115 protein-coding genes, 1 tRNA gene and 1 pseudogene (2 of these 117 cut by a window edge) are annotated in these 114,812 nt (G+C 53.5%); 50 read left to right on the top strand and 67 right to left on the bottom strand.

The features are described 5' to 3' along the window. Positions 1–444 carry the 5' end (the start) of a molecular chaperone HtpG gene (htpG, locus tag H8709_RS04285; RefSeq protein ID WP_262397136.1) on the bottom strand. Its footprint begins 1,470 nt before the window's first position, so 444 of the gene's 1,914 nt are visible here — the first part of the coding sequence; its start codon is at positions 442–444; the stop codon falls past the left edge of the window. 230 nt (positions 445–674) lie between these two features. On the opposite strand from htpG, the gene H8709_RS04280 reads away from it, so the two are divergent. Continuing rightward, complete coding sequence (locus H8709_RS04280; protein WP_262397135.1) at positions 675–1,241, top strand: hypothetical protein; 567 nt, start codon at positions 675–677, stop codon at positions 1,239–1,241. A gap of 57 nt (positions 1,242–1,298) precedes the next feature. Here H8709_RS04280 and H8709_RS04275 read toward each other — a convergent pair whose 3' ends face one another. From H8709_RS04275 to H8709_RS04240, 8 genes are all read right to left on the bottom strand, one after another. Continuing rightward, the gene (locus tag H8709_RS04275; protein ID WP_262397134.1) at positions 1,299–2,945 is read right to left on the bottom strand and encodes a recombinase family protein; all 1,647 of its coding nucleotides are present in this window, start codon (positions 2,943–2,945) and stop codon (positions 1,299–1,301) included. 80 nt (positions 2,946–3,025) lie between these two features. After that, positions 3,026–3,346 carry a hypothetical protein gene (locus tag H8709_RS04270; RefSeq protein ID WP_235396386.1) on the bottom strand — a complete coding sequence of 107 codons (321 nt, stop codon included), beginning with the start codon at positions 3,344–3,346 and terminating at the stop codon, positions 3,026–3,028. Further along, a complete protein-coding gene (gene mobQ / locus H8709_RS04265; protein WP_262397133.1) occupies positions 3,343–5,046 on the bottom strand; it encodes a MobQ family relaxase in 1,704 nt (567 codons plus the stop codon). The genes H8709_RS04270 and mobQ overlap by 4 nt, the downstream gene beginning before the upstream one ends. Before the next feature lie 7 nt (positions 5,047–5,053). Then, positions 5,054–5,245, bottom strand: coding sequence for a hypothetical protein (locus tag H8709_RS04260; protein ID WP_262397132.1), 192 nt, complete (start codon positions 5,243–5,245; stop codon positions 5,054–5,056). Positions 5,246–5,354: 109 nt separating this feature from the next. Continuing rightward, positions 5,355–5,585 carry a DUF3847 domain-containing protein gene (locus H8709_RS04255; protein WP_262397131.1) on the bottom strand — a complete coding sequence of 77 codons (231 nt, stop codon included), beginning with the start codon at positions 5,583–5,585 and terminating at the stop codon, positions 5,355–5,357. Positions 5,586–5,599: 14 nt separating this feature from the next. Continuing rightward, positions 5,600–5,815: a DUF6471 domain-containing protein gene (locus H8709_RS04250; RefSeq protein WP_262397130.1), complete on the bottom strand. Its 216-nt coding sequence runs from the start codon at positions 5,813–5,815 to the stop codon at positions 5,600–5,602. A gap of 516 nt (positions 5,816–6,331) precedes the next feature. Further along, positions 6,332–7,633, bottom strand: coding sequence for a DNA primase family protein (locus H8709_RS04245; RefSeq protein ID WP_262397129.1), 1,302 nt, complete (start codon positions 7,631–7,633; stop codon positions 6,332–6,334). Further along, positions 7,605–8,234, bottom strand: a complete 630-nt coding sequence (locus H8709_RS04240) for a CHC2 zinc finger domain-containing protein (RefSeq protein WP_262397128.1) — start codon at positions 8,232–8,234, stop codon at positions 7,605–7,607. Before H8709_RS04240 ends, H8709_RS04245 begins: the two co-directional genes overlap by 29 nt. 184 nt (positions 8,235–8,418) lie before the next feature. On the opposite strand from H8709_RS04240, the gene H8709_RS04235 reads away from it, so the two are divergent. The 14 genes from H8709_RS04235 (at position 8,419) to H8709_RS04170 (ending at position 24,640) form a co-directional block, all read left to right on the top strand. Then, complete coding sequence (locus H8709_RS04235; RefSeq protein WP_262397127.1) at positions 8,419–9,546, top strand: DUF6076 domain-containing protein; 1,128 nt, start codon at positions 8,419–8,421, stop codon at positions 9,544–9,546. Positions 9,547–9,576: 30 nt separating this feature from the next. Beyond that, positions 9,577–10,818, top strand: a complete 1,242-nt coding sequence (locus H8709_RS04230) for a hypothetical protein (protein WP_262397126.1) — start codon at positions 9,577–9,579, stop codon at positions 10,816–10,818. A 19-nt stretch (positions 10,819–10,837) separates the two neighbouring features. Next, positions 10,838–13,318 carry a helix-turn-helix transcriptional regulator gene (locus H8709_RS04225; protein WP_262397125.1) on the top strand — a complete coding sequence of 827 codons (2,481 nt, stop codon included), beginning with the start codon at positions 10,838–10,840 and terminating at the stop codon, positions 13,316–13,318. 85 nt (positions 13,319–13,403) lie between these two features. Continuing rightward, complete coding sequence (locus tag H8709_RS04220) at positions 13,404–13,658, top strand: DUF2442 domain-containing protein (RefSeq protein WP_262397124.1); 255 nt, start codon at positions 13,404–13,406, stop codon at positions 13,656–13,658. Positions 13,659–13,675: 17 nt separating this feature from the next. Further along, positions 13,676–15,250: a hypothetical protein gene (locus H8709_RS04215; RefSeq protein WP_262397123.1), complete on the top strand. Its 1,575-nt coding sequence runs from the start codon at positions 13,676–13,678 to the stop codon at positions 15,248–15,250. Between the two features lie 18 nt (positions 15,251–15,268). Next, positions 15,269–16,270, top strand: a complete 1,002-nt coding sequence (locus H8709_RS04210; RefSeq protein WP_262397122.1) for a hypothetical protein — start codon at positions 15,269–15,271, stop codon at positions 16,268–16,270. 189 nt (positions 16,271–16,459) lie between these two features. Then, positions 16,460–17,575, top strand: a complete 1,116-nt coding sequence (locus H8709_RS04205; protein WP_262397121.1) for a hypothetical protein — start codon at positions 16,460–16,462, stop codon at positions 17,573–17,575. Between the two features lie 192 nt (positions 17,576–17,767). Further along, positions 17,768–19,060 carry a hypothetical protein gene (locus tag H8709_RS04200; RefSeq protein WP_262397120.1) on the top strand — a complete coding sequence of 431 codons (1,293 nt, stop codon included), beginning with the start codon at positions 17,768–17,770 and terminating at the stop codon, positions 19,058–19,060. Positions 19,061–19,110: 50 nt separating this feature from the next. Then, a complete protein-coding gene (locus H8709_RS04195; RefSeq protein ID WP_262397119.1) occupies positions 19,111–20,124 on the top strand; it encodes a hypothetical protein in 1,014 nt (337 codons plus the stop codon). A 20-nt stretch (positions 20,125–20,144) separates the two neighbouring features. Then, complete coding sequence (locus H8709_RS04190) at positions 20,145–21,149, top strand: hypothetical protein (RefSeq protein ID WP_262397118.1); 1,005 nt, start codon at positions 20,145–20,147, stop codon at positions 21,147–21,149. 47 nt (positions 21,150–21,196) lie between these two features. Beyond that, positions 21,197–21,730, top strand: coding sequence for a LemA family protein (locus H8709_RS04185; RefSeq protein ID WP_262397117.1), 534 nt, complete (start codon positions 21,197–21,199; stop codon positions 21,728–21,730). 17 nt (positions 21,731–21,747) lie between these two features. Continuing rightward, entirely contained in the window at positions 21,748–22,647 is a 900-nt protein-coding gene (locus H8709_RS04180; protein ID WP_262397116.1) for a DUF3137 domain-containing protein, read from the top strand. After that, entirely contained in the window at positions 22,644–22,841 is a 198-nt protein-coding gene (locus tag H8709_RS04175) for a hypothetical protein (protein WP_262397115.1), read from the top strand. The genes H8709_RS04180 and H8709_RS04175 overlap by 4 nt, the downstream gene beginning before the upstream one ends. A gap of 170 nt (positions 22,842–23,011) precedes the next feature. Next, the gene (locus tag H8709_RS04170) at positions 23,012–24,640 is read left to right on the top strand and encodes a flotillin family protein (protein WP_262397114.1); all 1,629 of its coding nucleotides are present in this window, start codon (positions 23,012–23,014) and stop codon (positions 24,638–24,640) included. A gap of 356 nt (positions 24,641–24,996) precedes the next feature. Here the strand turns inward: H8709_RS04170 and H8709_RS04165 are convergent, their stop codons facing one another. The 4 genes from H8709_RS04165 to H8709_RS04150 all read right to left on the bottom strand — a co-directional run bounded on the left by H8709_RS04165 (position 24,997) and on the right by H8709_RS04150 (position 29,948). Beyond that, a complete protein-coding gene (locus H8709_RS04165; RefSeq protein ID WP_262397113.1) occupies positions 24,997–26,475 on the bottom strand; it encodes a TrkH family potassium uptake protein in 1,479 nt (492 codons plus the stop codon). A 74-nt stretch (positions 26,476–26,549) separates the two neighbouring features. Then, on the bottom strand, positions 26,550–27,908 hold the full coding sequence (gene trkA / locus H8709_RS04160) for a Trk system potassium transporter TrkA (RefSeq protein WP_262397112.1): 1,359 nt from the start codon (positions 27,906–27,908) through the stop codon (positions 26,550–26,552). A gap of 296 nt (positions 27,909–28,204) precedes the next feature. After that, complete coding sequence (locus tag H8709_RS04155) at positions 28,205–29,737, bottom strand: recombinase family protein (RefSeq protein ID WP_262397111.1); 1,533 nt, start codon at positions 29,735–29,737, stop codon at positions 28,205–28,207. A 40-nt stretch (positions 29,738–29,777) separates the two neighbouring features. Beyond that, complete coding sequence (locus H8709_RS04150) at positions 29,778–29,948, bottom strand: hypothetical protein (protein WP_262397110.1); 171 nt, start codon at positions 29,946–29,948, stop codon at positions 29,778–29,780. Between H8709_RS04150 and H8709_RS04145 the strand changes: the two genes are divergently transcribed. Further along, on the top strand, positions 29,936–30,502 hold the full coding sequence (locus tag H8709_RS04145) for a manganese catalase family protein (protein WP_392391660.1): 567 nt from the start codon (positions 29,936–29,938) through the stop codon (positions 30,500–30,502). The two genes, H8709_RS04150 and H8709_RS04145, sit on opposite strands and share 13 nt — an antisense overlap. A gap of 63 nt (positions 30,503–30,565) precedes the next feature. Here the strand turns inward: H8709_RS04145 and H8709_RS04140 are convergent, their stop codons facing one another. Beyond that, a complete protein-coding gene (locus tag H8709_RS04140) occupies positions 30,566–31,234 on the bottom strand; it encodes a manganese catalase family protein (protein WP_262397109.1) in 669 nt (222 codons plus the stop codon). Positions 31,235–31,449: 215 nt separating this feature from the next. Beyond that, a complete protein-coding gene (locus tag H8709_RS04135) occupies positions 31,450–32,322 on the bottom strand; it encodes a tocopherol cyclase family protein (RefSeq protein WP_262397108.1) in 873 nt (290 codons plus the stop codon). Between the two features lie 175 nt (positions 32,323–32,497). Here H8709_RS04135 and H8709_RS04130 point away from each other — a divergent pair, with 175 nt between their 5' ends. The 5 genes from H8709_RS04130 to H8709_RS04110 all read left to right on the top strand — a co-directional run bounded on the left by H8709_RS04130 (position 32,498) and on the right by H8709_RS04110 (position 36,751). Further along, a complete protein-coding gene (locus H8709_RS04130) occupies positions 32,498–33,679 on the top strand; it encodes a S8 family peptidase (protein WP_262397107.1) in 1,182 nt (393 codons plus the stop codon). Positions 33,680–33,912: 233 nt separating this feature from the next. Next, positions 33,913–34,293 carry a Fur family transcriptional regulator gene (locus H8709_RS04125; protein ID WP_262397106.1) on the top strand — a complete coding sequence of 127 codons (381 nt, stop codon included), beginning with the start codon at positions 33,913–33,915 and terminating at the stop codon, positions 34,291–34,293. Next, a complete protein-coding gene (locus H8709_RS04120) occupies positions 34,290–35,222 on the top strand; it encodes a metal ABC transporter substrate-binding protein (protein WP_262397105.1) in 933 nt (310 codons plus the stop codon). The genes H8709_RS04125 and H8709_RS04120 overlap by 4 nt, the downstream gene beginning before the upstream one ends. A 9-nt stretch (positions 35,223–35,231) precedes the next feature. Then, positions 35,232–35,930, top strand: coding sequence for a metal ABC transporter ATP-binding protein (locus tag H8709_RS04115; protein WP_392391654.1), 699 nt, complete (start codon positions 35,232–35,234; stop codon positions 35,928–35,930). Then, positions 35,927–36,751 (top strand): metal ABC transporter permease, encoded by an 825-nt coding sequence (locus H8709_RS04110; RefSeq protein WP_262397103.1) that lies wholly within the window; start codon positions 35,927–35,929, stop codon positions 36,749–36,751. The genes H8709_RS04115 and H8709_RS04110 overlap by 4 nt, the downstream gene beginning before the upstream one ends. Before the next feature lie 58 nt (positions 36,752–36,809). On the opposite strand, the gene H8709_RS04105 is transcribed toward H8709_RS04110, so the two are convergent. Continuing rightward, positions 36,810–37,358 (bottom strand): hypothetical protein, encoded by a 549-nt coding sequence (locus tag H8709_RS04105; RefSeq protein ID WP_262397102.1) that lies wholly within the window; start codon positions 37,356–37,358, stop codon positions 36,810–36,812. A gap of 250 nt (positions 37,359–37,608) precedes the next feature. On the opposite strand from H8709_RS04105, the gene H8709_RS04100 reads away from it, so the two are divergent. The 5 genes from H8709_RS04100 to H8709_RS04080 all read left to right on the top strand — a co-directional run bounded on the left by H8709_RS04100 (position 37,609) and on the right by H8709_RS04080 (position 44,211). Beyond that, positions 37,609–38,136, top strand: a complete 528-nt coding sequence (locus H8709_RS04100; RefSeq protein WP_262397101.1) for a DUF4358 domain-containing protein — start codon at positions 37,609–37,611, stop codon at positions 38,134–38,136. Between the two features lie 258 nt (positions 38,137–38,394). Further along, positions 38,395–39,768: an MBOAT family O-acyltransferase gene (locus H8709_RS04095; protein ID WP_262397100.1), complete on the top strand. Its 1,374-nt coding sequence runs from the start codon at positions 38,395–38,397 to the stop codon at positions 39,766–39,768. Between the two features lie 21 nt (positions 39,769–39,789). Continuing rightward, positions 39,790–40,938: a DHHW family protein gene (locus H8709_RS04090; protein WP_262397314.1), complete on the top strand. Its 1,149-nt coding sequence runs from the start codon at positions 39,790–39,792 to the stop codon at positions 40,936–40,938. Between the two features lie 114 nt (positions 40,939–41,052). After that, entirely contained in the window at positions 41,053–42,978 is a 1,926-nt protein-coding gene (locus H8709_RS04085; protein WP_262397099.1) for an ABC-F family ATP-binding cassette domain-containing protein, read from the top strand. Positions 42,979–43,002: 24 nt separating this feature from the next. Continuing rightward, entirely contained in the window at positions 43,003–44,211 is a 1,209-nt protein-coding gene (locus H8709_RS04080) for an AI-2E family transporter (RefSeq protein WP_262397098.1), read from the top strand. Between the two features lie 97 nt (positions 44,212–44,308). Here H8709_RS04080 and H8709_RS04075 read toward each other — a convergent pair whose 3' ends face one another. Next, the gene (locus H8709_RS04075; RefSeq protein WP_262397097.1) at positions 44,309–46,087 is read right to left on the bottom strand and encodes an ABC transporter ATP-binding protein; all 1,779 of its coding nucleotides are present in this window, start codon (positions 46,085–46,087) and stop codon (positions 44,309–44,311) included. Next, the gene (locus H8709_RS04070; protein WP_262397096.1) at positions 46,084–47,820 is read right to left on the bottom strand and encodes an ABC transporter ATP-binding protein; all 1,737 of its coding nucleotides are present in this window, start codon (positions 47,818–47,820) and stop codon (positions 46,084–46,086) included. Before H8709_RS04070 ends, H8709_RS04075 begins: the two co-directional genes overlap by 4 nt. 122 nt (positions 47,821–47,942) lie before the next feature. On the opposite strand from H8709_RS04070, the gene H8709_RS04065 reads away from it, so the two are divergent. From H8709_RS04065 to H8709_RS04050, 4 genes are all read left to right on the top strand, one after another. Further along, on the top strand, positions 47,943–48,833 hold the full coding sequence (locus H8709_RS04065) for a LysR family transcriptional regulator (protein ID WP_262397095.1): 891 nt from the start codon (positions 47,943–47,945) through the stop codon (positions 48,831–48,833). Positions 48,834–48,884: 51 nt separating this feature from the next. After that, a tRNA-Gly gene (locus H8709_RS04060) sits at positions 48,885–48,958 on the top strand. 261 nt (positions 48,959–49,219) lie between these two features. Then, the gene (locus H8709_RS04055) at positions 49,220–49,429 is read left to right on the top strand and encodes a helix-turn-helix domain-containing protein (RefSeq protein WP_262397094.1); all 210 of its coding nucleotides are present in this window, start codon (positions 49,220–49,222) and stop codon (positions 49,427–49,429) included. Positions 49,430–49,451: 22 nt separating this feature from the next. Continuing rightward, positions 49,452–50,084 carry a type I restriction-modification system subunit M N-terminal domain-containing protein gene (locus H8709_RS04050; RefSeq protein ID WP_392391653.1) on the top strand — a complete coding sequence of 211 codons (633 nt, stop codon included), beginning with the start codon at positions 49,452–49,454 and terminating at the stop codon, positions 50,082–50,084. A gap of 164 nt (positions 50,085–50,248) precedes the next feature. Here the strand turns inward: H8709_RS04050 and H8709_RS04045 are convergent, their stop codons facing one another. The 46 genes from H8709_RS04045 to H8709_RS03820 form a co-directional block, all read right to left on the bottom strand. After that, positions 50,249–51,820, bottom strand: a complete 1,572-nt coding sequence (locus H8709_RS04045) for a recombinase family protein (RefSeq protein WP_262397093.1) — start codon at positions 51,818–51,820, stop codon at positions 50,249–50,251. After that, complete coding sequence (locus tag H8709_RS04040) at positions 51,762–53,525, bottom strand: recombinase family protein (RefSeq protein WP_262397092.1); 1,764 nt, start codon at positions 53,523–53,525, stop codon at positions 51,762–51,764. Before H8709_RS04040 ends, H8709_RS04045 begins: the two co-directional genes overlap by 59 nt. Before the next feature lie 40 nt (positions 53,526–53,565). Further along, positions 53,566–53,745 (bottom strand): SHOCT domain-containing protein, encoded by a 180-nt coding sequence (locus H8709_RS04035; protein WP_262397091.1) that lies wholly within the window; start codon positions 53,743–53,745, stop codon positions 53,566–53,568. Beyond that, positions 53,738–54,160 (bottom strand): RNA polymerase subunit sigma-70, encoded by a 423-nt coding sequence (locus H8709_RS04030; protein WP_262397090.1) that lies wholly within the window; start codon positions 54,158–54,160, stop codon positions 53,738–53,740. Before H8709_RS04030 ends, H8709_RS04035 begins: the two co-directional genes overlap by 8 nt. Before the next feature lie 201 nt (positions 54,161–54,361). Then, complete coding sequence (locus H8709_RS04025; protein ID WP_262397089.1) at positions 54,362–55,246, bottom strand: peptidoglycan recognition protein family protein; 885 nt, start codon at positions 55,244–55,246, stop codon at positions 54,362–54,364. After that, positions 55,246–55,662: a phage holin family protein gene (locus H8709_RS04020; protein ID WP_262397088.1), complete on the bottom strand. Its 417-nt coding sequence runs from the start codon at positions 55,660–55,662 to the stop codon at positions 55,246–55,248. The genes H8709_RS04025 and H8709_RS04020 overlap by 1 nt, the downstream gene beginning before the upstream one ends. Before the next feature lie 81 nt (positions 55,663–55,743). Further along, the gene (locus H8709_RS04015; protein WP_262397087.1) at positions 55,744–56,367 is read right to left on the bottom strand and encodes a leucine-rich repeat domain-containing protein; all 624 of its coding nucleotides are present in this window, start codon (positions 56,365–56,367) and stop codon (positions 55,744–55,746) included. Positions 56,368–56,371: 4 nt separating this feature from the next. Continuing rightward, on the bottom strand, positions 56,372–61,576 hold the full coding sequence (locus H8709_RS04010; RefSeq protein ID WP_262397086.1) for a leucine-rich repeat domain-containing protein: 5,205 nt from the start codon (positions 61,574–61,576) through the stop codon (positions 56,372–56,374). Positions 61,577–61,595: 19 nt separating this feature from the next. Further along, positions 61,596–61,799 (bottom strand): hypothetical protein, encoded by a 204-nt coding sequence (locus H8709_RS04005; protein ID WP_262397085.1) that lies wholly within the window; start codon positions 61,797–61,799, stop codon positions 61,596–61,598. Next, positions 61,796–64,198, bottom strand: coding sequence for a phage tail protein (locus H8709_RS04000; protein WP_262397084.1), 2,403 nt, complete (start codon positions 64,196–64,198; stop codon positions 61,796–61,798). Before H8709_RS04000 ends, H8709_RS04005 begins: the two co-directional genes overlap by 4 nt. Then, positions 64,198–64,953 carry a phage tail family protein gene (locus tag H8709_RS03995; RefSeq protein ID WP_262397083.1) on the bottom strand — a complete coding sequence of 252 codons (756 nt, stop codon included), beginning with the start codon at positions 64,951–64,953 and terminating at the stop codon, positions 64,198–64,200. Before H8709_RS03995 ends, H8709_RS04000 begins: the two co-directional genes overlap by 1 nt. Continuing rightward, positions 64,950–68,129: a phage tail tape measure protein gene (locus H8709_RS03990; RefSeq protein ID WP_262397082.1), complete on the bottom strand. Its 3,180-nt coding sequence runs from the start codon at positions 68,127–68,129 to the stop codon at positions 64,950–64,952. Before H8709_RS03990 ends, H8709_RS03995 begins: the two co-directional genes overlap by 4 nt. Positions 68,130–68,144: 15 nt before the next feature. Further along, entirely contained in the window at positions 68,145–68,309 is a 165-nt protein-coding gene (locus H8709_RS03985; protein ID WP_262397081.1) for a hypothetical protein, read from the bottom strand. Next, the gene (locus tag H8709_RS03980) at positions 68,306–68,680 is read right to left on the bottom strand and encodes a hypothetical protein (RefSeq protein WP_262397080.1); all 375 of its coding nucleotides are present in this window, start codon (positions 68,678–68,680) and stop codon (positions 68,306–68,308) included. The genes H8709_RS03985 and H8709_RS03980 overlap by 4 nt, the downstream gene beginning before the upstream one ends. A 2-nt stretch (positions 68,681–68,682) precedes the next feature. Further along, on the bottom strand, positions 68,683–69,261 hold the full coding sequence (locus H8709_RS03975; RefSeq protein ID WP_262397079.1) for a major tail protein: 579 nt from the start codon (positions 69,259–69,261) through the stop codon (positions 68,683–68,685). Positions 69,262–69,266: 5 nt separating this feature from the next. Next, the gene (locus H8709_RS03970; protein ID WP_262397078.1) at positions 69,267–69,584 is read right to left on the bottom strand and encodes a hypothetical protein; all 318 of its coding nucleotides are present in this window, start codon (positions 69,582–69,584) and stop codon (positions 69,267–69,269) included. Further along, on the bottom strand, positions 69,577–69,963 hold the full coding sequence (locus H8709_RS03965; RefSeq protein WP_262397077.1) for an HK97 gp10 family phage protein: 387 nt from the start codon (positions 69,961–69,963) through the stop codon (positions 69,577–69,579). The genes H8709_RS03970 and H8709_RS03965 overlap by 8 nt, the downstream gene beginning before the upstream one ends. A gap of 1 nt (position 69,964) precedes the next feature. After that, positions 69,965–70,297 (bottom strand): phage head closure protein, encoded by a 333-nt coding sequence (locus H8709_RS03960; RefSeq protein ID WP_262397076.1) that lies wholly within the window; start codon positions 70,295–70,297, stop codon positions 69,965–69,967. Next, positions 70,297–70,551, bottom strand: coding sequence for a head-tail connector protein (locus H8709_RS03955; RefSeq protein WP_392391652.1), 255 nt, complete (start codon positions 70,549–70,551; stop codon positions 70,297–70,299). The genes H8709_RS03960 and H8709_RS03955 overlap by 1 nt, the downstream gene beginning before the upstream one ends. Before the next feature lie 91 nt (positions 70,552–70,642). After that, on the bottom strand, positions 70,643–71,815 hold the full coding sequence (locus H8709_RS03950; RefSeq protein WP_262397074.1) for a phage major capsid protein: 1,173 nt from the start codon (positions 71,813–71,815) through the stop codon (positions 70,643–70,645). A 14-nt stretch (positions 71,816–71,829) separates the two neighbouring features. After that, on the bottom strand, positions 71,830–72,558 hold the full coding sequence (locus H8709_RS03945; protein ID WP_262397073.1) for a head maturation protease, ClpP-related: 729 nt from the start codon (positions 72,556–72,558) through the stop codon (positions 71,830–71,832). Beyond that, positions 72,455–73,801: a phage portal protein gene (locus H8709_RS03940; RefSeq protein ID WP_262397072.1), complete on the bottom strand. Its 1,347-nt coding sequence runs from the start codon at positions 73,799–73,801 to the stop codon at positions 72,455–72,457. Before H8709_RS03940 ends, H8709_RS03945 begins: the two co-directional genes overlap by 104 nt. Positions 73,802–73,816: 15 nt before the next feature. After that, on the bottom strand, positions 73,817–75,418 hold the full coding sequence (locus H8709_RS03935; protein ID WP_262397071.1) for a terminase large subunit: 1,602 nt from the start codon (positions 75,416–75,418) through the stop codon (positions 73,817–73,819). Positions 75,419–75,560: 142 nt separating this feature from the next. Next, entirely contained in the window at positions 75,561–75,878 is a 318-nt protein-coding gene (locus H8709_RS03930; RefSeq protein ID WP_262397070.1) for an Nmad4 family putative nucleotide modification protein, read from the bottom strand. A 184-nt stretch (positions 75,879–76,062) separates the two neighbouring features. Further along, positions 76,063–76,425: a DUF7698 family protein gene (locus H8709_RS03925; protein ID WP_262397069.1), complete on the bottom strand. Its 363-nt coding sequence runs from the start codon at positions 76,423–76,425 to the stop codon at positions 76,063–76,065. A gap of 127 nt (positions 76,426–76,552) precedes the next feature. Beyond that, positions 76,553–76,825: a DUF6809 family protein gene (locus tag H8709_RS03920; protein WP_262397068.1), complete on the bottom strand. Its 273-nt coding sequence runs from the start codon at positions 76,823–76,825 to the stop codon at positions 76,553–76,555. Next, positions 76,818–77,051 (bottom strand): DUF4314 domain-containing protein, encoded by a 234-nt coding sequence (locus tag H8709_RS03915; protein WP_262397067.1) that lies wholly within the window; start codon positions 77,049–77,051, stop codon positions 76,818–76,820. The genes H8709_RS03920 and H8709_RS03915 overlap by 8 nt, the downstream gene beginning before the upstream one ends. After that, the gene (locus H8709_RS03910; protein WP_262397066.1) at positions 77,035–77,715 is read right to left on the bottom strand and encodes a virulence protein; all 681 of its coding nucleotides are present in this window, start codon (positions 77,713–77,715) and stop codon (positions 77,035–77,037) included. Before H8709_RS03910 ends, H8709_RS03915 begins: the two co-directional genes overlap by 17 nt. 118 nt (positions 77,716–77,833) lie before the next feature. Next, positions 77,834–79,075, bottom strand: a complete 1,242-nt coding sequence (locus H8709_RS03905) for a site-specific DNA-methyltransferase (RefSeq protein ID WP_262397065.1) — start codon at positions 79,073–79,075, stop codon at positions 77,834–77,836. Beyond that, positions 79,072–79,854, bottom strand: coding sequence for an S-adenosylmethionine synthetase N-terminal domain-containing protein (locus H8709_RS03900; protein ID WP_262397064.1), 783 nt, complete (start codon positions 79,852–79,854; stop codon positions 79,072–79,074). The genes H8709_RS03905 and H8709_RS03900 overlap by 4 nt, the downstream gene beginning before the upstream one ends. Next, entirely contained in the window at positions 79,855–80,400 is a 546-nt protein-coding gene (locus H8709_RS03895) for a P27 family phage terminase small subunit (protein ID WP_262397063.1), read from the bottom strand. 120 nt (positions 80,401–80,520) lie between these two features. Then, on the bottom strand, positions 80,521–80,880 hold the full coding sequence (locus H8709_RS03890) for an HNH endonuclease (protein ID WP_262397062.1): 360 nt from the start codon (positions 80,878–80,880) through the stop codon (positions 80,521–80,523). 115 nt (positions 80,881–80,995) lie between these two features. Continuing rightward, the gene (locus H8709_RS03885; protein WP_262397061.1) at positions 80,996–81,424 is read right to left on the bottom strand and encodes a hypothetical protein; all 429 of its coding nucleotides are present in this window, start codon (positions 81,422–81,424) and stop codon (positions 80,996–80,998) included. Beyond that, positions 81,421–81,651 (bottom strand): hypothetical protein, encoded by a 231-nt coding sequence (locus tag H8709_RS03880; RefSeq protein ID WP_262397060.1) that lies wholly within the window; start codon positions 81,649–81,651, stop codon positions 81,421–81,423. Before H8709_RS03880 ends, H8709_RS03885 begins: the two co-directional genes overlap by 4 nt. A 68-nt stretch (positions 81,652–81,719) precedes the next feature. Further along, positions 81,720–83,084: a DEAD/DEAH box helicase gene (locus H8709_RS03875; protein ID WP_262397059.1), complete on the bottom strand. Its 1,365-nt coding sequence runs from the start codon at positions 83,082–83,084 to the stop codon at positions 81,720–81,722. Further along, entirely contained in the window at positions 83,065–83,346 is a 282-nt protein-coding gene (locus H8709_RS03870; protein ID WP_262397058.1) for a VRR-NUC domain-containing protein, read from the bottom strand. Before H8709_RS03870 ends, H8709_RS03875 begins: the two co-directional genes overlap by 20 nt. A 141-nt stretch (positions 83,347–83,487) precedes the next feature. Further along, entirely contained in the window at positions 83,488–85,755 is a 2,268-nt protein-coding gene (locus tag H8709_RS03865; protein WP_262397057.1) for a phage/plasmid primase, P4 family, read from the bottom strand. Then, positions 85,755–86,078, bottom strand: a complete 324-nt coding sequence (locus H8709_RS03860) for a hypothetical protein (protein WP_262397056.1) — start codon at positions 86,076–86,078, stop codon at positions 85,755–85,757. The genes H8709_RS03865 and H8709_RS03860 overlap by 1 nt, the downstream gene beginning before the upstream one ends. Further along, positions 86,062–86,499, bottom strand: coding sequence for a DUF7768 domain-containing protein (locus H8709_RS03855; protein ID WP_262397055.1), 438 nt, complete (start codon positions 86,497–86,499; stop codon positions 86,062–86,064). Before H8709_RS03855 ends, H8709_RS03860 begins: the two co-directional genes overlap by 17 nt. Positions 86,500–86,512: 13 nt before the next feature. Then, on the bottom strand, positions 86,513–88,453 hold the full coding sequence (locus tag H8709_RS03850; RefSeq protein ID WP_262397054.1) for a DNA polymerase: 1,941 nt from the start codon (positions 88,451–88,453) through the stop codon (positions 86,513–86,515). Between the two features lie 67 nt (positions 88,454–88,520). Further along, positions 88,521–88,709 (bottom strand): hypothetical protein, encoded by a 189-nt coding sequence (locus H8709_RS03845; RefSeq protein WP_262397053.1) that lies wholly within the window; start codon positions 88,707–88,709, stop codon positions 88,521–88,523. A gap of 20 nt (positions 88,710–88,729) precedes the next feature. After that, complete coding sequence (locus H8709_RS03840; protein WP_262397052.1) at positions 88,730–89,305, bottom strand: DUF2815 family protein; 576 nt, start codon at positions 89,303–89,305, stop codon at positions 88,730–88,732. Between the two features lies 1 nt (position 89,306). Then, positions 89,307–90,434, bottom strand: a complete 1,128-nt coding sequence (locus H8709_RS03835; RefSeq protein ID WP_262397051.1) for a DUF2800 domain-containing protein — start codon at positions 90,432–90,434, stop codon at positions 89,307–89,309. Then, complete coding sequence (locus tag H8709_RS03830; RefSeq protein WP_262397050.1) at positions 90,424–90,807, bottom strand: rRNA biogenesis protein rrp5; 384 nt, start codon at positions 90,805–90,807, stop codon at positions 90,424–90,426. The genes H8709_RS03835 and H8709_RS03830 overlap by 11 nt, the downstream gene beginning before the upstream one ends. A gap of 246 nt (positions 90,808–91,053) precedes the next feature. Then, positions 91,054–91,563 (bottom strand): hypothetical protein, encoded by a 510-nt coding sequence (locus H8709_RS03825; protein ID WP_262397049.1) that lies wholly within the window; start codon positions 91,561–91,563, stop codon positions 91,054–91,056. A 274-nt stretch (positions 91,564–91,837) separates the two neighbouring features. Further along, on the bottom strand, positions 91,838–91,969 hold the full coding sequence (locus H8709_RS03820) for a hypothetical protein (protein ID WP_262397048.1): 132 nt from the start codon (positions 91,967–91,969) through the stop codon (positions 91,838–91,840). 268 nt (positions 91,970–92,237) lie between these two features. Here H8709_RS03820 and H8709_RS03815 point away from each other — a divergent pair, with 268 nt between their 5' ends. The 8 genes from H8709_RS03815 (at position 92,238) to H8709_RS03780 (ending at position 99,653) form a co-directional block, all read left to right on the top strand. Then, positions 92,238–92,801 carry a hypothetical protein gene (locus H8709_RS03815; protein WP_262397047.1) on the top strand — a complete coding sequence of 188 codons (564 nt, stop codon included), beginning with the start codon at positions 92,238–92,240 and terminating at the stop codon, positions 92,799–92,801. Positions 92,802–92,812: 11 nt separating this feature from the next. After that, positions 92,813–93,463, top strand: a complete 651-nt coding sequence (locus H8709_RS03810; protein WP_262397046.1) for a hypothetical protein — start codon at positions 92,813–92,815, stop codon at positions 93,461–93,463. Positions 93,464–93,475: 12 nt separating this feature from the next. Continuing rightward, positions 93,476–95,758: an AAA family ATPase gene (locus H8709_RS03805; protein WP_262397045.1), complete on the top strand. Its 2,283-nt coding sequence runs from the start codon at positions 93,476–93,478 to the stop codon at positions 95,756–95,758. A 14-nt stretch (positions 95,759–95,772) separates the two neighbouring features. After that, positions 95,773–95,976, top strand: a complete 204-nt coding sequence (locus tag H8709_RS03800) for a helix-turn-helix domain-containing protein (RefSeq protein ID WP_262397044.1) — start codon at positions 95,773–95,775, stop codon at positions 95,974–95,976. An 89-nt stretch (positions 95,977–96,065) separates the two neighbouring features. Continuing rightward, on the top strand, positions 96,066–96,839 hold the full coding sequence (locus H8709_RS03795) for a hypothetical protein (protein WP_262397043.1): 774 nt from the start codon (positions 96,066–96,068) through the stop codon (positions 96,837–96,839). Continuing rightward, entirely contained in the window at positions 96,832–97,428 is a 597-nt protein-coding gene (locus tag H8709_RS03790; protein WP_262397042.1) for an Eco57I restriction-modification methylase domain-containing protein, read from the top strand. The genes H8709_RS03795 and H8709_RS03790 overlap by 8 nt, the downstream gene beginning before the upstream one ends. 392 nt (positions 97,429–97,820) lie before the next feature. Continuing rightward, a complete protein-coding gene (locus H8709_RS03785) occupies positions 97,821–98,057 on the top strand; it encodes a hypothetical protein (RefSeq protein ID WP_014080336.1) in 237 nt (78 codons plus the stop codon). Between the two features lie 375 nt (positions 98,058–98,432). Beyond that, positions 98,433–99,653 carry an MFS transporter gene (locus H8709_RS03780; RefSeq protein ID WP_002584949.1) on the top strand — a complete coding sequence of 407 codons (1,221 nt, stop codon included), beginning with the start codon at positions 98,433–98,435 and terminating at the stop codon, positions 99,651–99,653. Positions 99,654–99,733: 80 nt separating this feature from the next. On the opposite strand, the gene H8709_RS03775 is transcribed toward H8709_RS03780, so the two are convergent. Further along, positions 99,734–100,534 (bottom strand): helix-turn-helix domain-containing protein, encoded by an 801-nt coding sequence (locus tag H8709_RS03775; RefSeq protein ID WP_002575858.1) that lies wholly within the window; start codon positions 100,532–100,534, stop codon positions 99,734–99,736. Positions 100,535–100,612: 78 nt separating this feature from the next. After that, complete coding sequence (locus tag H8709_RS03770; protein ID WP_002575859.1) at positions 100,613–100,876, bottom strand: hypothetical protein; 264 nt, start codon at positions 100,874–100,876, stop codon at positions 100,613–100,615. A gap of 228 nt (positions 100,877–101,104) precedes the next feature. Here H8709_RS03770 and H8709_RS03765 point away from each other — a divergent pair, with 228 nt between their 5' ends. From H8709_RS03765 to H8709_RS03710, 12 genes and pseudogenes are all read left to right on the top strand, one after another. Further along, complete coding sequence (locus tag H8709_RS03765) at positions 101,105–101,518, top strand: cysteine-rich VLP domain-containing protein (protein WP_002575860.1); 414 nt, start codon at positions 101,105–101,107, stop codon at positions 101,516–101,518. Positions 101,519–101,629: 111 nt separating this feature from the next. Further along, entirely contained in the window at positions 101,630–102,025 is a 396-nt protein-coding gene (locus tag H8709_RS03760) for a replication initiator protein A (RefSeq protein WP_002575861.1), read from the top strand. Between the two features lie 173 nt (positions 102,026–102,198). Continuing rightward, a pseudogene (gene mobV / locus H8709_RS03755) lies at positions 102,199–103,142 on the top strand (MobV family relaxase). A 4-nt stretch (positions 103,143–103,146) separates the two neighbouring features. Further along, positions 103,147–103,338, top strand: a complete 192-nt coding sequence (locus H8709_RS03750; RefSeq protein WP_321118048.1) for a hypothetical protein — start codon at positions 103,147–103,149, stop codon at positions 103,336–103,338. Between the two features lie 94 nt (positions 103,339–103,432). Next, positions 103,433–104,944, top strand: coding sequence for a recombinase family protein (locus H8709_RS03745; protein WP_002575864.1), 1,512 nt, complete (start codon positions 103,433–103,435; stop codon positions 104,942–104,944). Beyond that, on the top strand, positions 104,932–105,432 hold the full coding sequence (locus H8709_RS03740; protein WP_262397041.1) for an Eco57I restriction-modification methylase domain-containing protein: 501 nt from the start codon (positions 104,932–104,934) through the stop codon (positions 105,430–105,432). The genes H8709_RS03745 and H8709_RS03740 overlap by 13 nt, the downstream gene beginning before the upstream one ends. Before the next feature lie 114 nt (positions 105,433–105,546). Then, complete coding sequence (gene tet(40) / locus H8709_RS03735) at positions 105,547–106,767, top strand: tetracycline efflux MFS transporter Tet(40) (protein ID WP_002578914.1); 1,221 nt, start codon at positions 105,547–105,549, stop codon at positions 106,765–106,767. A 367-nt stretch (positions 106,768–107,134) separates the two neighbouring features. Then, the gene (locus H8709_RS03730; RefSeq protein ID WP_262397040.1) at positions 107,135–107,293 is read left to right on the top strand and encodes a hypothetical protein; all 159 of its coding nucleotides are present in this window, start codon (positions 107,135–107,137) and stop codon (positions 107,291–107,293) included. Continuing rightward, a complete protein-coding gene (locus H8709_RS03725; protein ID WP_262397039.1) occupies positions 107,286–107,576 on the top strand; it encodes a hypothetical protein in 291 nt (96 codons plus the stop codon). The genes H8709_RS03730 and H8709_RS03725 overlap by 8 nt, the downstream gene beginning before the upstream one ends. Before the next feature lie 154 nt (positions 107,577–107,730). Continuing rightward, positions 107,731–109,875: an N-6 DNA methylase gene (locus tag H8709_RS03720; protein ID WP_262397038.1), complete on the top strand. Its 2,145-nt coding sequence runs from the start codon at positions 107,731–107,733 to the stop codon at positions 109,873–109,875. Next, positions 109,869–111,140: a restriction endonuclease subunit S gene (locus H8709_RS03715; protein WP_262397037.1), complete on the top strand. Its 1,272-nt coding sequence runs from the start codon at positions 109,869–109,871 to the stop codon at positions 111,138–111,140. Before H8709_RS03720 ends, H8709_RS03715 begins: the two co-directional genes overlap by 7 nt. After that, positions 111,140–114,271, top strand: a complete 3,132-nt coding sequence (locus tag H8709_RS03710; protein ID WP_262397036.1) for a type I restriction endonuclease subunit R — start codon at positions 111,140–111,142, stop codon at positions 114,269–114,271. Before H8709_RS03715 ends, H8709_RS03710 begins: the two co-directional genes overlap by 1 nt. Positions 114,272–114,610: 339 nt before the next feature. On the opposite strand, the gene H8709_RS03705 is transcribed toward H8709_RS03710, so the two are convergent. Beyond that, a protein-coding gene (locus H8709_RS03705; protein WP_262397035.1) for a DUF3427 domain-containing protein crosses the window boundary here: on the bottom strand, positions 114,611–114,812 show its end. It continues 1,034 nt past the right edge of the window; the window shows 202 of its 1,236 coding nt (coding positions 1,035–1,236); its start codon lies beyond the right edge, outside the window — the gene reads right to left on this strand; its stop codon occupies positions 114,611–114,613.

Here is a 114,812-nt window from a genome sequence, read left to right as displayed (position 1 = left end):
AGCGGTGTCCGAGCCATAGGCCCGGCTGATGACGGTGACGGTGTCGCTGACCATGAAAGCCGAATAGAAACCCACGCCGAACTGGCCGATAATGTCAATGTCGTCGGATTTTTCCTCGCCCTTTTCCAGATTCTCTTTAAATTGGAGGGAGCCGCTCTTGGCGATGACGCCCAGGTTTTCCTCTAAGGCCTGTTTGTCCATGCCGATGCCGTTGTCGGAGACGGTGAGAGTCCCCGCATCCTTGTCCTGTGTGATGGTGATGGCAAAGTCGCCGCGGCCGAGCCCCACCTTGTCGTCGGTCAGGGAGAGATAGCACAGCTTGTCGATGGCGTCGCTGGCGTTGGAGATGAGCTCCCGCAGGAAGATTTCCCGGTTGGTGTAAATGGAATGAATCATCAGTTCCAGCAGGCGTTTCGACTCCGCCTTGAATTGTTTTTTTGCCATAAGTCCTGTCGCCCCTTTGTTCTATATTTTTAGCAGTCAAGTGCTTAGAGTGCTAATATAGAATATACACCATTTCTGTGGGGACATTCGTTAACAAAGTGTGAACTTTTTTGGAGCAATCTACAAAATCTATCAGAAGGATAGGGGAGGGGGGCGGCGAATCTTGTGGTTTTCAAAGTTTTGCGGTATGATAGGGACAAGAATCACCTGCCAGGAAGGGAGGAGATCGTATGAATCTGGGGCTTGTTTACATCCTGTGCATTGTGGCTGGGCTGGCCATTCCCGTCTTTGATGTAATCGTCGGCGCCGTGGGCGGCGCGCTGGATTTGGACGTGGATTTTGACGGCGATGTGGGCTTCGACGGCCCGGTTTCCGTCAATCTGATGTCGATTTCTTTCTCGGTGGTGGTCTTCGGCGCGGTGGGCAGGCTCTGCCTGCTGTTTCACCTGCCGGGCCTTGTCACCGCGCTCATCGGCCTTGCGGCCGGGATTGCGGGCGGCTGGGCCATCGGCAAGTATATCATCGCGCCGCTTAAACGCAACCGCTCCTACGCCCAGGGCATTATGGCCCAGCGGTGGAAGGAGGGCACCGTCAAACTGGAGGTGCGCAAGGATTTTGTCGGAACCATCACGGTGCTCAGCGCTGTGGGCAGCAAAGTGACTTACAGCGCCAAACCGGCCCCGTGGGTGGAAGAGAATATTCCTGTCGGGGAGGAGGTGCTGATCGTCGATGTGGATGAGGAGAAGAAAATCTGCATCGTTTGCCCGATAGGAAAAGCCAAAGAAATGAAGGCTTAACAGTCGTAAGGAACTATAAGTCTTGCGGTGGGGCAGAGAACGGTGTGACCGTGAAGGTCACGCCGTTTTTCTGCGTCCAAGGGTAGATTCTGCGATCATGGGTTCTGCCAGTGCGGGAATTTCCACCTCGTCTACGAAATTGAAGATGATCTCCACCTTCTGTCTGCGCTTGCCGCCAGACTTATCAGGTGCGTGAATGATGATCTTCTTGATGTACTCGTTGACGATCGTCTGCGTCAGCTCCGTGACATCCACATACTTTTTTGTCAGCGCAATGAAAGCGTCCAGATCGTCGCCCATTGTTTGACGCTGCTCGACCCATTCTTCCGTCGTTTCAATTTCGAGCTTTAACCGTTCCTGCTCCGCTTCATAGTCAGCCGTCATTTTCTTATACTTCTCCTTGCTGATCTCACCAAGAGCATAGTCCTCATAGAGCCGGGACATGACCACATCAAGATTGGCAAGGCGTTTTCTTGCCTGCTCCACGTGCTTTTGATCTTCCCGGATGTCCCGTTCCTGATCGGCGCGGCGGTAATGCAGCCATTCCTCCTGAAAGCCCTCCACGTCGCCGCGGATGTACTCGTTGACCGCCTGAATCCGTTCCAGTACCAGCTCCCGCAGCACATCCTCGCGGATATAATGCGCCGAACAATCGCCACGCCCACTCTTATATTTGGAGCAGACGTAGTGATCCTGCTTGCCCTCAAAGCTCTTGCAGGTGGCAAAATGGAGCTTACCGCCGCAGTCTGCACAATACAGCAGCCCGGAGAACAGTCCCTGCCGTTCCGCTTTCGCGGGGCGGCGCTTATTTTTGCGCAGCTCCTGCACTCTGTCCCATTGTGCATGAGACACGATTGCCTCCTGTGTATCCGGTACGATGAACATATCCTCCGGATCATTGGGAATCCGCTTTTTCAGCTTGTAGGACTTGGAGTAGGTCTTGAAGTTACAGGTGCAGCCGGTGTATTCCTGCCGTTCCAGAATCCCGACGATGGATTGATCCTTCCATCCATACGGATTCTTGGGCAGCGGTTTTCCCTTGCGGCTGGCATACAAAGCCTTGGTTGTGAGAACCTGATCGCGCTCAAGAATCCGGGAAATCTGCTCCGGGCCTTTGCCGTCGATGCAGAGATCAAAGATGCGCTTGACAACCGGCGCGGCTTCCTCATCCAGAATCCACTTGTCCTTGTCGTTCGGGTCGCAGCGGTAGCCGTAGGGCGGCTTGCCGAGATGCTTGCCGCTGGTGCCGCGCTGATGTAGGCTGATACGGACTTTCTTGGAGGTATCGCGCGGATACCACTCGTTGAACAGGTTGCGGATCGCGGCAAAGCCCTCTCCGTCCCCGCACTGGCTGTCCACGCCGTCGTTGACGGCAATGAACCGCACATCGTAGCTGGGGAAGATGATGTCAGTGTACTGGCCTACAGTCAGATAATCACGACCAAAGCGAGATAGGTCTTTGCAAAGCCAGCATCCTACCAATCCCTGCTTTACCAGTTCAAAGCCCTCCTGTACGCCGGGGCGCTGAAAGTTCGTGCCGGTATAACCGTCGTCCACCAGAATTTTCAGGTTTGTGTAGCCATGATCCTGTGCGTATTTGGTTAAAAGCTCGCGTTGATTCTGTATCGAATTCGACTCGCCTTCCAATTTATCCTCATTGCTGAGGCGGCAGTAGAGTATCGTAATCTTTTGCTGATCCGTCATAACGTCCTCCTTCACGTTCGGGTCAGCCGACAGAATCGGTGTGCTTATATTTATATTACCATAGTTATGTGTCGCTGTCATTAACAAGCCACCTCCCGGTCAGAAAAAATGAGCCGTTTTACCTTTTGGGTAAGTGGCTCATTTCCGTCGCAGACGGTTTCGACGGTGTACCATGTGTTGCCGATCTTGCGCTCGACTGTCCCGCAAAAGCTGTGACGCCCAGACCAGTATTTTTCGCACTGTTCCAGAAAATCAGCGGGCGGGTCACAGACATAATCAAAACAGCTTTCAATGTGGATGAACCTGCAAAGCTCGATTACTTCTTCTGGCGTACCGGTCATAACGGCGTGGTTGATCTTTTCAATGCTGATGATTTTCTCCATATACAATTCCTTTCTCATAATTCCTGCTCGTTTTTGTGGCTGCGGTTCTGCTTTTCAGCGGCAGGCTGTTCCTGCGTCCGGTGCAGCTTGTGAAGCACAGACCGCTGCTCGTCCGGATGCGGCTCACCCAGCAGCTCGGATACATCCCGGTCAGACTGACGGAAGCGGTCATAGTCATAGCTCTTGCCAAAGGTGTCCTTGATCTTCTCCCGCACGGCTGCGGTCATTTCGCCGCGCAGCTCCATGCGGGCAGTGTGCAGCTCGGCTGTGTTAACGGTTTTCGCCTGTTCCTGCAATGCGCGGAATTTTTCAATTTCCGTATCCATGCTGTCTGCGGCTTTTGCCGCAATGGTCTCAAGTCCTGCTTTGCTGGCGGTCATAGCGTCAAGCTGCTGTTTTACATCCTTCATACCCTCTGCGTCGGTCTTTCCGAAGTCTGCAAGTAGCATGGACAGCTCGGATTTCAGTTCTCCCATGTCCTCGGTAACAGCAGCCAGCTCCCGTTTGATGTCCCCACGGCGCAGAAAGCTCGTTGGGCTGAGTGCTTTCAGCTCGGCGGTCAGCGCCTTTTTTTGCCTGGATTTCTCACGCAGGAATCGGCGTACTTCAAGGAAACGTTCATAAGACGGCTGAATTTCCTGAATCCGCGCGTCCAGCGTTTTTGCCGCGCCGGTGTGGTAGAGCCACGAATACCGCAGCAGCAAAATGCCCTTGCGGGCTGTTTCTAGAGCCTTGGCAAGGGCGGGGACGGATGTCATAATCGTGTTTTTCAGCTTAGTGATCTCGTCGCGGATCGCACGGATGAGCTTGTTTTGTTCTCGTATCTGCCGGTTGATCTCGCAGCGGTCAGAGATGATTCCCTTGCGCTTCAACGCCTGTGCCGTTACGCCCTCATGGATGGTAGGAATTTCGTCAATACCTCGTGCGGCATTGCTGCGGTGGTCAATGCGTTCCTCCCGCCCGGAGCGTTCCAGATAACGGTTGGACACGTCAGCCCATGCCGCCCGCCATGCCGCAAGCTGTTCCTCACTGTTCCAGCGTTCGGAGATGGAGTTCTGTCTGCCGTAGCGGGTGCTTTTGGGATGCTTGTCAGCCCGGACAAGCCCCTGCGCCTCGGCAGCAGACGGCGTCATATACACCTTCTTTTTGCCAACCTTGTAAGGATACTGCTTCTCCCAGCCTTCGTTTTGCGCCGCCTTAAACTCAGCGGCGGTAAAACCCTGTTCCTCGCCGTTTTTCATGCAGAGGTATTCCTTCTCGGTCTTGTACTGCCACTTGCCCTGTTCATCCAGTGGGCGCACCGTCAGCAGAATGTGGGCATGAGGATTGTGACCATCCGTGTCATGAATGGCAGCGTCGGCGCACATCCCGTCTGATACAAACTGCTCTCGGATAAATTCGTGCAGCAACTCGATCTGCTCCTGACGGCTCATCTCTATGGGCAGCGCAACCACAAACTCCCGTGCCAACCGGCTGTCCTTGGCAGTCTCCACTTCCTCTACGGCGTTCCATAGCTGCTCACGGTCTTTCCATTCCTGCGGGGCGTATTCCGGCAAGAAAACCTGCTGCCAGACCAGCCCCTGTTTTTTTGTGTAGTCATGCTGTATCCCGTCGTAGTCATTATAAAGACGGGAACAGCTCAGATAAGCGGAGGCGGCCACAGCGGAGCGCCCTGCGCCCCGGCTAACTACTTTTGCCTCCAGATGGTATATTGCCATCGTTCTTTTACCTCGTTTCCTTTTTCTGTTTCTCTTTCGCAAAAGAGAAAATGGACGGTGTGAGCGCACCGTCCATCTCTGCGTCAAAGCTGCCGGTGGCAGGTTTGCGCAGGCGGTTGGATAAATAGCGTCGGTCGAAGCGACGATATTTGTCCAACCGCGCAGACGATGACAGCAGCACATGCAAGTGCTGTGGCATTGTCTGGAGGCTTCCGCAGAAGCCGCAATCCCCCTCGGAGAGCGCACGGCTTGCCAACGGCAAGTACCACCGCCCCTTCGGGGTGGTGAGTAAGTGCGCCCTTCGGGTCTCAGTTACCGGCTCTGCTCCTATTTCCGTCACTATCTGACAGTCTCCGGAACAGATAATCTTCCACCGCAGACGGTTCCATTGTCCGCACCTCCGGCAGCACCTTTTCCAGAATCGCACCTTCCTGAATGAGCCTGCGCGTTCTCGCTTTGCGCTCCTTGACCCGATCCCGTGCCTGCGCTTCCTCTAACCGGTGCTGCGCCTGTAACAGCTTCTTTTCCATATCCGTCATGTGAAAAATCTTCCTTATTTTCGTTTCTGCCAGACGATCTCATAGCCCAGTGCGTCGGCAAGCTGGACAGCTTCGACATAGCGCAGGGATTCCCGCTGGAGCTTATTGGACAGGTTAGAAGCGCTGTCAGACCAGCCGTGTTCGTCCCGCAGCAGATCAACAACCTCCTGCATGGTCATTCCCTGACGGACGATATACGACTTGATCTCATTTCTCAGATTGGATTTCATCAATTTTTTACCTCCATATTTTCGTGATATTGTTTTTTGAGTAAGTGAACTGTGTACGCTTTGCAGTGAAAAATCCGCCGTGCTGCAAATCCGCTCAAATTTCTGTCTGTGATGCCCTGTTCGTAATAGCACCCTACCGGCTTCATCTTTCTGTGTGAGAACATACGGAACGGCAGGATATGCTACAGTCCAGTGCAGCGGCTTCACGCTTCTGTAAATCACCGAATGGTGCAGTGCATTCGACCTGCGGCGAAAATCTTCACGGTTTTCACAAGCATTGATTTTTATGCTGCAAAATTGAGCCGTTGGTGTACGGCTCGGTACAGCAAAGCTGACTTGTGTACGCTTCTGCACGCCGTTTTTGCGTACCTGCCGCCGATTCAGCGGCAGATTGTACACTCTGCCGTGAACTGCTTCACGGAACGCACAAGCAAAAACAGTTTTTGAAAATGGAATCAAAAACAGCCGTACAGAGTGTACGGCGTGTACGGCAATTTTGAAGTCCGCTTCTCATTTTTAATATGGCAGCGGATTGACCACCTCAATGCCCACAAAGCCCCGCACCCGCTTACCGCCGACATGGACATTGTTGGTGGCCTCTACATTGTAAAGCCGCTCATTCTGTGCAAGCTCAGAGCTGACGCGGTTGGCAGACATGGGCTTCTGTGCGTTATCGTCGCACCATCTCGTATAGGCTTCATAGATCACCTTGGAGCTGGCTTCGCTGTCTGCCCGAAAGCGGATATAGCCTTCGGATTGCAGAAACTCGATCACATTGTTGCTGCTGCGCTTGACCGTCTCCATGTTCTCTCTGGCTTTGCCCGAAATGCTGAACTGATAGTTGTTCCGGATCAGCCGGTGCAGCCCCTCCAGACACCAGAGAAAGATACCCTCTTTTTCGCGTAGCAGCTTGTCCACCAGAAACGGATCATCTGCTCTGCCTGCAGGCCGGTCTTTGGTGGTCAGCACGATCTGGCGGCGAAAGAAACCGTCGGACTTGTCGTGCAGGGCGGTCAGCGCACCGTTGCCGAAGCAAAGAAAACGCACATAGAGCTGACTCTGATAGCTTTGGACACCCTTGCGTTCCATGTCCATCTTGCACTCGGATGTGACGATGGATTTGATATAGTTGGTCTTGGGCAGGGCGCTCATATCCATATCATCGTCCACCATCAGGAGCTTGTTTTCCAAATCCGCGCGGCTGAACCGATTGCTCTCGACCTTCTGGATGCTGGTGGTATTCATGCTGTCACCCAGCAGTGAGCGCATGACCAGCCCGATGCGGCTTTTGCCCTCGCCGCCCTTGCCAATCAGCATGAGCATTTTCTGCCCCTTGGTGGTTGGCAGCAGGCAGTAACCGAGGAACTCCTGCAAGGTGGGAATGTCCTCCGGTTGCAGCAGCTCGGACAGGAATTGCAGCCACTTTTGAGGAATGGGTGCGTCAGGGTTGTAGGCGACTGTCAACCGGTTGTTGCAGTAGCTCTTGTCAGCGGTGAAGCTGCCGTCCATGAAGTACGTTCCGTTGGCAACATGGATGCAGTCCGTCTCAATGGGCAGCGGCGGCGAATACGCTTGCAGCTTAATGCTGGCAAGCAGATTTGTCACGACTTTGGACAAGCCAGCGGTCAGAACTCCGGAAATTTTCTCCAGAATGAGATTACCGATCTGCCCTTCGTCCTCAATGAGACCGTCAACCGTGAACAGCCGTCCGCGCACACATTTCATGGGGTGCTTGTCCAGAAACTGCTGGCAGAACAGCACCTCGTTGATGTACCTGCCGTCATACCACTCAGGCCACGTTTGCGGTGTCATATCCATCTTCCAATTCCTCCTCGTGAATTTTCTCTAAGCGCTGCCGCAGCCTGTCCAGCTTGCCGTCCGCCATCTGCTGCTGAATCACTTCGGTGCGTTCATAGGAATTGCCGGAGGCAAGAATGTCCAAGTAATATTCCGTCTCGTCCAGCCTGTGGCAGGCTTCCACAAACCGCTCATCCGGTGCTTCCTCCGGCAATTTGGGTGCATAGCTTACCTTCCAGTCTCTCAGCACACGGGCATAATCCGACAGAACAGAAAAGCACAGCCGCTCGTTTTCCTTGAGCTGCTGTACTTCTGTTCGGATGCGCTTTGCGTGGAGCGCCGCTGCACTGGGCGGCTTGTCCGGGCTGAGATGAAAATCTGCCATCAGATTCCGCGCCGCATCATAGGGCGAAAGCTGGAACAGCCTGCCTACAAAGTCGATCACATCCCCGCGCTCCCCGCAGGCGAAGCAATAATAATGGTCGTCGGCCACATACAGGCTGGGGTGCCGGTCATTGTGAAACGGGCAAAGGGCTTTGCCGTACCTGTTCGCATCTATCCCGTACCGTTCTGCTGCTTCCCGACAGCTCACGCCATACTTGACGTTTTGAAAAAGATTCATGCTGTATCCTCCGTAAAATAGATTCAAGAGGAAGTTTTCTTCCCTCTCTGTCTGTTTTATGTTCGGATTCGCAAAAAACAGGCGGATGGCATGACAAGTTCATTTCAAAAAACATGACAGGTCTTTCCACGTTCATATTCTTGTGGTATAATAAAAATAGAAAAACGTGACAGGAGGATACAGCATGGCACAGGAGCTTATCAGCCACAAGGTTTTATCTCTGGATTTCTGGCAGGATACCGTAACCTACGCGGGCAGCGTCATGCCAACCGGCACGATTGGCTGCGCGGTATTGAACATTTCCGACGAAACGATCACGCGATTGGACGCGCCGTGCATGATCCTGAATCAACTGCTGACCGGCTTTAGCGCAAAGAATGTCGATATGCAGCTTCTTCCGAAAGCGCAGGAGGCAGGGCAGGCTATCATTCACGCGCTGCACGATGTCCCGCCGTTCTCCCATTTGAACAGAAATCAGTTTGAAGATTATCTCATGCAGGCGTTTTCTGAGAAAGCATTTACCGAGCTGAACGAGTATTTGCAGCTTTCAATGGAGCAGCAGGCGCTCAGCGGTGTCATGGGCACACAGCCTTTGGCGGCACTCCTGATCCGCGTCATTCCGGTGCTGGGGCATCTGAGCTATTCTTTGCGGCACTACAAAATGACCTTGACAGCATTTGCGGAATTTCTGCAAGAGAACGCCGAAATACGGACGCCTGTTGGGTATGCAGCCGCGTTCGGGCAGTTTTTCAATGAAAATGCCACCTTGGAGGAAATCAATCCCTCGTGGATGGCGCTGACCAATGCGACGGTGCAGTATGTTCCCGCAATCCGTCCAGGCAATTCGGAGGCACAGCTCGTCAAGCGGATGCACTTTGTATCCTTCGTTGGGATGTTCCGCGCCGATCTCTTTGAAGGGTTATGCGTCGGACACGCGCCGAGAAAATGCGCCGTCTGCGGGAAATGGTTCCTGACTACCGACGCGCGGCACACGAAATATTGCAGCGGCTACGCGCCGAACGACAAGCGCGGGCGCACCTGCCGTCAGGTTGGAAATCTCCGTGGCCGGGAGCAGCGGGAGCTTGCCGCCGACCATCCCATCCGAAAAATCTATACAAAGCGGTTCAACACGATCACACAGTATCTTGGGCGCGGCACGCTGGACGAGCAGACCGCCGCTGTGATGAAAGTACTTGCAAAAAGCAAGCTGGAAAAAGCGCTGCAAGACAATGACTATGCGCAGGGTAGCTATGCCACCGAAATGGAGCAGACGGCTTTGTTGGCAGAAGCGAAAGCGAATAGGAAGCAGTAATCAAAACCCACAGCGGAAGGAGGTGCGGAGATGAAGGATAATCGTAATGAGATGATACCAGCGCAGTTTGTGGACTGGACATGGGATTTGACCGGCTATGTGGCAAAAGTACCGTTCTATAATGCCGATGATCTGACCATGCGCGAAGTCCAGAATGTCTTTCAGCTTGACCCGGAACCGCCCAAAATGGAACTGAACGACTACATACGCGAAACGGCCCATCGCAAAGACCTTGCATACTTTTCCTTCTTCCTGCACCACTTTGAAAAGCGGCTGAACGGTGTAATTTACCGCTTTCTCACCCGCAACGGATATGACCGCTACGACCCGGCGCGGTTTCTGGACTACAAGCTGGAAGTCCTGCAAATGCTGCTGTACTGTCTGCCGAGGTTTGACCCAGAGCAGGAGACGGAGTTTCTGAAATACGCGAAACACTATATCCGGGACGGACTGCTGTTCTGCCGTATGATGGGCGAAGCCGGTTCCTTTGCAAGCCTTGCAGAGTACCGGCGTGTGCGGCAGATTGGCGCGATATATAACAATTCGGGTAAAAGCCGCGCAGAGGTCATTTCTGAGTTCGCCGCCCAAAGCGGATATAAGGGCGAAAGCGTTTCTGCGGACGAGCTGCTGACCATTGCCCGGCGCAACCGCAGTATCGTTTCCCTCTATCGAACGGAGCAGGACGAGGACGGCGAGGAAACTGGCGAGGATGTGACGCGCGACGATAGCTGGAACTATGCCGACATCCTCTGGAACGGGATTCAGGCAAAGACGGTCGCGGCGGCATTTGACCAGCTATCCTATAAAGAGCAATGGTATCTGGAAAAGCGGAACGCCATCTGCATGACCTGCGGTCGCGTCAGCACTTTGTCTACGCAGTCCACCTTTGAGGACTTGGCGGTGGATTTTGAGGGAACAACAGCCAGCGGCGCGGAGAGGTTTTACCGGCGCACGTTGGACAAGCTGCGCCTGAAGCTGCTGGAACGCAGCCTTGTTCATACCGTAACGCTGAAGCAGACCGAGTGCCGCAAAAAGAACAAAAAAATAGCCGCCGCTGTCTACCTGTATCGGGCGGACAACGACGGCGAATGGGGTGAGATTCGGTTTGATTTTGAAAACGGCACAGCGGAGATCGTGAAGCTGGCAGATTGGGACACGATAAAATCCAATGTCTTTGCTAAGACAGCAATACGATATGTCCAGAGTTTGCCGGAGGTACGGATGCTGAGATCCGTAGTCGTGCCGTTTGAGTCGGAGACTTTGGGAAAATAAATCGTCGGAGGTACGCATTATGCCAAAATCAAAATGGAATTTGAATACCATTTACATATCCGAGCGGCTGCAGGAGAGCCTGCGGCCCATCTCCCGCTGCTCCATGACCACCGTGGTCGCCCCCATGGGCTACGGAAAGACCACGGCGGTGAACTGGTATCTGGAGGAGCGCGCCAAGGCGGAAACCCTGAAAATCATCCGCATCAGCGTGTATTCCGATAACCTTGCGATCTTCTGGAAAAGCGTACAGGAGGCGTTTGCCCGCGCGGGCTTCCCCTTCCTGCGGGAATATCCTTGCCCCACGGACGCAGCGGGCGGCGGACTGATGGTGGATGACCTCTGCCATGAGTTGGCGGGAGAAACATCCTGCTACATTTTCATTGACGATTTTCATCTGCTGACGGACAGACGTGCCTCGACCTTCCTTTGTATGCTGGCAAACCGGCTGCCCGTCAATGTGCATTTGATCGTCGCCAGCCGGGACCGTTTTCTGCCCGCTGCGGAGACGGTGCGGCTGGGGGCAAAGGCCTATCAAATTGGCACGGAGCAGCTGCGCCTGAACCATACGGAGCTTGCCGTCTATGCCCACCGCTGCGGCACGGATCTTTCCGACGCGCAGGTCGAAAGCCTCCTCTATTCCAGCGAGGGCTGGTTCTCCGCCGTGTACCTGAATCTGCGAACGCTCTCTGAGCGCGGCGTGCTACCGAGCCGCAATTCCGACATCTATACCACCTTTACCGCCGCCATGATCGATCCGCTGCCGGAAAAACAGCGGGAGTTTTTGGCGGTCATGGGACTTGCCGATGAATTTACCATCGAAATGGCGCAGTGTATCACAGGCGACGCGGACGCTGGGCAAATTCTCTCCATGCTGACTGCGCAAAACGCCTTTGTCACGCGCCTGCCTGACGGCGCGACCTATCGCTTCCACCACATGATGAAGGAGTGCGCCGAGCGGAGTTTTCTGGCGATGGAGTCTGAAACGCAGAAGCTCTATTGGGAGCGGTTCGGTCTCTGGTATGAAGAGCATAGGCAGTATCTTCATGCCATCGCCGCCTACCGGAAAAGTGAAAACTACGATGCGCTGCTGCGGGTCATTCGCAATGATGCGGGCATCCTGCTGGCATCGCTGAAGCCCTCGGAGGTATTGGAGATACTGGATGGGTGTCCGGCGGAAACATTGAAGGCACATCCCTTTGCCATTCTGGTGCTGATGCGCAGGATGTTCACCTGGCGGCAGATCCCGAAAATGCTGGAGCTGAAAACACTGCTGCTGACTGCCATCGAAGAACACCCGGAGTTGCCCAAGGAAGAACGCGGCAACCTGTTGGGCGAGTGCGACCTCATTATGAGTTTCCTCTGCTACAATGACATCAGCGCCATGAGCCGCCTGCACCGCAGCGCCAGCAGCCAGATGTCCCGCCTGGCCATCAGCATCCAGAACAGCGGCGGCTGGACCTTCGGCTCACCATCTGTTCTGATGATGTTCTACCGTGCGCCCGGGGAGCTGCAGAGCGAGCTTGTCGAGATGGATGAGTGTATGCCTCATTACTATAAGGTCACAGGCAACCACGGACAGGGCGCGGAAACCATCATGCGGGCAGAGGCCTCGTTCATGCAGGGCCGCTGCATGGACACGCACATTGAGCTGGAACACGCCTATGCACAGATCGAGGGCAACGGGCAGGTGAATATGGCGCTTTGCTGCGACTTCCTCGCGTGGCGGCTTTCCCTGTGCACGGATATAGAGCTGCGGTATTCCTTTGAGGAACGCTACATGGAGCTGCTGCGCTATCACAACGCCGCATGGATCTATCTATGGACTGCCACCAGCGCCTATTACCACGCCCTGGCAGGCGAACTGGCGCGGATCCCCGCCGTTTTTGCCGAACATCAGCTTTCCACGATCAATTTTCTTGCGCCGGGCAAGCCCATGATGGAAATGATCGAGAATCAGGTGTATCTCGCCCAGGGCGCCTATACCAAGGTGATCGGACGCAGCGAGGGACAGCTGGCTGTGTGCGAAGCAATGCACTATGCGCTGGTCGTGCTGCACATCCGTATTCAGACCGCGGCGGCATATGAGATGCTGGGAAAACCCGAGGAAGCGCACGCGTGGCTCTCCAGGGCGCTTTCCGATGCCGCGCCGGACGGCTTTGTGATGCCGTTTGTAGAAAACTATGATATCCTGAAGCCTCTGTTGGAACGGGAGATAAAAAATGACCTAATCTCAAAAATCATTGAGCTTGGCGAAGCAGCAACGGCGCGAAACGCAGCCGGCACTCGCCCGGCAGCCTTCGACGTGCTGACACCGCGGGAATTTGAAATCGTGGAGCTGATGGCGCAGCGCCTCAGTAACCGCGAGATTGCGGAACAGCTCTATCTCTCCGAGGGGAGCGTCAAGCAGTATGTGAATCAAATCTATTCTAAACTTCATATTGAGGGCGATACCCGAACCAAACGAGCGCAGCTTGCCAGACTGCTCCGGGAAAAGACCTAACCTTTGGTTAATGGTTATCTTTTTGCATCCACCGTACAATATTTGTACGGTGGATTTATATTTTGGCGGAAAGGAGGGCACGCACTTGAACCGAAGGTATCTAACAGCCGTCACACCGCTGCCCGATCATGTTTTGCAGATCGATTTTGTGTCCGGAAGTCGTCTTTTGCTGGACATGAAGCCGTATCTGGACAAGATCCGGTTTCGCCCGCTGGCAGATGCGCGGGTATGGAACAGCGCTGTGACCAACGGCATCTTTGTCCGCTTCGGCGATGTGGAGCTGAGCCACGATGAAATACTGTCCATGGCAGAGCAGGAGCATCGAGACACAACTTATTAAAAAAGGAGAGAACGAACATGAGAAATTGGAAAAAGTTTGCAAGTCTTTTGCTGGTACTGGTGATGTGCCTGAGCCTGGCGGCCTGCGGCGGCGAAGCAGAAGAGGATGTCGTGGTAACGGTCGCGAACCAAAGCGGTCAGGACATCACCTCCCTGAGCATCGCGGCCACGACCAGTGACGAGTGGGGCGAAGATTTTGTCCACGTCGTATTCCAGGACGGAGAATTGATGGAGGTCGCGCTCGGCGCCTACAAGCCGTCCGAGCTGCCGGGCTTCAACATTCTTGCCTACGGTGAGGATGGCGACGTTCTGTACGACACAAATGCCGAGTTTACGGTGTGCAACGGCGACTATATCATCCTCGAGTCCCCTTACGACAATCCGGGCATTACGATCTGCACATCGGATGAATACGACGATCTGTTCGCCGATTATGACCCATACTTCGTGGAGGAACCCCAGAGCGTCGATATTTCCGGCTATACCGGCTGCTGGAAAATGGAAAACGCGCCCTTTTACTTTGTCATCAATGATAGCTGCGAATGGGCTGCCGTAAACCTCTACGGAGAGGAGATCGGCCCCGGCTATGTTGTGGCGGAGGAAGGACACATCACACTTTACATGGAGGATGGGTCCGAGGTGATTTCCCTCTGGCAGGAAGACGAGGGCTTTCTGAGCGATGTGGAAGACAATCTGCTCGTGCTCACGGACTATCTCATGCTTCTTCCGACGCCGGAGGATGCACTCAGCGAGACCGCATACTTCTCGGACGACTTTGCGGATGTTTCGATCAACTATCCCATCCAGATGACTGCGGGGCCGCATCCGAATGTCCATAACGCCGTGAACCTCAATGCAGTCATGGAAGACGGCACGGACGACTATTACACCAACATTCTGATTGCCTTCCAGCCCATCTCCGGCTTTGACCCCTACATGGAAAAGGGCGCCGCCACGGCAGAGTCCTACATGATGATCATGATGGATGATTTTATGAACAGCATGTACGGCGACTATCTCATCAAATCCATCGGTTCCGATTTTGAGGACAACGGCGACTATTACAGCATCACCGGCTATATGTGGCTCGAGGGCTCGATCTTCTCGACAGGCGATCTGGCTCAGCCCGTGCGCGCCTGCATGGAGGTGCGCTATTACGGCCCGACCGGCTACGCACTCGTCGCAGTCACCACTGCCCTGGAGAGCCGCATCCAGAACTACTATGATATCTGCAACAATATTCTGGATACGATTTCCTACAGCGCCGGCTGGAGCACTGCGCCGAAGGCCCGCCCCGCACAGCCCGCCTACTCCGGCGATAGCGGCGACTATGGAACGCCATATTACTGGTACGACGAGGACGGCGATATCTGGTACTGGAACGGCTATGAAAACGTGTTCATCAGCTACGGCTCGGACGGTTACATTGACAGCGATTCGGGCGAATATATGGAGTCGAATGACGCGGGCTGGGACTATGATGACTATTACTACGACGACTATGACCCGTGGTCCGATCCCGGCGACGGCTGGGACGCATGGTCCGACCCCGGCGACTATTATGACGACGGCTGGGGCGACTACTTCGGTTGATCCCAGGAGGAGTGACGTATGAAAAGTTTGAAAAAGTATATGGCTCTTTTGCTGGCGCTGTTGATGTGCCTGAGCATGGCGGCCTGCGGAGAAAAAGAAGACGTCCATGACGAAGATGTCAGCTATGACGGAGATATCAGCATTGAGGATTTGGAGGGCTTCTGGTATCCGCTGGAGGGACTCGGTTCCACCATGTCGGTTCTGACCTGTATTTATCTCGATGGGGCGGCCGAAACCTGGGAGGAATATGACGAATACGGCGATCCGACAGGATATACCGGAGGTGCTTATACCGATGGATCATTCCTGACTCTGACGGATGTGCCGTTGATCGGGGACGTGGAAATTCCGATTGGCGATGCAAATACACTGGTAGATGAAACTGGGGAGCCCTACTGGATCAAGGGCGAGCCTGACTATAAGGAGAAGCTGGGCCTGTCGAATATCTTCGGCAACTGGTACTACAAGGGCGATCACACCTCGGAGTACCAGTTGGTCCTGACGTTGAATGAGGACGGGACATACACCTTGGGCAACACGGAAGAGGGGACCTATACCTGTGAGGAGGTGGAGATCTCCGTCATGGATGCGAATACAAATGAGACGACAAACGAGCTTCGCCAGGAAGTCAGGCTGTCCGGTGGTTTTATGGGTAACACCTTCTATCTGGTTAACGACGGGCAGGTCCTGGTGGACTGGGCCAAGGTCAACGAGGGGGACGAGTTTTACATTCACGAAAGTGCTCTGGAGAATGGGGAGCTTTTTAAGCTGTACCGGATCACGGACGGAAACAGCTACTGGGGCGCGGATTATACGCTTCAGTTCCTCCGGGATAATACCCTGTATCGCAACTACTTCAATGGATCCCAGGATCCGGTGCGCGGGACGTGGGAGCTGTCCGGTGATACGGTAACGATTATCTGGGATGACGGCGAGACGGATGAGGCAACTCTGGACCCGGAAAATCCTGCTTCGCTTACGCTAAGCTCCACCGGTGAAACCTTTGCAAAGCTCTTTTAAAAGAGTCCAAATTCTTTCTTGTGATTCTCGCCCCTACTGGGGGCGGGAATCACAAGACCACTCTCTACGGGAGATAATAGCAAATTGGAAATGAAAAGAAAGATTTAATGGAGGACAATATGAAAAGTCTGAAAATAAATTTTCAGACCGGAAAGGAAGACTTCGCTATGCCGAAGTCATGGTTATAAAATGATGAATCTTTTGAAAAAGAATCTTGCGCTTCTGCTGGCAGCTGTTTTCTGCCTGTGCCTGGCGGCCTGCGGCGGCAACGGCGACGGTTCGCATGGCAGAAAATTGCGCGACACCGATGTGATTATTGACTATGGCATGGTTACGCGGGGCGGGGAGCAGACCATTGTGTTTGCCGTCTGCGATCAAAATGCGATATATCTCTATTGCGATGACGATGAGCACGCGTTATTTGACACGGCCATGCTTCCGACAGAGGAACTCTATGATCGGGATATATGGAATGAGGACTGGGTGCTTGGCTCCATGGATTTCCGTGATGTTACCGGTGACAACAACGGTGATCTGCAGGCAACCCTCTATCATTCGAATATGAGCGAATCGAATATTTCGTGGCATTGGGAGGAAGACGGGGGGTATGTTTATCAGCCGGATGGCTCCACGTTCTACCAATCTATTGTGTTCAGATATCCCGATGAGGAGCCGGAGGAACCGGAAACGTCGGAGGAATCGGAATATGATTTCAGTAAGTACGAGGGGCTCTGGAAGGGCGGTGCAGATGCGGGCAGCAAATATGATCGCGAGGAAGTATACCTGGAGTTTGACGCCTATGGCTGCTGGACGCTCTATGCCGGTGGAGATTCGATAGACGTTGGTTCCCTGTGGTATGAACCGGACTGGGACGCCACCTATGTCTACTGCTACCAGGGCGGCGCCATCGGCAGCTCCATCAACGGCAGACAAATCGAGCTGGAGAGTGACCAGCTCTCCATCTCCGACTGCGGCATCTTCAGCCGCGAGGAGCCCCGGACGTACCATTTGGCTGCTTCGGCGCTCCAGGGCACCTGGTACCTGGACAACGACCGTTCGGCGGAACGTTACATCGTCATCGACAGCGCTGGCAGCTGGAGCCTCTGCCAGCGTACACCCGGCAGCGCAGAGGCTGCGGAAATAGACCATGGCACATTCTTCTTCGAAACAGATGGGCCCAATATCTTCTGTGCGGATTCTTCCGTGCGTGAAATGAGCCTTCGGGTGTTTTACTTTGCGGAAGACGGGGAGGATGGCGTCATCGTCTGGGGCGAGGAGGACACATATTACCGGATGGAGCGGTAAAAGGAAGGAGGCAGCACGAACGCAGTGTGGAACAGCGCCGTGACCAACGGTATTTTTGTCCGCTTCGGCAATGTCGAGCTGAGCCACGACGAAATACTGTCCATGGCGGAGCAGGAACACAATTCCCCAAACAACTGAATGAATTGAGATGAGAAAACGAACATGAAAAATTGGAAAAAGTATGCAAGTCTTTTGCTGACGCTGGTTTTGTGCCTGAGCCTTGTCGCCTGCGGCAATTCTGACGATGTCGCGGGAGATGACTGGCGCACGACCGGCATGGTGGTTGGCAGCGGTACCATCACCCATGACGGCGAGAGCGTGGATGTGCTGGTCACGGTGAGCGAGAGCAGCGCGGCCTTCTACCGGGATCTGCCGGAGCAGATCCTCTTTGACAGCGTGTCCTTTCCCATGAACATCCCAGACGCGGAGCAGGCATTCAACGCCATCTCCTTTGACGATATGGACGACGACGGGGAAAGCGATGTGCTGGTCAGCTTCATCCACGAAAACGGCGACGCTACGGAGCTGATCTGGATCTGGGACCCGGTGGAGCGCTATGTCTTCCGAGAGGACCTTTCCACCGTTGCCATCAGCGGCGGTGACCTCAGCGGCGATGATCTCAGCGAGTATGTGGGCCTTTGGGAGTATCAAGGGGAGAACCTCTGGCTGCGCATCCACGAGGACGCCACGTGGGAATTTGTCAACGATCAGGACGAAGTGATCGAATACGGCGTGCTGTGGGTGGACGAATATGGCATCACGCTCCACTTTGACGGCAGCGGCGATACCTTGCAGCTGGACCGTACCGTCAGCGGCGACCTCATCGACAGCGTGAACGGCGGCACGCTCGTTCCCGCGGACAAAATCGAGTCCTGTGTGCCATATTTCACCCGCAATGGGTTTGAAATCAACGCCGCGGTGGATGCGGGCACCTATCTGCTAAAGAACGGTGCTTGCAGCTACTACAACCTTGGCAAGAACTACACCGTTGGAGATTGCTATTGGGAGGTTATCAAAAACTATGACGTGACCCATGACGGTATCCGGGAGATCCAGTTCGACGCTGTCTGCTATGTTCCGGCATCCTCACTGGGGACCTTTGATCAGGAGTTCATAATCTCTACGCGCAGCGGACTCTATGATTTCTATACCGGCAAGTGGTTCAATACCGACAACGACCATACTGAGAAAAACCATACAGAGCGCATTGACAATCATTATGTCAATACTCTGGAATGGAACGGGCAGAGCTATGAGGTCGAGTATTCTTATTCGACAGAGGCTGAATTCTTCGTGGCGGATTGGTATATGGTTTACACCGTGAGCTATATGGTTTACCTGCCTGAAGGATATGACGGACTCCTTTTTGTCGCGGAGCCGGAGGCAAAGACCTATGAGGACCACATGAAGTGGAGTGATCCCACAGCCGAATACTACCTTACAGAGGAGGACGCGGTGGACCTGTTCTTCAGCGTTTGTTACTGAGTCAACGGATAGAGAGGAAATGAAAAATGAAAAACTTTCGCAATTTTTGGGTGCTTACACTTTCCGTACTGTTCCTACTGAGCCTTTCGGCCTGCAAGCGTGCATCGCCATCCGACACGTCAAACTCATCGACGCCGGCGGAACCGGCACCGAGTGCAGCAGAGCGTACCCAGACCGATATCCTCTATGCCGTTTTCTATGCCGATGAGGTCAAAGAATACCCCATCGAATATACCGGTGCCCAAAAGACTGCCGAGGAACTGGCCCAATCACTCAGCGAGCTGACTGGGCTGGACTTTACCATCACCGCCAGCCAGACCGAGGACGGCTGGATCGTGGACTGGGCTGCGGATTCTACGCTGGTTGCAGGGCTGGACGACCGGGAGCAGAAGGAGGAGTTCTTCTTCTTTGACTATGATTCCCAGTGCTGGTTCATGATGGACAGCCTTTGGCGCACCCTGACCGAGAATCTGGACGCCGAAAATATCTATTACACCATGGATGGTGGCCAGGAGCTGGTCTTGGAGAACCTGTCTTCTTCCATCAACACATTCCCCTCGGACGTTCCCTATATGGGGTCTGGCTTCTATGCCGCCCATGACGATGTGCGAGGCGATGAGGGATCCACCGAGGACGGAGAGGCTTCCTACAATACTTACTATGATGAATCCACCGGCCTGCTGCTGACGTATCCCGATGTGTTTTCCTCGGAAGGCACCTTGGATGAAAACGGGAAAATGAATTTCTATACCCTGTGGGATACCGGGATGCTCTTCTGGATCGAGTCCAACGAATCGGGGTGGACCACTGATGCATTCTTGGAGACCTTTGATGCCCGTGCGAGGATGGAGTTGCAAGGAAATGTGATCATCGCCTACGGCGAGGGGACAGACGCCTACGGCAATGTCGTTCCGATGGCATGGTATTGCGTCGTCGACCCCGGCTTTATCGCCAATGTGGAGGTGCATTGCACCGATTCGGACGAGGCGGACTATTGGTATGAGGAATTCCAGAATGACGCATTCTGGATCGAAAACGCCCGGGGAATCTATGGGGAAGGTTAAGGCGCGGAAGCAGCGGCTTTATGGACGAAAAGAATTACAGAAAAGGAGAAAAATATATGAAACAAAATAGACCTGACGAGACCGGTTTTGAAAAGATGAGCGATGAGGAGCTGTCCCGAAAGGTGAAACACTATGAGAACATTGAGCGCATCGGGGAAAAGATGATCATTGTCATGATCATCGCATTATTTCTCACGGTGTTCCTGCAGGACAATATTCTGATCGATCTCGGTTTGATCGCGTTCATCGTCCTGCTCTCGTTCCTGCTCCCGATGCGGGCGGAAGGAAAGAAAAATGCCCTTCTGACACAGCAACTCGGCAGTTTCTTTTACGGGGAACTGGCGCGTATGTTCGGCCCCGCGCCGGAAAAGCCGGAGATGCCCATTGACGAAGCGTTCCTGAGGCGTATCGATCCGGTGCGTAGTCCCTGGGAGGATTGCGAGATCTCGAATTTCTACGAGGGTGCCCGCAATGGCATGCGGTTCTCTGCCGCCAACGTGACCTTGAGCCGCAGAGTGGAGTCGGATCACCCGGATGATGATTTTACCTATCCCTATGCCGCATTTTATGGCATTGTGCTGCGATGCAAGGATATCTGCGGGCCCGTTGCCGATCTTGACCTACGGGACCGGTCCGAGTTTGAGTTTGCCATGGGGTTGAACGGCACTCCCAAGCATACCGGGTATCCAACGCGAAAGGGTGGCGGTCTCGACGATCCCGTCGCCTTCACTAATTACTATTCCGCCCGCACTGCAGACGGTACGGAGGCGGATGACGCGGTGACCCCGCAGATTCGCGAGCTGATCGGCATGCTGGAGGCCTTCGCTGCCAACAGCAGGGTAGCCGCCCTCAGTCTGCACAACGGTGAACTAACGCTGGCGCTTCACACAAGCTATAAATTTGCGTACATTCCCCCAAAACAGGATCTTAAGAATATCGATGGGATACGCATGAGCTACACGGCTACGCTTACCACCATGGCAGCACTTCTCGACCTCATTCGGGGATCCTTCGCAAAAATATGACCCTTTTCGCAGGTTGAATCAAGAAAAAGAGAAAGGTGGAATCGGCTATGAAACCGGTAATTGTTTTTTTGATTGCAGTTCTGGCCATCGTGTTCTGGTGCATCAGAACGGTCAATGACTTCAAGAAAAAAGAGATCCGTGTGCAGGAGGGCCTCTCCGGCATCGAGGTTGCGCTGACCAAGCGCTATGATATGTTGACCAAAATGCTGGACACCGCCAAGGGCTATATGGGTCATGAAAGTGAGCTGTTCACAAAGGTCATCGAGCTGCGCCGCGGCATGAGCGTTGCGGAGATGAATGATGCCCAGCGGCAGATGGACGTCCTGAGCGGAAAGTTTTTTGCCGTGGCAGAGAACTATCCGGAGCTGCGCTCCAGCGAGGTTTTCGCAGAGCTTCAGCGGGGTATCCGCGACGCGGAAGAACATTTGCAGGCGGCGCGGCGACTGTATAACAGCAACGTCACCGCCTACAATACGGCGATCGCCATGTTCCCGGCAAAAATTCTGGCAGGCTCGCGCCAGCCGAAGGAATTCTTCGCCGCAGACGCAGGCAAGCGCGAAGATGTAAAAATGACGTTCTGAGAAAGGGGACGACGATCATGGAAGAAAAGCAGACGATGACTAACGAACAGCTTGAGAGCAATCTCAAGTCCCTGCAAATCAAGGCGACGATTACCAAGCTACTGACCTACGCTGCCGGTGCGGCGATGATCATCGTTTGGTTCTTTATGGGAAACCTCGTAATGGGTCTGGTTCTCCTGGTAATTGCATTGGTGTTTGGGTATCTGTCAGCCAAAAGCAGCAGCACGCTAAAAAAACTCCTCAGCGACAATATCATCGGCGGTGTGCTGAAGGAGGCGCTGGGCGATGCTGTGGAATATAATCCGTGGGGCAAAATCAACCCCGGCAGCATGGTGTTTCCGTTTTCCTATAACTGCGCGGGTGGCAGCGATCATATCAAGGCAGTCTACAATGGGCTGAACATTGAGCTTGGCGACATCGAGCTTATCAATGAAACAGAGAACACCGACGAAAACGGAAATACTCAGAAGAACAGCCAAACATGTTTTAAGGGGCAGTGGCTTACCTGCGACTTTGGCAAGGAGCTTTCCGGCCAGGTATATATCTCCGAGTGGACCAAAAAAGACCGCAGAAGTATGAAAAGCAATGTCACGATGGATAACGAGCAGTTTGGCAAGCGCTTCTGCGTCAGAGCGGATGATCCGCAGGAAGCGTACTACATCCTCACACCGCACATGATGGAATATATTATCAGTATAGCGGACAAGAGCGGCGGTACTGTCTATATGTCTTTCCTGCGGGACGGAAAGCTGCACGTTGCGGTACAGACCGGGCGCGACTTCTTTGAACTTGGGAAAAACAATGCGAATGTGGAAGAACTGCGCCAGAAATTCTTGGGTGAGCTGCGCTGGTTTACCGATATTGTCGATACGCTGCGCGTAGAGGATACCCTCTATAAGAAGGAGTCAAACATATGACGCTGGGAACATCCGTTCTGCTGCTTGCACTGGCTGTGGCAGGCATCGTGCTGGTCTATAAATTCTTGCGTAAAAAGCCGAAACTGCGCATCATTTGTCTCGTATTGTTGTCTCTGATCGTGCTGGTTCTCGCCGGATATATCGGTCTGACTCTGATTTTTGTGGATGCTGCCAGAAACCAACCGCCTGCGTGACAGGGCGAAACAATAATAATTGAGAAACAAAGAGCGAAAGTATCCTTCAGAATACCTTCGCTCTTTGCTTATGTGTTGCACGCCCGAATCCGTCAGCTAACCGTGATAAGTTTGAATTACTTCCTTATCGCTGTTAAGCCAAGCTTCAATAGGTATGGGAGGAATGAATCATGGAATACTTACAGCAAATTTTGATGACGGCAGGCATTGTCGTCGGCGCGCTACTCATTGTCCTCATCGCCATCTTCTCCACCTGGAAAAAGGTACCCGCGGATAAGGCCGCCATCGTCACCGGACTTGGGAAGGCCAAAGTGATCACCGGCGGCGGCGTGGTCGTCATCCCGGTGCTCCAGCGCATTGACTATATCACCTTAGAAAATATCAGCTTCGACGTCAACATGCAGGGCACCCTCACCGCCGACGCCGTCCCCATTCAGGCAAACGGCACGGTGGTCGTCAAGATCAAAAACGACGACGCCATGATCCGTTCGGCGGTGGAGCAGTTTAACTGCGGCAACGCCGAGGAAACCAAGCTCCATATCATGGAGACGGCGCGGGACGTCTGCGAAGGACGTCTGCGTGAGATCATCGCGGACATGACGGCGGAACAGCTTTATAAAGATAGAAAGACCTTCTCTGAGCGGGTCAAGGAAGTGGCCGAGGAGCAGCTCTCCGAGCTGGGACTGGAACTCAAATCCTTTACCATCAAGGGCATCGGCGACCAAAACGGCTACTTTGAGGCGCTGAGCAAGCCGCAGATCGCGGCGGTCAAGAGGGACGCCGAAATCGCCGAGGCGGAGGCCCTGAAGGAGAGCATGGTCAAGACTTCCGAAGCCAAGCGCGCCGGCGAGCAGGCCCGGCTGGAAGCGGAAGCCCGGATGGCGGAATCCAAGAAGGAAGCCGACATCAAAAAGCTCAACTATGAGCGGGAGCGCCAGACCACCCAGGCGATTTCAGACGCGGCGTACAGCATCCAGCAGAACGTGACCCAGAAAGAGATCACCAACGCCGAGATGGACGCCAGCGTCCTCAAGGAGCAGAGAGCCAAGGAAGTCAGAGAGGCGGAGATCCAGATCCAGATCGTGGCCGAGCAGAAGAACATCGAGCTTGCCAAACGCAAGGCTGAGCGCAAAGAGGCGGAGCTGCTGGAAACGGTGGTCAAGCCGTCCGAGGCGCAGAAGATGAAGGCGCTCTTGGAAGCCGAGGCCCACAAGATCGCCATGATCAAGCAGGCCGAGGCGGAGGCGGAGGCCAAGAAGCTGGACGCCGCCGCCCAGGCGGAAGCGAAGAAGCTGGATGCCGAGGCCCAGGCCGAGCGCATCAAGCAGGAAGGTATGGCCCAGGCGGAGATCACCCAGAGACAGGGCCTTGCCCAGGCGGAGGCCGTGCGGAAGATGGGTCTGGCGGAGGCCGAGGCGCTGGAGAAAAAGGCGGAAGCCCTGGCCAAGATGGACGACGCCGGTAAGCTGCAGATGGTCATCGAGAAGCTGCCGGAAATCGCCCGCGCCGTGGCGGATCCCATGTCCAAGATCGGCAACATCACCATCATTGGCGGCGGCTCTGGAGAAGGAGACGGCGGCGCGGCCGACGTGGCCCGCTACACCGTCGGTTCCCTCAAGGCAGTCAACGAGGCGCTCAAGGATACCATCGGCTTCGATATGACCGAGGTCATGCGCGCCAACACCTTCGAGGGCAAAACCACACGCAATATCAAGATGGACGTCACCACCCCTGACGGCAAGGGCATTGCCCTGACCGGCGGAGAAGCCCCCAAGGCGGAAGAACCCAAAGCAGAATAAGCGACGCAAAAAGGAGCTCCCGAAAGGGAGCTCCTTCTTATTGTCGTATGGGAAGATGGTCCGATGGGAGCAGATGGCGGGAATTGCCATTTGGATGAAAGAAGCGTCCGCCCTTTCCCCTAGGTCCTCCCGACGGCCTGCGCGGATGCAGAGGAACATGCAGTCCCCTCGAATGCCGGGAAAACCGTTCGGCCTCTCGGATGCAGAGGAAACATGCAGTCCCCGCGGATGCGGGGAAATCGGCGGCCTCTCGGATGCTGGGAAAACCAGCGGCCCACACGATGCCGGTTTTCCCGTGGAGCCCGCCTGTACCCAGATGGCCGGTGGCCCGACTTCCATTTTTAGCATTCGTTTTTTTACCAGCCGGATGCTTTTTGTTTGTGCCGGATGCCCTTGGTCCAGGCCGAGGGAGCGAAAAGCATGAGAAGGGGGATGATTTCCAGGCGTCCGAGCAGCATATCGGCGCACAGCACCAGCTTCGAGAGGGGACTGAAGGCGGCATAGTTGCCCATGGGGCCTACGATGTCAAGGCCCGGGCCGATGTTGTTGATGCAGGCGAGCACCGCCGACAGAGAGGTTTCCAGCCCCATGTTGTCCAGCGACACAATGAGGAAGGAGAGGGCGGCGGTAAAAAAGTAGGCGGTCATGAACAGGGTGACGCCCCGCATGGTCTCGTCGCTGATGGGCTTTTGGTCCAAGCTGATGACCGAGACGGAGCGGGGATGAAGAATCCGCTTGCGCTCCATGCGCATGGACTTAATGAGGAGTAAGAGCCTGGACACCTTGATACCGCCGCCGGTGGACCCGGCGCAGGCCCCGACGATCATCAGCAGCAGGAGAATGCACTTGGAAAACTCGGGCCACAAGTTAAAGTCGGTGGTGGCAAAACCGGTGGTAGTCATGATGGAGGACACCTGAAAGGCCGCGTGGTGGAGGGCCTCCCCGGCGTTTGCATAGTGGGGCAGGATGTTGAGGGTGATGAGGAGGGTAGCCCCCGCCAGGATACCGATGTAGAGGCGCACTTCCTCGCTGCGCAGGGCCTGTCGGGGATGACCGGAGAGGAAGAGATAAAAGACGGAGAAATTGACCCCGAAGAGGGCCATGAAGATGGTGATGACCGTCTGGATATAGGGGCTGTATCCCGCCATGCTGTCCGCCCGCACGGCGAAGCCGCCGGTACCCGCGGTGCCAAAGACGGTGGTCACATTGTCAAACAGCGGCATGCCGCCCAAAGCCAGCAGGACAATCTGGAGTAGGGTCAGCCCGATGTAGATGCCGTAGAGAATCTTGGCCGATTTGTGGATTTTGGGTACCAATTTTCCCACCTCCGGCCCCGGGCTTTCCGCCCGTAGCAGGTGGAGGCTCTGGCCGGAGCCCCGGGCCATGGGGTGCAGCGCCAGTACAAAGACCAGCACCCCCATGCCGCCCAGCCAGTGGGTGAAGCTGCGCCAGTAGAGCAGCCCCCGGGACATGACCTCCACGTTTTCCAAGATGCTGGCGCCAGTGGTGGTAAAGCCGGAAATGGTTTCAAACACGGCGTCCAGATAGCTGGGGACCTCCCCGCTGAGATAAAAGGGGAGAGCGCCGAAGAGGGAAATGATGATCCACGAAAGTCCCACCGAGATGTAGCCCTCGCGGGCATAGTAGTCCTTTTTCACTGGCCTAGGCAGCAGGAGCAGGACCCCCACACAGGCAATGGCCACAATGCTGATCCACAGCGCGCGGATGGCGCCGGTTTCCTGATAGTAGGTGGAGATGGCCACGGCGGGCACAAGAAAGGCCGCTTCCACACAGAGGATACGGCCGATGATGTTATAGATGACTTTATAATTCATGACGGTTGTCCTATGCTCCTTCCAAACCCTGGGGCGTGGGAACGCCGCGGGGCAGATGAAAACAGATGCGGCTTCTATGCGAAGATGGCGTTGAGATTGCCGTACATCCGGTCGGCGGTGGTGACCACAATGACGCTGTCCCTTTTTCGCAGGACGTCATTGCCACCAGGGATGATAATCTTGCCGTTTCGATTGATACAGGCAAGGAGCACCCCGTCCCGCAGGCGGATATCCCGCAGTGGGACGTTGAGATGGAGGGTGTCCTCCGCCACCGAAAATTCCAGCGCCTCCACCTTGTCGTTGACGATGCGGTGCAGCGCCAGCACCGAATCCTCCTCGGTGTTCTCCATGGCGCGGACATAACGGACAATGTCGTTGCAGACCAAATTCTTGGGACTGACGATGCTGGCAATCCCCATTTTCTGGCACAGCTCGTTATATTCCATGCGGTTGATCTTACTGATGACCTTGTAGACCCCCTGCTGGTGGGCGTACATGGAGAGAATCAGGTTTTCCTCGTCGATGTCGGTGAGTGTGATGACCGCGTCGGCGTCCACCAGTCCCTCCGCCGCCAGCACCTCGGGTTGGGTGCCGTCGGAACAGACGATACTGGCCCGAGGCAGGAGCCCCGCCAACTGGCGGCAGCGCTCGGGGTCAATCTCGATAATCTTGACGGCGGCCCCCTCCGCAAGCAGGGCGCTGGCCAGATAGTAGGCGATGCGGCTGCCGCCGATGAGCATGACGTTTTTAATCTTCTGCTCCACAATGCCCAGGTTCTGCACTAAAGCCGCCAAATTCCGGGAGGCGCCGGTGACAAAGATGTTGTCCCCCGCCTGCATCTGGAAGGCGCCGGTGGGGATGATGACTTCGTCCCCCCGCTCCACGGCGCAGATGAGCACCTGGGCCTTGACGATGTGGGTCAGCTCGTGGAGATACCGCCCGGCCAAGGGGCTTTCCTTGCGGATTTTGAGTTCGATGATCTCCACCCGGCCTTTGGCGAAGGTGTCCCGCTGGATGACCGCGGGAAAACGGAGGAGATTGAGGATTTCCATGGCGGCGGCCTTCTCGGGGTTGATGGTCATGGAGAGCCCCAAATCCTCCTTGAGATAAATTAACTGCTCGTCGTATTCGGGATTGCGCACCCGGGCTATGGTCCGCTTGACTCCCAGCTTTTTGGCCAGGACACAGCAGATGAGATTGACTTCGTCCGCCGAAGTGGCGGCGATCAGCAGGTCGGATTCCCCGACTCCCGCCTCCCGCTGGACGCTCAAGCTGGCGCCGTTGCCGTGGATGGCCAGGACATCGTATTGATCCACCGATTCCCGCAGCACCCGCATATCTTTATCAATGATGACGATATCATGCCCTTCTCTGGACAGCTGGTCGGTCAGCGTGACGCCCACCTTGCCGTCTCCGACAATGACAATACGCATCAGAGCCCCTCTTTTCTTCTCAAACATTAGGATAACGAAAACAAAGATCGTACCAAACTTAATACGATCTTTATGTTATGCGCCAAATATTAATAAAATCTTTATCCTATCTTAACACGCTGTGGGGGAAAAAGACAAGAGTCTCTTGCAAAAGAAAAGAGGATTCCCGCAGATTTTGATGAAATGGGGGGAGGGTGATCGCTCCATTTCGGCTGTGGACCGCCCAAAAGATCCAAGCTCGGACACTCCCGTGGGGCGGCAGCGAAGGCGCTTTGGCAAATACGTGCGCCTCGCTATTATACAGTTGTGACGTGAAAACGGCAGTCCAGATCATGGAGAAAGACGTCCATTTGCTCCCGGCCCTCGATGACCATGCGGTCAAGGAGCTCCCTCCCAAAAGCCTCCGTCCCCACTTCCCCGCGGAGTATGCGGGAAAGATGGTCCGCAATCTCCTTCCGTGTTTCTTCCAAGGGCCGCGGCTCTTCGCTTCGGGCCGTCCTATCCCGCTGCAAAGATGCCAGTTCCCGGTCGTACCGGGCCAGGAGCTGGCGGTAGTCGGCGTCTTCCATCTCCCCCGCGAGATATAGGTCGATGAGCCGCAGCCGCTTTTCCTCGATCTGCCGCCGTTGACGGGAGTGGGCGGGGGCGGCCTCCGGCTTGTGAGCGAGGACCGGCTCGATGCGCGCCATCAGCCGCCCGACGATTTCCTCCCGGCATAGCGGCAAGGAGGAAATGATCTGGGCCATCACCCTGCATAGCTCCGCTTCGGGTATCTGGCGGCTGTCACAGCCGGTCACCCCGCCGCTCTCGTCCCGCCTGGCCCTTCCGTGGCGCACGGCCTCCCGGCACCGCCAGGCCCGGGAGAGGCTCCCGTCCTTTTTCCGTTTGCTCCGGGCGACCAGGGCGCCGCCGCACCGGGCGCAAAAGAGCTTACCGGAAAAACAGGAGCGGCTGGAATAGCGGGAGGGGGAAGATGGCTCCGGGCGGCGGAGGGCCAGGAGGCGCTGGGCCTCCTCCCACATCTCCCGGCTGACGATGGGTGGATGGTGGTCCTTGAGCACCACCAGCGGCTCCTGCCCCTGGTTGCGCTTTTTCTGGTGGGTCAGATAGTCAGGGGTCCAGGTCTTTTTCTGGATGAGGTCCCCGCAGTACTTTTCATTGCGCAGGGCGCGAAGTACGGCGGTGCCGGACCATTCCCGGCCCCCCGAGAAGGTGGGAATCCCCGCTTCAGTCAGCTCCCGCGCGATGACGCAGCATCCCTTCCCCTCCTCCACGAACTTGTGAAAGATGAGCCGGACGATCCGGGCCCCCCGCTCGTTGACGCTGATGACCCCGTGTTCCACGTCGTAGCCAAGCAGGCTCCGCCCAAAGACCACCCCCTGTTCCATCCGCCGCTTCTGCCCCCATTTGACCCGGTCGGAGGTCTTGCGGCTCTCCTCCTGGGCAATGGAGGCCAAAATGGTCAGCCGCAGCTCGGCGTCGGGGTCCAGGGTGTTGATGTTGTCCCGCACAAAGACAACCCCGACGCCCCACTCCTTAAGGCGCCGGGTGTAGTAGATGCTGTCGAGGGTGTTGCGGGCAAAGCGGCTGATCTCCTTGGTGAGCAGCAGATCGAAGCGGTGGTTTTGGGCGTCCTCCAGCATCCGGAGAAAGGCGCGCCGCTTCTGGGTGCTGGTTCCGGTGATGCCCTCGTCCACATAGAGTTCGGCGAGCTGCCAGTCAGGCTGCGACGCGATATATTCCTTAAAATAGCGCTGTTGGTTTTCTAGAGAACCCGCCTGATCGTCCTTGTCGGTGGACACCCGGCAATAGGCGGCAACCCGCTGCATCGCTTCCCCTCCTTTCTCCATGCATGACCTTAATTCGCGCTTAGATGTCCCGGTCATGTTTGAGGGCCTGGATACACTGTTCATATTGGGATTGGGTAAGTATCCCGTCCCGGAGCAAGCCCAATAAGAGGGCCCGCTCCAACCGGGCAAGGAAGGCCGGGGAGGGGGAGGGCGCCGGTCCTTCCGTGGTGATCTGATATTTACCGTCCATGCCCCTCCCCCTTCCGGCTTGGCGGCTTTATTAGAACCGCCGGTTGGTATTTTCTATGCGGGAGGGCTTGGACAGTATGTAGGGGAGGGGCGAAAAAGGAGCAGATGGCTACCGATGTAGGTACTGAAGAGCTGGCGCATGTGGAGATGATCTGCGCCATCGTACACCAGCTGACTCGGAACCTGACCATCGACGAGATCAAAAAGAGCGGTTTTGATACCTACTTTGTCGATCACACGACAGGGCTTTATCCGGTCGCGGCATCGGGCACCCCCTTCGACGTGAAATACTTCCAGTCCAAGGGCGATCTCATCACCGATCTGAGCGAGGATATGGGCGCCGAGCAGAAAGCCCGGACGACCTACGACAACATTTTGCGCCTGGTGGACGACCCGGATGTCCGCGATCCCATTAAGTTTTTGCGGGAAAGGGAAATTGTTCACTATCAGAGATTCGGCGAAGCGCTCAGAAGAACGACCGAGCATCTGGACAGCAAGAATTTCTACGCGTTTAATCCCGAGTTCGACAAGAGAAGAAACGCGCGAAGAAGATAGGTTTCAGCTTAAAACAGTAAAAAAACACGTTCTCGGAAGAGAACGTGTTTTTTTGCGTGGAAGCTAGTTGTTAAAGCTGGGGGGATTGGCCGGGGTGTTGCCGAAGTGGTTGGCGGGGGAGGGGGTGGAGAGGTTAAAGTAGAGCCTGGAATCCTCCGTCACGCCGAAGTCCTTGTTGGAACCGGTGTTCTGCACCCGGTTAAAGGCCTCACGGAAGAGGGCGTTGTGGGCTTCCTCACGGTTGAGCAGGAAGTCGATCATTTCCTTGACGTACTTGTCGTCGATTTGGCGGTAGAGGTATTCGTAGACCACCTTGGCACGCTGCTCCGACGCGATGTTGGAGAGCAGGTCTGCGCACAGGTCACCGGTCACCGTGACGTAGTCGGAGGTCCAGGAATAGCCGGAAGCGTTGATGAGTCCCGGATTGAGGCCCAGAATCACATGGCTCTGGATTTCTCCCGCGTCCACCTTCTGCGCGTCCACGTCGTGGCCGTTGAGCATGTTGATGGAGGTGGCCACCATCTCCATATGGCTGAGTTCCTCGGCGGCGATATCCATGAACAGATCCTTGATGGACGGGTCCTTGATGCGGAAGCTCTGGGACATATACTGCATGGCCGCTTTGAGCTCGCCGTTACCGCCGCCCAGCTGCTCCTGCATGAGGACCGCGTACTGAGGATTGGCCTTTTCGACCCGCACCGGTTCGAATAGCTGCTTTTCGTGTTTAAACATATCCATTCTCCTTTGCTGTGGTTTACCTTTATTATGAGGCAGAAGAGAAAAGGACATGCACAAACCCCACACTTTTTTATGAAAGGAAGGCGCGGGGGTCCCAATGCGGTTCTCCGATGGAAGCGTCAAAAAAGTATTCCTTTTCTCAGTCAACCCGCTTGAAAGGGCAAGGCGGCCCTTTCGCCATGTCCCCGGGAGAGCCGGGCCGCCGTTATTTAAGAAAGGGGCACATATTCGTAGCCGGTTCCATGGCTCCACTCATCGAATAGGACGGTGTCCCCCTCCCAAAAGCGAAAGCGGGCGGGACAGGCGGCGTTTTCGTGGATGGTGCGGGTCATCGCGCCCCGCTGCGGCGCCTGTAGGGCGTGGCCGCCGCGGTCGTCCACCCGGATATCCAGCCGGTATTTTCCCTGGGTCAGGGTGACCGCACCCGGCTGACAGCGACGGATTTTCACCCCGTTGTAGGTCGCGAGCCGGTATTCGTGCCCGTCCAACTGGACGACACAGATGCATCCAGGAAACTCCAGCCCCAGCAGTGGGATGGTCGCCACCGAGACCAGGATGGAGCAGTCCCGATGAAAATCGTTGGACTGTACCCAGACATAGCTTTCGGGAAAGGAGCGGCCCCGGTCCGATTCGATGTAACCGGTCCCGCCGGTGAAATCGAAGGTCTTTCCATCCAGTTCGACGGCGCCGGATAGTTTGTGCCGCATGCTGACTACGCCGTGCCGGCACTGCATAGGCAAAAATCGAAACGGCCCCATGATGTCGCCGTCAATGGGGGACAACCTCCCATACCGGATGTCCCCGGTGAGCGAGAGGGCTGGGTCATGGATGTTGAGCTGGATGCCGCGGGAAGAAAAGAGACTCTCTCCCACCCACAGTCGGTCCTTCTCCCGCCGGTATTGGGAGAGAGGATAGGGGATGCGGTAGGACTGTTTGTCGGTGACAGCTTGAATAAAGGCGTGATCCCGTGCCCGGCCGGAAATGAGGGCCAATGTCTGTCCCGCGGCCTGATGTTTATAATACCAGCCCTCAAAATAGCGTGGACTGAGCGCTTTGCTTTTTATTTTAGTCTGACGGCTCAATGATTTTCCCCCTTTTTTCGGCGGCCCGGTTTTTGGGAAAAACCGGTTTCTCGCGTTCAGTGTTCCCATTTCTTCCCTAAAGATGCATTTTTTGTACTGTTTCCCCCGCTTGGGTAACGCGAGGAAGCCGCCCATCATAAGATGGCATGAGCAACAATAGAGGAGGAACACGGTTATGTATGATCAAATGAGCGATTTTGAGGCGGGGAAAGTCATCGTCGCCTTACATAGGAATTTGCCCGATGGGCGGCCATGTGATAAAAACGTCCTTTTCGAGGGGATTGACTATGAAAAAATGGAGCGGATCTTTCCCGGGGATGGGGGAGAAGCGGAAGATATTTGGCTTGTCCATCTAAGGAGCAAGGACAAATCGGCCGTACTCGACGCCGTCGAAAAGCTGTCGGGCCATCCGTGCGTCATCTATGCGGAACCCGATTACCTGGAAGAACTGCACTTGGTCCCCAACGATCCCCTTTACGGGCAGCTTTGGGGGACGCAGAGAATCGGAGCGCCGCTGGCATGGAGATATACCACCGGGAGCACTAGAGTCGCCGTCGGCGTCATTGACAGCGGCATCGATCACCGCCACCCGGATATCCGGCGGAACATGTGGGCTTCCCCCCGTGGGAGAGTGCTCAACGGATGGAACTTCGGCGACAATAACAGCAATTCCATCGACACCAACGGGCATGGAACCCATGTGGCGGGTACCGTCGGCGCCGTGGGGAACAACCGCATCGGCATTACGGGCGTCTGCCTGCACGTCAGCGTGGTTTCGATGAAATTTGGCCTGGACATCGCTTCCGCCATCGAGGCCATCCACTTTGCGAATTTTTATCGCATCCCCATCCTCAATGCCAGTTGGGGCGGGCGCGGATATTCCCAAGCGTTAAAATATGCGATTGATCACTACAACGGGTTGTTCATCGCGTCCGCAGGTAACTTCGGGGAAAACAACGATGTGGACCCGCTGTACCCCGCCTCCTATGACAGCGCCAACATCATCTCCGTTGCGGCGACCAACCCGGAGGACACCCTGGCGCGTTTTTCCAATTACGGATTAAACAGTGTGGATATCGGCGCGCCGGGCACCGATATTTTGAGCTTGGACCTGGACGGCGGATACAGTCCCAAAAACGGAACCTCCATGGCGGCGCCCCATGTGGCCGGCGCAGCGGCGCTGCTCAAAGCCTACCGCCCGTATCTCTCCACTATGCAGCTAAAAAACATCATATTATCAAGTGCCGACACGGTTCCGGACCTGACGGGAAGAGTGTTGACGGGCGGTATCCTCAATGTGAACGCCATGTTTCAACTGGCCAATGGCCCGGTACAAAACAGGGCCTGCCCCGACTAAGGGAGTGCAACAAAACAGCCGCCTTTTGGCGGCTGTTTTTGCGTGGAGGCGGCCGGGACATGCATGCGAGGGCATCCTCCTTGCCGGCACTAGGAAAATAAAGGAAATCCCGTTGACAAAACGGGAGGAAAGAGATAAAATGAAAATGAATTTCATTTTCAAATGTTAGGGATGATGGCATGCGGACATCCGTCAGCTATAAAACGAAACAGAGGGAAAGTATTTGGAACTACTTGGAACAGAACAAGGACCGGCATGTGATGGTGGACGACGTGGTCGAATACCTTAAGGATCAGGGCACTTCGGTGGGCAAGTCCACCGTCTACCGCTATCTGGAAAAGCTGGTGGAGGAGGGACTATGCCGCAAATACTTTTTGGAGGAGGGCAAGGGCGCCTGCTTCCAGCTTTCCGGCGACGACGGGAGCTGCCACCGGCACTACCACCTCAAATGTGTGGTATGCGGGCAGCTGCTCCATGTGGAATGCAGTTACTTGGACGAGGTGGAGGCCCACATTTTGGCCAAGCACCAGTTCCATATTGACAGCAGCAAAACCGTCCTTTATGGCGTCTGTGGGCGCTGTGCCGAACAGCGGAGAAAGGAAGAAAGCCTGTGAAGAAGAAAATAACGGCCCTGCTTTTGTGCCTGGGCGCGCTGCTCACCCTGTTGGCGGGGTGCGGTGGGAATCAGACAAGAGAGGAAAGCGGTAAGCTTAAAATCGTCACCACCCTCTTTCCCCAGTATGACTTTGCCAGACAGCTTTGCGGGGACCGGGCCGAGGTGACCCTTCTTCTTCCGCCGGGTGTGGAAAGCCACTCCTACGAGCCCTCGCCGGCCGACATCATCAAGATAGACAAAGCGGACTTGTTTATCTACACCGGGGACAATATGGAACCCTGGGCGAAGCGGATCATCGACGGCATCACGAACCCCGATGTGCGGGTGGTGGACGCCTCCCAGGGCATCACCCTGGACGCCTCGGAGGAGGAAGACCACGACGGGGACGGCCATGACCACGCTTACGACCCCCACATCTGGACCAGCCCGGTGCTGGCCAAGGCAATGGTACAAAATATCGCCGACGCTCTCTGCGAGAGCGACCCCGAGGGGAAGGAAACCTATGCCGCCCGGGCCGCGGATTATGAGGGAAAGCTGGACGCGCTGGACGACGAGTTTTTCTCCATCATCGGGGAGGGCAGGCGCAAGGAGATCGTCTTTGCCGGACGCTTTGCCTTCCACTATTTCGCCCAGCGGTATGGTCTTAGCTACACCGCCGCTTACGACTCTTGCTCCCATGAGGCGGAGCCCAGCGCCCAGACCATCGCCGGCATCATCGACACCATAAGGCGGGAACAGATTCCGGTGGTCTTTTACGAGGAACTGACCGACCCCAAAGTGGCCCAATCCATCAGCGAGGAGACAGGGGCGAAGATGCTGCTGCTCCACTCCTGCCACAACGTTTCCAAAAAAGACTTTGACAGCGGCGTCACCTATCTTTCCCTGATGGAGCAAAATGCCGCCAATTTGAAAGAGGGGTTAAGTTAAATGGCTTTGATGTCCTGTCGGAATCTGACCATATTCTATGAAAACACTTGCGCGGTCAAAGACGTCAGCTTCGATATCGAAGCGGGGGATTATATCTGTATTGTGGGGGAAAACGGCTCGGGTAAAAGCACCTTGGTCAAGGGGCTGCTGGGGCTCATCCCCCTGCGCGCGGGTGTGGTTCGATGCGGGGAGGGGCTCAGCCCCACCGCCATCGGCTACCTGCCCCAGCAGACGGTGGTGCAAAAGGACTTTCCGGCGTCGGTGTATGAAATTGCCCTTTCCGGCTGTTTGGGCCGCCGGGGGCTCCGTCCCTTTTACGGCGCGGAAGACCGGAAAAAGACCCTGGAAAACCTCAAGCGCATGGGCATATACGATTTACGGGGGAAATCCTACCGGGACCTGTCGGGCGGGCAGCAACAGCGGGTGCTTTTGGCCCGGGCGCTGTGCGCCACTGACCGGATGCTCCTGCTCGACGAGCCAGTGACGGGGCTCGACCCCATTGCCACCACCGAGCTTTACGACCTCATCGGGCGCATCAACCGGGAACAGGGGGTCACGGTGGTCATGGTATCCCACGACTTCCGCTACGCCATCGAGCACGGCGGCAAAATCCTGCATATGGACCGGGAGTTGCTTTTTTACGGTCCTACCAAAGCGTATTTAAAAAGCGACGCCTGCCGCCGCCTGACGGGAGGAATGGGAAAATGATCGCACTTATCCAGGAGCTGCTTTCCTACGACTTTATCGTCCGGGCGCTGATTGTGGGTACTCTCGTCTCCCTGTGCGCGGCTTTGCTTGGGGTGAGCCTGGTGCTCAAGCGCTACTCCATGATCGGCGACGGCCTCTCCCATGTGGGTTTTGGGGCCCTCTCCATCGCCATGGCCTTAAACCTTTCCCCTTTGCAGGTGTCCATTCCCATTGTGGTGCTGGCGGCCTTTCTGCTTTTGCGCATCAGCTCCAACAGCAAGATCAAGGGGGACGCGGCCATCGCCCTCATCGCCAGCGGCTCTTTGGCGGTGGGCGTCATTGTCACCTCCCTGACCACCGGCATGAACACCGACGTCAACAGCTACATGTTCGGCAGTATTTTAGCCATGAGCCAGGGGGACGTCTATCTGAGCGTGGGACTCTCCATCATCGTACTCATTCTGTTTATCTTTTTCTACAATAAGCTCTTTGCCATCACCTTTGATGAAAATTTCGCCCTGGCCACCGGCATCAAGGCCAAGATGTACAACATGCTCCTTGCGTTCCTCACCGCCATCACCATTGTGGTGGGCATGCGGATTATGGGCGCGCTGCTCATCTCTTCCTTAGTGATCTTCCCGGCGCTCACCGCCATGCGGCTGTTTCAGAGCTTCCGGGGCGTGGTGATCTGCTCGGCGGTGGTGTCGGTCCTCTGCTTTGTGGCGGGCATCGCCGGGTCCTTTGTCTTTTCCACCCCGGCAGGGGCCAGCGTGGTAGCGGCCAATATCCTCATGTTCGCCCTGTTTTCTTTCGCGGGCTTTGTCCGAAGAAGGACCGTCTGAGACGCAACGTTTGAAAAAGAAAAAAGCCGGCCCTTCGGCCGGCTTTTTGCCCGCTGTATCAGTAGTTTTTGTACACTTCCACAATATCTTTGGCCTTGTAGGCTTCGCGGACCTCGAAGGCGTCCTCGTGGACGTCATAGACGCATTCGTAGACGTCCAGATCGGCCCGCTGGTCCTTCATCACCAGGATATGGAAGGCGTTGTCCTCGTATGAATAATAGGCGTTATAGTACACTTTGCCGTTTTGAATGTACTGCTTTTTTAGTAGCGGATAGAAGTAGCCGCCCTTTCGTAGCACCAGGGTCCACTCCTGGCCGTCGTCGTAGATAATGGCCCCGTTTTCGTCCTGAGGGGCGTCCACATAAAGTTCCAGCGAGGCGGTCTCCCCGCCGGGAACGAGGGCGATCTTGCATTCGCTTTCTAAAGTCAGCCCCTCGGTGTAGGCCCAGCCCTTGATCTGTGGCCGGATGTATTCGGGTAGGACCACCTGTTCCGGAATTTTCTCTTCCTCCCGGGCCTTTCCCGAGACAGTGGAATAAAAGAAAAAGGCGGAGGCGATCAAAAGAATCCCAAAGAGGGGGATGAGAACCCGTTTGCATTTTTCCATGGAGTCTTCCACCTTTCCGCGTTTGTGTTGTTGTGTCCAAGTGATCACTGCTATTATACTGACCTTTTTGGACAAAAGTCAACCAAAAGGGAGAAACTATGATTTTTCGTAAAAGAAAAGGGAAAAAAGATGCAAGAAAACGGTATAACGGCGGCACTATACAACCAGACCTGCTGGCTTCTCATGTTTAAACCTTTGACAAAGCAGGTATAATAAGGGTAGCGAAATTAGAAAAGGAAAGGGTAGAACTATGAAAAAATTACTTGCAGTTTTGCTGGCGGCCATGATGACCGTCACGCTTTTTGCCGGATGCGCGCAGAAAGAGGGCAGTAGCAGCAGTGCTTCCCAGCCCCAGTCCAAGGACGAGCTCAAAGAGGGCGTGAAGCTCAGCGATATCGTGCAGAAAATCGATGAGGAAATCGGCATCGCCATGCCCGGCGATCTGACCAAGGAAATGCTCGCGGACATGTATGACATCGGCGAGGATATGGTGGAGGATTTCTCCGGTAAATTTGCCCAGGTCATCCCCGGCGTGGACGAAGTTGTCGTCATCAAGGCCAAGGATGGCAAGGTACAGGACGTCAAGGCGGCGCTGGAAAAACGCAAAGAGGCCCGCATCGAGGAGCAGTATCTGCCGGACATGAAGGAAAAGGCGGAACTGGGCCGGGTGGTCGTCAAGGGTAATTATGCGGCGCTGCTCATCGTCGGCGATTCAGAAAAGGGGCTCGACAAGGAAATCCAGAAGGCGGAGGACATTTTCCTCAGTTTCTTTGCCTAGAAAATAGGAGTCTATTTCCGTCGCCTGGCGGCAAAGGGGCGGGCGGACACAGCTTGTGTTTTCTAAAGCGGGAAAGGTCCTGGAAAGCCGGGATAAAGTCTTTAAAAATCTAAGGAATTTTGGCGGGCTAGCTTGCAATTTGACGGGGATTCTGTTAGATTAAGAGCTAGCTTTTGCTTTTGGAAAATTTTGTTTTGCCCATAGATGCGGGCGATTTCGCCGCCCAGCTTACATGACGCCAAGGAGGGGGATTTTCGCGTGGTATTCAGTAGCCTGCTATTTTTGTTTCGATTTCTACCCATTGCCTTTCTCATCTATTATATCGTCCCGAAGAAGCTCAAAAATTTAAGCCTGCTTCTGCTGAGTCTCTTCTTTTACTCCTGGGGGGAGCCGCGCTATTTTCCCATCATGCTGGCCACCATCTTGGTCAACTACTTGGCGGCCCTTGGCATCGAGAAATTCGCGGAAAAAAAGGCGCTCAGGCGCGCCTTTTTCCTCATCGCCGTCTTCTTTAGCCTGGGGATGCTCTTTTTCTTTAAGTACACCAATTTCTTTATCGAAAACCTCAACGGCCTTTTGCGCCTCTCCATCGGGACCTTGGAACTCACCCTGCCGCTGGGCATCAGCTTTTACACCTTCCAGACCATGTCCTACACCATCGACGTCTTCCGGGGCAAGGTGAAGGCCGAGCACAACATCATCGACCTGGGCGCCTTTGTGGTGCTCTTCCCCCAGCTCATCGCCGGACCCATCGTCCTCTACACCGATATTAACGAAGCGCTCAAAAACCGCAAGATCAATCTCGCCCAGATCGAGGACGGCGTCAAAACCTTCATTCTGGGCCTGGGCAAAAAGGTGCTGATCGCCAACAATATCGGCGCGCTGTGGACCGAGGTGGAGAAAATCGGCTTTGCCAACGTCTCCTCCCCGCTGGCGTGGCTGGGCATCCTGGCCTTCTCCCTGCAAATTTTCTTTGATTTCAGCGGCTATTCCACCATGGCCATCGGCCTTGGCAAGATGCTGGGCTTCGAGTTCCCCGAAAACTTCAACTACCCCTACATCGCCCGGAGTATCACCGATTTCTGGCGGCGCTGGCACATGACCCTGAGCGCCTGGTTCCGGGAGTATGTCTATATCCCCCTGGGCGGCAACCGCAAGGGCAAGGCCCGGATGTACTTTAACCTGTTCGTGGTCTGGGCCTGCACCGGCTTCTGGCACGGGGCCAACTGGAACTTCATCTTCTGGGGACTGTTCTTCTTCGTCTTCCTGGCCGTCGAGAAGGCGGGATTTTCAAAGTTTTTGGACAAGCACCGGATTTTCTCCCATGTCTATGTGTTGTTTTTGCTGCTCATGTCCTGGAGCCTTTTCGCCATCACCGATCTTACGCAACTGGGGACCTTCTTTATGCGAATGTTCTCCTTTACCGTCGGGGCCGACTGGCTCTACTACCTGCGCAACTACGCGGTGACCATCGTCATCGCCTGCGTCCTCTCCACCCCCCTCATCCCCAGGCTCTTTGAGAAAGTGAACATCGGGTGGCTCAAAAATACGGTCTATGTGCTGATTCTGCTCCTCTCGGTGGCATACCTGGTGGACGCCACCTACAACCCCTTCCTCTACTTCCGATTCTAAGAAAGGAGGCCTCCTGCCGTGATGGAAAAAATAAAACAACTGCTCAAACACCCCATGACACTGATTTTTGGCCTCCTGATTGTGGGCATCTTCATCTGGGACAACCTCTATCCCATCCGGGAGTTTTCCGACATGGAAAACCGTGCCTTGACAAAGAAGCCGGCGTTCTCGGTCAAAAGCCTGATGGCCGAAGGGGATCAGAGCTACACCATGAAATATGAAAAGTACGTCAACGACCAATTTGTCCTGCGGGACCAGTGGATCAGCCTCAAGTCCCGGTCGGAATTTCTGCTGGGCAAGACGGAGAATAACGGCGTCATTTACGGCAAAGACCACTATATGTTCGAGAAATATTTCTCCACCGACGAGGAGCGCCTAGGGAAAAACACCGCCTTTGTCAAGGAGTTCGGGGACAAATACGCCGATCAGACGACGGTGAGCGCCATGCTCATCCCCTATTCCTACGAGGCGCTGGAAGATAAGGTGCCCGCGGGGCTCGCCTTTGTCGACCAGGTGGCCAGGACAAAAGAAATTTACGGTGAGCTGGAGAAAAGCGGCATTAAAACCCTGGACATTTTCCCCACCATGAGCGAACACAGGGACGAATACATCTACTACCGCACCGACCACCACTGGACCACCCAGGGAGCCTATTACGCCTACCGGCAGTTTTGCGAGAGCCGGGGACGCAAGCCCGTGGAGCTCTCACAGCTCACCGGCCATGAGGTCAAAGACTTTTACGGCACCTTTTTTTCCAAGTCCAAGGCCTTCAACACGGTGCCTGACGTGATCAGCTACTACGACTTTTCCACCGGGAAGATCGTCATCGACGGCAAGGAGACAGAGGGCCTCTACGCCATGGAGAAGTTTGACGAGCGAGACAAATACGGCGCTTTTCTCCACGGCAACAACGGACTCACTGTTCTGAGAAGCGGGGAAGTGGACCGGCCGGGGGACGGCAGCCGGATTCTGGTCGTCAAGGACAGCTTCGGCAATTGCTTCACCCCGTTTTTGCTGCGCAACTACGACGAGGTGTGGGTGGTGGACTTGCGCTATCTCAAGGAGGAGATGAGCGCCATCATGAGCGAAAACCACTTCGACGACGTGCTCATCCTCTACGGCTTTGTGTCCTTTGACTCCTATCCCAGCGTCTCCAAAATCACCTACTAGGAATCTTTAGCTCCCACGCCGGCGCGCGGGAGCTTTTCTTTCTTGTAGAATTCTCTAAAACAAGTTATAATAAATGCAGTTTTATACTCCGACAGAAAGAGAGAGCGTCCTTCCATGATTGTATCACTCCAGTCGGTGACAAAGTTTTTTGGCGCCGACCTGATTATAGAAAATTGTACCCAAAATATCGAGCCCGACCAGCGCATCGGCGTCATCGGGCCAAACGGCGCGGGGAAGTCCACCCTGTTAAGGCTCATCACCGGCGAGCTTTCCCCCGACGAAGGGGAAATCAGCATCCAACGGGACATACGCATCGGGTATCTCAAGCAAAACAGCGGCCTTTCCCGGGGAAATACCGTGTATGAGGAGATGCGCTCGGCCTTTGCCGACCTCATCGAGGTGGGCGAGCGGCTCCAGACGCTGGAACAGGAGATGGGGAAGATTCCCCACGATTCCCCCCGCTATGAGGAGATCGTCCAGGTCTACGCCCGGGAACAGGCCCGGTTTGAGGCCCGGGACGGCTACCAGATGGACGTGGCCATCAAGACGGTGCTGGGCGGCATGGGCTTTGGGGCTCAGGTTTACGAGAGCGTCATCGATCACCTGTCCGGCGGGGAGAAGACGAGGCTTGCCATCGCGAAGCTCCTCCTCGAAAAGCCCGACCTGCTCATCCTGGATGAGCCCACCAACCATCTGGACTTTAAGACCCTCGCCTGGCTGGAGGAATACCTTTCCTCCTACAAAGGCGCGGTGCTCATCGTCTCCCACGACCGGTACTTCTTAGACAAGCTGGTGGACACCATCTGGGAGGTGAGCGACCGGGAGGTCTTGGATTACAAGGGCAACTATACCTCCTATCTCCGCCAGCGGGACGAGCGGGTGAAGCGGATGCAGAAGGAATACGAGATCCAGTCCCAGGTCATGGTCTCCATGCAGGACTATGTGGCCCGTAACATGGCCCGGGCCAGCACCTCCAATATGGCCAAGAGCCGTCAGAAGGCGCTCGACCGAATGGAGCCGCTCAAAAAGCCGAAGACCTATGTGAAGCCTCCCAAGATCACCTTTTCCTTTGCCAAAAATACCGCCAACGACGTGCTGATTGTCAAGGACCTGGCGGTGACGGTGGGGCGGGGGAGCGGAAGGCGCACCCTGGTGGAAGGGGTGGCGCTGGATGTCAAAAAGGGCGAAAAGATCGCCGTCATCGGCCCCAACGGCTGTGGAAAGACGACGCTCTTAAAAATACTGCTGGGTACGCGCCCCTGCGAACAGGGGCGTATCGAGTGGGGCAAAAACGTCCACCTGGGCTACTACGACCAGGAAAACGCCGACATGAAGCCTGAGAACACCGCGCTCGAGGAAGTCTGGCGGCGCTACCCGCGGCTCGCCGAGCAGGAAGTGCGAAACGCCTTGGGCTGTGTCCTGCTCACCGGGGAAAACGTCTACAAGCGGGTGGGGGAGCTTTCCGGCGGGGAGCGTGCCAAGGTGGCCTTTGCCATCCTGCGCCTGCGCGGGAGCAATGTGCTCCTGCTCGACGAGCCCACCAACCACCTGGATTTGCCCACCAAGGAGGCCATCGAGGACGCCCTGCGGGAGTTTGAGGGGGTCGTCCTCCTCATTTCTCACGACCGGTACCTGCTCAACCGGGTCCCGGATAAAATTCTTGACCTAAGCGGCGGCCGCGCCACTTTGTACCCCGGCAACTTCGACTTTTATCAGGAGCGGCGGCAGGAGATACCGCCTGAGCGCCCGGCGGCCAAGGAAAACGACTCCCAGAACAAGCAGAGCTTTTATAAGACCAAGGAGCAGCGCCGGGCGGCGGCTATGCGCAAGGCCAGGCTGGGGGAGTTGGAAAGGGCCATCGAGCAGGCGGAAGAAAACTGCGCCGCACTGGAAGCGGCCATCGCGGATCCGGAAAACGCCATCGACTACGAGAAGATCACCCAGCTTTGCGGCGATCTGGAAGCGGAAAAGCAGCTGCTTTCCGACATGGGCGACGAGTGGCTCCGCCTGCTGGAGGAATCGGAAGAAAGCGGACACTAAATTGATTGCGGGAGAGAGGCCAACATGAAACTGGAACAAAACAAGAAGTACCTGACCGTTTCGCTCTACGCGTTTTTGGTCATCGTGGCAAGTATCCTGTTTTTCTTATTTCTCTTTAACATCAGCTATTTTACCAGCCTGCTCAGTAAGATCGTGGGGATTTTGTCCCCCTTCATCTATGCGTTTTCCATCGCGTACCTTCTTAACCCCCTGATGAAGTGGCTGGAACGGCGGGTGGTCCACCCCATTTGCAAGGAGAAGTTGAAGCCAAAGTTTCAGCGGATGATCTCCATCCTTTTGACCTTCGCCGTCTTTCTGGCGGTGCTGGCCATCCTCTTTTTCACCATCATCCCCGAGGTGGCCAACAGCATTTCCAACTTGACCCATAACATCTCCTCCTATGCCACCAAGTTAGAGGACTTCGCCAAAAGCACTCTCGTCTACTTTTTGGGCGATGAACAGACGGCCGCCCATCTGGTGCAGAACATCGGCGGCATGATCGGCTCGGCGGAGGAAGTCCTCTATAAAGTTTACACCATGGTCACCAACGCCCTGCCCCACGTGGTGGGCTACACCATCCAGATTACCTCCGGCATCGTCCGGGTGCTGGTGGGCTTTATCATTTCCATCTATGTCCTTTACAACAAGGAGCGCTTCTTGGCCCAGAGCAAGAAGGTGCTCTACGCGCTGATGAAAAAGGAGCGGGTAGATTCCCTCATCCGGTTGGGACACAAGTCCAACGCCATTTTCAGCGGCTTTATCGGCGGCAAAATTCTCGACTCTCTCATCATCGGCGTCCTCTGCTTCATCTTCATGAGCATCTTCAGCTTTCCCTATCCCATGCTCATCAGCGTCCTGGTGGGAGTCACCAACGTCATCCCCTACTTCGGGCCCTTTATCGGCGCCATCCCCAGTATCCTGCTGGTGCTGATGATCAACCCCGTCCAGGCGCTGTGGTTTGCCCTGTTCATCCTGGCGCTTCAGCAGTTTGACGGCAACATCCTGGGCCCCAAGATTCTGGGCCAGTCCATCGGCATCTCCGCCTTCTGGGTCATCTTCTCCATCATCCTGGCCGGTGGGCTCTTCGGGTTCCTCGGCATGTTCATCGGCGTCCCCGTCTTCGCCATCATCTACACCCTCATCCGCGGGTTTATCGAGGAGCGCCTCGCCAAGAAGAACATGCCCACCGACACCCACGACTACACTTCCGACGACAACCCCATCCGGTTTTAACGGAAAGAAAAAGGCCTCCGCTTCCATAAGCGGAGGCCTTTTTGCGTGCGGGGAAAGCGCCATGGCGGGAACGCCTGCCAGGCAGTGCAAAGCCATTTTATGCCTGAGCGTCGGGCTGGGCGAACTGGCTGTTATAGAGGGTGGCGTAGAAGCCGCCCTTTTCGAGCAGCGCGGCGTGGCTGCCCATCTCCACGATGTGGCCGTCCCGCATGACAAGGATGACGTCGGCCTGGCGGATGGTGGAGAGGCGGTGGGCCACGATGAAGCTGGTGCGGCCGCGCATCATCCGGGCGAAGGCCTCCTGAATCTTCTCTTCTGTGCGGGTGTCGATGGAGCTGGTGGCCTCGTCGAGGATGAGCATGGGGGGCTGGGTGAGCATGACCCGGGCGATGCACATGAGCTGCCGCTGGCCCTGGGACAGGTTGGCGCCGTCCCCTTCGATGAGCGTGTCATAGCCCTTTGGCAGACGCCGGATAAAGCTGTGGGCGTGGGCGGCCTTGGCGGCGGCCACAATTTCCTCCCTGGTGGCGTCGGGCCGGCCGTAGGCGATATTCTCCGCCACCGTGCCCCCAAAGAGCCAGGAGTCCTGGAGGACCATGCCGTACTGTGAGCGCAGGCTGCTCCTTTGCAGCGTCCGGGTGTCCTGGCCGTCCACCAAGATTTTGCCGCTGTCCACGTCATAAAAGCGCATGAGAAGGTTGATCATGGTGGTCTTGCCGCAGCCGGTGGGACCCACGATGGCGATAATTTGACCGGGCTGCACCCGCAAATTTAAATCCTCGATGAGGGGCCGGTCGGGGCGGTAGGAGAAAAAGACGTGTTCCAGCGCCACCGAACCGTCGCAGTGGGCGATGGGTTGGTTCCCGGCGTCGGATGGCTCGAGAGGTTCATCGAGGAGGGAGAAGACCCGGCGGGCCGAGGCAAAGGCGGTCTGCAGCTCGGTGATGACACCGGTAATCTCGTTAAAGGGCTTGGTGTACTGGTTCGCGTAGGCCAAGAAACTGGAAAGCTGTCCCACGCTCAGATTCCCGCCGATGACCGAGAGAGCGCCGAAGATGCCCACCGCCGCGTAGACCACGCCGTTGACAAAGCGGGTGCAGGGGTTCGTCATGGAGGAATAAAACTGGGCCTTGACCCCGCAGTCGTATAGGCGGCCGTTGATTTCCTCAAACCGGGCCTGGGCTTTTTTTTCGTAGCCGAAGGCCTTGACTACCTTTTGGTTGCCAATGAGTTCCTCCACCAGTCCCGTCATTTCGCCCCGGGTGGCCGATTGGACGGAAAACATCCGGTGGGAGCGCCGGGCGATGAAGGAGGCCACAAAGAGGGAGAGGGGGGTGAGCACCACCACGACCAGGGCGATGTGGGCGTTGACCGAAAGCATGAAGCCCAGGGTGCCCAGGATGGTGACAAGTCCTGTGAAGAGCTGGCTGAAGCCCTGGAGCAGGCCGTCGGAGATCATGTCGGTATCGGTGACCACCCGGGCGATGAGATCGCCGTGGGAGTGGCTGTCCAGCACCGAGAGGGGCACCTGGGAAAGCCGGTCAAAGGCGGCGTCCCGGATGGATTTGACGGTTTTATAGGAAACGGTGTTGGTACAGACGGTCATCATCCAGGAAAACAGGGCACTGACGGCAATGGCTCCGGCCATTTTGAGGAGGATGGGCACCATGCCGGGAAAATCCACCTGTCCCGCGCCCACGATGAGGTCCACCGCGTCGCCGATGAGCACCGGCAGCCACAGGGAGAGCAGAACGCTCACCAGGGCGCAGAGCAGCCCGCCGGCCAAAAAGCCCGCGTAGGGCTTTGTAAAGGAAAGTAACCGCTTTCCCACCGCCCAGCTGCTGTTTTCTTTACCACTTTTTTTGGATAGGCTCATTGTCCGGCCGCCTCCTTTTCCTTTTGCTGGGATAGGCAAATTTCCCGGTAGACACCACACTGGGCAAAGAGCGCCTCATGGGTGCCGATACCCGCCACCTCCCCGTCGTCGAGGACGATGATGAGGTCGGCGCTGCGGATGGTGTGGGCCCGCTGGGTGACCATCAGGACGGTCATGTCCTCGGTCTCCTCTCTGAGCGCCCGGCGCAGCGCCGCGTCGGTGGCAAAGTCCAAAGCGCTCATGCTGTCGTCGAGGATGAGGATGTCCGGCTCCCGAGTCAGGGCCCGGGCGATAGTCAGCCGCTGACGCTGGCCGCCCGAGAGATTTTTACCCCCCTGGGCGATCTGAGTGTCCCAGCCGTCGGGGAGCCGGTCCACAAATTCCTTGGCCTGGGCCACCCGCAGCGCCTTGTCCATTTGCTCCTTGGTGGCCCCTTCCTTGCCCCAGCGCAGGTTCTCTTCCAGAGTACCGGAGAAGAGGACCGCCTGCTGGGGGACGATGCCAATCTGTCCCCGCAGTTTTTCCAGGGGGTAGGAGCGCACGTCCACGCCGTCGACGAGGATGCTCCCCTCGGTGGCGTCGTAAAAGCGGGGAATGAGGTTTACAAGGGTGGATTTGCCCGAGCCGGTGCCGCCGATGATGCCGACGGTCTGGCCCTTTTGAATGTCGACGCTTATGTGGGAGAGGGAAACTTCCCCCGAACCGGGGTAGGAAAAGGAGACGTCCCGAAACTGGATTTTGGGCGCGGCGGCGTCCTTGGTAGAAAGGGCCTTTTCCGGATCGGTGATGGAGGGCTGAGTGGCGAAGACTTCATTGACCCGCGCCGCGCTGGCGGAGGACTTGGTAAAGATGATGACGAGGTTAGCCACCACCACCAGAGCCAACAGAATCTGGGTCATATAGTTGACAAAGGCGATGATCTGGCCCTGGCTGAGAGCGCCGGTGTCGACCCGAAATCCACCGAACCAGACGATGGCCACAATGGCTAGGTTCATGATGGCGAAGGTGAGGGGGTTGAGAAGCGCCGCGATCTTTCCCACTCGGATGGAGGAAACCATGGCGTCCTCACTTGCCGCATGAAACCGCGCCCGCTCGGTATCCTGCTTGGAAAAGGCGCGAATGACCCTGGCTCCCTCCAGATTTTCCCGGGTGATCAGAGAGATGCGGTCCAGCTTTTTCTGGATAACCCGATAGAAGGGGACACTGCGGCTCATGACGAAATAGAGGGCCAATCCCACCAGCGGGGCGGCGGCCAAAAAGACGAGGGAAAGCCGCAAATCCAGCATCATGGCCATGACGGCGGCGCCGATGACCAAAAAGGGCGCGCGTACCACCAGCCGGATGAGCATGGCGACGGCCACCTGGAGCTGGTTGACGTCCCCGGTGATGCGGGTGATGAGGGAGGGGGTGCCGATGCGGTCCACCTCCCCGTGGGAGAGGGAGGAGATATGGGCAAACAGGTCGTTTCGGACCATGGTGCCAAAGCCCTGGGAGGCCTTGGCCGCGAAGTACTGGCAGGTCAGGGCGAACCCGAGGCCCGCCACCCCCAAGAGCACCATGACGCCGCCCATGGTCAGGACATAGCGGGTGTCTCCGTTTTTGACCCCCACGTCGATGATCTTGGCCATGACCAGCGGGACGATCAGCTCAAAAATGGCCTCTAAGAGCTTAAAAAAGGGGCCGAGAATCACTTCTTTTTTAAAATGTTTGAGATATCGCGCCAATTTCCACATGGATGTATCTTCCCCTTCTTGCTTTTGTTTTTTTCTTCCTGTATGATCATAGCATACATTGATCTATATGAATACTATTTCGTTCCTATGGATATGATAGGATTTTACTATAGGAGGGGCTTATGGATATCAAACAGCTTTCGTATTTTACAGCGATCGTGGAGGAAGGGAACATCAGTGCGGCTGCCAAGCGTCTCCACCTGTCTCAACCGCCGTTATCCAGCCAGATGAAGGCGCTGGAGGAAGAGCTGGGGATGCAACTCTTTATTCGGGGGCCGCGGAAAATCATGTTGACGCCGGCGGGTGAACTGATGTACAAGCGGGCGAAACAAATTCTGGCCCTCACCACAGATACCCGCCGGGATTTGGAGGAGCTGGACCACCGTCAACACGTGACATTGCGCTTGGGCACCATCTCCTCGTCGGGGGCGATGCTTTTGGAAAAGCGGATGATCGCGTTTCACGAGGCGTTTCCTCAGATCCGCTTTGAAATTCATGAGGGGAACACCTACGAGCTCATCGAGTCCTTGCGGGCGGGCATCATAGAATTGGCGGTGGTCCGCACCCCCTTTGCCGCCGAAGGACTATCCTGTACCAGTCTGGACCCGGAGCCCTTGGTGGCCGTGGGAGCGCCCCGCTACTTTGCGGGAGAGGGGACGCTTGTCTCTTTGGCAGAGCTCGGGGAACAACCCCTCATCTTTTACCGGCGCTTTGAACCGCTCATTTTGTCGGCTTTTGAAAGGGTGGGCGTTCAACCTCAGGTCTTATGCAAAAACGACGATGCCCGCACTACCCTTTTATGGGCCAATGCCGGGCTCGGTGTTGGTATTGTTCCCCAGACTGCTTTAAAAATCATTGAAAGCGCTGATACCACGTATAAAATCATCGCGGAGCCCTCGTTCACCACCTGCATCACCGCTGTCTATCCGCAAAGCGCCCATCTATCCTTGGCCGGACGGCAATTCCTCCGTTTTTTTGCCGGGGAGGAGGGAAATGGGGAAGAAGAGATGTGAGAAAAAAGCCCTTGCCTTTTTCCGCCAAATGGTATAAAATAAAAGGGTCAGGCGGGCATAGTTTAGTGGTAAAACATCAGCTTCCCAAGCTGAGGTTGCGGGTTCGATTCCCGTTGCCCGCTCCATAATATGAAGGCCTATAAATCGCATGATTATGCGGTTTGTGGCCTTTTTCTTTTTATATTGGAGACCGGCCTGAGGTCAAATGCGAATTTTCGCAGAATGAACGAGGGGAGATACCCCTCACGAATAACACTGACGTTGCTGAATTTAATGCCACTTATTACGCAAAATCGTTCTGTTTTCATCAAAGCAAAGCACTGAAATATTGATTTTTTCACAGAACCGTGATACAATAGGATATCTATTATCTGGGAGGTATCAGCATGGCTGTGAGCTATAAACGGTTATTACACATGATGATTGAAAAGGACGTTTCAAACGCACAATTGATGCGTGATGCTGGTATTTCTGCGAATATCATCACAAAATTAAAAAACGGTCAGTATATTGCCCTGGACAAGGTCGAGAGTATTTGTGTTGCTATGGGATGTACACCGAATGATATTCTGGAGTTTGTTCCGGATCAAAAATGATCTGTAGATTGGAGTAATAGGCATGGCTGTTAAAAAGAGCGAATTATACAGTTCCCTATGGGCGAGCTGCGATGCGTTGAGAGGTGGTATGGATGCCTCTCAATATAAAGACTATATCCTTACCCTACTGTTTGTGAAATATGTTTCTGATAAATTTTCCGGACAGGATTATGCCGATATTGAGGTTCCCGAGGGTGGTAGCTTCGGCGATATGGTTAAGCTGATCGGAAAAAAGGATATTGGCGAGGGTATCAATAAGGTCATTGCAAAACTGGCAGAAGCAAATGGCCTTCGTGGTGTTATTGACAAGGTTTCTTTCAACGACCCTGATAAGCTGGGCAAGGGTGAGGAAATGGTCAAAAAGCTGAGCAAGCTGATTGAGATTTTCCGCCGTCCTGAACTGGATTTCTCAAAGAACCGTGCCGAGGGTGATGACCTGATTGGTGATGCCTACGAATACTTGATGCGTAAATTTGCCACCGAGAGCGGCAAGAGCAAAGGACAATTTTATACCCCTGCAGAGGTTTCTCGCATTCTGGCACAGGTGATAGGTATTTCTCATGAAACCAGACCGAATGCAACGGTTTATGAAATAATCATGCAGACTATGATACAAGGAATAGGAAAAATTAAAAAGTGTGCCTTTGCGGTGTAAAAACAGTCGTTGCGGTGTAAAAGCCTAAGCGACTGTTTTTGTTCGCACAGAAAAACTCCTCACCGCCACAATGGTAGTGAGGAGTTCGTTTGTGTAAGACCGCAATATTTGAGCGGTTTTTGCGGCCTTGGGTACACCCTTTGCGGTGTTGCGGCCTTGCGCCCTTAAGCCTTGATTTCCTGTCCGTTTTTGAAGGTGAACCGCACATCGTCCTTGCTGTACACCGTGGCAAAGTCCACCAGTCCGCACCAAAGGGCTGTATCGAAGGTGTCCACCAGGTTGGCTTTTTTGAGGGTGGTAAGGAAATCTTCAATCGTTGCCCTGCGGGATTGCTTACTGCGGATGGTCTCATCCAGGGATTCATACCGGGCCTTGGCTGCGTCGAACCGAGCAGTCAGTCCGTCATAGCGTTTTTGGTATTCCACCTGGTCGAGGGCAACATGAGCATTTTCGTATATGCACTTTTGGATAAGGTCGGAAACCACCGTCATTTCGCTTTCCAGTTCAGCCTGTTCCGCTTTGAGGGCGGTAAGGTCGAATGCAGTGTCGAGGGATGCTGTGAGAACCGTGATAATCGCATCCTTCTGGCTGATCAGCTGATTGACCGCCGATACGAACATCGTTTTAATGTCCTCCTCCGTCAGGTGCGGGGTGGCACACTTTTCATCGCCGTCAAATTTATGATTGCACTGCCAAATTACACGGCGGTACTTGCTGTTTGAATGCCATACCTTTGACCCATACCATTCGCCACACTGCCCACATTTGATTTTGCCGGAGAAAAGGTGAACGCCGCTGTGCCGTCCTTTGCCCTGTTTCCGGCGTTCCAGTTCCCGTTGTACCTGCTCGAATACATCCGGGCTGATGATGGCTTCGTGGTTGCCTTCCACATAGTACTGTGGGATTTCACCCTCATTGGTCTTTTTCTTCTTGGTGAGGAAGTCAACCGTGTAGGACTTTTGCAGGAGCGCATCGCCCTTGTACTTCTCATTGGTAAGGATACTGCGGACGGCTCCGGAATTCCACTTATCTTTTCCACCCGGCGACTTGATTTCGTCGGCGGTAAGTTGGGTGGCGATGCCATAGGGTGTCATTCCCTGTAGGAACATACTGTAGATACGCCGGACAATGACCGCCTCTTCGGGATTCAGAACCAGATTGCCGTCGGGGCCACGGTCATAACCCAGGAACCGCTTGAAGGGTACGGTGACTTTACCGTCTGCGAACCGCTTTCTCTGGCCCCATGTGCAGTTTTCGGAGATAGAGCGGCTTTCTTCCTGGGCAAGGCTGGACATAATGGTAATCAGCAGTTCGCCCTTGGAATCCAGCGTCCAGATATTCTCTTTTTCAAAATAAATCTCCACGCCTTTTTCCTTCAGCTGCCGGACGGTGGTCAGGCTGTCGACCGTGTTTCTGGCAAACCGGCTGACCGACTTGGTGACGATGAGATCGATTTTCCCGTCCAGAGCGTCGGCTACCATGCGCTTGAAGCCTTCACGGTGCTTGGTGTTGGTGCCAGTGATGCCCTCGTCCGTATATACAGCCACAAACTCCCAATCGTCACGCCCCTTGATGTAATTGGTATAGTAGTCCACCTGGGCGGTGTAGCTGGTGAGCTGCTCCTCGCTGTCCGTGGAAACACGGGCATAAGCGGCAGTGCGGCGTTTTTTCTTCTCGTTAATCGGCGTTGCCGTAAACCGGCTGATCGTCGCCGGAATGGTCGTTACTCTCGCCATGTCTTTCCCTCCATTTCTGAATCATAACTTCCCGCATATGCTGTTTACGCTTCTCGGAGTGCTTGGGCATTTTCCGTTTGTTTTCCCATTGGGCTTCAAATGTGTGGCCATCGAAAAAGTGGATAGACAGATGGTACGGCGCGGTAATGTGAATACAAGCTATCTGCTCCCGAAAGGCCGTCTCTTCAAATTCATCCAGCCCCATGGCTTTAGCACATAGCGCCATCAGCGTTTCTTCTTTGATGCTGGGACTGGAGCACTTTGCGGAAGACGCGCACCGCCATACAGAATCAAAGCTGCCGTCCTTATGCCGGGAGCGCTGTCTGCGGTAATTTTCACCACACTGGTCGCAGCGGATACGGCTGGTAAAGCAGGAACTGTTGGGGCCGAGCTGATGCTCCTGAACATAACGTCCTTTCGCGGCACGGCGTTCATCCGTCCAGCAGTCTTTCCGCATGGTGGACTGCCAGCGGTGTGGAACAATGCGTCCGTCCTTAAAATAGAACACCATTTCATACGGAGCGGGAATTTCGATGTGGTCGATCTGTTCCGAAAAGACGGTTTCATCAAATTCGTCCAGCCCGAGGACGGCAGTACAGGCTTCCTTCAGCATTGGCTCGGGAATGTCCTTGTTCTGACACTGCGCATTCCCGGTTTTCCTGCGCGTACCGCAAATCCAGACCGTGTAATTGGCATCGGGGTCTTTACGGCCCTTGCGGTTGGACCGCTGATAGCTTTTACCGCATCGTCCACACTTTATTTTGCTGGTGAAGCAGGAAGTGTTGATGCTCCAGTTGGCGAATACACCGAGTTCCCGGCGGCGGGCTTTTTCCTCCTGCACCGCCTGGTAAACTTCCATCGGAATGATGGCTTCGTGGGTATTCTCAACCCAATACTGCGGAAGTTCACCCTGGTTCTTGCGGCTTTTCTTGCTGATAGGGTCTACGGTGTATTCTTTCTGGAAGAGCAGATTTCCGGTATATGTGATGTTGCCGAGAATCTGCCGTATGGATGTGTTGCCGAAATGCTGTCCCTTGTACGACTTCACGCCCATTTCTTCAAGCTGCTTTTCAGTGGACTCTGCTGACAGGCCGTTCAGAAAATTAACGTAGATGAGTTTGACAATTTTGGCTTCTTCGGGTTCGACCACCAGATGGTCTCCGTCCCAACGGTAACCGTAAATTTGGAAGCGTCCGTTGGGGATGCCCTTCTCAAAGCGTTTCCGGGTACCCCATTTCACATTGTCCGAAAGGCTCCGCACTTCTTCCTGGGCGAAGGACGCAAGCAGCGTCAGCATCAGTTCGCCGTCCTCGGACAGGCTGTCAATGTGTTCCTTTTCAAACTGAACCGAAATACCCAGATCTTTTAAGTGTCGGACTGCATTCAGAAGGTCAACCGTATTTCTGGCAAAGCGGGAGATGGACTTAGTCAGTATAATGTCGATTTTCCCGGCTTCGCAGTCGGCAATCATGCGGTTGAACTCCGTGCGGTCATTTGTTTTTGTTCCAGTGATGCCATCATCCGCATAGACCCCGGCATATTCCCAGGCGGGATTCTGCTGGATCAGGCTGCTGTAATAACTGACCTGTGCCGAAAGGGAGTGCTGTAATCTTTCTGATTCCATCGACACTCTGGCGTAGGCAGCGACCATTTTGCGGCTGGGCATTTGCGGAACTTTTGGCTCGATTATATTGATTTTTCGCATGAAATCACTCCTTTCCGACACTATACATCACTCTAAAAGGCTAATTTATCAAGTCATTTTCGGATAATAATGTACCCAAAGATGGCTTGAATTCGGCCTGCAGCTTTGTATCAATTACGCCATATTCCTCCTCGGTCAGAAGGCCCTGGCTGCGTAGGTTCTTGGCTATGGAAATTGCTGTCTGATACTTGAGTTCAGCCTGAAATGCGGTCTCACTCATTACCGTCACCGCCTTTGAAACGGTCTGCAATGTAGCAGGCGTGACAGCAGTACTTCCGTCCGGCATTGCCGTATGCTGTGAATGGCTTACCGCAGTGAGCGCAGGTGAATTCATATACAGCTTTGCGGTTGACCTTTTCCGGGTGGGTATTCCACCAGGCAACACGACATTTATCCGAGCAGAACTTGATGCGTTTCCTGCCTGGGGTCTGCGTGAGCAATGCACCGCACTGCAGGCAGAAGTCGGCATCCAGGTCGATACGGCTGTTGTCGGTGGCCTTTGTGCCGGTCAGCCCTATCTTTCGGCAGTATGCGACAACGGTATCTTTCTTCAGTCCCACTGCCTTTGCGATGGTGGCATATCCGAACCTCTGTGAGCGCAGGGCGGTAATTTGATCTTTTTGCTGATTGGTCATTATGGTATCCTCCTTCTGAGGGCTTTCCTCAATGACCCATCTGGACAAGAATGCCGACTTTGGCCGAAAGCATAAGAGAAAATCTTGTCCTCGGAAGGGTTCCCTCACTTGCCACCGGACACGATATTGCCGTTTGGTCCCTAAAAAGAGCAAAAAAAATAAGCCCACCGAAGAGAAACATCTCCTCGATGGGCTTCTTGCTTAGTTGGGGATCTTCAGTTTCATACCGCTGTAAATGACATTGGAAGTCAGGCCGTTCAAGCTGACGATCTCCTTATACCGGGAACCGTCACCAAGGTACTGGGCAGCGATCTTCCAGAGGGTATCGCCGTGGACAACGGTATGGACCCGATAGCTTACCGGGTAAACCAGGGTGCCGTTGCTGTCGAACACACTGTAGCCCGGATTGGCATCGGCGCATTTCTGGGCATTGGCCAGAATCTTGTACGCGCCCTTCTGGGATTTGGCATCCGCCCAGGTCTTGCGGACGCGGTACAGCACTTTCGTTTCCGTTCCTGTGGACGGAGTGGTCGTGGTGGAAGTGCCGTCCAGAGCCGCCGTGACCTTAGATGCCAGATCGCCCAGGCGGCTGTACAGCCAATCACCCGGGCAGGACTTGTTGGCAAACCAGCGATGGACGGTCAGCACCATTTCGTCAGACTGGGGCGTGTAGTTCAGCGTCTTGGTCTTGTCCGCAAGCCAGATCAGCTTCTTTTTCCCGTTGCGCTGGCAGATATCCGTACACAGCTTGACCAGGGAATCGTAGACCTTGCTGTTCATGGCATAGGGTGCGGAGGTGTCGCTGGCGCACTCAATGGTGACGGCACGCTGGTCATTCTCCCTGCTGGAAGAACACCAGGAGCGGTCCTTTTCCTCCACACAGAGAGAAACCCTGCCGTCCGTGCCGATGCCGTAGTTGCAGCTGGCCTGACGGTCAGGGCTGATGAAGCAATCGCAGATGCGTTCTGCGGTGGCCTGTCCCACAACACAGTGGGGCGTGATGCGGTCAATGCTGTGAGTTCGCTGACCGGAGTGGTTGGGGCTCAGCTTGGTGTATGCCACCAGAGAACTGTTCGTATAAGCCATTACTGTCCCTCCTTCCCGTCAGAGCGGTCATGGAGCTGCTCCAGTACGGTCTTGATGGCATCCGGCACAGGCAGACCAAGATGGGCGGCATTCTCCAGCAGGGATACACCCTCATTGGACAGGTAGAAGAAAATCACTGCCGTGCGCAGCACACCGGGCGCACCCAGCACCTGAACATCGATAATGTTGCCGATACCCACCAGCAGGAAAATCAGTACCTTGCGGCAGATGCCCTTAAAGCCCACCTCGCTGGACAGGCTCTTATCGGCAATGGCGCACATGACTCCGGTGATGTAGTCGATGGCCACGAAGGCGATCAGGGCGTAGAGCAGGCCATCACAGCCGCCCAGGAAGTAGCCAAGCCAGCCGCCCACAGCGGCAAAGGCCAGCTGAATGGTGTTCCAGAATTCTTTCATAGTAGTTGTCCTCCTTTGAATTTTAATATGAGAAGAGCGGTCACCCGTCATGGGCAACCGCTCTTGACTCTGTTATTTGGGTTACTGACCACAGATTTCAGGATAATCCTCAATGGCACGGAACTGGTTTGCATAGACACTCCACTTTTCATGGGCCTGGTAGCTTTCAATCAGTGCTTTCGGCACATAGATATACCCAGTCCCTTTTGAAATGGGTGTATCAGAAAAGACGCTGGTATCATCCAATTCGCACATGGTTGTGCTTCTGAGGATCGCAACAGACAAAGAGGAGCAGGAACGAAAAGCACAGCAAGCGTAGCTTGTTCCCACCCCTATATGGGTACAGACCGGGAGATCGATTTTCTCCAGCGCGGTACACTTTTCAAATGCATATTGCCTCCGAATGTCTTTCAATTGCGGAAGATCCACATTTTTGAGAGCAGTGCAGTTTCTAAAATATCCATCCATAACCTTCAGAACCGGAAAGGATACCGTTTCTAATGCAGTACAACCCGTAAAACAATCGGAGCGTATGCTGGTTACATTCGTACCGATCACCGTTTGCAGGGCCGCACAGCCGTAAAATGCGTACTCAGAGATGGTGTTAATATGCTGATCAATCACCTCGGTAACAGTTTTCATAATCACACTGTCCGCTAGGGCGTCATCGCCGATGACGTCAACGGTATAGGTGTATTCGCTCATTTTATCAACCTCCCGTAATATCCGGATAATCCTCAATCGCGAGTATCTTGCTTGCGTGTTTGCTCCATCTGCTGTCGGCCTTATAGGCATCTACCATTGCCGCAGGAACGAACACCTGGGCAAGGGCTGTCGAATCGAATACATTGATGTCGCCGAGAGCGCAAACTTGGCTTGCGTTGCGCAGGATAACCGTTGTCAGATTGGTACAGCAATAGAACGCCATGGCCGCAATTGAGGTAACGCCGTGGAGGTCAATGCTGGTAAGCGCGGTACAGCTTGAAAATGCCGATCTGTAAATCGTCTTGATGGCCGGAACGCTGACGCTGGTCAGCTTCGTGCAGGACAGGAACGCGCATACGCCAATGCTCTCCACGGAAGGTAGGCTGATTCCCGTCAGAGCAGTACAATTACGGAAAACATAGTCGCCGACCGCAGTTACCCGGTCATTTGCGTACTCACCCGCAATGGAGCTTTCCACAATGGATGTGTAGGCATAGCCGATATACTTGTACTGCGCATAGCAATAGGTGTTCCCAGTGATGCCGTTATTGGAGGGACTCCACCCAGTGAACACATAGTCCTCCGGGAAATCAACGCCGGTCTTTTCCGGGGTATCACCGGAATAATAAGCGCCGCTGCCGTAAGGAACATTGGAGACGGTCTGTAACAGTGTCGAACCATTGTAGAAGTAAATGGTATACTTCCGAACAGTTTTGGAGTACGCCGCATACACGTTCCGATCCACCACAACTGCCTTCAGCGCATTTGCATTCGCCGAACCGCCAGCCGTCAGACTCCAGCCGGTGAAGCTGTAGCTGTACTGCGCTGTGGAGGCCTTGGTCGGATTGCTGCTTCCATAGGCTGTATCCCCACCATCGTAAACCGTGACAGTTTTCAGCAAGGTGCTGCCGGAATCATCATAGAAGTTTACTTGTGCGGTGAAGTGGTTGTACTGGATTTTGATGTTCGGGTACCGCTCCTGCATCTCAGCAAGGTCATTTCCCGTCAGCGTATCAATGGTGAAGGTGCCGCTGACCTGGGCTTTCTCCATGTTGTTGCCGTTCTCGTCCAGACCACGCATGGTATCCAGCAGGTCATAGAACGCCAGAATGTCCGCCGTATCCTCAAAGCTGCGTTCCAGCCCGGTGACACGGACACGGGCACCAACGGGAATGCTGTGCAGAATCTCCCACAGGTCGAACACCTCGCTCACATTTTCCAGACGCAGCGTGGAGATGTTGTCATACCCGCCAATCACGAAATCCGTAATGCCCGTCTGGTTTCGGATGGTCAGGTTAGTCACCGTTCCGGGCAAATGAAGCGTTTTCAGAATGCCGCCGTTGGGCAGCTGGACACCGGTCACCGCCGTCCCTTCAAAGTACAGATGCTCGATGTTTGTACAGCCGGACACATCCACAGCCTGCTTGAGATTCGGGCAGTTGCGGACATCCAGCGTCCGCAGCAGGGTGTTGTTGCCCAGGTACAGTTCAGTCAGGTTGCCGTTGGAGTAGCTGTCCTCCGCATCACCGACCTTCAGGCTCTGAAGCCGGGTAGCCATGGAGAAATCCGCGTAGCCCACCATCAGCCCGGAAAGGTCGCCGATGGACTGAAGCTGACTGGCACTGTAGATATAAATCTCGGTGTCATTCACATTGGACAGCGGACAGGCCAGCGTGTATGCCACATTGCGGTTCGCCCTCTGCTGTACCAGATAGGAGCCGTACTTCACCGTCGCGTAGATATCCGCATAAGGCGTGACGGTAATATCATCCTTGGCGTATCCACGAAGGGTCACCACATCGGTCAGGGCATCCCCGGCATTGTACTTGGAGTCCAGATAGCGGAATCGGTTATACAGCCACCACTTTCTCTGCTCGGCCTTGGAGCCCTGCAGCATGGAGAGATAGCTGGCCGTGTTCTGCTCCACCAGGGGCTGGAGGTACTTGAAATAGGCATCCTCGTTGAACACCGCTTCGGGCCACTTTGCCTGATGCTCCTCAAACCGCTGTTCCGTCACGGGGAAGGACAACGTGCCATTGGAACGCAGCTTCTGGTACATGGCCTTGATATCCTCAAAGAAAGCCGCCCGGACATTGATCCACAGGACGGACTGCTGACCGTTGTAGATGTCGGCCCCGGACTCGGTGTGGTCGATGTCCTCCAGATTGTAGGAGAACACCAGCGCACCCTCGTTGTTGATGCCGATGGCGGTATCAAAGTCGTAAGGCAGCGAGAACCACTTGCTCCCCGCCATGAAGGTCGGGAACATATTCTTGGCTCGACTGTCCACCATCAGGAACAGCTCCGTGAACAGATAATAAAAAAGCACGGCATCCTTTTCAAAATGCTGTGCAAACTCAGATTTGAACTTGGCCAGACGGTAAGCGGCGGTATCCGTGGTGTACAGCACCCCGTCAAAGGTGCGGTTTACCGTCAGCTTGTCTCCCGTGGCGGCGGACTGGTCGGTGCTTTTCAGCCACGCAGCCAGTTCGGACAGGTTGGCGGGATCAGCGTAGTCCTTGGGATACCTGGCTTCAAAGTCGCCCTGCCAATCCGTACCGGAGTAATCATCGTCCTTCCAGAGAACTCGGTCGCTGGTGTTGTTGAGAATTTCCCAGCTTTCATCGCCCTCGGAAAAGCCGAACACCTCCGGGGTGGCTTTATCGAAGTTGAAGTTGTACTTGCCGATGAAGCTGGTGTTTTCACCGTCATACCAGAAGACCACAATGGGGAATCCATCGATGCCCTGACGGATGCGGCTGTCCTGCTTCTGGGGTGCAGTCCGGAAGGGGCAGGTATCCTCATAGAGCCGGGCCAGTTCCACATTGTTGGCTCCCTCGGAGGAAGCCACATCCGCCTTGAAGGTGAAGGTTTTCGTGGGAATGGAATCGGAGCGCAGCTTGTAGGTCTCCTGGGTGTTGCCGCTGGGGTCCACAAAGCCGCCCTTGAACTTAATCTTGTAGTTCTTCCGGGCGTAATACTGGGAGGAAGTACCCTGCACATCCACTTCAGCCCCAGAGAAGGTGAAGGACCTGCTGCCGTTGACCGGGTCGGTGTAATAGCCGCTCATGGTTTTCACATCGCCCTTGTACTGGGGCAGCTCCGTGCCGTCCAGCACCAGGTACGGCAGGTCCTTCGGCAGCTGGGAAATTACGATCTGGGAGTAGGCGTCAAATACATGGTTGCGGCTGTACCGCTCCAGCATGGTTTCTACCACCTGGGTGTCGGCGATCCAGTTGTTCAGAACCTGGTGCCGGGTCAGGTCATTGTCATAGACCCGGATGCAGTACAGGTCAATGGCAGCATCCCGGGAGCCAATGGAAATATCCACAGGCACACTCTGGGCAAAGTCATCGTCCGCCGGGTACTGCACCACACCGGACATGATACCGTTGATGTAGCAGTAGATGAGCCGGTTGACGGCTTTCTTCTCCACCACAAAGGACAGGCGCAGGTGCTCGTTTTCCTTGTACCTGGTGGTGATCTCCTTCTGCTCAGAGCGAAGAGTCGCCAGCTGGGGCGTGATGGAGATACCGCGATTGCCGCTTATGCAGGACAGCACTATGGCATCGTAGTTCATAACATTCCGGGTGGCAAACTCAATCTCGATGGTCTTGCCTGTGGTACGGAAGTCCTTCCCGAAGGGCTGCACCGGAATGGTCAGTCTGGCATCGCCGGACACCCGGAGAACGGGGATATTGTCCTCATCCAGCTGCCAGCCGTCCGAGGTGAAGTTAAAATCGGAGAATACAGCGGAGATATTGCCATACTCCCACACACCGGGGTTCTCTTCTGTATTGCTCCGACCGGCACTGGACAGGTACAGAGACAGCCCCTCGGTTTCCGCTTCAATTTCCATCTCGCTGGCAGTCACCGTCAGCGCAATGGTGCGGGAAGCACTGCCGCAGGAGATTTCCAGAGCCAGATCCCCGGCGCTGTCTGCCCGGTAAGACCAAATCTGCTGAGTGCGATCCACCGTCTGGCGGGACACCACACTGCCATTCACCGACAGTTCCACCTCGGCGGTCAGATTCGCTGGGTCGTAGACCGTAAACGGAATGGCCAGCGTGGTGTACTGGGCCACCGTGCCATCCTGAAAGCTGGTGGCAATGATGGGCGTGGTGTTCAGGCTCTCCACGCAGATGATCTCATAATACAGATGATTGGACTCGATGGTTTGCCCATTGACGGTGGCATCGAAATAGGCTTCCAGCGTATGCGCTCCGTGCTTCTGGGCGGGAATCGTGTAGGACATCTGCCTGCCGCTGGAGGTGGCGGTCACCGTGGCAATCTCCTTGCCGTCCAGTAGGATGTGAACCGTCTTGCTGATGGCCCCCACCGGCACATAGGTAAAGGTGATAATGCCATCGAAGGAAGTCCCGGAGTCGAAGGTGGAACTCATGGACGCCTCGATGGCATTGATATTGAAATTGATGGTTCGGCTGTTCTCATAGGCATCCGAAACCTGAATCCGCACTGCGTTGCTGCCCACAGACAGATACGGTCCCAGATCAGCGGTTACCGCTCCCTGGGGAATGTCCAGCATGGCCTTAACGATGCCGTTTACCGTGACCTTCATCACGCCGTTGCCAGTGGGCAGCTCATCCTCCAGAGAGGACCAGGTGATCTGGACGAGACAATCCTTGCCGTAGGCGATGGACTTGCTCAGCCAGCCGCTGGTGTTGGAGACCGCCAGCACGGCATTATTGCCGCCGGCACCACCGGAGCCGCCCGTGCCGGAAAAGGGGCCGAGGGGACCAACCACCACTTCATTGTTGGAGGTCAGATACAGATAGCCGTTTTCCACGAAGGCTCCGTCCACCTTCCCGGAGAGCAGCAGTTCCATATTGGAAAAACTCTGCTGCATATTCTGAGCGGCGGACATGGCAAGCTGTGCGTCCCCGGAGGCATTGAAGGATTCATCCTTGGCGTTCTTTGCAGTGGCCAGGGCTTCGCTGGAGCTGCTCTCTGCCGCCCGGGCGATGGTCTTGGCGTCATCAGCGGTCTGGACCGCATTCTGGGAAGCCGTAACAACTTCCTCCCGGATATCCAGCACCTGCTGGGTGGCATCCTTCATGGGCTGCTCCAGAGCGGCCACATTCTGATTTTCCTTGTGAATTTTTTGAATGCAGGATACGAAGGCGTCCTTGACATCCACGCCGAAGCGGGCTGTCAGGAATCGCTGCAGTTCTTCCTGTAAATCTGCCACGGGTCATTCCTCCCTTCGTTTACTCGATAGAATCAATAAAAGCCTGGGCAACATCGGCAATGCTGTCACAGGCAGCAACGGCGGTTTTATCCACCAGCACCCGGTCGATGCGGTAGTTGTCCCGGATGATCTGCCCGGTGGTATCGTCAATTTCGGAATAGGTGATGCTGAGCCGCTTGCCCACGGCATCATTCCAGAATGTGACGGAGGTAACTTTCTTCATGTGGTGATTCTCCCTTCTGTAATGGATGTCAGATAAGAAGCCGCTTCGGCTCCATAGTTGGTCGTAGAAGTGTCAACCTGTCCGCGCTCTTCCGTCATGCGAAGCTGGTCATAATCAATCTGCTTCGCCTTGATTTCCCAGCCAAAGGACAGCCCCGGAGTGCCGGAAACCACGAAATGGTCGCTGTATCTGCCTGTCAGCGCGATTTCGCCGGAGCCATACGCCTGGAGGAACACCTGGTAGCTTTCCAGTGATACACACTGGGCGAACACCGGATCGATGGACACATAGCAAAGGCCGTCCTCCGCAATCATCCCTTCACCGATGTCTCCGAAATAGGGTGCGGGCGTCTCATAGGCGTAGAGCTTGCGTTCGCCGTAGTCTCTGGTCTTGACACACCGGGCCTTGCTTCCCAATACGGACAGGTCGCCGGATACCTGCGTGAAAACGGGCAGTTCCAGCCAGTCGTGATGAACATTCAGAATGTTGTTCTTTTCTTTATCCATCAGGCTCATCCGAATCTCGTTGCTGTCACTGACCCCGACAAAACCGCATTCATAAGCACCCTTGTAAAAGCCAATGGTTCCCTCGGTCATCTTGATAGAACGAACGATACTGCCGGACTGCCCATCAAATGAGTCGGTGGAGATACCGCCTTTACCCAGGTACACATCACCAGCGCCGCCGTGGGGCGTACACATGGAGAGCCAGTTGCTGGCATGGGTCCAGTCACCAAAGGCGATATAGTCGCTGTTGATGTTGAAGCCGCCGATCTGTCCCGCGATGGCTTCCATACTGCCATCGGTCTTGATTTTGAAGTAGTTGTTGGCGGTAATGGCTCCGTTCAGATTGATGCGCTGTGCCTGGATGGCCACCTCCTCAGAACTCTGGTTGATGGCGGAGATGATGCCGTCCTTTTCAACCTTGGAGGCAATGCCGTCATCCGTGCCCTTGATCCAGTTGTTCAGGCCGATACTCAGCTGGTTGGTGTCGATGGAATTGGCGGCAATCCAGCTGCCGAGTATCTGACCGTCCACCGTGATGCCCACCGTATAGGGGCCTTCATAGCCGGTAGTACTGGCGGCAATGCCGTCCTTGTTGATCTGCATGATCCGCTTGGCGGTGGTCTTGTCCGGGGTATCCATGTACAGGTCCCGGAGCCAGCGCCCATCCTCGTCATACTCCGTCAGCTTGTAGCCGCCCTTGGCACCGGTCATCATAGCAGTCAGGTTGTCAATGCTGATCTGGATATTCCGGTTGGAGATGCTGATGGCATCGTTCTGTTCACTCCTCAGCTGATTGCGCACCGCCGACTGCTGGCTGGTATAGGTTTTCTGCTGCTTGCTGGACAGCTCCAGCGTCCGCCCGGCTGGGTTCTGGAGCGGGATCGTCAGCTTCATCACCGGAAGAACAATGTCCATGCCGTAGGGCTTTGCAAGGCAGTGGATGCGGTCACCCTCTGCGAACGCATCATAGTCATGACCCAATTCCGAGAGGTCAGCCGCCGTCAGCGTCAGGGACATGGTTTCAAACTGAGTGCTGGAGAGCCACTCCTCGGCCTTGGCTTTGAGGTTTGCCGGGACGGTCACATCGTCCCAGGTGTTGGTGGCCCAGACCCAGCCGAACTGATCCACTGCGTCCTGCGAAAACACATAGTTCTTTCCATCGTTGACGGAGGTAATGTCCACCCGCTTTTCCAGGGCTTCAATCTCCGATTCGCCCTCCAGGGTCGCACCAAAAGGAATCAGCGCCGTCACCACATCCTCTGCGGAGGTGGTTTCGGAGTAGTCCAGCAGATTCAGTCCGAACTCAATGGGCTGGGTGCTGTAGCTGCCGTACTGCTCGATGCTGACCCAATCCAGGATCAGCTGGTCATCCACATGGCGCAGCCGCAGATATCCGCCCAGCCGATTCACCAGCTTCTCCCGGATGGCTTCCAGTGTGTTTTCGTAGTTGGTGTAGCGGTAGAGGCTGTTGTTGGGGTCGGTGACGGAGACATAGCCCAGCTTGATCTGCTTGCGCGTCTCCACCTGACTGTTGTGGATTTCCAACATCTTTCCCAGCAGTGCTGCCGGGGAAATATCGTGGTACTCCGCCTGGGGCTGGATGGAATCCGCCAGAAAACTCAGCGCCCCGGTGCAGTAGATCTGCTTGTTCCGGTAGCGGTCAATATTGGGGACCTTCCGCACCTCACCGTAAAAAATCTCCCTGTTGTTACGGAATACGGAAACCATGGATTTCCGGCAGCAGATGCGGTCGTAGAGCGGGTTGTCCGGCGGGACCGTTGCCGTAAACACACCGGCGTACCCCGGCTCCAGCTCCAGAACCGGGTCGGTCAGCATGGCGGAGGGGTGGTCTGCGTGATACAGCACATAGCCGTCCAGCTTGACTTTGTACATCAGATCACCCTCCTTCGGAAGTAAACACACAGACTGCCGCGCCCGGAAAAATTCAGCGTCAGATCGCTGTCGCCCACCAGCAGCTCGGCAAGACGGTTCTCGCCCTTTTGCAGGAGATAATCGTCTCCATCCACCGTCATCTTCAGCCCGGTTTCTCCAATCTCAGAAACCACCACGCTGACCACAAAGGGCACTGCGCTGTGCGGGATGGTACAGGCAGCAGTAGGGCTGTCTGCCGTGAGCGTAATTTGAATGGGATCGTCAATGACACCCAGTTCAAAATCAAAAGGATTCCACAGCCAGTTTGGGGTGCTGTTGTCATTGAGACTGTAGCCATAGGGGTCTGCCTGGGGGATGGACAGCTTGAAGGTGCCGATTTCCCGCACCCGGTCAAACTCCGTCACCTCGGCGCGGCCTTCCCAGTAGTAGCCGGGGAAATCGTCAAAGACAATCCGCACCCGCTTGCCGTGAAGCAGGATTCGGATACTGGAAATAAAGGAGTTCCAGATGCGTCTGTCCATCTTGCCGCCCAGGATGATCTCAATGGGACGCTGCTTGAAAATGGGACGCCCGGTGAGGGCTTCGGAATAATCCAGAAAGCCGTCCGCACCGGGGACATCCAGATAAAAGGTCTCCTGAACCGGGGTGCCAATGCAGTTGTTGTTCCCGATGGCAAGGCCCCAGTCCCGGAGGGTATGATAGCTTTTTCCGGTAGCAATCACCGTAATGGTGGCACCGTTTGTCATGGTACTCATCGGTACACCTCCTGTGCGGCCAGAATGCCCAGCTGCCGGTTCATGCCGGGTGCCAGCTTGCCCACCAGGGTGCTGCCGTCCAGATAGATGCCCTTCTCACTGTTCCGGGCAATAACCGCCAGATATTTCTCCATGCCGCTTATATTCAGCTTGCTGTCCAGCATGGCTTCCAGCTTGGTGTAAAAGCCCTTCAGCGGCAGAATGGCTTCCGGCCCCGCTTCACCGCCAGCCATAAGACTGGAGCCGTTGAAGCCGAACAGGGTCGGGTCAGTCATGATGCCGCCCTCCTTGTACCAGGACACAGAAAGGTGCGGTACACTGGGCGGGTTCAGAGAGAAGCTGCCGGAGATACTGAAGTGGGGCATCTTGATATGCGGCAAGGACAGCTTACAGTTGGCAAAGAAATTCTTGATGCTGTTCAGCGCATTGCTGATATGCGTCTTGGCCTGGTCAATCGGCCCGGTAATGGCGCTCTTGATCCCGTTCCACACCGAGGTGGCGGTACTCTTGATGCTGCTGAACACCGAGGACAGGGTGCTTTTCACGGAATTGAACACCGTGGTCACCTTGGTTTTGACCCCATCCACCACCGTGGAGATGGAGGTCTTGATGCCGTTCCAGATGGTGGTGGCCGTGGTTTTGATTGCGTTAAACACAGTGGACACGGTCGTTTTGATGCCGCCCACCACCGTGCTGATCTTTGTGCTGATGGCAGTCCAAATGGTGCTGATGGTTGTCTGGATGGCGTTCATCACAGTGGACAGCGTAGTGGAGACGGCGTTGATGGCGCTGCCCACCGTGGTTTTGATGGTTTCCCAGATGCTGGTGATGGTATCGCCGCAGTTCTCCCAGATCAGCTGGAACGGCAGCGTGATGATATCCCATGCCGCCTCCAGCAGAGAGCCAATGAACTGGATGCCCACACTGACCACGTTTTTGATGGTTTCCCAGGTATTCGAGAAGAAGGTGATGATACCGTTCCAGATATTTGTGAAGGTTGTGGATACAGCGTTCCACACCTCATCCCAGCTGGTGCCAAACCATCCCAGCACCACATCCGCCACGCCCTTGAGCGTACCCAGAATATTCTCAAACCAGCTGACCAGCCCTTCCCACATAGTGGTGAAGATTCCCTTCACGGCCTCCCACGCACCGGACCAGTCGCCCTGGAATACGGAAATGAATACATCCACGATCCCAAGAATAACATTCAGAACCGTGGACAGTGTATTGGCGATGTGGTTGAACACACCCTCAAAAACCGGAGCGAGAAGATTGCAGAACCCCTGCCATACAGCGGACAGCACTTCGGTAATGCTTTCAAATTCAAAACCCAGGCTGTTCAGCCGGTCAACGATGCCCTGACAGAAGCCGCTGACGGTTTCTTTGATCTGATTCCATGTGCCGATGATATTTTCACGAAATTCATCGTTGGTTTTCCAGAGCGTTGCAAAGGCGGCTGCCAGCGTGCCGATCACCGCCACCACGGCAAGCACCGGCCCGGCCACGGCCCCAAGCGCACTTCCCAGTCCTGTGATGGAGCCGCTGCTCCCGGCGATCTTTACGCCCAGCTTGGCGATGCCCTTCGTCAGCCCGGAAAAGCCCTTCATGGCTGTGCCAACCGTGGAAGTTACCTTGCCGAAGAGGATGAGCATGGGACCGATGGCAGCGACTACCGCAGCAATTTTTACCACGGTTTCCTTCTGCTCATCGTTCATGCCGTTCAGCTTGTCCACAAATTCCTGGATTTTCTTTGCCGCTGCACGGATCTTCGGCATAAGGATTTCGCCGAAGGAAATGGCCAGACCCTCCAGAGCGGATTTCAGAATGGTGATCTGACCGGACAGGTTGTCCAGCTGGGTATCCGCCATCTGCTGGGCCGCACCGCCGCTTTCCGTAATGGACTGCTGGAGACTGTCCCAGGTATCTCCTGTGTTCGCCAGCAGCGAATTGACAGCGGCCAGATCGGTTTTATTGAAAATGGACGAGATGATGTTCTGCTTTTCAGCGGAAGTCATCCCGTCCATACTGGTATTCAAATCCCCCAGAATATCGTTGAGGGAACGCATATTGCCCTCGGAGTCGTAGACCTCCACGCCAAGGCTCTCCATACAGGCTGCGGCTTTGTCCGTGGGGCTTTGCAGGGCAAGAATTACATTTCGCAGATGGGTACCGCCCTCCGCACCCTTGATGCCATTGTTGGCGAGGATGCCCAGAGCGGCATTCAGTTCCGCTGTGCCGCCCTTGACCGTCTTGGCGGTTGCGCCGATGGTCAGGATGGCTTCACCCAGCTGGGCAACGGAGGTATTGGTGGTGGATGCCGTCTTGGACATCTGATCCACCATGGTATCCGCTTCGCTGGTTTCCATCCCGAGAGCGGACATGGCATCTGTGACCATATCCGAAGCGGAAGCCAGGTCGATGCCGCCAGCCGCAGCGAGATTCAGCACGGTGGGCAGCGTATCGTAAATTTCCTGCGTATCGTAACCGGCCAGTGCCAGATAGTTCATGGCATCCGCACACTCACTGGCAGAGAAGGCCGTTTCAGAACCCATCTGCTTGGCAAGGGCGCGGAGAGCTTCTACCGTATTGACGGATTCGCCGTTCAGTTCGGATACTGCGTCCTTGGTGATGCCCATGGTGGCCTGCACCTGGCTCATGGAGGTGTCGAAGTCCGCCGTGGTCTTTACGGCGGCGGTACCCAGTCCCGTTACAGCGGCGGTCACCGGGAGCAGCTGCTGTCCGACACCGGAGATTTTGTCCCCGGCAGTTTGCAGTTTATCACCGACATCCTCGATTTTAGCCAGAGCCGCATTGGATTCAATGGCCTGTTCCTGCAGACGTTTCAGTTCCTGCTCGGTTTCGATGATCTCCCGCTGGAGGGCATCGTATTTATCCTGCCCCAGGTCGCCGCTTTCCAGCTGGGCTTTGGCCTGCTCCTGGGCCAGTTTCAGAGCATCCAGCTTCTCCTTGGTGGAGCCGATGGCGTCCTTGAGCAGTTTCTGTTTCTGCGTCAGCAGTTCCGTATTGGTCGGGTCCAGCTTCAGCAGCTTGGATACATCCTTCAGACCGGACTGGGTGGTCTTGATGGACGAGTTGACGCTTTTCAGCGCCTTGTCCAGTCCTGTGGTATCGCCGCCAATCTCAACGGTAATACCTTTGATTCTGCTTGCCATAAAAGCGTCACCTCCTTAGAACCGATCAAAATCCTCCTGCGATGCCACCTTGTCATAGGCCACGCCATCGTTGCCTTTCTCCGTCCACATATCCATCACAAGGCCTATGGTGAGGAGGTCAAGGTCAGCGATGGAGATGCCGATCTCGGTGCACCGCAGGAGGAACAGGGCCGTGGTCATTTCACGGCTGCTGCGCTGGAGTTTTTTTTAGAAGCCACATCGGTCACCAGATTGGAACCCCACAGTTCCAGAATTTCCGGCAGCACTTCATAGATGGAGAACATTTCAAACTGGTCGAGCCAGTCATCAATGTTGTCCGGGATGGAGTGGTCGGCATGGTAGGCCATGATGTAGGCCACATTCTCGAAGATCTCCAGATCCTCGATGGCAAAGGAGCCGTCCTCATTTTTCTTCTTGCTGTAGGAAGCCTCCAGCCTGGACAGATCCTTAAAAATATCCCGCTTGAACTTGATGCGGTACAAACGGGGGATGGTGGCGGAGGAGCGGAACTTGACCTCTTTATCGCCAATCTTCACGGTTTTCTCCAGCATAATCAGGCCACCTCCTCATCGGGGACATAGACTTCCTTGTACCAGTTGTCATAGGCAGTCTTGTCCGTGGTATCGCCGGTGCGGCTCTTGACCAGGCCATCGCTGCGGGGATCGGCGGTTAGGGACAGGGTTTCCGTACCCGGCTCGATGGTGTCCTCCTTGGTCTTGGACTCGATGGAAGGACGGGATGCGCTACAGTTGTACAGCACATGACGAATGGCCTTCACATCGCCGTCAAACTCAAACAGGAGCGCAAACTTCTCCGTCTCGGTGACGTCGGACTTTTCCACCAGCACGCCCTTCGAGTCCAGCTTTTCCCGCAGGATTTCGGTGCGAAACCACTCCGGGATGAGGGCCATCTCCAGATCGCCGCTGTAGCCGTTGTTGGAACTGGTGCGGAAATACACGATGCCGTCCGCATAGAAGGGAGAGGAATCACCCTCCGCATCCAGACTCAGGCTGACAGCGCCGGGAATAGCCTTTGGGGGATCATAGGTAAAGGTGGTCACACCGTCCACGACCGTTTCGGTCAGCTTGGCGGCATGAACATTCTTCAGATTGTATTTGACTTTATTGCTCATCGCGGTCAAACCTCCATTTCAAAGTAGTACAGGACTTCATAGAGCCGTTCGCTCTCTATCCAGGTTTCAGTTTTCTCATAAAAAATGCAGTGCCGATCCAGCACAGCCTCCAGCTGCTGTTCCACCGACAAGTCCTTGCAATCGGTGTACAGTTCGATATGAACTTCGGAGATTTTATAGTAGACTGCTCCGTCAGCGGCGAAGTTGTCGCTGCCCGGGAGCAGATAACAGACAAACGGCGGCTCCGGGGACTCGCCCTCCGCGAAATGGTCATAGGCAAAGGGCAGCCCGGATTCCGTCAGTATTTGTACCAGCTTATCCATGCCGCAGGCTCCTTTCGATGTCTTTCTCCAGCTGGTCGATGCCAGCCTGTTCTGCCGGGGCGATGTGGCTCCGGCCCGGGACCCTGCCACCGCCGCGCTTGGCATGACCGTGCTCCAGCAGATGCGCCAGCTGATAGCGGTTGCGGGAATACACGGTCACCTCAAGAGAGTGGGCGGTCTCCCGGGTGTTCTTGGTAGACCAGCTTTTCGCATAGGCTCCAGTCTCCCTGGGCGCGGTGGCCTTGATCTGATCCTTCACCAGCTTGCTGGAACTTTTCACTGCGTCCTTCATCTCATCACAGGCCACATCGGCATACTCGTTCAGTTCCTTCATGACGGTTTCGGAGAGCGAATCAATGGAAATCTTCGTATTTGCCATATCATCGTCTCACTTTCCGGCAGTGTAGCTTGATACCCTTGCGCTTGAAATTCATGTGATCGACTGAAAGAATGTCGTAAAGTTCATCCTGGAACTGAACCCGGTAGCTTGTGGAGGTAATCGCGGCGGACTGCCTGCACCAGCGGATGGTAAAATCAATGGTGGAATCGTCCACCTCCATCCCGGCATCGGTCATTTCCTTGCCGCCCTCGGCACTGACCGTGGCATAGCAGGTGTAGTAGGGCTCCCACTCGTTTTTGTGATTGCCGATAGAATCCACCGTCACCGTGTTTTTACTGAGGTAGATGCGGACATTCAGCAGTTCAATCTTCATCAGAAGGCCTCCTTCCGGGAACCGAAGAGCAGAGAACGGAGGGTCAGGGTCAGGGCGTGATGGTCGGCTTCCTCCCGATGTTCGTAGAAATAGGCTACCGTGTACATGACCGCCACCCTGCCGTTCTCTACCTGGGTCAGAACATCGGTACTGTCCGCCCGGAGAATATCCGCACACAGCTTTTCGGCTCCTGTGATAAGGGCGGTGATGATGGCATCGTCATCTTCGAAGTCCACCCGGAGATACTGTTTCATTTCATCAAGGGACACAATCATATCTCGTCACCACCTCGGTCATAAAAGATTGGCGGTACCACCCGTGAGAGCGGCACCGCCGTAATCAGGGTCATTCGGTCTTCAGCTTCAGAATCTGCACCGCCTCGGGCAGGATCAGCTTGCCGTCCACACGTTCCTTGGCCACATAGCCGATCATGCCGTTTCCGGCGAACAGTTCGGTCAGCTGCTTGAAGGAACGGGTGCCACGGTCTCCGATGTTGTAGTAGCTATAGTCGCCAAAGGCGATGGCGTTCTCCGGCACATACTCGGAGGTATGAACGCTGTAGCCCAGAATGCGGTCAGGCTCACCCGCCTGATAGGACGGCTGCCAGATGTAGGCTCCGTTGTTGTCCTTAAACTTGCGGATCTGCGCCACGGTCTTGTCGTTCATAATGAAAGACGCATTCTTGCGGTAGGGGCGCTTGAGTTCATAGATGAGGCCCAGCACATCGTCCGCCTTCAGTGCGGCAGAAAGCGTACCGGCTACATGACCGCCGCCGACTTCTGCGAACAGGCCCAGGGGCTGACCAACGCCGGTGCCGTTGAGGAAGGCATCCTCCTCGGCATTGGCCAGCGCCTTGCCAAACTGCTCGATGATGTAGCTTTCCAGATTGAAAGCGCTGTCATAGAGCAGCTCCTCAGTCACCTTGATGGCAACGTGCAGCTTGTGGGCATCCAGCAGGATCTGGGCAAAGGTGGCATCAGAGAACTGGAGCGCACCGCCTTCCTCGATCCATGCGGCGGCAGGCTTGGTGGCCGCGATATTGATCTTGTGCTCACCGGAAGTGGTGATCACGTGGCCCAGGCGGCGCATGATGTTCTCCTCAGACAGGGTCTGAATCAGGCGGCGGTCATACTCCTCGGGCACGAGGTAGCCGCCATCGGCATCCACGCCTTCCTGCAGAACGTTGCTGACCTGACGGAAGTTGGTGCGCAGGGCGGTCAGCATTCCCTTGCGGTATTCGTCAGACGCACGCCCGGTCTTGACCTCCGGCTGCTTTCCGGTGGTAGGTTTGGAAGTGAGGGGTGCATTCACGGGCTTGCTGAGTTCCGCATCCAGCGCCTCCTGCCGTTCCAGACGAGCGATTTCCTTGCCGAGATTGGCGATGTCCTGCTCCATGCGGGTATAAGTGGCATCGTCCTCGGCGGTCAGGGTACCCTTCTCGGTACGATGGGAATCCAGAAATGCCTTGGCGGCATTCCATGCGGTGTTGCGCTTTTCGCGCAGTTCCTGAATCGTCATAATCAATATCCTCCTTAATGTTTCATCAGATTGAGCCGCTCCATGAGATCATCCACGGAGCGTTCCGGTTGGGTGGGCTTCTTTTCGATGCGGCACTTTGCTGCCAGTTTGTCCATCAGGTGGTTGGTCACCGCCGCCCGGGAAAACAGCATCGGCCCGGTGACGTGATTCTCCGCGCCAGCGTCTGCCGGACGGGTCATAATCTCATCGGCAAAGCCCAGGTCGACCGCCGTGTGGGCGTCCATCCAGGTTTCCGCATCCATCAGGTGGGACAGCTTGGCGCGGCTCATGCCAGTCTTGATCTCATAGGCGTTGATGATGGATTCCTTCACCTCGTCCAGCATGGCGATGGCTTTCTGCATTTCTGCGGCATCGCCCATAGCCATGGTGGCGGGATTGTGGATCATCATCATCGACACAGGAGACACCAGCACCCTGGTGCCAGCCATGGCAATGACGGATGCGGCAGAGGCAGCGATGCCGTCAATCTTAACGGTCACGCTGCCTCTGTAATCCATGAGCATATTGTAGATTTGAGCCGCAGCCACACAGTCGCCGCCGGGGCTGTTGATCCAGACTGTGATATCGCCGCTCCCGGCATTCAGTTCCTCCCGGAACAGCTGGGGCGTGATATCATCGTCAAACCAGCTTTCCTCGGCGATGGTGCCGTTCAGCGTGAGAATCCGCTGCTCCGGTTCCGTCTCCGTTGGAGTCAGATTCGTCCAGTTCCAAAACTTCTTCATTTTCGGTTTCCTCCTTTCCCGCGAAGATACCCGCGTCCTGCAGCTTGGTCATGTTTCCGTTGATGAGATATAGGTCACCGCCGAGTTCGGCAGGGATGCGGTCCAGGTTTTCCAGTTCCCGGATGTCGTTGGCAGACATCCAGCCGTTCTGTCTGGCGGTGGCGTAGCCGTTCATCCGGCTCTCATAGTCGCCGCGCAGCAGACCGTCCACGTTGAACTTCACGAAATACGATTCCTTTTCTTTCTCCGAAAGCAGTGCCCGGTTGATGGCCTGCTCCCAGCGCACGATCCACGGCTCCAGCGTGTATTTCACAAATTCCAGCGACTGCTGCTCAATATTGGAAAAGCTCGATTTCTCCAGATCACCGACCATGTGGGGCGGGACCCGGAAAATCCGAGCGATTTCGTCAATCTGAAATTTTCTGGTTTCGAGGAACTGCGCCTGTTCCGGGGAGATGGAGATGGGCGTGTATTTCATGCCTTCTTCCAGCACAGCCACCTTATTGGCATTGCCGCTGCCCCCGAAGGCCGCGTTCCAGCTGTCACGGACACGGGCGGGGTCTTTGACTGTCCCCGGATGCTCCAGAATGCCGCCGGGAGTCGCGCCGTTGGCGAAAAACTTGGCTCCGTACTCCTCACAGGCAATTGCCATACCGATGGCATTCTTCGCCATGGCAATGGGGCTGTATCCCACCAGACCGTCAAAGCCCAGGCCCGGGATGTGCAGCACATCGGAGGGCTTCAGAATCACCGTGCCGTCCTTCATGGTCGGCGTATCGGAATCCTGCACCTGATACTGGTAGTAGAGGTGGCCCATATCGTCCCGGTCAACGGTCATGCGGTTGGGCATCAGCGGGTACAACGCAACGACCTCGCCTTTCCCGTTTCGGATAATCTGGGAGTAGGAGTTGCCCCACAGCAGCAGATGGGACATGGCGGTTTCCCGAAACACAAAGCTGGTCATCTCCGGGTTCGGCTCGTCATGGAGAATGCGGTACAGCGGATGCTTCAGCGCCTTTTCCTTACTTCCGCCCTCCCGGTACTGATACAGGTGTACAGGCAGACCGGCGATGGCTTCGGACAGAATGCGGACGCAGGCGTAGACCGCCGTCATCTGCATGGCGGAGCGTTCATTCACTGGCTTGCCCGAGGTGGACTGCCCGAGGAAGAATCGGTAACCGCTGCCGTTGGTGCTGTTAGTGGGCTTATCCCGGGAATGGAATAGTCCGGATAAAATGCCCATAGGAAATCACTCCCTTCATATAAAAAGGATGCCCCGATCATCGTAGACGGAAGCACCCGTATCATTGCCACAGCGGATCGCGCGATCCAGAGCCATAATGGTGGCTACCGCGCCGTCGATCTTCTCCGTGGATTTTTCCTTGTCCGGCTTGATGTTGCCAGCCGGGTCGGTGCGGATGAAGATGTTGTCCATCATCCAGCGCAGCACCGGGTGACCACCGTGGGCGATCTTCTCCTCCAGCACCAGCTTCATCAGTTCCTTGGTGGGAGGTGACATATCCTTGAAGCCCTGCCCGAATGGAACCACCGTGAAGCCCATACCCTCCAGATTCTGAACCATCTGCACAGCACCCCAGCGGTCAAAGGCAATCTCCCGGATGTTGAAGCGTTCGCCCAGCCGCTCAATGAATTTCTCAATGTAGCCGTAGTGAACCACATTGCCCTCGGTGGTCTGCAGCGTTCCCTGGCGCTCCCAGACATCATAAGGCACATGGTCGCGCCGAACGCGGAGATCGAGATTGTCTTCTGGTATCCAGAAGTACGGAAGCACCATATATTTACCGTCCTCATCCTGGGGCGGGAACACCAGTACGAATGCCGTGATATCCGTGGTGGAGGACAAGTCCAGACCGCCGTAGCAGACCCGGCCTTCCAGATCATCCTCGTTGACCGGGAACGCGCACTTGTCCCACTTGTCCATGGGCATCCAGCGGACGGCCTGTTTGACCCACTGGTTCAGACGCAGCTGACGAAAGGCGTTTTCCTCACCGGGATTCTGTTTTGCCGATTCGCAGGCATCCTGTACCTTGTCGATGCCGACTGTGATGCCCAGGGAGGGGTTGGCCTTTTTCCAAACCTCCGGGTCTGTCCAGTCGTCACCCTCATCCGCGCCGTAAATCACCGGATAGAAGGTATGATCGGTTTTGCGGCCTTCCAGAATGTCCTTGGCTTTCTGATGAACTTCATAGCAGATGGAGTTCGTATCGTTCCCGGCGGTGGTAATGAGGAAATACAGCGGCTGCATCCGGGCATCGCCGGAGCCTTTGGTCATGACATCGTACAGCTTGCGGTTGGGTTGGGTGTGGAGTTCGTCAAATACCACGCCATGGGTGTTGAAGCCGTGCTTGTTGCCCACATCAGCGGACAGCACCTGATAGATGCTCCCGGTGGGCTGGTAGATGATGCGCTTCTGGGAGTCGAGGATCTTGACCCGTTTGGAAAGTGCCGGGCACATCCGAACCATATCCGCTGCTACATTGAACACGATGGATGCCTGCTGCCGGTCGGCGGCACAGCCATAGACTTCAGCGCGTTCCTCACCGTCACCGCAGGTCAGCAGAAGCGCGACGGCGGCAGCCAGTTCGGACTTGCCCTGCTTCTTGGGAATCTCAATGTATGCGGTATTGAACTGCCGATAGCCGTTGGGCTTCAGCGTTCCGAAGATGTCCCGGATAATCTGCTCCTGCCAGTCGATCAGTTCAAAGGGCTTTCTGGCCCAGGTGCCTTTGGTGTGGCACAGGCTTTCGATGAACATTACGGCGTAGTCCGCAGCCGCTTTATCGTAATGGGACCCCTCTGCCATGAAAGGGGTCGGCTTGTATTTCTTCAGCTTGCGCATGGGGTCACCTCCTGAAAATGGGTATAAAAAATAGTCGTCACCGACAGCGGTGCGACTTGCAAAAACATATAAATATATGAAATCCGTATACGAGGAACAGAGCCTCTCGGCTCCATTCCCGGAACTTTCTGTTTCGGCCTGCTTATGCGTTCATCGCCCAGGCGATGGCGTGACCGCCGTCTTCGAAAAGTTCTGCGCTCATGGCGATGAGGTTCAGGCGGCATTCGATGTAACCGAAGCCGGTTTCCTCCGGTGTTTCAATGAACTCGTAAACCCCGGCGATGAAGCCCTTCCAGGCTGCGTCGGTGACCAGAACCTTGTCACCCATCTTGAGAACCGCGCCTTCACCTGCGGAAACCTGCATGGAAAGGTTCTCCATCGTGGTAGTGTTGGGCAAGCGGTAGCAGGCTGCCTTATTCTCGGTGTATGTTTCGGTTCTCTTGATGCCTTCGTTTTTCATGGTGTTTTCCTCCGTTTTTCGTTTGTTTTCCCTTTCGGTGTATACATATTCGCTCTACTTGGCCTATATAGCAAGTAGAATCTGAGCCATAATGTACACAAAGATACAGGGCGTATCCTGTGGGAAATACAGCGATATACGAGCAAAAGAGCCGTCCGGCTCCCTTGCTGTGCTGGGGGAAAAGTTAATCCTGAACCATGCGGATGGCGGGGATTCTGGCGCGCTGATTGGTCTGCCAGTCGGTGTAGGTGGCGTTGACCTCGGTGATGCCCGCCATCTTGAAGCCGTGCTTCTCGAAAGCCGCCAGGGTGGGGATCAGTCCGGAGAAGGTGCTGCTGATGGTGAACTCGGTGATGCCGTTCTCCCGGAAAGTCTCGGCAATGGGGTCGATGTCCTCGTCCCAAATGACCTCGGAGAAGTCGATGAGGTCGTTTCCGGCGTCCTCGCTGCGGCGATAAGCCCAGAAGGCGGTGGCGTTGATGCCCTCGGCGCGGATGTCCTTGACCTGGTTAGCAATGGCGTTTTCAAATGCTGTAATCTTTTTCATGGTGTTTTCCTCCGTGTTTTGTGTGTTTTTCCCTTTCGGTGTACACATATTCGCTCTGAATCCGCATAATAGCAAGTCAATTTGAAGCCATATATGTACCAAACTATCCGCTGGAAAACTGTGTAGATTACGGCTTTTTATACACCGCCATCATGATCTGCGCCCCCAGCCGGAATCCGGTCTTGAAGCTGTCGCAGGAAAGCAGCGTTTCCATGCTGGCACGGGAGGAAAGGTACTGGTCGAGCAGCGATTTTGCTTCATCATCCAGCAGTTCATCCAGGGCATCGCTGAGCCTGCTCATTTTCTGATTGAGAAGTTGAAACTCCTCCATGTTGCTGGGGCGGTTTTCCCAGGGGTCGATCTTTCCGAAGAACAGATCTTCCAGAACATCATCAGGCATCTGTGTCACCAACCTTTCGGCAAATATCCGCCCCATATGCTACGCTCAGGCCGGAGCCATTGTCCCAGGCAACCATGATGCTGCCGATGTCATCGACGCCTCTGACCGTACCTTTCGTGCCGACGGGAGGAGCCTGCGGGTCATCCATCTGAACCAGTTCCACCCGGGTACCCACCGGATACCGGTTGCGAAGCAATTCTACCGTAGCCTTACTCGGAAACCGCATCAGTTGCCACCTCCTTCCTGGAGCCGGACTTGAATGCGCTGGAGCCGGTCAGATTGCGGAGCAGGATTTTTCGCTGGCTTTTGTACTCGTTTCCGATGAAGCCAAGCCGGAGGAGGAAGCAGCGGAAAGCGTATTTTTCGTTGTCCACTTCCTTCTCGGAGGCATTAACCCGTTTCTGCGTAACACTCATCTCGCAGAGTGCGCAGATAAAATGGGAGTAGGCTTCGCATTCTTCCGGCTCCGGCAGCGTGGAAAACCAAGGGAAAGAAACCTTGTCCTCGCTGATTTCGATGGGAAGTTCGGCCACACCCAGAGCCTTGCGGATAAGACCGCCCTTGGCTTCCAGCAGGCGGGTCAGGTTGCCGCAGTTCACCTTGTCCAACGGAACAGAAATGGTAAGCCCCATAGGTTCTTCCGGTTCAGCCATGTTGGTCTCGGCAGCGGTGAATCCCTGCTGGGCAAGCTGGTCCAGAAGAGTTTCTACATCCTCGCTGTCGATCCGGTCATCGAACTCCAGGGCTCCGTCCTTGGTCACCGTAAAGTTACCGATTTTATATGCGCAGGTCGGCATAAACTGGTAGACAGCCTTTTCACCGGTAATGGACGATATGGCACTTACAAGAGCCTTGCGTTCTGCGCCGGTTTTGTTGAATTCAATTTGCATAATGCGTACCTCCTTTGATTTGGTACTACATATATCACTCTGAACGCACAGATTATCAAGTAATTTCGGAGGTATAAATCTGACAAAGATGTTCCCTCAGAGCAGTGTAAATTACCAATTACGTCATGGAGGACTCTGCGGCAACTTCATCATATCGATAGGTCAGCCCATCCCGCTGGACAGATACACCATCCGCGCTGCCGACCTGCTCGATATACCGCTTCACAATAACATCGCAGAACTTTTCATCCAGTTCGATGGTGCGGCAGATGCGGTCGGTCTGTTCACAGGCAATCAGCGTGCTGCCGGAACCGCCGAAGGGGTCCAGTACCATGGCATTGCTCATGCTGGAGTTCATAATGGGATAAGCCAGAAGCGGGATGGGCTTCATGGTCGGATGATCGCCGTTCTTCTTGGGCTTGTCGAACTCCCAGATGGTGGACTCTTTGCGTCCGGTGTACCACTGGTGCTTGCCTTTCTTTTTCCATCCGTACAGCACCGGCTCATGCTGCCACTGATACGGGGAGCGGCCCAGAACCAGGGACTGCTTTTTCCAGATACAGCAGCCGGACAAATAAAAACCCGCATCGCCAAACGCCCTGCGGAAATTCAGTCCCTCGGTGTCCGCATGGAACACATAGATGCTGCCGTCATCCGCCAGCACGCTTTCCATGCAGGTGAAGGCATCCAGAAGGAACTGATAGAACTTTTCGGATGCCATATTGTCGTTTTTGATCTTCCCGGCAGAACCCTCATAGTTCACATTGTACGGAGGGTCGGTGATGATGAGGTTCGCTTTGGTATCACCCATCAGGTGGGCATAGGTTTCAGGCTGCGTGCTGTCCCCGCAGACCAGGCGGTGGCGGCCCAGTGTCCACACATCGCCCGGTTTGGTGATGGTGGGCTTCTGAAGTTCCGCGTCCACATCGAAATCATCCTCTTTAACGCCGTCCTTCAGCGTATCCTTGAAAAGTGCATCAATCTCGGCAGGCTCAAAACCAGTGAGGGAAACATCAAAATCCGCGCCCTGCAGATCAGCAATCAGCAATGCCAGCTTGTCCTTGTCCCAGTCACCGGAGATTTTGTTGAGAGCAATGTTGAGGGCCTTTTCTTTTTCCTCATCCAGTTCCACCACAACGCATTCCACTTCCGTGATGCCCATGTCAATGAGCACCTTGAGCCGCTGGTGACCGCCGACCACACGCCCAGTGGTCTTGTTCCAGATTACCGGCTCCACATAGCCGAACTGTTCAATGGAGCGTTTCAGCTTTTCGTATTCCACATCACCCGGCTTGAGATCCTTGCGGGGATTGTAATCTGCCGGGAGTAGGTCTTTTACATTTTTCTTCTCAATGTTCATACCAGACCCCACTCGGCGAACTTCTCAAACCCGCCAATCTGGCAGATGAAGTCTCTTGCCGTTTCCACGATTTCAGAATATGGAATGCCTCCCACGGTATCATCCCCGATGGCGCAGCAGAGTTCCACGGGGTTCCCGGTTTTCTGGGCCAGCAGCCATGCGTAGATGTTGACGGACACATCGGCCTTGCTGAGATCTTTACCATGCAGACCGCCGCCGGTCACGGAGTCGGCCATGTCACTGCCCAGCTTGCGGTTGGTGACTCCGGTGTCCACATTGGTACCGCCGGTCCAGTCTCCCAGGGGATTGATCTCCGCACCGGGATACCAGCATTCCAACTCATCTGCGTCCGCATTGCTCTGGCAGATGATCAGGCGGATACCGTCCAGAATGTACTTGCCGTCGGACTCATACTCGCCGTAGATGATGTGGGCAATGTGGGAGAGGGTTTTCTGCTCCTCGGTTACGGGCATTCCCTTGAAGATGCCGTTGTCGCCGCAGCGGATGCCATCTGCCTGATTCTCAGAAAGATGATTGTCCTGCGGCACTTCTACATAATCCACCTCATGCCATCCGGCAATGCGGTAGACCGCAGCCACCACAACATCCGTGGGAATATGCACGGAGGTTTCCGCAATGATATGGCACTTGCCGTGGCCGAGCAGAACTTCCGCAGCGATTCTTGGGTCATGCTCTTTGGTGTAGGCGTAATCCACCAGGGCACCGGCAATGCGGTCGGCCAGCTTGTCTGGATGGGAAGGGTTCACTTTCTCAAACATTCACATCGTTCCTTTCCTTGCGCGAAGCAATCGTTCCATGACATCGTCCTGGGGATTGGCTCCGTTGTATTCGCCGGTACAGTTCTCCCGTACGATCTGATAGATTTCCGACCACAGGCGGTTGGCCTGGGTCATGTATTTATCCGCAATGGCCACATAGGGCGACTGGATGGCGGCACCCGTGGTGGGGTGCTTTGCCAGAAAGCCCAGTTCGCTGGTGATAGACTCACACTGAATCCACCGGGCGCTGGCCATGGCGTATCGCTCGATGAGCTGCGGATTGACCAGAGCCACACAGCCCCGATCCTTCAGCCAGTTCCACACATTTTCATAGATTTCTGCGGCACAGAGGGTGGAGCCGTCTTTCTGCCGGGCGGACAGGAATTCGGACGGCTTCGGCATTTCCTGACCCTCAAGGTCAGCCGCGCTGTCACCAAAATCGATAACAGTCAGCGGTCGTCTGCCGGGATTGCCGTCCGTGATCTTATCCGCGATGGCCTTTTTCGGCCTGCCTCCGGTGCCTGGTTTGGGTCCTCGCTGGCCCATTCTGTACACCTTCTTTCCGTCAGGGGGCTATTCCCCCGAAAACTTATGCGATTTTGTACGCGTGACCCCACGCCCGTTCCCAGGGCCTTGCCGCCTGGAGATTTTGACCGCCCCTGGGGGTCAGCGGTTGTGCCATCGGTCACCGTGCTGAGCGTGGATTCTGGCATGGCAGGGCTTACAGAGGGCAATCAGATTCTCCCGTGCGTGAGTGCCGCCTTCCGACAGCGGTTTGATATGGTGGATCTCCTCGGTTTTCACATACCGTCCTTCCTTCAGACACAGTTCACACAGCGGATGGGCGGCGGCATAACTGTCGCGGATGCGTTTCCAGGCACGACCATACCGACGCTTGGTTTCTGGGTTGCGGTCATATTTTTCATACCGCTGGGCTTCCAGTTTGGCGTGTTCCTCACAGAATCTTCCGTCTGTCAATTTGGGGCAGCCAGGAAAGGAGCAGGGGCGCTTTGGTTTTCTCGGCATCTGTTCACCTCCATCCGGGCATGAGAAAAGCCCCACGGGATTGCTCCCATGAGGCTCTCTGCATTTTCTTCGCATTATAATGATATCATAAAGGGAATGTGCATTATAGTGGCTTTTAGTGGCTTCTTTCGTTGCCGTCAAGAATCTGCTGCACAGCATCCAGGGCCTTGTCATGCAGCCGGAAGATCCAGCGGCGGTTGTGGTAGAGATTCATGGTGATTTCCTCCCATGTCGCACCGCACAGATACCGCTGTTCCAGCAGGATGCGCAGTTCCACATCTTCGACCTTGCTGATCACATCCACGATATCCTTTTTGATCTGAACCAGTCGGTCCATATCCGATGCGATCTCGTTCTGCAGGTCGATGATCTTACAGACGGCGTCTGCCATCCGGGAAGTGCCGCGATTGGGATTGTGGGGCATTCCGGTCATGGTTGCCGTACAGCTGGTGGCGAGTTCATTCAGGGACTGTATCTGCTCGGATTTGCTTTTTATCCGCTGATCCAACAGATAAGCCTGGTTCAGAAAGTCCTTCGCGGTCATGCTGCCACCTCCTGTCGCACCATACGGCGAACCCCTGTCATAAGGACTTCGCCGTCAAGGTTGGTCAGCATCCCGTACCAGCCGGAACGGAAAAACCGCTCCAATGATGCGACCTCGTTTGCGTAATCCTTGTTATTGGGAAAACGGAAGTGTTGTTTGAGGGCTTTCTTGTAGTCTTTTACTGCCAGTTCTACGATGGCGTTGGCTAATGCCTGATAAGGTTCCATATTCGTACCTCCGATATTTTGTGATCCTCGGATTGGCACGGATTGTCTTAGGTTGTCGATAGATTGTCTCAGATTTTCAAATCGGCCTTGACCGCATCAATCAGCGCGGACTGGGTGCGCTCCTTGCTTCGCAGTGCCTTCATGATCCGCTCGTCAATGGTGCCTTTGGTGATGATGTGCTGCACCACCACGGTTTTGGAGGTCTGGCCTTGCCGCCAGAGACGGGCTACGGTCTGTTGGTAGAGTTCCAGACTCCAGGTCAGGCCGAACCACACCAGCGTTGAGCCGCCGGACTGGAGATTCAAACCATGACCCGCCGATGCCGGGTGGATCAACGCCACCGGAATCTCACCGTTGTTCCATCTGCGAATGCTGTCGGAAGTGTCCAGCTTGGAAAACGGGATATGGCACTTTTTCAGCCGTTCCGAAATGCGGTCATAATCATGCTTGAACCAGTAGGCCACCAGAACCGGATTGCCGTTAGCCGCTTCGATGATATCTTCCAAAGCGTCCAGCTTGCGGTCATGGATGTTGTGGACATCACCGGCATCATCGTATATGGCACCGTTGGCAAGCTGGCTCAGTTTTCCGGAGAGGGATGCGGCGTTGGCAGCAGTGATTTCTCCACCCGGGATGGTCAGAACCAGTTCACGCTTCAGATCCTCATAGTCTTCCTGTTCGGAATCGGACAGACGCACGATATATTCGCTGCTGACCAGTTCCGGCATCTGCAGGTGGTCGGTGGACTTCATGGAAATTGTGATATCGGAAATCTGCCTGTAAATGGCATCCTCCGCATACGGCAATGGTTTGTAGGAGTAAATGATCTGACCGTTCCGTTTGTCCGGCATAAAGTAGTCGGTGCGGTACTTGGTGATAAACCGCCCCAGCCGCTGGCCCATGTCCAGTATGCGGAACTCTGCCCACAGATCCATCAGGCCGTTGGAGGCGGGAGTGCCGGTCAGGCCAACAATGCGGCTGACCTTGGGTCTGACTTTCAGCAGGGACTTGAACCGCTTTGTGTTGTGGTTCTTGAAGGAGGACAGCTCGTCAATCACGATCATGTCGAAGGTGAAGGGAATGCCGCTTTCCTCAACGAGCCACTGGACATTTTCCCGGTTGATGATGTAAATGTCAGCCTGCCGCATAAGCGCCGCTTTGCGTTCTGTCTCAGTGCCGACAGCCACGGAGCAGATGAGGCTCTGAAGGTGATCCCACTTATCCACTTCAGCCGTCCATGTGTCCCGTGCCACACGCAGGGGTGCAATCACCAGCACCCGGTGAACCTCGAAGCTGTCAAACAGCAGGTCAAAAATGGCGGTCAGCGTAATGCTCGTTTTGCCAAGGCCCATGTCCAAAAGGACTGCTGCGATGGGGTGGGTTTCGATGTAGTCAATGGCATAAGCCTGGTAGTCATGAGGCTTGTATCTCATCCAGGATACCTCCAATCTGTTCTTCGTTGTCCAGGACATAGACCTTGAAGCCGAGGCGGGTCAGTAATTTGTGCCTTGCGATTTGGAGCGGGCGGGGCTTTTTGCCGGGAGCCTTGACCTCCACAAAGGCAAAATGGCAACCCGGCAGCAGCACGATTCGGTCGGGCATCCCATCATATCCGGGAGACACGAATTTCGGACAGATGCCGCCGCGCTTTTTTACCATCAGGGATAATTTTTGCTCGATTGCTTTTTCTCTCATAATGTGTTCTCCATCTTGATTTCCGGCAAAGTGCAAGGTGTATCAATGTCTTTTCCTAAACTTTTCCTTATGGTTTTTTCTGAAATTTTCCCTTAAGAAAACTTTTATATATGACCTTGATACACCTTGTCATTGCCGCGCTTAGTTCAGAAAATCCTCGTCCTCGGACTTCAGGCTCAGGCCCTTAAAATAGCGCTTACGGCTTACCACCAAACGCTCGAAGCCTGCGTTCTCCAGCGCCAGATAGAAGTCAGCGGTGTTGCGCACATACTCGTTGCAGTCCAGACAGTAGTTGCGATATGCCTGATACAGCGCACTGGAGCTCTCCTTCAAGCCATCGCCCACATCGCATTTCTCGGCCAGGAAATTGCCAAACCAGTCATTCTGGCTGCGGTAATCATCAATGGCTTTCTGTACGATAGCGGGAACAGGAAATTTGTAGTCCAGGTCAATGACCTTTTTGGCACCCTCGATGATCCAGGCGAGAATGCTTTCGGCGGCATTCTGATACAGGTAGTCACCGTAATTTTTGATGTCGCTCTTGCCCTCAATCTTGGCATTGAACGGGATCACGATCAGGCGACGCCAGGTGCCATCGTCAGAGGCACTGACCCTGGGGAGGTGATTGGTGTACAGCACCAGGCTGTGGCTGGGAGAGAAGCTGAACGGGTCCTTGTATTTCTTTTCGGCAAAGATATCATCGGTGGAACAAAGCTGTTTGACGGTAGAGTCATTCAGACGCGCACCTTCCTGCATCTCTGCTGCGATGAGCAGACGCTTTCCCTTGACCTCGGCCATCTCTGGCTTCACATTGCGGCGGCATCCGAAGGTCAGCGTGTCGGCAGAGATGTTGCCGCTGTAAAGACCCATGACGCGGGAGATGGAGTTCCAGAAGGTGGACTTGCCGTTGCGGCCACAGCCATAGGCAATGATGAGGGCCTCGACCTGTACCTTACCGATTGCAGCAAGGCCGCAGATCAGCTGCACATAGTCGATGAGTTCCTGATCGCCGCAGAAGATGGTGTCCAGGCAGTCCAGCCAGATCTGTTTGCCACGGTCACCGGGAGAGACTGTGGTGGTCTTGGTGATGAAATCCTCTGGGGAATGCTCCCTTGCTCCGGCCATACCCAGGCGCAGATCATAGGTGGCGTCCGGGGTGCAGAGCAGGAAGGGGTTCGCATCCAAATCCTGTGGCGTGATTTCCAGCATCGGACGGGACTCCTTCAGCGTGGCGGTGATGTTTTTGGATGCGCGCCGCTGAATGACATAGGACTGATATGCTTTCGCCGCAAGGAATGCCTTGTATGCTTCCAGCTGTTCATCGTTCATCATGCTTTCGGCCTTAGCTTTGCTGGTGTTTTCCAGGATTTCCTGTGCGCCGCAAGCCTTAAGTGCGGCGAGGGCCGAGAGCATATCGTTGGATGCCTCCCTCATCTGACGGCGGGTCAGTTCATGGGCAACGGCCTGTGCGCCGGGTTCAGTTTCTTGCCAGTACCGACCGTTGTAGCGGATGTAGTGAGTTGCCGGAGAATAACGCAGTTCCCCGGAGAAGTGCTTTGCCAGCACCTCGGCCTGTCCTACATCGGAAAAATCGTCCGGCTTGTAGGAGGTATCATCGTTGTACAGTTCGGGAGGGACGTATCCGTCCTGCTGTTGAACCTTGGCATAGAACTTCTGTGCGGAGTGCCAAATGGTCATCAGTTCCTGCTGTTCCAGCGGAGGAGTGCATTTGTCCGCTTCTTCCATAAAGCAGTTGAAGGCTTCTTCGCAGTCACCATATTTCTTGATAACGCGACCGGCAAAGCGGGACATAGTGGCGTTACGGCTTCCTTCGGGAATAACCTGCGTGCCACCGTGGGAACCGCCGGGCAGATCCGCATCGAAATCGTCAGCGGAAAGATATTCGCTCAAGGTCATCTCGCCGGGGTACATTTCCACCTCTGGGGTAGCTGTGCCGAAGAAGAACCGGGCGGCATCCAGCGCCTTGGTATCGAAGTATGGGAAAATGGTATTGACCAGCTTCTTCATTTCGCTGTAAGCGGCAGCGTCCGTCATGTACTCGATGGGAAACAGCACATGGAACTTAGGCCGGGCGGGTTTTCCATTCTTTTCACGCATATGGAACCGGCTGTAATGCACCGCAAAACTGATGCCGGGAAATGCGGCCTGGACATCTGCCGGGGTGACCCAATCGGCAGGGTTCTCGGAGTGGTCATTGTCACAGTCCACGGGCAGGCAATCGGAGCCGAGGAAATTATCACCGTTGCGGTAGCTGTTCATATACTCGGCGCAGACATAGTCGTGGCTGACCGCCGCAGCGAGAGTGGTCTCATCCGTTACGATGATCTTGTGGGGATAGGAGCAGTTGCCGGGAGAATTGATATAATCCGCACTGTACAGCGTGAACATCAGTCATACACCTCCTTGGCCCCATCTTCCAGGGCTTTCGTAATAAACTTGAGTGCCGTAATCATGGTTTCCAATTCGCAGTCGCCGCCGAGATGCAGTTCAAAGCCATCCCCGCCGTCATGCCCCAGTGCGTTCACTTGAATGGCGGTGCCGCCCATATTCTCAATGCGGATATAAGCGCGGCTGCCGTGTCCTGCATCGCCACCCTGGAACCCGTTTGTACCGGCCTCCACTTCCAGAAGGTTGGCACTGACGACGTCTCTGGTGTAGGTGGTGATTTCCGTTCCGAAAACCTTTCTGGTTCCTTCAGTTATTGCAAACATTGTGTACCTCCTTAAAATCTTCAGAAAAATAACGCAGTCTGTAATTCTTCCACTTGGCGCGCTTGATCTCCGCAGCCATGCCTTCTGAGATATGCTCTCCAAATACCCACACCTCGCTGCACTTGCTCATGAGGGCATTCCCGAAGAACAGCCCAAGCTGGCGCTCTTTCGGATTGGTATCATTCAGAAACTGCGGAAACAGCAGGTGGGGTGCGATGGGAATATATCCGGCATCCACGGCGAAGCGGCTGTACTTTCGAGCATTTTCGACATTGGCAGGAACATCTCCGGCATAGGGTGAGCAGATGTACACGATGGGACGGAATGCACGGAGCGCCTTCTCTTCTTTTTCTACCGCTGACATTGCCTCGAAGGCAGTGGGGTCATAATACCCCTCGCTGTTGAATTTGTTTATACTCATGGGATTTACCTCGTTAATCTTTCTTATAAAAATTGGTCTCATAGCCATCGGCACGAAGCTGCAGCCCCTTTGCCCAAGGCGGAGTCATGCCCATCTGGTCGCAGACTGCCTGCATGGACATCCGGGGATCAGCCTCAATGACTACCTCGTCATGGATGTGCATCACGATGGAGCAGCAACGGAGCGTATTCATGGCATAGCAGAGGATGTCTCGGGCGGTTGCCTGCACAATGTTTTCCACGAACTTGGGACCGTAAGAATCCAGCCGCTCCCACTTTTTCGTACTGCCGATGCCCTCGTAGGTGATACAATCGCCGCCGAACTTGTTCTCTCCGATTTTCGGCTTCACATAGGCAAGCTGTCTGCCGGAAGGGAGCGAGATGAACAACATCCCGCTTTTGCAGGAAAATTCAATGCCGTGGGTTTCATTGGTGTGCTTGTATCGGACAGCCTCCATAGCGGCGCGGTCAACATCCCACCACAGCTTGGTAATGTTGGGGTTGGACTGTCGCCAGGCAGCCACCAGGGGCGGCAATTCCTCTTCCGTCAGGCCCATTTCCAGAGCACCCATTGCTTTCAGCGCCCCTACCGAGCCACCATAGCCAAGGGCCAATTCGGCAATTTTGCCTTTCTGACGGAGGTGACCGTTGATGCCGTGCTTTTCCACCGGAACGCCGAACATCTGAGATGCAGACGCGCAGTAGATGTCCTTGCCCTCGGCAAAGACCTCCTGCCGCCAAGTCTCCCCGGCAAGCCATGCAATGACCCGGGCTTCAATGGCAGAGAAGTCGGCAACGATGAATTTCCTGCCGTTCTGAGGGACAAATGCTGTGCGGATCAGCTGGGATAACGTGTCCGGTACATCCTCATAGAGCATCTCCACAGCTTCAAAATCACCGCTGCGGACAAGGCTTCGGGCTTCAGAGAGGTCGTTCAAATGGTTCTGGGGCAGATTCTGCATTTGAATGATGCGGCCTGCCCATCTTCCGGTGCGATTGGCACCATAGAACTGGAACATACCCCTGGCGCGGCCATCGGCGCAAACAGCAGTCTCCATTGCCTGGTATTTCTTCACCGAGGATTTGGCAAGCTGCTGACGCAGGGTCAGAACAGTCTGCAATTCTGGGGGCGCGGTCTTCAGCATTTCAGCCACGGCTTTTTTGCCCAGGGTATCCGTTTCCAGGCCATTATCCGAAAGCCACTGCTTCATCTGCTGGACGGAGTTGGGGTTGTCCAGGGCGGTCAGTTCCTTCATGGCATGAGTCAGTTCGGAGCGGGATCGACCGTCCATCTGAATGGCCTGCCGCACCAATTCCATATCCAGCCCCACACCCCGATCATTGATCTCCTGATCCAGGTGGTACTCGTCCCATACGCTGTCCGGCACCGGAAATTTAGAAAGCCGAGCCTGGATAGCCATTTCGGTTTCCACATCACGGATATTGTATTTTTTGAAAGCCAGCCACTTATCCGGGGCATGGGCCGGAAGGTTGCGGGTACGCTGACCGTTGGATTTCGTGGGCGCACAGGGCTGACAAAAATACTTGATGAGTTCTTTGCCTTCAGTCAGCTTTTGCTTTTCCAGACCCAGCACGGCACCGACGCCTTCCAGGGAAAGCGGCAGTCCCATTGTGGCAGCCCAGACCATGGAGCATTTCCAAGAGTCCGGAGCAAGGTATTCACCGGTGGGATAGCCAAGATACCGGGAAAGGCAGATGCGTTCAAAGCTGGCATTGAAGGCCCACTTGGTAACAGAATCGTCCTCCAGAGCGGCGAGAATGTCTGTCGGAATCTTCTCTCCGCAGGCCAGATCGACCAGCTGGACGGGACCACCATCCGCACTATAGGAGAAAAGCAATATTTCAAATACGGGAGACTCCACATAGCGATATACGCCGGTTTTTGCAAGTGGCTGATCGCTGTAAGTCTCGATATCAATTGAGAGAGTTTTCATGTTCACCGGTCCTTTCACATTCCCCGATAGGGCGGCAGATTGCTCTACCGCCCATGGGGATGGATGATTACTTGTTCAGCAGTTCCTCCATGCGCTTGGCATGATATTCCTTGTCACGTTCAGCCTGGGCCAGCTCACGCTTTTCGCGTTTGCGGTCATAGACGAAGGACTGGATGGAAGTCACCAGGAAGCTGATGCTGATGCACAGCCAGGCGAACAGGAGTGCGGTGATGAGAATGGTCTGAATCGTTGTCATAGTTTTTTACCTCCATTGTCTTAACCGAGGAAATCCTCGTCATCGTCAGTTGCGAAATCGGACTCAGCGCTGGCTTTGCCGCCCAGAGGCTCACCGGGACGAATCAGCTGCAGGTTGTTCAGACCGCAGGCGATTCCCTTATTTCCGTTGGAGTTGAAGGCATAGAAGTTGATGCTGGCACGGCCATATACGCCGGAATAAACTTCGGAACGGGTCAGCACGGGGTTGCGGTCCGCATCCACGATGCCGGGAGCGGTAGCGGAGTTGGCGTTGACGAAGTATGCGTTAGCATACGCGGGGTCGTCGGGACGCTCCAGATCTCCGTCTCTCAACGGATTTTTAATGGCAGCGAGAGGAGGCACGGAGCGACCGTTGCCCTTCAGCTTGGCCTGACCCTCCTGGTATGCAGCTTCGATTGCCGCCTTGATCTTAGCGACTGTCTTGGTATCGGATTTCGGGATGATGAGGCTGACGCTGTACTTCGCTGCGCCGCCGTTGATGGACTTGGGCTCCCAGACATTGGCGTAAGACCAACGGGTATCGGGACCGGTGATAACTTTCATGGGATTGGTGGCTCTGGTTGTGTTGTTAGACATATCAAAATTCCTCCATAAAATCGTTTTTGGCTGTATTCATCGCCGGACGTTTGTCGCTCTCCAGCACGAGCGTGGGTTTCCCTTGCGGCTTTTCAATGTAGGGAGAGAGAAGCTCCTCAAAGCGGGTCTTGCCCAGCAGCTTTTGCATGGCGGTGACACCAAGAACTTTTCGCTCATAGGGGTCAAGTCCTACGCTTTCAACAGCAGCGGCAACATCGGCCTCACTGGTGTACTTGCGGTTGGAACGACCTTCGACCAGTTTCCAGCCGGTCCATTCCTTACCGCTGATGGCTTGCTGAAGGGCATATTCCTTTACATCGGATGCCCAGGATGTCAGTGCATCGATACGACCCAGAATGTCGGCAATCTCCTCGTCCTGGAGCAGAGCCGGGTTCAGGAAGTCGTATTGGGCGAGCCTCAGATTGTAGATGGCGCGTTCTCTGCATTCGGCCTTTGCCTTGCAGAACCGGCACCATTCGCCGCAGCTGAAGTTGCCCTGACCCTCGTATGCCAGCCGTGCTTTTTCGGTCAGTTCAGTGTCTGCCCAGGTGAGCAGAGCGTCCTTGGACATCTCGAAGATGCTGATGTTGGACTTCCGGGGCTGATAGATGGTCATGCGGACGGTGTCAATGTCGTAGATGCCATCGAAGATTTCCAAGGCACCCAAGGCGTAGAGCATCATCTGGGGATTGTGGTCTGCGCTGACTTCAATCCCGGCACCGTATTTCAGATCCACTATGTTCAGCAGACCTTCTGCGATGCAGATACAGTCGCCGGTGCCGAATCCTCCGGGGACCCAACGGGAGAAGTCCACCCGTTGCTCGATCATGACCACAGGGTCGGAGCAAGTCTGTTTGGCGGTTTCCAAAAGCTCTACCACATAGGCTGCATACCCTTGGGCGCAATCTTCCATCTCAGCGTTGTACCAGGTGAGATTTTCGACCGGGTCTTCCGTGGGAATTCCCAGTGCCTGCTTGAGCCTGGCTTCAGCCAACGCATGAGCATCGGTACCTTCGGCGGCATAGTCACTGCTTTTGTCCTCGTAGGTTTCGCATAGCCTTGCGGAGGGTGGGCAGTTCAGCCATCGCTCGGACGATGATGCGGACAGAACAGCGTGCTTAGTTGCCATCACCGAGTACCTCCGCTTCGGCAACGAGTGCCTCGTAGTGGACGGGGTCGATTCCGGACAGCTTGGCTGCGCCGTACTTCTGGAGCAGAGCGCGAATTTCAGCGGTGTGCCCCTTTCGGGACTTGTCCGCGAGGACGGCTCTGACCTGTTCCAAAGAAGGAGTGGCTTCAGCTTTGGCCTCTTGAGGCAGGGCTTTCGGCTCTTCAGGATGAGCATCTACGCGTTCTGCCTTCGTTTCCGTAGATGCCAGGGCATCTGCTACAGCCTGCAGGCTCTCGGCCAGGTTCTTGAATTTCTCGATAACCGGGATAAGACTATCGGCTACAGCACGGGCATCCTCGACGACATCCAAAAGCAACTTGATTTTGCTCATTCTGTTTTCCTCCTTCCTTGGTTTGACTCTGCTGGCTGACGGCTGCGATATTCCGTGCCAGTCTACGGGACACCACGCTGATGGCGGTAAGGATTTCCACGATATCTTCGTCCGCCGCGGTGCCGGGGTAGTTTTTTGCGGTGTTACTCATCGGCGTTTCCTCCTTTCCCAAGGCGTCTTGTGTTGCCTTTCATCGATCCATCTGGACAGAAAAGGAAGAAATGGCCGAAAGAGAAATTATTTTTTTTAGAAATTTTCGCGGATGCGCTTCAACAGCTGATTTTTCTTGTACACAAAGGTGTTTCGAGGCATATTCAGCTTTTCAGCACTGGCGCGCTCGGACAGCCCGTCAGCCAGAACCATAAGAATCTGATAGCTTTCCGGGTCGGAATCCCGCAGTTCGGAAAGAAGGTGGTTCAGGATCATACTGTCGATGCCGATTTCTGTGGTCATGGCCTCATCGGCAAGGAAGCTATTTCGTGTGCCGTTCTTCTGCGTAATTTCCATCTCGCCATCGATGGAAAGGTGCTGGGGTGCATCCTTGGGAATACAGCGATACTCACATTCCTCACACAGGCCATCGCACTTGTAGCTTTTCTTATAAGGAATGCAGCAGGTGCCTGCTCTCTGCTTCGATTTGCGGGTTGTGCCGATGAAGCGTTCCCAATTCTGTTTTTCCTCCAGGGTGACTTCAATCCACTTATGGAGGGGGCGATAGTAGATCTGCGGGGTGGTCTGATTGTCATTGGTTTTCATGAAAAAGTCCTCCGATTTTCGATTTCTCGAAACGGAGGACTCTGGGTGCTGCCTAAAAATGGGTGCAAGAAACCGACCGCAGTCCTAACGGAGTTCTCCGTTTCGGTCTGCAGCAAACCCGCTCAAAAGGCAGCTACATTATTTACTTGTGCCGCCGGGTACCGTTGAGCCATCAGTGATCAAATGATGCGGTATCCGGCGGTGAGCAGTTAATGTCTGCTCGGGACAAAATTTGGCGGGTTGATTGTTATCAGTCGCCGCCGACCAAAGATGCTTAATTCTTCTTGGTCTGTGCTAAAGCGCTTCCAGCAACGGATTTAGACTTTGCGCCGTAGCGGTTGTCCCTCAAAATCTTGCTTGCTTTGGAAGCAACAGCTTTTGAGGTCTGCTTCGTGTTCTTAGCCATGATCTTCACCTCCTCATAGTCAAATGGCGAAAGGGCGAGTTCACGATTGCGACTTCAAATTTGCGAACGCAGAAAGGAAATTAGCGAAACGGGTAGAAATATTCACAAGTTTCTGTTACAATATATATTGCAGTCGCTGCCGCAGGGGTTTGCCCTGTCGCGGAAGCTGTTTTGTGTCAGCTTCTGTAATCATTATAGAAAATCGGGCTGATAGGATTAGGTAGCCACTGATAGGCTTTGATAGGTTTCGGCGAGGAGATAAGAAAACATGGAATTCAAGGACTTCGTGCAAATACTGCATCCGATAATTGGCGGGTCAAGTAGCCAGGGGGCTTTTGTAAAAACACTTTTTGAAGTCATCGTCACGGAAGATGGCCAAAGTGCGCTGGACGAGCAGTCTGAGGTCACTTATCGTTCTTATTTCAATGGACAAACGGGCATCTCCAGAATTGCAAAGAAGATTAGCCCATATATCGAAACTGAAAATTTTGTGTCCTACATCCATGACTTTTCGGATGAGACGGTTTTGAGTCTTTGTGACAGTTTTAGGGAATACCTGCCTGAAATAGATAGCTTCAACGCAGGAAGGCAGCTGGCAGATTTGTTCCTTTCTATTTTGAAAAATGCTGCCGGGACAAAAAGAAAAAGCCCAGCATCATCAGAAGATGACGCTGAACCAATAGAGGCGGAGGTCGTGGATGACGATGAGCCATCAGGTGCCGCCCAAAACGATAAAAAAATGACCGTTATTCAACAGCAGATCAATGTCATCCAAAACGGAGAAAAAAACTTCAATCTGACGAATAACGGTACGATGAACTTTAACTTTTGAGGCGGTACATTATGAACAACGATCTGAGCATTAAGCAGACCGACCAACTGGCTACCCCCACCCTACAGCAGACCGGTACTAACAATGTTGCTGTATCCAATCAGCCGGGAGGCACGGTCAACTTAACATACAATATTAATTATCCCCAGATGGCAGACTCCTCGGCAGAGATGATGATTGCCATCCAATCCTTCAGCAAGGAGTATTATCAGCTGATTGTTACTTGCGATGAGGATGTTTTTAGCACGGGCGTGGTGTCGGTGATCGCAAACCGTGCGTTAACAAAATACAATGTTCCGCCGGAGATTTTTGACAGATGTTCTACTCTCACGGAAGAGGGCATTGCGGAACTGAAACGTTTCCCGGCAATCATCTGCAAGGAAAATACAGAGATGAAGGGCGTAACTTCTCCCGACCAATACTGTATGCTGTGCTATATCCAGAAGGTGATGAAGGTTGGAAAAAATATAAAAATCGCATTTAAGCCGATTGCACCCATTCAGCAGTTGAAACTGTGTGACAAACGGAATGCAATGTTCTTCGGCTTGAATATGGATTGCGCGATTACGGACCTGAACCATAGCGCCTGGTCCGTTCGTAAAGTAAATGTATTCGAGGCGTTTAAGGAAGCCGGAATTCCGGGCATTCCGATGCCTGTATAAGGAGGTGTCTTTATGGCTGACAAAATCAAATCAGAGATTGTCCGCATTGATTTGACGGATGCAAGCTATAAGGACAGCCATGCCTATATTGAGCCGACCTATGTCAATTTCTTTTTCGGCAATAATGGCGCTGGTAAATCCACGATAGCAAAAGCCATAAAAAGCAGTGCTGGCCTAACCTACGCTCCCGGGAGAACAGCATCAGATTATTTGCCGCTGGTATATAACCAGGATTTCATTGATGAGAATTTTCGCAGCTACCGTAATATGAAAGGCGTGTTTACGCTGAACGCCAAAAATGCAGAAATCCAAAAACAGATTGACGAGGTTACGGAAAAGCGTACTCAAGTAAAGAAACTCTTGTCTGAGGCAAGTGACAAGAGAGGAAAAATTACCAACGCCAAAGATAAGCTGCACAAGGATTTCCTTAAAGAGTGTTGGGAACGCGGCAGAACTCTCCGTGATGATTTTCCCGGTACCATGGACAAGAAGGGAAAGTCTGATCCATTTGCCCGTGAAATTCTGAAGCACGCCCCGGCAGATATTGATATGGAGGATTTGCGGCGGCTTTATGAATCGGCGTATTCTGAAACAGCAAAGCGTTACCAAAGGTTTACTACTATCGCTGACCCTATGGTTATGGACACGGTAGATGGACGAGAAATACTGAGTAAGCCCATTGTCAATAGTGCAGATACTGAACTTGCCGGATTCCTGCGTGATATTGGCGCAACGGAATGGATGCGGCAAGGGCATGATGCGTATTCTCATAATGCGAACGGAAGATGTCCATATTGCGGCGGTGATTTACCTGCGGATTTTGAGCAAACCTTTATTGCCAGCTTTGACAACAGGTATCAGGAAAACCTGCGTCTCCTGGATGAATTTCTGGCGCGGTATAAAAAATCTGCAAATGAGTTATTCGTGCCTTTACAGACAACACCGGTCGAACTGTATCCGCAAATTGATCTGAAACCGTATGCCGATAAGCTGGCAGTCCTCAAGGCGGCTATTCAGGCCAACATCGAAACGATAAAGTCCAAAGCGGAGAATCCAGCTTCTGCAGTAGCTCTTACAGATATTCAGCCCATTCTTGAAGATTTAGCTGAGATCATTAATGGATTTAATTCTTTGATTGACGCAAATAACGCCATCGTTGCTGCGGGTCCTACCAAGCGTACTGAATGCACCGATGCTGTCTTCAGCCTTCTCGCTTTTATGCTGAAGGATGTCATTGCTACCTATAGGAAAAGTGATGGAGATATGCAGGCTGAACTGGACGCTCTTGATGCGGAAATAAAGGCGCACAATGCCACTCTGGATGAAATCAAGACACAGCTCAAGACGCTCCGGGGAAAAACGGTAGAAACGGATACCGCTAAAGACAGCATCAATCTTATGCTGCGCGATTCAGGTATGCGAGGCTTCAGCCTTGAACCAAAGGCTGGGGTCGACAACGTATATGAAGTGCGCCGTCCTGATGGTACCATAGCTGATAATTTGAGTGAGGGCGAAAAGAACTTTATCGCGTTTCTGTATTTCTACCATCTGGTACACGGCAGCGACTCTGCTGACGGCGAAACCAGAGAGAAAATCGTTGTCATTGATGACCCTGTTTCCAGTATGGACAGCGGTTCACTATTTATTGTAAGCACTCTCGTTCGACAGATGATTGAGATCTGCAGGAACAACGCCGACAACCGGAACCGAACAGCCGAAGGAAACTTCATTAAACAGATTTTTATTCTAACCCATAATGCGTACTTCCACAGAGAAGTGTCTTACAGCTATGTGGCAAAGTACGACTATGCATCATTTTATCTGATTCGCAAGATCGGCACAAAATCCACGATTAAGCTGTGTGATGATGTTAATCCGAATGCGCCGACTGAACGGATAAATGTAAACCCAGTTAAAAATTCTTATGCTGCTCTTTGGGATGAGTATAAAGAAGTACAATCCGCAGTCCCGCTGATGAATGTCATTCGCCGCATCCTGGAATATTACTTCCTTCAGTTGTGCGGATACGAGGGATCGCAGCTTCGTCAGGTCATTTTGATTCAGGGCAAAGCCGAGGGCCGATTCAAAGATGCTGATGGCAATGACGATGAAGAAAAATTCCAGCTGGCCTCCTCCATGTTGGCATACATCAATGCAAGCTCTATCGGTATGAGCGATGGCATGGATTTTGTTGAGGATTGTCTAGATGCCGATGAGTGTCGGAGCATTTTTGAAATGATATTTGACGCCATGAAACAGAAGCAGCACTATGACATGATGATGGGAAATCAGTAAAGGAGAAACTAAAAATGCGTATCAGCTACAATAAATTGTGGAAGATGCTTATCGACAAAAATATGAAAAAAAGTGACCTCAAGGAGAAAGCCGGGATCAGTTCAGCCTCCATCGCTAAACTGGGGAAAGGCGACAACATCACTACGGACGTCCTGATAAAAATCTGTGAGTCCCTGGATTGCCATCTGGAAGATATCATGGAAACGGTAGACGATTAAGTCCTGTATTTGGGACAGCTAGTATATTTTAATTAAGGATGGACCAGTACAAAACTTGGTCTAAACGTAGAAAGAGGTGATGTCGCACGATGGCAAGACAAGTGAAATCCAAGCAGCGCGTGGCGGATCACGGCGAGGTGTTTACGGCTGAGCGTGAAGTGGAAGCAATGTGCGACTTGGTGAAGCAAGAAACAGAACGAATCGACAGCCGGTTTTTGGAGCCAGCCTGCGGTGATGGGAATTTTCTCTCCGTTATTCTGAAACGGAAGCTGACTGTCGTGACTAAAAAATATAGACGCAGCGCTTATGATTGGGAGCGCAACTCCTTGTTGGCCCTTGGCAGTATGTATGGCGTAGACATCATGCTGGATAATGTCCTCGCCTGCCAGGAGCGTCTGTTTGAGATTTGGAATAAGGAATATAAAAAGGTTTGCAAAAAGGAATGCAATGACGAGACGCGGGAGGCTGCCCGGTTTATCCTTCGCCTCAACATTGTCTGCGGAAATGCGTTGACGCTCATGTGCTGTGATGCTGAGGGCAAGGAGTTGAATGTTCCGATCATTTTCTCAGAATGGACCTTCCCGTTCAACGATGCCCGTATGCAGCGCAAGGACTATACTTTTGCAGAACTGCTGGCAATGGACGAACCGAAACCGGCAAAGAAAAAGAAGAATGCCGACGCAGACTTCGTTCAGGGCACCCTGTTTGATATGGGGCTGGATGAGCCTGAACAGCCGGACGATGAAGGCAAGTTCTTGCAGCAATATATTGCGCATTATCGGCACATTCAGGACGATGATACCCGATGGAGAGAGGCGTATCTTCACTTACACCTGACGAAGGAGGAAAATGACAATGGCTAACGGCCTTTTTGATAATGTATATAATCCGGACGTGCTGTCCTGTCTGGCGAACCTCTCCAACGACGAGGTATTTACGCCGCCCGATATCGTAAATCAGATGCTGGATATGCTCCCACAGGAGTTGTTCCGCAACCCGGATACGACATTTTTAGATCCGGCCTGCAAAACGGGAGTGTTTCTGCGGGAGATCGCAAAACGGCTGATTGTCGGTCTGGAACCTCAGTTCCCGGATCTGCAGGAACGAATCGACCATATTTTCCATAAGCAGCTTTTCGGTATTGCAATTACAGAACTGACAAGTCTGCTTTCTCGAAGAGGTGTATATTGCTCAAAATATCCCAACAGCGAGTTTTCTGTTACACATTTCGACGATGCACAGGGAAATATTCGATTTAAGAGATTAAAGCACACATGGCAAGGCGGTAAATGCATCTTTTGTGGGGCTTCCCAAAGCGAGTACGACCGTAACGAAGCATTAGAACAGTATGCTTATGAAATGATTCATACCACCAAGCCTGAGGAGATTTTTAGCATGAAATTTAGGTCAGTTTACAAGGAACTACACGCAGACCGTGAAACGGGCTGCTGACAACAAACGGCGCTATGCTCCCGGCTGGGTGCATAGCACCTGTTTGTTGCGGGGGTTTCCAAAGGGGGCAGCGCCCCATTTGGCACACGACTTTGCGGAGCAAAGTGTAGTGTGTTATACGCTCTGTCGGCGTTGCCCTGAAAATACCGTTGCCGCCGGGGAGGGCAAGGGCATTTGACGCGGCAGGAAAGCAGGGCTTTGTTTGGGGCTGGTAAGCCGGAAACAAAGGGCTGATTTCAGCAGCAGACAGGGCGTATTATGAAAGCCCCCGTCCCTCGTCCTCCGCCCCCGGCCTATGGGACAAAAAGTCCCAAAGCTCTGGACACCGTGACCAGATGTGTGGCCACACTCCGGGAAAAGTAGCAGGACGGCAGGAAACCGTCAAGGCTGAAATGAATGGGCTGACGCCCGGCCTTGACCGTTCCCCGCCGCCCCGCTGGATGGGTGGACAAGGTGGCCAATCCCTAAAAGTGTTTGGCCGCACTCGTTCATTTTGGGGCCTTTCTTCTCCCAAAATTGAAATGGGCGGGAAAGCCCTAAAATGGCTTTCCCGCCTTGATTACCCATTAGCAAAGACGGGCGAGACTGTCAACGGCGGCGCTGAAAGCGCCGTTCATCTTGACCGTTGACTGGCTCGCCTGGCTTTGCTACTGCCCGTAAGAGATGGAAAAACAAGATGGAAAACAAGGTTAAAAATGGTTGACAAGTCTATCGGATGTGTGTTATACTGTGCGACAGTTTGAGATTGGAAGGAGGCTTACGTGTGTTAATTTGTGTACGCTAATAAGCAATAAAAAGTAGAAGTACCTTTCCACATGATGGTGGGCTTTTTTTGCGTGCGTATGCAAAGGAACACGTAGGTTTGACACGAGCAGTCTTTGAACTGTATCGTGGTGTTTTTTCGTGCTTTGTTGTTATGCAGGCGTCTGCCCTCTCTGTGGGACAACGCCTGCTTTTTATTGCAGAAACAAAGGAACAATGCAATAAAAAAGGAGGTTCGCATTATGACCCAAAACAACAATTCATGGAGAAAAACTTATTTTACACTTCTTGCCGGACAAGCAATATCCTTTATTAGCAGCGGTATTTTGCAAATGGCCATTATCTTTTATTTGGTTGCGAAAACTAATTCTGCAATCATATTGACGGCGGCAACACTGATTGGATTTTTGCCGCAAGCCTGTTTAGGCCCGTTTGCAGGTGCTTTTGTTGACCGGCACAGCCGTAAAAGCGTAATGATTGGTGCGGATTTGATAATTGCCGCCGCTGGCGGTATTCTGGCGCTGGTGGCGTTTTACATGGAATTGCCCGTATGGTCTATTATGGTTGTCCTGTTAATCCGAAGTGCGGGAACTGCTTTTCATTCTCCAGCATTCAGCGCAGCAACACCTATGATTGTGCCAAAAGAGGAACTTACAAAATGCGCTGGTTACACGCAGACCATGCAAGCAGTAAGTGCGATTATCAGTCCAGCTGCCGCAGCGTTTTTATATGCTGTTTGGCCTCTTAATGCAATTATATTGTTAGATATTGTGGGTGCAATCCTTGCCTGTGTGACTGTTGCGATTTCGTCCATACCAACGCCTGAACTATGTCCAGAAACGAAAAGACAACAGTTTTTACAGGATATGAAAGAGGGGTATGTGGTATTAAAGCAAAACAGGGGCCTCTTTGCTCTGCTCTGGATTGGTGTAATTTATATGTTCTTTTATATGCCAATCAGTACGCTTTTTCCTCTCATCTGTATGTCATACTTCAAAGGAACACCGGCCCATGCCTCTGCCGCTGAAATTGCTTTTGCGGTTGGTATGCTGCTTGGCGGAGTCATTCTGAGCATTTGGGGCGGTTTTAAGAAACGGCGGTACACCATCGGTCTTTCCGTTCTCCTGATGGGCGTTAGCAATATGCTCTCCGGGCTTTTGCCGCCAGACGCATTTCTTGTCTTTGTTGTGTGCTGTACTGTTATGGGAATTTCCGCTCCATTTTACGGTGTGCAAAATGCGATTTTTCAAGAAACGGTCAAACCAGAATATCTGGGGAGAGTTTTTTCTCTACTGACAAGCGCCGCTTCCCTCGCCATGCCGTTTGGCCTTGTCATTTCCGGGCCTCTGGCGGAGCGGCTGGGAGTTGAGAAATGGTTTGTCATTTGCGGAATTGGCATTATCATCGTTGCGCTTGCCGTATTTTTACTACCCGGTTTGAGAGAGATTGACAATACGCAATAATCAACTGCACCTTTTTCTATTACTAAACAAAATGCCTGGATGGTGGTTCTGAAAAACCAGAACCGCCGTTCAGGCATTTTTTATCTTCGTCCTCTCTGCGGTTTTGGATTCTTCAGCAAGTCGGATTTTTCCGCAATCTTTTTCAGCCACTTCCGTTCTTCTACTGACAGCTTCCTAAAATTCAGCTTGAGCCGTTTGCAGATAAACGCCAAGTACGCTTGTTCCGTGTCGCTGTCCTGGCTGACGATTTCACCAGCAGTTTCCAGCATTTCTTTTAGCGGGTTATCCTCTGGGACGCTGAAAAAATCGTCCTTGTGTGTTTCCCGCAGAGCAAGGGCAATCCCGTTTATGTCCCGTTGTATCACATAGCGGCAAAACTCGTCCTCATCAATATGGGCGGTGATAAGCTGTCTTAACTGCGTATCACTCATGCCAGGATTATGCTTTTTTATAACAGTTGCGCTCATCGTGTCCACTATGGCGTTTGCACCCTGCGCCTGTTTCAGTGCCGTTCCGTTCACATAGATTTCAAGGTCAGCCATCAGCCGGGGGAAATCCGGGTGCGCCGCCAGCTCACACAGCAGGGTATTGTCTATCCTCCCGCTTTTCAGCAGGTCAATCATTTCATCACTCAAACGCAGGTCTGCAAGATCGGCGTTTGGGTGATTTTTCATTTCAGACAGCCCCAGCAGATAATCAGCGGTCACACCGTAAAACTTCGCCAGCCGGATAAGGGCATAGTGGCTGATGTCCTTGAAGTCTTCCGTTTCGTAACTGCCCAGCGCAGACTTGGAAAGCCCGGTCTGCTCCGCAAGCTGCCCCAGCGTCAAGCCACGCTCCACACGTAGGTCTTTTAATCGCTCTTGTATGGATAAAGACATATTCACCCTCCTTGCTAGCTCAACGAAAGAGAAGCCGTTATGCTATGTACTATGCTCATAGCATAACGGCATAGGCATTTACAGTTTTATTTTACCATTTGCTACATCTTCACGAAATTTATCAACAAGCTTCGCTGTCAGCTTGGATTTACCGTAGTGTTCAAGTACAAAAGTACGATAACTTTTTCCATCTACAAGCACATCACTTTTTCTGGTCAACAACCAATTTCCGTTACCTCCTCCCTGTTCTCTAATATTCCAGTCTTTCCCATATCTTTTATAGATTTCATCTTTTTTACCTTGAACAGACATTGATTCGCTTGGAATATAAACAATTTGCATAATAGCTCCTCCTTTATTTTGTGCAAGAAGACCAGAAACCTGAATTTGTCTTTTATCTTTTTTTGATTATATCACAAATCCGAGAGCGTGGAAATAGGGAGTTTTTCAGGCTGATTTCCTACCTCTTGGATATACGGCACAGGCGGTCAAAAAGGTGTAGACTTGGGATAGTTCATCGATGGACAAGCACCTTGGAAACAGAACACGCCAAAGAAAACGGAGGGACGCATGAGCAAAAGACCCTATCAACACCTGCCGCCGCTGGAACACAGGCCGGACGGCTCCCCCTACCGCATAACCCCGCCCCAGAAGAGACGAGCCAGCGGCCTGATACGCCGGGAGTGCTGCAACTGCGAGGACGGAAACTGCCTTGCGCTGGACGATGGCGACACCTGCGCCTGTCCGCAGATGATTTCGTTCTCCGTCTGCTGCAAGTGGTTCCGCTGGGCGGTCTTGCCGCTGGACAGGACGCTGGAAGCGGAGATTTACCGGGACAGGGACTTGAAACGCTGTGCGGAGTGCGGCGGTGTGTTCGTCCCGAAGTCCAACCGGGGCAAATACTGCCCGGACTGCGCCGCCAGAGTTCACAGGCGGCAGAAAACAGAAAGTGAACGGAAAAGGAGGTCTGCTGTGGACAGTTAAGAGCGGGAAAAGCCTTGATTTGCAAGGCTCCGCAAGCCCTCAACCGGGGCGGCTGGTATCATTTATCATTCGCCCCGGAAAACGGGCCTCTAACCGTCCACAAAACACGCTATGACAAACACGATTTATATTCACCAGCCGGAAAAGGCGTTCAGTTTCACCCGGCTCCCCAATTTCCTTTTTGAAGCACCCACATTCCAGCCCTTGAGCAACGAAGCGAAGGTGCTGTATGCCTTTGTCCTGCGCCGGGCGGAGTTGTCCCGGAAGAACGGCTGGGCGGACGAGTACGGGCGGGTCTACCTGTACTACCCCATCTGCGAGGTGGTCGCTTTGCTCCGCTGCGGGCGGCAGAAAGCGGTCAACACCCTGCGGGAGTTGCAGTATGCGGGGCTGGTGGAAATCCAGAAACAGGGCTGTGGAAAACCCAACCGCATTTACCCGAAATCCTATGAAGCGGTTCCAAACACCGACTTCAAGAAATCCGGTTATGGTACGCCGGAGGGCTGAAAACCGTACTTGGCGAGTACGAAAATCAATCCTCTTGAAGTACGGAAATCTGACGGTATATAGAAATACAGAGATTAAAACCATCTATTTACATTCATTCCATTCCAATCCTATCAGAGATATTTTCGGCGGGAAAACCCGCCGGAAAGGAATGGAATGGGGAAAGGAGTTCAATGGCACAACACGCAATTTTGCGATTTGAGAAGCACAAGGGCCACCCGGCGGGGCCGCTGGAAGCCCACCATGAACGGAAAAAGGAGCAGTACGCCAGCAACCCGGACATTGACACCAGCCGGAGCAAGTACAATTTCCACATCGTCAAGCCGGATGGCCGCTACTACCATTTCATTCAGAGCCGCATCGAGCAGGCCAGATGCCGCACCCGCAAGGACAGCACTCGGTTTGTGGACACGCTGATTACCGCCAGCCCGGAGTTTTTCAAGGGCAAGTCCCCAAAGGAGATAGCGGCCTACTTCCAGAGGGCGGCGGACTTCCTCATTGACCGGGTGGGCCGGGAGAACATCGTTTCGGCTATGGTACACATGGATGAAAAAACGCCCCATCTGCACTTGGTCTTTGTGCCGCTGACAAAGGACAACCGCCTGTGCGCCAAAGAAATTATCGGCAACCGGGCCAATCTGACGAAGTGGCAGGACGATTTTCACGCCTGTATGGTGGAGCAGTACCCCGACCTGGAGCGTGGGGAAAGCGCCAGCAAGACGGGCCGGAAGCATATCCCCACCCGGCTGTTCAAACAGGCGGTCAACCTCTCCAAACAGGCGAGGGCCATTGAAGCGGTTCTCTCCGGCATTACCCCGCTGAACGCCGGAAAGAAGAAAGAGGAAGCCCTCTCCATGCTGAAAAAGTGGTTTCCGCAGATGGAGAACTTCTCCGGGCAACTGAAAAATTCAAGGTCACAATCAATGACTTGTTAGCGGAAAATGAAAAGCTGGAAGTCAGGGCAAAGGCCAGCGAAAAAGGCAAGATGAATGACACGATGGAACGGGCGAAGTTAAAAAGCGAACTGGACGATATGCGGCGGCTGGTTGACCGTATCCCGCCGGAGATTTTAGCGGAACTGAAACGGCAACAGCGGCAGCATGGAAAGGAAAGGTGATCTTATAAGTAATATCAGATACAAAAAGGAAATCGAAATCGTGACTTTTCAGGGAAAGGAAATCACACTGGAAAATCTCTCCCCGGTGTTCACGCCGGAACAGGAAGCAGCCAAACGCCGGGAACTGGAACAGCAGCTTTATGAGGTGTTCCGCAAGTACGCCGACAAGCGGGAGAGTGAGGAAGCCGGGACATAAGGTTTTCCAAACCCATCATTGATTTGCGGGGCTGCTGGCGGTATAATAGAACTGTCAGCAGCTCCGTTTCTTTTTTAAGAAAAGGAGCGACAATATGAACAATCGGATAGACGCAATCTATGCAAGACAATCGGTAGACAAAAAGGACAGCATTTCCATTGAAAGCCAGATTGAATTTTGCAAATACGAGTTGAAAGGCGGTAACTGCAAGGAATACACAGACAAAGGGTACAGCGGCAAGAACACAGACCGTCCGAAGTTTCAAGAACTGGTGCGGGACATCAAGCGGGGCTTGATTGCAAAGGTCGTGGTTTACAAGCTCGACCGTATCAGCCGTTCCATTCTGGACTTTGCCAACATGATGGAGCTGTTCCAGCAGTACAATGTGGAGTTTGTGTCCTCTACGGAAAAGTTTGATACCTCCACGCCGATGGGACGGGCCATGCTGAATATCTGTATCGTGTTCGCCCAGCTTGAACGGGAAACGATACAGAAGCGGGTAACGGACGCTTACTACTCCCGCAGTCAGCGGGGCTTTAAGATGGGCGGGAAAGCCCCTTACGGCTTCCATACGGAGCCTATCAAGATGGACGGTATCAACACAAAGAAGCTGGTGGTAAACCCGGAGGAAGCGGCCAATATCCGGCTGATGTTTGAGATGTACGCCCAGCCCACAACTTCCTACGGGGACATTACCCGGTACTTTGCCGAACAGGGGATTTTGTTCCATGGCAAAGAGCTGATACGCCCCACGCTGGCGCAGATGTTACGCAATCCTGTCTATGTGCAGGCAGACCTTGATGTGTACGAATTTTTCAAAAGTCAAGGTACAGTCATTGTCAATGACGTTGCCGATTTTACGGGCATGAACGGCTGCTATCTGTATCAAGGGCGAGATGTAAAGGCCAGCAAGAAAAACGACTTAAAAGACCAAATGCTGGTACTGGCTCCCCATGAGGGTATCGTCCCCTCCGACACCTGGCTGACCTGCCGCAAGAAGCTGATGAACAACATGAAAATCCAGTCTGCCCGGAAAGCCACCCACACATGGCTGGCAGGAAAAATCAAGTGCGGGAATTGCGGGTATGCTCTTATGAGTATCTACAATCCCTCCGGCAAACAGTATCTCCGCTGCACGAAACGGCTGGACAATAAAAGCTGTCCTGGCTGTGGGAAAATCATCACTTCGGAACTGGAAGCGGTTGTTTATCAGCAGATGGTAAAGAAGCTGGCAAGCTACAAGACGCTGACAGGAAAAAAGAAAGCGGCAAAGGCAAACCCGAAAATCACCGCCCTGCAAGTGGAACTTGCCCATGTAGACAGCGAGATTGAAAAGCTGGTGGACAGTCTGACGGGGGCAAACAATGTCCTGTTCTCCTATGTGAATGTGAAGATAGCGGAACTGGACGGGCGCAAGCAGGAACTTCTGGCAAGGATAGCGGAGTTGACTGTGGAGGCCATCAGCCCGGAACAGGTCAGCCAGATTTCCGGCTACCTCGATACCTGGGAGAATGTATCTTTTGATGACAAGCGGCGTGTGGTGGATTTGATGATCACCACCATAGCCGCCACAAGCGACAGCTTGAACATCACATGGAAAATCTGACTGGCGGCACCCCTCCCGTCAGATACCTACCCTGTGTAGTCCCTTGTAAACTGTACTTTGATGTAATTATTGGAAACCCACCATACCAACTAAGCGATGGCGGCAATAATGCCAGTGCAACCCCAATTTATCAGTTGTTCATTCAGCAGGCAAAAAAGCTATCACCTCGCTATCTGTCGATGATTGTGCCTTCTCGCTGGTTTGCTGGCGGAAAGGGTTTGGATGCATTCAGAAGTGAAATGATTGCTGACACACGGATAAGGGAGCTTCATGATTACCTCAATGCCTCAGACTGCTTCGGGAATGGTGTAGAAATCAAGGGCGGTGTATGCTATTTTCTGTGGGACAGGGTTGACAACACAAAGCCCATTTGCTATAATATCGCGAAGAAGAACAGCCATGTTGTTCTAATTTCAGTATCGGAGGTATTCATATGGCAAACTGCAAAAACAGAAACAAGTCTTTTAACGGCGCTTTGGGCACTTTAGGAGGCCTTTTCTAAAATCACTGTTAGAAAGGGCTGAGAAGTTTGCCCTTCCTGCGCGGCAGTCGGGCTTGTTTCACAAAACAACCCACTGATTCGTAAAGGAGAATGTAACTTCATGTTTGCTAAAAATTCAAAGGCATATTCTGTCTACCTGCTGTTCCGATTTGTCTTTTCCCTGGCGGTTTCTATGTCCACAGTGCTTTCCATCGTGTACCACCTGGAGGTGGTGCAGCTGGATGCTTTCCAGCTTGTCCTGGTAGGGACGGTTCTGGAGACCTCCTGCTTTCTGTTCGAGATACCCACCGGTGTGGTGGCGGATTTGTATAGCCGTCGGCGCTCGGTGCTGATTGGAATGTTCCTCTACGGCCTGGGCTTTCTGATGGAGGGTGCGCTACCGTGGTTCGCGCCGGTTCTGCTGGCCCAGGTTGTCTGGGGTTGCGGTGATACCTTCATCACCGGCGCTCTGGAGGCGTGGATTGCCTCGGAGGAAGAGGACAAACCCATAGACAAGGTGTTCCTGCGGGGCAGTCAAATGGGGCAAATCGGCGGCGTTCTGGGCGTGGTGCTGGGCACACTGCTGGGAAACATAAACCTGCAAATGCCTGTCATCTTGGGGGGCAGTTTGTGCTTGTTGTTGGGGCTGGTGTTGGTTCGCATCATGCCAGAAACCAACTTCTCCCCTGCTATTGAGGAACGGCAGGGCTTGCTTAAAGACTTTGTCTGCCTGTTCAAGCTCAACCTGGGCTTTGTGAAAGGCGCACCTGTGTTGCTGGCGCTCTTAGCAATCACACTATGCGGGGGACTTGCCAGTGAAGGCTTTGACCGGCTCTCCACCGCTCATTTTCTGGATGACACGGTAATACCCGTTATCGGGCCGCTGAACAGCGTCACTTGGTTCGGTGTTATCAGTCTTATCGGCAGCGGCTTAGGTATTCTGGCTTCTCAGTTGCTCATCGCCCGCATGGAGAAAAAAGGGACTGTCAGCCGAACCAGTGTGGTCATGTCCACCAGCGCCGGGTATATCCTGTGCCTGGTTCTCTTCGCGGTGGGGCGGAGCTTTTGGTTCATGTTGTTGGTGTTCCTGCTGGCGGGGCTTATGCGCACCATCAAGGAGCCTGTGCTGGCCGCCTGGATGAACGACCATGTGGATGAGAAAATGCGCGCCACAGTCTTTTCCACCAGCGGACAGCTGGACTCTTTCGGGCAGATCATCGGCGGGCCTATTGTGGGGCTGGTAGCCCAGCAGGTGTCCATACCCTGGGGGCTGGTCTGTACCGCTTTCCTGCTGTTGCCCGCGCTGTTCTTAGTGCCGGTGGCGGGAAAGAAGCGGGATTGATATGGCATAGTTAAGTTTACTGACGAGCGGGAGATTACTTCCGCTCGTCTTCATTTAGTAGCGCAAAATTTGAGGACTCTTTATTTCCTTATTCGGTATAGCGGAGGCGGCTGTCAATTCGACATAATTTTCTTGTGATACTTTACCGTACATGAGCATTTTCAGCGGTAACGAAACCCATATCATTACGCTGGATGATGAGCATCTTCATAAGGATGTAGAGCACTCCCTTATTCTGAAGCCGTCTAATTTCTGCATCCCTCCTGATTATCCTGTAGGCAAGGAGGAGTTCTTAGATGGTCTCCGAGAGTTGCATATTGGAGAATGGCGTAGCAATTATGATCCACGCCGTTTCGGATATGAGGTCTTGAACGGAACCCAGTGGGAGTTGGAGATTTTCTTTTCCGATGGTCACAAGCCCATGAAGATTTGTGGCAGCAACTCTTATCCGTACAACTTCAATAAGTTCTTGGAGCTGCTTGGCATAGAGCCTATGGAGGGTGAGGAGGATACCGATGATGAATAAAATTGTATCTGAAATCGTCGATGTCCTACTGTCTCTGCCAGAAGGAACTGAACTTGCCACAAGTGATGTAATCAAGCAATTATACGGTCACGAATATCTGACCTGCGGGGACTATGAAATTCATGGAAAAAAGTATGGTTTTGAGGACTTCTTTGAGATTGACGCAAAGGTTCACAAGCTGGCGAAGAAGCGTGGCTTAATCTTAGATGACTCCAAATATGATGGTATGGCAACGGGCCTTCCGTTTCACATTCCGTTTGTGGTACGGCGAAAGCACAAGTAAACCTTTTAATTTTGCTATACCTTTTAATTATTCCCAAATCCATACACCGCAAGGCTTACACCCCACGGTGCCGCCGGACTTTGGAACGGCAGAAATCCACAACTGAATAAAGCGAAAAAGGGCTTTCGGAGTCAGTGATTGACCTCGAAAGCCCTTGTTTTATGCCTTTTTCGGCGGTTTTTACCCCGGAGAAGGCTTTTTCTATTGTATCAAAATCAGTAGGAACATAGACCCTGCCTGTGGTTCTGGTTCGCTGCTCATCAGAGCCTTGAATGAGGCCCCTATTGCGCTGTCCGGCTATGGACAGGAGAAGGACACTACAACCGCCGGCCTTGCCAAAATGAATACAGTACTGCACGATTGGGCAACCGCCACAATTGTGTCCGGCAACACATTCTCCGACCCTCAGTTTTTTGAGGAGGGGTCTGATGAAACCATACTGCGCCGCTTTGACTATATTGTGGCAAATCCTCCGTTTTCTATTAAAAACTGGACGGACGGCGTTAAAGGGTACGGTCGTTTTGATGGTTACGGCGAGAGACCGCCTGAAAAGAATGGTGACTATGCATGGCTAATGCACATCCTGAAATCGCTGAAGCCTACTGGTAAAGCAGCCGTCATTCTACCACATGGTGTCTTGTTCCGCGGAAATGGGGAGGGTGAAATCAGAAAGGCACTTATTAAGACCGGCTTTATTAAGGGTATCATTGGTCTGCCAGCAAACCTGTTCTACGGAACAAGCATTCATGCGTGTATTATTATCATCGACAAGGAAGATGCAGATGAACGTACGGGCATTTTCATGATTGATGCCAGTCGGGACTTCGTGAAGGACGGAAATAAGAACCGCCTGCGCGAACGTGATATATATAAAATTGTGACCACATTCAACGAGCAGATCAAAGATGATCCCCACTATGCTCGATTTGTTCCCATGAGCGAAATCACCGGGAAGAATGACTATAATCTGAATATTTCCCGCTATATCGACTCCGGCGTCGGAGAGGATTTGCAGAGCATTGAAGCCCATTTGAAGGGTGGTATTCCTGCCCACGATGTAGATAGCATGGAGCGGTATTGGAATATTTTTGCCCAACTAAAAGGGAAATTGTTCTCCGTTCTGCGGGATGGCTTCTATCAGTTGAATGTCCCCAAGGATGACATTCGCAGCACTATCCACAATGACGAAGAGTTCTCGGCATATGCCGACAAACTGGATACTGCATTTGCGGGGTGGCGTGAAGAGGTTGATGGCGAACTGCGGCATATGAATGCTTATATTCAGACGAAAAAACTGATTGCTCGTCTTGCCGAATGTATACTGACCCAGTTCGAGTGTGTCGAGTTAATTGATAAATATGATGTTTATCAGGTGCTTTTGGAGTACTGGCTGGATGTCTTGTCTGATGATGTGTATGTAGTGATTCATGATGGCTATGAAGCCGGGCGGGATTTGAGTTATGAATATGTTGTAAAAACCCACAAAGAAGGCGATGAGACTGTTATTGAAGTCACCGATAAAGTGAAAAGCTGGGACGGCAAGTTGATTCCTAAAACGATTATGATTGACACCTATTTCTCCGAAGAGGCGAAAGCTATTGATGCAGCAGAGGTGATCATAGCGGATAGCCAGGCGCAGATTGACGAATTGCTAGTAAGTGCTGAGGATGGCTCAGCCGTTGCCGAACTGATGGATGAAAAGGGCAAGGTTTCGACTAAGGCTTTGAAGGCCGCAATTGAGGAGATCCGCAGTAAAATCCAATCCGAGGAAATCAGCGAACTGACTGCATTGCTGGCATTGCTTCCTATGAAAAAGAAAGATATGGAGACATACTTGACAAAACACCCGCTGTGCGTATCTGCCCGAAATGAAAAAGGTAATGTGAACGCTACCAGCATTAAGGCCTGCATTGCCACACTGCGTGAAACGCTTCACGTGCCGGAAATGTATTCCGAGGACTATGAGCAGTTGATGACGCTGTTTGATTTAATTGCAAAAAATGATGAGAAGAAAAAAATGGTAAAAGTTTTGAAAGCCGCCTTGGAGGAAAAGGTTAAGCAAAAGTATACCGCTTTGACTGTGGAAGAAATCAAAGAACTGCTTGTCAACAAAAAGTGGTACGATTCCATTTATAACGGCATTGATGCATTATATTTGGCAATTTCCCATAACATCACTGATCGCATCATCGAACTGGCAGAACGATATGAGGATACCCTTCCAGCGTTGTCTACTCTGGTGGATGATTATGAAGCCAGAGTGAAATCTCATCTGGAAAGGATGGGATTTGTATGGTAAAGGCAGGATACAAGAATACAGAAATCGGAGCCATTCCCGAAGAATGGGAAACTAAAACATTTGAAAACTGTTTTACCATACTCCCAAACAACACACTTTCCCGTGCTGAATTGACTAATAATGGCGGAGAAGTTCGCAATATTCACTATGGAGATATTCTTATAAAATATCCTTCAGTTTTAGATTGCGCATTGGAAAGTATCCCCTATGTCAACTCTGCAAATGTGGCAAAAATAAGCAAAGGCTTCTTGCAGAATGGCGATATTATATTTGCCGATACAGCAGAGGATTCGATTGTAGGCAAAGCAGTTGAAGTGACCGGAATCAAAGATGACAAAATCGTATCAGGTTTGCATACAATTCCATGCCGTCCTAATGCTTCCAATATGTTTGAGCGGAAGTGGTTGGGATACTACATCAATCATGCTGTCTATCATGACCAATTGTTGCCGTTTATTACTGGTACAAAAGTATCAGCTATTTCCAAAGGTGCCATTTTGGAAACGGTCATTGCTATTCCGCCCAAGGAAGAGCAGCAAAATATCTCCACTGCCCTCTCTGACATTGACTCCCTTATTGTGAGTCTTGAAAAGCTGATAGCAAAGAAAAAAGCCATCAAACAAGGAGCGATGCAGGAGCTGCTGACAAAAAAAAGACGCCTGCCTGGGTTTAGCGGCGAGTGGAAAGTTGTCACGGTTCGTGAAATCGGCAAAATTGTGACTGGCTCAACTCCATCGAGGCAGGTGGGGCAATATTGGAACGGAGATTTCTGCTGGATAAGCGCACAAGATTTTAATGGCAAGTATATAAAAAATACAGCAGAAAAAATCAGCGATGAAGGAAAATCGCGATGTCGTATATTGCCCAAAGGCACAGTGCTTGTAACGTGCATAGCGTCTATTGGACTTAATAGTATAGCTTTAATGGAATGTGCAACTAATCAGCAAATTAATGCAATAATTTGTAATGATGGTTATTATAATGAATTTGTTTATTATCTTATATCCCATAACGAAAAAAATATGAGGTTACTTGCAGGGCAAACAGCCTTTCCAATCATTAGCAAGAAACAATTTGAAGAATTTACGCTTTACTTACCACTTGACAAAAAAGAACAAGTTTCGATTGCAACAGTTCTATCTGATATGGATAATGAAATTGAAGCATTAGAGAAGAAATTGGCAAAATACAAAGGGTTCAAATCTGGCATGATGAGCGAATTGTTTACTGGCCGTATCAGACTGATAGACAAGGAGAAATCGTAATGGATTATGTGGGAAAGCCTGAAGCTGTAACACAGAAGCATGTCATTGAGTTCTTTCGTACGAAACTGCTCTACAACTACATCGGTAATCTGAAAGAACAGGCAAATCGCAATATTGACGAAGAAAAGCTGGTTGGCTGGCTCACCGCCCACGGCTATTCTGCTGCGATTGCCATCCGTGCCGTGGAGGAGCTAGTCAAAGCTGCCGCTAATCTGCAGGAGGGGCTGTATTCAGCCAATCGAGCGGTCTATCAGCTTCTGAAGTACGGCGCAAAAATCAAGGAAAATGCAGATGAAAACGAAATCACCGTATATTTCATTGACTGGGAGAATCCCGAAGAAAACCTTTTTGATATTGCCGAAGAGGTCACTGTGGTAGCCAAAAACGAAAAGCGACCGGATCTGGTGGTTTATCTGAACGGTATCGCTGTGGCGGTGATCGAACTGAAGAAAAGTACGGTATCCGTTTCTAATGGCATTCGACAGAATTTGACCAATCAACGGGAGATGTTCATTCAGCCATTTTTCACCACCATACAATTTTGTATGGCCGGCAACGACAGTGAGGGCCTGCGGTATGGTACCATCAAAACGCCGGAGAAGTATTATCTGGAATGGAAAAAAGACGGTTTCACGGAATATCCCGACGAGCGAAATGAGATGGATGTTAAAATTGAGGAAGTCTGCGAAACCATCTCTAATAAGCTTGATTGCGCTTTGTATGCCATGTTCTACAAGTTTCGGTTCTTAAACCTGATTCATAACTTTGTGATTTTTGATAAGGGTCAAAAGAAAGTCTGCCGTTATAATCAATATTATGGCATGATGAGGGCGCAGAAACGCCTTGCCACAGGTAAGGGCGGTATTATCTGGCATACCCAGGGCAGCGGCAAATCTCTGACGATGATCTGGCTCTCCAAGTGGCTGCTTGCCAACATCCCCACTGCGCGTGTTTTGGTTGTTACCGACCGTGACGAACTGGATGAGCAAATCGAGAAAAACTATAAGGGTGTTAACGAAACAATCATCCGTACCAAAAGCGGTGCAGATCTGTTGGCGCGGCTGAACTCCCATGAGGATAGACTGCTCTGCTCCCTGATCCATAAGTTTGGCAAGCGTGGCGGCGAAGCTACGGAAAAAGACTATGATAGGTATATTGAGGAACTGAAAGCATCGCTCCCCAGCAACTTCATTGGCAAAGATGATATCTATGTCTTTGTGGATGAGTGCCATCGTACCCAATCCGGCAAATTGCATCTGGCTATGAAAACCATTATGCCCAACGCCATTTTTGTTGGCTTCACCGGGACCCCCCTGCTCAAGGCTGACAAGACGGCCAGCATTGAGGTGTTCGGTCGGTATATCCATACCTACAAATTTGATGAAGGTGTGGCAGATGGTATCGTCCTTGATCTGCGTTATGAGTACCGGGATATTCCCCAGGAGATTATGTCCCAGGCAAAAATCGATGCATGGTTTGAAGCAAAAACTCGTGGCCTGATGCCGAGGGCGAAAGCCCGGTTGAAACAGGTTTGGGGCAATATGCAGACAGTGTATAGTTCCCGATCCCGCTTGGAGAAAATCGTCTGTGATATCATATTCGATTTTGAAACCAAGGCTCGTTTGGCTGACGGCAGCGGCAATGCCATCCTGGTGGCAAATGATATTTTGACTGCCTGCAAATATTACGAACTGTTCCAGCAGAAGAATTTCAAGAAATGTGCCATCATTTCTTCCTATGAGCCTAACACAGGCGATTTGCGTACGGAAACCGTCAGCGATGATGAGGAAACCGATGCTTTTGAAAAGTATCGTATATATTTGCAGATGATCGGTATTGACCCGAACACTACTGATAAAAATGGTATTGCAAAAAAAGTAGAAGAATTTGAAGCGGCTGCAAAAAAGAAGTTCATTGATGAGCCGTACAATATGAAATTGCTCATCGTGGTGAATAAGCTGCTAACCGGCTTTGATGCACCTCCCTGTACATATCTTTACATAGACAAAACTATGCATGATCATGGCCTGTTCCAGGCTATTTGCCGTGTCAACCGTTTGGATGGCGAGGATAAAGACTTCGGTTACATTGTTGACTATAGGCAGCTTTTTGGAGACCTGTCCGCCGCCATGAAAAAATATACTTCCGGCGCTTTTCGAGGGTATGCAGATGAAGATGTTGAAGGTCTGTTAAAGGACAGGAAATCAGAGGCACAGAAACGGTTTGAGAAACTTTTGAATGAACTGGAGGAACTGTGTGAGGGCGTGCCTTATCCCAAGGAAGAAATTGACTATCTGCACTATTTCTGTGGTGAAAATGGAGTTGACGTGGACAATGACGAAGCATATGCGCGAATCCGTGAACGCCTGTACCGTTTGGTGAATTCCCTCATCCGTGCGTATGCTGAAGTGAAGCCCTTGTTGGGCGAACTGGGTTATACAGAAAGCCAGCAAGAGCAGTATGATAAAAGCGTAAAATTTCATGTTGCGTTAAAGGCTACCATTGGGCGTTCAAGCGGAGATTTTATTGATCTCAAAGCATATGAGCCCGGTATGCGCTACCTGATTGACAACTATATCGTTGCCGAAGACGCCAAAGTAATTAAAAATTTTGATGACTTTACTCTTCTGGATTTCATTCTGGATCAGCGGGAAAAAATTGAAGGTGATGGTTCTAAACCAGGCGAGCAGGAAAGTGCAGCCGAGGCAATTGAGAACAATATTCGTAAAAAAGTTGTCGAGAAAATGGTTCTGAACCCCAAATACTACGAAAAGATGTCCGCTGTTTTGGAACGGCTTATTCTGGAACGAAAGCAGGGTGTTATAATATACGCACAATTGCTGGAGAAATATATACAACTGGCTCGTAATGTTACCAAGCCAGAGGAAAACGAAAGGTATCCTGAAAAGGTTCGACATAGTGCGGCAATGAGGGCGTTATATGACAACACTGGCTGTGATGTAGACTTGGCCGAAGCACTTCATGCGGCAGTGATGCGATCTAAAATGGACAGATTCCGAAACAATCCTGTTAAGGAACGCCGTATCAAGCGTGAGTTGCTTAAAATTCTCAAGAGCAAAGACGAGGTCGAGCGTGTGTTTAAGATTATCGTAGAACAAGAGGAGTACTAATGCAGATAAAGGTAAATGGCATAGAAGTGTCAGTAACGAAATAGCAATAAAAAATATGCACCTCTATTTCAAGCACCCGAGGGCCGTAATTTGACCGGGCGAATTGGCCTGGTGGATACTAAACTCCCATCAACGAATCGATCATGTTGTCTGACAGATTGGAAAACAATACAAAAGAAGAGCTAGGCAGGAACATTTCCTGCCCGGCTCTTCTTTTTATCCCTTCTGCTTTTGAAGGACGGGTGAAGATCTCCTGTAATGTGAAATTTTACATTACAGGAGGGTGACCTGTGCGCTACAAGAGAAAAGGGCGCATGAATTGCGGGGAGAACGATAGATTTAAAAGGGCTCACGATTTTTACGAAGCATTGCTTGGAGCTCCTCGATGGAAAGAATTTGATCTTTTTTCCGATGGACCATACGGTGGCAATTGGAACAAAGGGGTTTCATCTCTGTGGCGGGGTTGACAAGGCTCTCGCCTTGCATTTGTGAGAGGGGAATAAGATGATGTACCTCAATATAATCACGGCCCCATGGTCCA

This window comes from Zongyangia hominis, assembly GCF_014385095.1.
GTDB classification, from domain to species: domain Bacteria; phylum Bacillota; class Clostridia; order Oscillospirales; family Ruminococcaceae; genus Zongyangia; species Zongyangia hominis.
The sequence above is the reverse complement of the archived record's forward strand: the minus strand, read 5'-3'. Positions and strand labels throughout refer to the sequence as shown.

What these genes read in the sequence shown, in the direction of transcription:
- H8709_RS03835 (WP_262397051.1), bottom strand. Translation starts at nt 90,434, where the DNA reads ATGGCAACTAAGCACGCTGTTCTGTCCGCATCATCGTCCGAGCGATGG.
- H8709_RS03955 (WP_392391652.1), bottom strand. Translation starts at nt 70,551, where the DNA reads ATGAAACAGTATCTCCGGGTGGACTTCGAAGATGACGATGCCATCATC.
- H8709_RS03760 (WP_002575861.1), top strand. Translation starts at nt 101,630, where the DNA reads ATGACAAACACGATTTATATTCACCAGCCGGAAAAGGCGTTCAGTTTC.
- H8709_RS03870 (WP_262397058.1), bottom strand. Translation starts at nt 83,346, where the DNA reads ATGAGAGAAAAAGCAATCGAGCAAAAATTATCCCTGATGGTAAAAAAG.
- H8709_RS04075 (WP_262397097.1), bottom strand. Translation starts at nt 46,087, where the DNA reads ATGAGCCTATCCAAAAAAAGTGGTAAAGAAAACAGCAGCTGGGCGGTG.
- H8709_RS03990 (WP_262397082.1), bottom strand. Translation starts at nt 68,129, where the DNA reads ATGGCAAGCAGAATCAAAGGTATTACCGTTGAGATTGGCGGCGATACC.
- H8709_RS03980 (WP_262397080.1), bottom strand. Translation starts at nt 68,680, where the DNA reads ATGCTGGAGAAAACCGTGAAGATTGGCGATAAAGAGGTCAAGTTCCGC.
- H8709_RS03880 (WP_262397060.1), bottom strand. Translation starts at nt 81,651, where the DNA reads ATGGAACCTTATCAGGCATTAGCCAACGCCATCGTAGAACTGGCAGTA.
- H8709_RS03995 (WP_262397083.1), bottom strand. Translation starts at nt 64,953, where the DNA reads ATGAGTACCATGACAAACGGTGCCACCATTACGGTGATTGCTACCGGA.
- H8709_RS04185 (WP_262397117.1), top strand. Translation starts at nt 21,197, where the DNA reads ATGAAACCGGTAATTGTTTTTTTGATTGCAGTTCTGGCCATCGTGTTC.
- H8709_RS04050 (WP_392391653.1), top strand. Translation starts at nt 49,452, where the DNA reads ATGGCTGTTAAAAAGAGCGAATTATACAGTTCCCTATGGGCGAGCTGC.
- H8709_RS03840 (WP_262397052.1), bottom strand. Translation starts at nt 89,305, where the DNA reads ATGTCTAACAACACAACCAGAGCCACCAATCCCATGAAAGTTATCACC.
- H8709_RS04055 (WP_262397094.1), top strand. Translation starts at nt 49,220, where the DNA reads ATGGCTGTGAGCTATAAACGGTTATTACACATGATGATTGAAAAGGAC.
- H8709_RS03810 (WP_262397046.1), top strand. Translation starts at nt 92,813, where the DNA reads ATGAACAACGATCTGAGCATTAAGCAGACCGACCAACTGGCTACCCCC.
- H8709_RS04210 (WP_262397122.1), top strand. Translation starts at nt 15,269, where the DNA reads ATGAAAAGTTTGAAAAAGTATATGGCTCTTTTGCTGGCGCTGTTGATG.
- H8709_RS04235 (WP_262397127.1), top strand. Translation starts at nt 8,419, where the DNA reads ATGGCACAGGAGCTTATCAGCCACAAGGTTTTATCTCTGGATTTCTGG.
- H8709_RS04040 (WP_262397092.1), bottom strand. Translation starts at nt 53,525, where the DNA reads ATGCGAAAAATCAATATAATCGAGCCAAAAGTTCCGCAAATGCCCAGC.
- H8709_RS04190 (WP_262397118.1), top strand. Translation starts at nt 20,145, where the DNA reads ATGGACGAAAAGAATTACAGAAAAGGAGAAAAATATATGAAACAAAAT.
- H8709_RS03855 (WP_262397055.1), bottom strand. Translation starts at nt 86,499, where the DNA reads ATGAGTATAAACAAATTCAACAGCGAGGGGTATTATGACCCCACTGCC.
- H8709_RS03965 (WP_262397077.1), bottom strand. Translation starts at nt 69,963, where the DNA reads ATGGCAAATACGAAGATTTCCATTGATTCGCTCTCCGAAACCGTCATG.
- H8709_RS03795 (WP_262397043.1), top strand. Translation starts at nt 96,066, where the DNA reads ATGGCAAGACAAGTGAAATCCAAGCAGCGCGTGGCGGATCACGGCGAG.
- H8709_RS04115 (WP_392391654.1), top strand. Translation starts at nt 35,232, where the DNA reads ATGTCCTGTCGGAATCTGACCATATTCTATGAAAACACTTGCGCGGTC.
- H8709_RS04025 (WP_262397089.1), bottom strand. Translation starts at nt 55,246, where the DNA reads ATGGCTTATACGAACAGTTCTCTGGTGGCATACACCAAGCTGAGCCCC.
- H8709_RS04000 (WP_262397084.1), bottom strand. Translation starts at nt 64,198, where the DNA reads ATGTACAAAGTCAAGCTGGACGGCTATGTGCTGTATCACGCAGACCAC.
- H8709_RS04015 (WP_262397087.1), bottom strand. Translation starts at nt 56,367, where the DNA reads ATGAGCGAATACACCTATACCGTTGACGTCATCGGCGATGACGCCCTA.
- H8709_RS04090 (WP_262397314.1), top strand. Translation starts at nt 39,790, where the DNA reads ATGGAAAAAATAAAACAACTGCTCAAACACCCCATGACACTGATTTTT.
- H8709_RS04005 (WP_262397085.1), bottom strand. Translation starts at nt 61,799, where the DNA reads ATGAAGAAAGTTACCTCCGTCACATTCTGGAATGATGCCGTGGGCAAG.
- H8709_RS03765 (WP_002575860.1), top strand. Translation starts at nt 101,105, where the DNA reads ATGAGCAAAAGACCCTATCAACACCTGCCGCCGCTGGAACACAGGCCG.
- H8709_RS03775 (WP_002575858.1), bottom strand. Translation starts at nt 100,534, where the DNA reads ATGTCTTTATCCATACAAGAGCGATTAAAAGACCTACGTGTGGAGCGT.
- H8709_RS04255 (WP_262397131.1), bottom strand. Translation starts at nt 5,585, where the DNA reads ATGACGGATATGGAAAAGAAGCTGTTACAGGCGCAGCACCGGTTAGAG.
- H8709_RS04020 (WP_262397088.1), bottom strand. Translation starts at nt 55,662, where the DNA reads ATGAAAGAATTCTGGAACACCATTCAGCTGGCCTTTGCCGCTGTGGGC.
- H8709_RS03920 (WP_262397068.1), bottom strand. Translation starts at nt 76,825, where the DNA reads ATGCCTGATGATGTTCTGGAAGATCTGTTCTTCGGAAAGATCGACCCC.
- H8709_RS03905 (WP_262397065.1), bottom strand. Translation starts at nt 79,075, where the DNA reads ATGAACATTGAGAAGAAAAATGTAAAAGACCTACTCCCGGCAGATTAC.
- H8709_RS04065 (WP_262397095.1), top strand. Translation starts at nt 47,943, where the DNA reads ATGGATATCAAACAGCTTTCGTATTTTACAGCGATCGTGGAGGAAGGG.
- H8709_RS03930 (WP_262397070.1), bottom strand. Translation starts at nt 75,878, where the DNA reads ATGAAAAACGAAGGCATCAAGAGAACCGAAACATACACCGAGAATAAG.
- H8709_RS03900 (WP_262397064.1), bottom strand. Translation starts at nt 79,854, where the DNA reads ATGTTTGAGAAAGTGAACCCTTCCCATCCAGACAAGCTGGCCGACCGC.
- H8709_RS03710 (WP_262397036.1), top strand. Translation starts at nt 111,140, where the DNA reads ATGGATTATGTGGGAAAGCCTGAAGCTGTAACACAGAAGCATGTCATT.
- H8709_RS03890 (WP_262397062.1), bottom strand. Translation starts at nt 80,880, where the DNA reads ATGCCGAGAAAACCAAAGCGCCCCTGCTCCTTTCCTGGCTGCCCCAAA.
- H8709_RS03800 (WP_262397044.1), top strand. Translation starts at nt 95,773, where the DNA reads ATGCGTATCAGCTACAATAAATTGTGGAAGATGCTTATCGACAAAAAT.
- H8709_RS04205 (WP_262397121.1), top strand. Translation starts at nt 16,460, where the DNA reads ATGATGAATCTTTTGAAAAAGAATCTTGCGCTTCTGCTGGCAGCTGTT.
- H8709_RS03940 (WP_262397072.1), bottom strand. Translation starts at nt 73,801, where the DNA reads ATGGGCATTTTATCCGGACTATTCCATTCCCGGGATAAGCCCACTAAC.
- H8709_RS04280 (WP_262397135.1), top strand. Translation starts at nt 675, where the DNA reads ATGAATCTGGGGCTTGTTTACATCCTGTGCATTGTGGCTGGGCTGGCC.
- H8709_RS04275 (WP_262397134.1), bottom strand. Translation starts at nt 2,945, where the DNA reads ATGACGGATCAGCAAAAGATTACGATACTCTACTGCCGCCTCAGCAAT.
- H8709_RS03820 (WP_262397048.1), bottom strand. Translation starts at nt 91,969, where the DNA reads ATGGCTAAGAACACGAAGCAGACCTCAAAAGCTGTTGCTTCCAAAGCA.
- H8709_RS03925 (WP_262397069.1), bottom strand. Translation starts at nt 76,425, where the DNA reads ATGAAAAAGATTACAGCATTTGAAAACGCCATTGCTAACCAGGTCAAG.
- H8709_RS04030 (WP_262397090.1), bottom strand. Translation starts at nt 54,160, where the DNA reads ATGACCAATCAGCAAAAAGATCAAATTACCGCCCTGCGCTCACAGAGG.
- H8709_RS03845 (WP_262397053.1), bottom strand. Translation starts at nt 88,709, where the DNA reads ATGACAACGATTCAGACCATTCTCATCACCGCACTCCTGTTCGCCTGG.
- H8709_RS03725 (WP_262397039.1), top strand. Translation starts at nt 107,286, where the DNA reads ATGAATAAAATTGTATCTGAAATCGTCGATGTCCTACTGTCTCTGCCA.
- H8709_RS03785 (WP_014080336.1), top strand. Translation starts at nt 97,821, where the DNA reads ATGAATGGGCTGACGCCCGGCCTTGACCGTTCCCCGCCGCCCCGCTGG.
- H8709_RS04240 (WP_262397128.1), bottom strand. Translation starts at nt 8,234, where the DNA reads ATGAATCTTTTTCAAAACGTCAAGTATGGCGTGAGCTGTCGGGAAGCA.
- H8709_RS03850 (WP_262397054.1), bottom strand. Translation starts at nt 88,453, where the DNA reads ATGAAAACTCTCTCAATTGATATCGAGACTTACAGCGATCAGCCACTT.
- H8709_RS03780 (WP_002584949.1), top strand. Translation starts at nt 98,433, where the DNA reads ATGACCCAAAACAACAATTCATGGAGAAAAACTTATTTTACACTTCTT.
- H8709_RS04230 (WP_262397126.1), top strand. Translation starts at nt 9,577, where the DNA reads ATGAAGGATAATCGTAATGAGATGATACCAGCGCAGTTTGTGGACTGG.
- H8709_RS03815 (WP_262397047.1), top strand. Translation starts at nt 92,238, where the DNA reads ATGGAATTCAAGGACTTCGTGCAAATACTGCATCCGATAATTGGCGGG.
- H8709_RS04130 (WP_262397107.1), top strand. Translation starts at nt 32,498, where the DNA reads ATGTATGATCAAATGAGCGATTTTGAGGCGGGGAAAGTCATCGTCGCC.
- trkA (WP_262397112.1), bottom strand. Translation starts at nt 27,908, where the DNA reads ATGCGTATTGTCATTGTCGGAGACGGCAAGGTGGGCGTCACGCTGACC.
- H8709_RS03745 (WP_002575864.1), top strand. Translation starts at nt 103,433, where the DNA reads ATGAACAATCGGATAGACGCAATCTATGCAAGACAATCGGTAGACAAA.
- H8709_RS04150 (WP_262397110.1), bottom strand. Translation starts at nt 29,948, where the DNA reads ATGGACGGTAAATATCAGATCACCACGGAAGGACCGGCGCCCTCCCCC.
- H8709_RS03740 (WP_262397041.1), top strand. Translation starts at nt 104,932, where the DNA reads ATGGAAAATCTGACTGGCGGCACCCCTCCCGTCAGATACCTACCCTGT.
- H8709_RS03865 (WP_262397057.1), bottom strand. Translation starts at nt 85,755, where the DNA reads ATGTTCACGCTGTACAGTGCGGATTATATCAATTCTCCCGGCAACTGC.
- H8709_RS04260 (WP_262397132.1), bottom strand. Translation starts at nt 5,245, where the DNA reads ATGCCACAGCACTTGCATGTGCTGCTGTCATCGTCTGCGCGGTTGGAC.
- H8709_RS03970 (WP_262397078.1), bottom strand. Translation starts at nt 69,584, where the DNA reads ATGGATAAGCTGGTACAAATACTGACGGAATCCGGGCTGCCCTTTGCC.
- H8709_RS03895 (WP_262397063.1), bottom strand. Translation starts at nt 80,400, where the DNA reads ATGGGCCAGCGAGGACCCAAACCAGGCACCGGAGGCAGGCCGAAAAAG.
- H8709_RS03860 (WP_262397056.1), bottom strand. Translation starts at nt 86,078, where the DNA reads ATGTTTGCAATAACTGAAGGAACCAGAAAGGTTTTCGGAACGGAAATC.
- H8709_RS03790 (WP_262397042.1), top strand. Translation starts at nt 96,832, where the DNA reads ATGGCTAACGGCCTTTTTGATAATGTATATAATCCGGACGTGCTGTCC.
- H8709_RS04070 (WP_262397096.1), bottom strand. Translation starts at nt 47,820, where the DNA reads ATGTGGAAATTGGCGCGATATCTCAAACATTTTAAAAAAGAAGTGATT.
- H8709_RS04045 (WP_262397093.1), bottom strand. Translation starts at nt 51,820, where the DNA reads ATGGCGAGAGTAACGACCATTCCGGCGACGATCAGCCGGTTTACGGCA.
- H8709_RS03975 (WP_262397079.1), bottom strand. Translation starts at nt 69,261, where the DNA reads ATGAGCAATAAAGTCAAATACAATCTGAAGAATGTTCATGCCGCCAAG.
- H8709_RS04085 (WP_262397099.1), top strand. Translation starts at nt 41,053, where the DNA reads ATGATTGTATCACTCCAGTCGGTGACAAAGTTTTTTGGCGCCGACCTG.
- H8709_RS04110 (WP_262397103.1), top strand. Translation starts at nt 35,927, where the DNA reads ATGATCGCACTTATCCAGGAGCTGCTTTCCTACGACTTTATCGTCCGG.
- H8709_RS03950 (WP_262397074.1), bottom strand. Translation starts at nt 71,815, where the DNA reads ATGACGATTCAGGAACTGCGCGAAAAGCGCAACACCGCATGGAATGCC.
- H8709_RS03915 (WP_262397067.1), bottom strand. Translation starts at nt 77,051, where the DNA reads ATGCGGTTTCCGAGTAAGGCTACGGTAGAATTGCTTCGCAACCGGTAT.
- H8709_RS04100 (WP_262397101.1), top strand. Translation starts at nt 37,609, where the DNA reads ATGAAAAAATTACTTGCAGTTTTGCTGGCGGCCATGATGACCGTCACG.
- H8709_RS03885 (WP_262397061.1), bottom strand. Translation starts at nt 81,424, where the DNA reads ATGACCGCGAAGGACTTTCTGAACCAGGCTTATCTGTTGGATCAGCGG.
- H8709_RS04215 (WP_262397123.1), top strand. Translation starts at nt 13,676, where the DNA reads ATGAGAAATTGGAAAAAGTTTGCAAGTCTTTTGCTGGTACTGGTGATG.
- H8709_RS03715 (WP_262397037.1), top strand. Translation starts at nt 109,869, where the DNA reads ATGGTAAAGGCAGGATACAAGAATACAGAAATCGGAGCCATTCCCGAA.
- mobQ (WP_262397133.1), bottom strand. Translation starts at nt 5,046, where the DNA reads ATGGCAATATACCATCTGGAGGCAAAAGTAGTTAGCCGGGGCGCAGGG.
- H8709_RS04080 (WP_262397098.1), top strand. Translation starts at nt 43,003, where the DNA reads ATGAAACTGGAACAAAACAAGAAGTACCTGACCGTTTCGCTCTACGCG.
- H8709_RS04155 (WP_262397111.1), bottom strand. Translation starts at nt 29,737, where the DNA reads ATGCAGCGGGTTGCCGCCTATTGCCGGGTGTCCACCGACAAGGACGAT.
- H8709_RS03875 (WP_262397059.1), bottom strand. Translation starts at nt 83,084, where the DNA reads ATGAGATACAAGCCTCATGACTACCAGGCTTATGCCATTGACTACATC.
- H8709_RS04170 (WP_262397114.1), top strand. Translation starts at nt 23,012, where the DNA reads ATGGAATACTTACAGCAAATTTTGATGACGGCAGGCATTGTCGTCGGC.
- H8709_RS03805 (WP_262397045.1), top strand. Translation starts at nt 93,476, where the DNA reads ATGGCTGACAAAATCAAATCAGAGATTGTCCGCATTGATTTGACGGAT.
- H8709_RS03945 (WP_262397073.1), bottom strand. Translation starts at nt 72,558, where the DNA reads ATGAAGAAGTTTTGGAACTGGACGAATCTGACTCCAACGGAGACGGAA.
- H8709_RS04165 (WP_262397113.1), bottom strand. Translation starts at nt 26,475, where the DNA reads ATGAATTATAAAGTCATCTATAACATCATCGGCCGTATCCTCTGTGTG.
- H8709_RS04245 (WP_262397129.1), bottom strand. Translation starts at nt 7,633, where the DNA reads ATGGATATGACACCGCAAACGTGGCCTGAGTGGTATGACGGCAGGTAC.
- H8709_RS03770 (WP_002575859.1), bottom strand. Translation starts at nt 100,876, where the DNA reads ATGCAAATTGTTTATATTCCAAGCGAATCAATGTCTGTTCAAGGTAAA.
- H8709_RS04250 (WP_262397130.1), bottom strand. Translation starts at nt 5,815, where the DNA reads ATGAAATCCAATCTGAGAAATGAGATCAAGTCGTATATCGTCCGTCAG.
- H8709_RS03960 (WP_262397076.1), bottom strand. Translation starts at nt 70,297, where the DNA reads ATGAAGATTGAACTGCTGAATGTCCGCATCTACCTCAGTAAAAACACG.
- H8709_RS03830 (WP_262397050.1), bottom strand. Translation starts at nt 90,807, where the DNA reads ATGAGCAAAATCAAGTTGCTTTTGGATGTCGTCGAGGATGCCCGTGCT.
- H8709_RS04140 (WP_262397109.1), bottom strand. Translation starts at nt 31,234, where the DNA reads ATGTTTAAACACGAAAAGCAGCTATTCGAACCGGTGCGGGTCGAAAAG.
- H8709_RS03910 (WP_262397066.1), bottom strand. Translation starts at nt 77,715, where the DNA reads ATGCAAATTGAATTCAACAAAACCGGCGCAGAACGCAAGGCTCTTGTA.
- H8709_RS04180 (WP_262397116.1), top strand. Translation starts at nt 21,748, where the DNA reads ATGGAAGAAAAGCAGACGATGACTAACGAACAGCTTGAGAGCAATCTC.
- H8709_RS04105 (WP_262397102.1), bottom strand. Translation starts at nt 37,358, where the DNA reads ATGGAAAAATGCAAACGGGTTCTCATCCCCCTCTTTGGGATTCTTTTG.
- H8709_RS04035 (WP_262397091.1), bottom strand. Translation starts at nt 53,745, where the DNA reads ATGAGTGAGACCGCATTTCAGGCTGAACTCAAGTATCAGACAGCAATT.
- H8709_RS04175 (WP_262397115.1), top strand. Translation starts at nt 22,644, where the DNA reads ATGACGCTGGGAACATCCGTTCTGCTGCTTGCACTGGCTGTGGCAGGC.
- H8709_RS03985 (WP_262397081.1), bottom strand. Translation starts at nt 68,309, where the DNA reads ATGACCACGGCCCTGTTCCTCCTGCGGTGCACCGAGATCGGCATCTCC.
- H8709_RS03825 (WP_262397049.1), bottom strand. Translation starts at nt 91,563, where the DNA reads ATGAAAACCAATGACAATCAGACCACCCCGCAGATCTACTATCGCCCC.
- H8709_RS04225 (WP_262397125.1), top strand. Translation starts at nt 10,838, where the DNA reads ATGCCAAAATCAAAATGGAATTTGAATACCATTTACATATCCGAGCGG.
- H8709_RS04270 (WP_235396386.1), bottom strand. Translation starts at nt 3,346, where the DNA reads ATGAGAAAGGAATTGTATATGGAGAAAATCATCAGCATTGAAAAGATC.
- H8709_RS03935 (WP_262397071.1), bottom strand. Translation starts at nt 75,418, where the DNA reads ATGCGCAAGCTGAAGAAATACAAGCCGACCCCTTTCATGGCAGAGGGG.